This is a genomic window from Hanamia caeni (assembly GCF_003721595.1).
GTDB lineage: Bacteria > Bacteroidota > Bacteroidia > Chitinophagales > Chitinophagaceae > Ginsengibacter > Ginsengibacter caeni.
The window spans coordinates 461,371-576,713 of record NZ_RJJR01000002.1 but is presented as its reverse complement, the minus strand read 5'-3'; the positions used below and the strand labels follow the sequence as shown (position 1 = coordinate 576,713).

Genomic DNA, 115,343 nt, shown 5'->3' with positions numbered 1-115,343 from the left:
GCATTTGCCGTTTCGATCCATGGCCTTGAACCGCATATTGAACGCTTTATTAAAGAGTTTGACGATTACAATAAAATAATGCTGCAAGCTCTGGCCGACAGGCTGGCAGAAGCTTTCGCGGAATTACTGCATGAAAGAACCAGAAAAGAATTCTGGGGATATGCAAAAGATGAAAGTTTATCTTCCAAAGAATTGATTGAAGAAAAATATGCAGGTATTCGCCCGGCGCCTGGCTATCCTGCATGTCCCGATCATACCGAAAAATATAAACTTTTTGAATTGCTGGATGCGACAAAAAATGCTGGTATAACGTTAACAGAGTCACTTGCGATGTATCCTGCGCCTTCTGTCTGTGGCTGGTATTTTGCTAATCCTGAAAGCAAATATTTTGGAATTGGAAAAATTGCCAAAGACCAGGTAGAAGATTATGCAAAAAGAAAGAACATGAGCCTGGAAGAAGTTGAAAGATGGTTAAGGCCGCAATTGGATTATGAAGCGTGACGAAATCTTATCAGAGATCAGTTACAGTATTAGAGTGACACAGTAAAGCAATAAATATATAAGAATCTTATTTCAAGAGTAAAGCTCATCGAACCATTAAATCAATTAACTAAACAGAATGCGCATCATTTCTTACAATGTAAACGGAATAAGAGCCGCAATTAAAAAAGGTTTTATTGAATGGCTTAAAACGGACCCCGCTGATATTGTTTGTATCCAGGAAGTAAAAGCGCAGGAAACTGATATTGACCGCACGGCTATTGAATCTGCGGGTTATCGCCCTTATTTTTTCCTTGCACAAAAAAAGGGTTACAGCGGTGTAGGAATTTTAAGTAAAATAGAACCTAATAATGTAGAATTTGGTCACGGAAAAGAACAAAGTGATTTTGAGGGAAGAATTTTGCGCGCTGATTTCGGGGAAATTACTTTGATTAGCGCTTACTTTCCTTCAGGAACTACAGGCGAGATAAGGCAAGCTTATAAATATGTTTGGCTGGACGAATTTTTAGATTACCTGAACGAATTAAAAAAACCAAGAAGGAAACTAATTGTGTGTGGCGATTATAATATTGCGCATAAAGAAATTGATATCCATAACCCGGTTTCCAATAAAAAAACTTCCGGATTCTTACCGGAAGAACGAGCCTGGTTTGATAAATTCTTATCAAATGGTTTTACCGATAGCTTTCGTTATTTGAATAAAGATCCACACCATTATTCGTGGTGGAGTGTAATGCGCCCGACCACAAGACTAGAAAATAAAGGCTGGCGGATAGATTACGTCACCGTTACCGATAATCTTGCAGATCAAATCAGGGAGGTAAAAATTTTTCCGGAAGTAAAACATAGTGATCATTGCCCTGTGTTTCTGAACATAAATTTTTAAACAAAGATGTTTGTATATAACGTTACAGTTAAAATTGAAAATGAATATCTGGAGGATTGGATGCGTTGGGCAAAAGAAGTGCAAATTCCTGCAATACTGGCTACCAATTGCTTTTACGAACATCGGTTTTACGAATTAATGGAATTGAACGAAGCAGATGGCAGAACTTTCGTTTTACAATTTTTTGCAGATTCAAAAAGTGATTATAACAGGTATATCGAGATACATCATTCACGTTTGCGGCAACATTCAAAAGATAAGTGGAAAGACCATATTGTTTCTTTCCGGACCCTTCTTAAAAATGTGGAATAAGTGTTTACATTTTTTTTCGAAATCTTTTATTCGTAAAAATACCCTATCGCCAAACGCTGACCATTCAAGGATTTTACGCAAACAAAACCTTATAACTTAGGCCAGCACTATATTACAGAAGTTACACCTACATTCTCACCAGATAGTAACTTCACGTAATCAGGGCTGAAATGCCCTCCAACAGCGCATTTCAGGATATCAATCTTTAAAAAAAATTTTGGAAAGATATGATTGCATCAAAAAACCTTATATATTTGTTGCTGTTTAAAAAAATCAAATAAAATCAATATGAACAAAGCTGAACTAATCGCCAAGATGGCCGATGACGCAGGAATTACAAAAACACAAGCTAATGCTGCTTTAGATTCATTTACTACTGCAGTTACCAAAACTTTAAAAGGTGGAGGAAAAGTGACCCTTGTTGGATTTGGTACTTTCTCCGTAAGCAAAAGAGCTGCCCGCAATGGCCGCAACCCACAAACCGGTGCTGTAATAAAAATTAAAGCAAAGAAAGTAGCCAGGTTTAAGGCGGGAAAAGAATTGTCATCGAAAATCTGATTTCGGAAAATTTCTTAAAGCAAGATGCAACACAATATTGTATCTTGCTTTTTTTATTAGCAACTATTAATCTTACATCAATAAAAAATCATTTAAATGGGACGTGGAGATAAAAAAACAAAGAAAGGAAAAATTTTTATGGGATCGTTTGGTAAATCAAGGCCTGTAACCAAATCAAAATCAAAAACTGCCGAAAAATCCAAGGATAAAAAGGAAGCCTGATTCTTAAAATTGAGCGACTCATATCAAACAAAACCATAGAAAAAACATGGTTTTTTGTTGCTTTACTATACAAAATTTTCTGAAGTCGTTACGGAGCTAACCTTTGGATCATCCAATTATTATTGTCAGCACGGGTGTATTTTAGCCGGTCGTGCAATCTTCCGGGCCGGCCTTGCCAAAATTCAACAGCATCTGGTTCTACAAGGTAACCGCCCCAATAATCCGGCCGTGTTACTTCTTTGTCTTTGAATTTTTCTGCATACTTTACCAGGTTCTGCTGAAGATATTCTGCATTTTTTATCACGCTGCTTTGAGGCGAGCTCCAGGCGCCTAACTGGCTTTCGCGCGGCCGGAGGGAAAAATATTCGTCGCTTTCACTGGCGCTGATTTTTTTTATCCTTCCCTCAATTCTTATTTGCCTTTCCAATGGTTTCCAAAAAAAAAGGAGCGCCACATAAGAATTTTCTTCAATCTCCTTTGCTTTTCGGCTTTCATAGTTAGTATAAAAAACGAAACCGCGTTTGTCAACTCCTTTTAGCAGAACGATTCTCGCGGAAGGCCGCCCTTCAGCCGTGCACGTGGCTAGCGTCATGGCGTTTGCCTCCTCAATCTGTTGTTCTATGGCCTCATTCCACCATATTTCAAACTGCCCGATAGGATGTGCCATCACGTCTTCTTCTTTCAAAGATTTTAACTTATAAACTTTTCGCATGGATGCGATGGAAGGTATATCGGCCATATAATAAATTGTTACTTTCTTTAAAACAAAATTACCGTTCAACGGGATTACCAAAGTTGAAAAATAAATTTCAATCAGCTTAATCTTTCTGCGTTAATAGAAAATTTAATGGATAGTTTATTTTCCCAAATTCAGTTTGGTAGCCTTAACTACCATTTCAAGGCTGGAAATCATTTTTGCTTTTTCTTCTTCTAACAAAGCCAGGCGGCTTTCAAGTTCGTTTAACCTTGCAATTCTGTTTTCCATTTCTTTCTGTTGAAGATGGCTTTGAACGATTTGATTTTTTAAATCTTCATTTTCAATTCTTAATCTCGTATTTTCTACTTCCAGCTTTGAGAATTTATTTTTTTCGTTTATTTCTGATACCAATGATAATTCCAGTTCCTTTTCCCTTTCTACTGCTGCCTGAAGTTGCTTTTGCAACATATTAATATTTTCATGGCTGGTGCTGAGCTCATGCAGCCTCGCGTCATAATCACTTTTCAATGCCGTCCACGAAGCATTATTTTCTTCCACTTCATTAAACCGGGATTCCATTTCTTCCAGCTTAGCCCGGGTTTCGTCCAGCTCATTTTCTATTTTTTCTTTCCTTTCATTTTCTTCGTAGTACATTTCTTTCCAATCTTCTTCCCCATTATTTGCAGAAATAATTAAATCCTGGCTTGCCTGGTATTTTCCTTCCAGAACCTTTAACCGTTCCTGCATTTTTGAAAATTGAATTTCATAAAATGAAGAATTTTCCTCTACCTTTTGCAATTTACTCTTGAGCTCATAAATTGCTTCAGACTTAGGCGGTGGGCTGTTAGCCGTGAACTTCTTTTTAAAGCCTGGAAAATTGCTCCTGTCTGCAGGCAGCCAGTCATAGCTGCTCATAATCATTTTGTAGGAAAATATGAAACAGGCAATTAGTACAACGAGGGAAATAATCCACCAAATCCACATAGGGCAGTCTTAAATTTTTTATAATAAAAATTACGTACCAGCGGGGGCCAATGCGGTGATTTTCAAAGGATTATTTCGGGAGATGCTTTAGAAAACCTATAGTTTTTTTTGCGGAGCCTAAATTAATACAAATTATCCAGTTACCAAAGTGCCAACCTTTTCACCGGCGATAACCCTTAATAATGTTCCGGGAGTGTCCATATCAAAAACAATTATGGGAAGCTGATTTTCCATGCACAAAGTAAAAGCGGTCATATCCATCACTCTCAGATTTCTTGCGATACAATCAGCAAAAGTAATAGTCTCATATCTTGTGGCGAGCTTATCCTTTTCGGGGTCGGCAGTGTATATGCCGTCTACTCTTGTGCCTTTTAAAATAACATCTGCACCGATCTCTATGGCCCTAAGCGACCCTGCAGTATCTGTTGTGAAATAAGGATTTCCTGTTCCTGCTCCAAAAATTACAACCCTGCCTTTTTCCAAATGCCTGATAGCCCGGCGCCGGATATAAGGTTCAGCAATTTGTTCCATTTTGATTGCGCTCTGCAGCCGTGTAAAAACGCCCACTCTTTCAAGTGCACTTTGCAATGCCATCCCGTTAATAACTGTGGCCAGCATGCCCATATAATCGCCCTGCGCCCGTTCTATACCGGTTTCAGCTTCATTCATTCCGCGATAAATATTTCCCCCTCCAATCACAACTGCCACCTGAACGCCCAATTCGGTTATCAGCTTAATATCCTGTGCATATTGAGACAGTACGGCACTATCAAGACCAAAATTTTTATCACCCATTAAAGATTCACCGGAAAGTTTCAGAAGAATTCGTTTAAACTTTGGAAGCATATATTGAACGAGGTTGTGTTTAATCGCTGCAAGATAATGGATAAATTTTTATTTACCCTTTGCGGATAGCTGCAAAAATATCCCCACTTTATACATTGCTATATATAATCGAAACTATCATAAAAATTAACCGGATAATTTCGGCAAAACAAAAGCTATTCAAGAAAAATGAAGTGCCCGGTTGAAAGAACGCAATTTTTTTAGCTTGAAAAATATTTTAGTTCAATAATATCGCGCGGAAGAGATTTTGTATTCCAGGCATCATGGATGCAAAGTGCCGCACCTACTGCTGTGGCCTGTGCCATCGACGCAGCAAAAACTTCAATGCCGGGAAAGGCCTGAGCGAGCAGATTCATATAAATAGCGTTGTTGCTAAAGCCACCATCTACAAACAGGCGCTTCACATTTGTTCCTTTCAAGACCAATTGAGTAGAAAGGTACTGCTGCGCAACAATATCGAGCATTAATTGATGATAGGCTTCTTCGTCATTTTTAAAAGAAGATAAATCCCTGGCAGTAAACAAGCAAATATTTTGAATTTTTGTTTCCTCAATTACTTGATCAAGCGAGCCATTTTTATTTTGCAAAGAAATATTTATTGCAGGATTATAATCCATTTGCCGGTACTGTGCAGCACTTTGATTGAAATGTTCGCTGATTCTTTTTATCTGTTGCTCGTGTTCATTTCCTGCAAACAACCGCGAAGCCTTTACCCGCGCGCCTTCGTAGCTCATGAAACACAAACAATCATTTTTAAGTTCTTCCCTTGTTAGTGGAGAATGATTAAATGGATTTAAAGAGATACACCAGGTGCCCGTAGAAATTAAAACAAAAGGTTCATGAAAATTCATAAGATAAGGAATCAGCGCCGCGGAACTATCGTGCAAGCCTATTCCCACCGGATAATCATTTCCCGGAAATGAAGCGGGAACCACTTCTGTACAAGAATGAATGGGAGCCAGTTTTTCGTATATGCCTTCCTGTTGTACCCAATCATGATATCTATTTTCCTGAAAATCCCAAAGATTGGTATGGCATCCGATACTTGTAATATCACTATAAACTTTTCCTGAAATCAGAAAGCTTAAATATTGCGGAAGATGTAAAGCATACTTTATTTGTTTAAACAACTCAGGCTTCTCGTATTTTATCCTGTACAATTGCATTCCTGAATTGAGGCTGCCCAAAACAGGGGAAGCGGTGCGAAAAGTGAATTCTTCTTCACCACCATAGGTCTCATAGAATTGCTTCTGTAAAGATTCAGAATACGGTTTCAAATAGCTATACAATGGCGCACATGCCTGTAAGCGCTCGTTTAGGTAAACAAAGCTGGCACCGTAGCTGGTGAAATTTATGGCCGTGATGTTGAAATCTTTTATCCTAAAAACTTCGCGGAGGGAATCGAAAACTGATAATTTTAAACTGTCTAAATTTTCGCAAGGAAAACCATCTTCATCGGTAGTCTCAATAAAACGTGCAGAACGTTCAAAAACAATTTTATAGTTCTCATCGAACAAAAAAAGTTTCTTATTGGTTTTGCCTACATCGAATATGGCTATGACATTTTTCATGGTCAGTTGTGAGGAGTGAGTAGTCAGTTGTCAGTTGTCAGTTGCGAGTTGTGAGCGGTGAGTTGTCACTTATTACTCACTACTCACAACTAATCTCTCTTTATCATTCCACTTAATAATTTAAAAGTTTTAATAATTGATTCTCCTAAATTCCTAATTTCTTCTAAACTTACGTATTCAAGTTTAAATGCGACTCCGATTGCACTATCTATTTCAATAACAGAACCTCTGGATATTTCAAAATACCTATTTCTTTCTGCCAGTGTTTTTCTTGAGCTTCCTTCTGCAATATTTAAATGAACAGAAATAGCCGCTCGCCTTATTTGCTGAGTCATGGCAAATCTTTCATCTGCTGGAAATTTTTTAGTAACACGATAACACTCAAGCGCTAATTCCTGCGAAAATTGATAAACGTTTAGTTTTGTGTGAGCAAGTTGTAGAAACATGGCAGTAGAATTAATGACAGTAATAGTTTGGAAGAAAAGATAAGATTTATTTGTCAGTTGTGATAAGTTCAGTGTGAATTGTCTACTTCATACATACACTCACTACTCACAATTCACCACTCACAATCCAGTTGCGGTCGTTTTACTTCCTCTTTCTTTAATTAAATTCTCTCTGACTTTTTCATTTCGAAAAACAGACAGTGGATTTAGTGCGCCGCCGGCACGCAATCTTGCTTCCGCAACTATTGCACGAACATCCGTGCGAAAAGCCTTCTGCAATATTTCCTGTGCAGTAACCACATCATTATTATTTTGTGCTTCCACTAATTTTTTTCTTTCAAGAATTAAAGATTGTGCGTAAGCAATCATGATGGCTTCTACGGATTGCAATAAATCTTCCAGCGGATCTTTCACATTATGCGATGCATCAATCATCCAGGCCAAGTCATTGGCGTGATTCATATTCCTGGCATCCATTCCTTCAACAAGCTCATTAAATATCAAAAATAATTGATAGGGTTTGATGCTTCCAACCGTAAGATCATCATCGCCATATTTTGAATCATTGAAATGAAAGCCGGCCAACTTTCCTTCCATCAACAGTAAAGCAACAATTTGCTCAATATTTGCATTTGGTAAATGATGGCCTAAATCAACCAACGTATAAGCCTGCGGCCCAAGCTTTGACGTGTATAATAAAGACTGGCCCCAATCGCCCACCGTGGTGGAATAAAAATTGGGTTCATAAGCTTTGTACTCAACAAACATTTTCCAGTCGGGAGGTAATGCCGCATAAACCTCGCGAAGGCTTTCCAATGTATTTAGAAAAGCTTTTCTAAAATTCAATTGGCCGGGAAAAGTGGAACCATCGCTAAGCCAAACGGTCAATGATTTAGAGCCTAACTCTTTTCCGTATTTTATTACTTCAATATTATGATCAACCGCTTGCTTGCGCACGGCTTTATCTACATGCTGCATAGATCCAAATTTGTAACTCAGTTTCTGGTCCGGCTGATCCTGGAAGGTATTGGAATTCATTGCATCAAAACGTAATCCATGTTGCGCTGCCAGATTTTTTATCACATCCGAATCTTCAGGAATATCCCAGGGAATGTGTAATGAAATAGCGCCGCTTGAGCCATTCAGGGCATGGAGCAAACCAATGTCCTCAATTTTTTCTTCGAGGCTGCGAGGCTCACCACCACCGGGAAAGCGGCCAAAGCGCGTGCCGCCGGTGCCTAACGCCCAACTGGGAATAGCTACCTGGAAATCAATTAATTTTTTAATTACTTCTTCAGCGTTATTTATCTGGTCTGAAATAAATTCGTGATTCTTTTTATGCCTTGATAAATTCTCCTGGTTGCTGTCTTCTATTTGTTCCTTTCCTAATATCATTTTAATATTTTTATATTTTTATGATTGAATTTAAGGTAAATAAAATACTTCTTTGAGGGGCATAGAAAGCGGGGAATTATCTTCGTTGGTTTCCATTAAATCTTTCATGTATGCCCACCATTTTTTCATAACAGGTTCATTCGGTAAATCCTCTAATTTTTTATCATCTTCTATGGTAAAATAAGCAAACAAAGCATTTGTTTCTTCATCTAAAAAAATGGAGTAATCTGAAATGCCTGTTTCTTTTAAAAGTTTTTTTAATTCAGGCCATAATTCGTCGTGACGCTTTTTATATTCGGCATCAAAGCCTTTCAGCAATTTCATTTTTGAAGCTATACGCATAAGCTCTTTTTAAAAAATCAAATGGCCGACCGGTTAAAAAAACCATCAGCGATTTGATTATTGATTATGAGAAAAAACTATCGTACAAATGCAGCGGCAATACCGCCATCCACATTCAGAATATTTCCGGTTGATTTATTAAGCAAGCCTCCTACAAATGCAAAACATGCATTGGCAATATCTTCCGGCAGAATGGTTTCGTTCAACAAAGTTCTTTTGGCATAAAACGCCGGCAATTCTTCCACTCTTATTCCATAAGCTTTCGCCCGGCCTTCGGCCCAGCCTCCTGCCCAAATGTTAGAATCAGAAATTACCGCATCAGGGTTTACAACATTTACGCGGATTTTATCTGCACCTAATTCTGCGGCCATTAGTCTTGAAAGATGTGCCTGCGCCGCTTTCGCTGAACCATACGCTACATTATTAGGACCTGCGACAATAGAATTTTTAGATACGATATTGATAATATCTCCTCCAAAACCCTGGCTTCTCATTACGTGTATGCATGACTGTGATACCAGGAATTGCCCTTTTACTAAAATATCATATAATTTATTCCAATCGTCTAAAGTATGTTCCCTGATTGGTTTCGAAATGCTGATGCCTGCGTTATTTACGACAATATCTATTCCGCCAAAGTCAAGCGCAGCAACCTTTACCGCATCTTCTATTGTTTGCTCATCAGTTACATCAAGCTTCACTGATGCTACATTATCTTTAGTAAAAATTTTTTCGAATTCAGAAACGGTTTCTGATATTCTTTCTTCATTGATGTCATTAATAATGACACACGCTCCTTCTTCGGCAAACTTTTTAGCAATGGCTTTTCCAATTCCTCCGCCACTTCCGGTAATGAGCGCAACGCGGCCGCTCAAGGATTTCGGTTTGGGCATTCTTTGAAGTTTCGCTTCTTCCAACAACCAATATTCAATATCAAATGCTTCCTGGCGGGGCAATGAAGTGTAATCAGAAATGGCTTCAGCGCCTTTCATCACGTTGATGGCATTGGTATAAAATTCCGCAGCTACACGGGCTGTTTGTTTGTTTTTTGCAAAAGTGAACATACCCACGCCGGGATATAAAATAACAACAGGATTAGCATCCCTGATTGCCGGGCTGTTTTCGTGCTTGCAATTGTTGTAATAATCAGTATACATTTTCCGGTATTCCTCGAATTGCGGCTCCAGTTTTTTCTTTAAAAAAGGAATGTCATTTATTTGCTCGTTTGCTGAAAGATTTAAAACCAGCGGGGAAATTTTTGTTCGCAAAAAATGATCAGGGCAACTGGTTCCCATGGGCGCCAGCTTTTCCAGGTCATTAGAATTAATATATTCTAACACTCTTTCATCATCCGTAAAATGCCCGACCATTTTTGTTTCAGAAGAACAAAATCCTCTTAACACCGGCGCCAGTAAAGCCGCTTTTTTTAATCTTTCCTTTTTTGGTAATGACTTAATTTTTTCGCCCCCGAATATTTTGCCTTTTTTTCCGTAATTGTCTTCCAGATATTGGGCGCATGTTTCAATTACTTCCAAAGTGTTCAGATAACTTTCATACGCCGTATCGCCCCAGGTAAATAATCCATGCGAGCCAAGCATGATGCCGCGAATGCCCGGATTTTCGTCTAAGCATTGCCGTAGTTGTAATCCAAGGTCAAAGCCAGGACGTTGCCATTCTACCCAGCCAATATTTCCATTGAATAATTCCTGCGTTATTTTTTTGCCATCTTTTGCGGCAGCAATTGCTATGGCTGCATCCGGATGCAGGTGGTCAATATGTTTAAAGGGTAAAAATCCATGCAGCGGCGTATCAATAGATGGCGCTTTTGATTTCAAATCATAAATGCAATGATTGAATAATTCTACCATTTCATCTTCATGCTCAATACCCCGATATACATTTTTCAATCCTCTTAAACAATCTACGTATAAAGCCGCTAACCCACTTCTCTTCATGGTTCCAAGGTCTCCGCCACTCCCTTTTACCCACATCACTTCTGTTTCTTTTCCTGTTGTCGGATCGATGGCCATTGTTTTGCAGGATGTGTTTCCTCCCCCATAATTCGTTAATCTCAAATCAGCTCCAAGCAAATTGGAACGATATACCAATAGCGCTACTTCATCGCCTTGCAGTTCTGCTGCTTTAGCATCATCCCATAAATAACTCACATGCTTAAACTTTTTCGTGGTTGTGCTCATATTTTATTTGTTTCTTATTAAGATAATTTTTTCAAATCTGTTATCATTCCACGGCTTTAAACGTTTACGGATTGTTGCCGGTTTCTCTGCCAGTGATGAATTTTGCTCTTTTGTTGGAATTGAAACCGCTTTTCTATTTACAATTCCCTACTCACAATTTATTGATGCAAAGCATTTCCATAGCCGACCAACAATACAGACACAATAATGGTAATGATTCCTATGATAATGGTTGTTCTTGTTTTTGAACTTACGCCTTTCCATTCTTTCAATGCAAAGCCCCAAAGATTGGCTACTAAAATAATAAATGACATGTGCAGTATCCATGAGCTTGCACCATTTCCCAGTTTGCTTTCGCCCATTCCATAAAAGAAAAACTGTAGAAACCAGAGTGTTCCTGCTACGGCACAAAATAAATAATTTCGGAATAGTGGCGTTTTTTTATCTACATAATCCCCGAAACTTTTGTTGCGGATATTTAAATACATACACCAGATAAAGTTGGTGGTGAGGCCTCCCCAAAGCAACACGATATAAATTACATTATTACGGTATAAAAAATTGCCGGATTCTCCCGGATTAGCTGCCTTCCAGGCATCGTTGGCCACTTCCGCCATTTTTGAGCCTGCTTCAATCCCATAATTAAAACATGCGCTGAGAATACCGGAGATGATGCAAACTATCAATCCCTTTACAAGGTTAAATTCTTTTACGCTTTCTTTCTTTTTCTCTTCAGGCAATTCACGTTCTTTTAATACGCCGGCCCTGCCGCAAATAAAAATGCCCAGCAGGCAAAGAATCACACCAAGCAACACTATCTGCCCCCAATGATTGGAAATTAAATCGGTAAATGTAACTTTTCCCTCAGATGGATGAAAATTATAATAAATTGACGGGGCCAATGCGCCAAAAGCCGATGTAAATCCAAGTAAAACTGAATTGCCAAGCGACATGCCCAAATAGCGCATACCAAGGCCATACATAAGTCCGCCGATTCCCCAGAGCACACCCCAGAAATAGGTCCAGCCAAAGGTGGAAGCAGGCGTATTTGAAATAATAGTTCCGAAGTGTGGAATTGTTAGCCAAGCTGCGATGGGCGGCACTATCAGCCAGGAAAAAAGACCGCCGATAATCCAAAAACTTTCCCAGTGCCAGCCTTTTACTTTATTGTAAGGAACATAAAAACTTCCCGAGGCGGCCCCACCTATAAAGTGATAAATAATTCCAAGGATTATCTGCATACGTCAATTTATTCGCTCTGAAATTGTATTTAGGAATAAAAATAAATGAATCGAATTCAAAAATCATCATGTACTGTCATGGTTCAATGAAAAAAGAGAACGATCGCGATAATAAATAAACCCCAAAAATCAGATAAGAAATCCCATTAAAAAAATATCAGTTCTTAACTGCTATTGATATGCCAAACATCGCGATCATGGCTCCATAACTTCCATCTAAGAAATATTCTTTTTAATTTCTTCTCACCAGCCGAATGTAGTACACTGGCCCGGCTGAGCTTTTATCTTCGGCTACAAATTTAATGGTGATTCGTGATTTGGCGGCTACCATGTCATCAGGTATCGGATATGTTACTTCTTTGAATTGCGACAGATTCCATTTGCCGGTATTATCTTCAGTTGCTAATTTTTTGTCATCGATATAAATTTCAAATTTGTGGCGGCCCCATTCTGCGCCCCAATAACGGACTATCAGGCTTAAATTCGTTTGATTATTCGTTGCCATGTTATAGCTGAAATAACCGCCATCAAAGGCTTCACGAAACATTTGGTCCTGGTTATTGCCCGTTCTTGATTTTTCATTTTGCATCGCATGGTCCACTTCAGGTTGTTGCTCGCCGGGATTTACAAAATCAACAGTTCGTTTTTCCAACTCCAGTTTTTCTTTTTCAGATGCGGCAATCGAATCAATATATTTTTGATAACCTGCGTTACTCAATGCCATCCAGTACATCATATAGCGCGCATCATAAATTTGATAGAAAGGCTGCAATTCTATTTTAATCGGGTTAACCACTTTTACATTTTTAACCGTAAAATGAAGCGGTTCATTTTTTATTGGAACTAAATCATGAGTTATTGATGAAACATCATCAGCAACAAAAATCGGCGCTTTATCGACCGGCAATTTTTTACCACTTGGAATATGACCCCAGCGACTGTCATCGGCAATCAATCCTTTCAAATCCTCCGTACCTGTTTTTGCACCGAGCAAAATTGGGCCATACATAATGGCGATGTATTGCGGAACATTTGGTAAATGCGAAATCGTGTTATGCATCGGCAAAGTCATTTCTATTACGTCGCCTTTCTTCCATTGGCGGTTGATGGCCACATAAGAGGAAGGATGATTTTGAATGGAAACCTCTTTACCATTCACTTTAATTTTTAGTGCGCCATCTTTCACCCACCACGGATAACGAATCATCAAATTCAACATTGAATTCCCTTCGGTAATAATCAACTTCGTTTTTTCTTCGAAAGGGAATTTGGTTTGCTGCGTGAGTTGAATTCCTTTTTCTTTCCAGTTTAATTCAGACGCGATAAACAGGTTTACAAACAACGAATCGCCGGAATGCGTGTAAATAAATTCATTGTATTTGCTATGATTTTCCATGCCAGTTCCCACACAGCACCACATCGCTTCGTTAGGCGCAGAGTATACGCGATAACTTCTCGGGCGGACCGGTGTAAAATAAACGTAGCCGCCGGTTTCAGGATTTTGCGTTGAAAGAATATGATTGTAAATCGTGCGCTCATAATAATCCGCATATTTTGCGGAAGGATTTTTTCTGAATAAATCTTCCGTAAGCTTCAGCATATTGTTGGAGTTGCAACTTTCAGGGCCTTCCACATCATTGATAAAATCGATACATGATGCAGCGCTTGGAAAAAACTCACGACGGCTGTTTCCGCCAAAAGCTAATGTTCTGTTTGTAGTTACTGTTTGCCAGAAAAAGCTTCCTGCATCTTCATATTTTTTATCGCCGCTCAATTCACCAATTCTTGCAAAACCAATCGCTTTCGGCACTTGCGTGTTGGCATGTTTGTTATCCAAATTATCAATGCCTTCAGACATTGGATTTAATAGCATGTGATGCGAAAATCTTTCTGCAGCAACTAAATATTTTTTATCGCCTGAGATGGCGTAAGCATCAGCCAATACTTCATTCATGCCACCTTGTTCCGTGTCGAGCATTGATTGCATTTGCGCATCAGTAAGGTTTGAAGTGATGTTTATAGCCCAATCGCAAAAATGTAAAAACATGTTTTTGGCTTGTTTACTGCCGGCATATATCCATGCATCTCTTAAACCTGCGTACATTTTATGAACATTATACCATGGAACCCAACCAGCATGAAAAGCTTTGAAATCGCCGTCCTGCACCGATTTCCAAACGGCAGCGCTGTTCGGAACACCACCCACATAACCAATGCCCCAGCTTTTATTATTTTTTGCGTTCGCATCCTGGCATTTTTGCAATTCAGCAATCATGTAGAGCATTCTCTTTTTACATTCAGCGTTTCCTGTGGCGGTATTAATTGCCATCGCCGTTAAATAATGCCCGCCAATATGCCCGTCTAATCCTGCCCAGTTTGTATAGCTTGAGTCTTTTGGTTTTAATCCGGCTTCTTTTAAATACGGTGCTAATAAACGGCCAACTTTATATTGCAAAAGAGTTTGAATATTTAAATCGCGTGCATGCTTAAACGGCCCGTCTAATAATTTCACATCGCCGAGGTCAAATTCATTAGGATATAGCTTCTCCTGCGCCCAAATATTTCCATAACATAAATTCCCAATAATTATCAGGAGTAGAATTGCCTTTTTCATTCTTTGAATATATTTTTTATTGCCAATTTTTTAAAGTTACTTAATCATTTTTAGCTGCCCGAGCGAAGCACTAACTAAAGCGGTTCCTTTTTTTATGCGTTCTTACAGATACCAATTAAACAACCAGTTATCATACATCCATCATTATTAAAAATAAAAATTTTACTTTTGTTGACACAATATTTACCTGATGTTACTAATTGTATTAAATGCATTTTTTTGCCTTGCTTTCGCTGCTTTTGCTTATGTAAATCTCAATGATAAGGATTCGTGGTTATGGGTAAGCATTTATATGGTAGCTTCCATTTGTTGTGGCCTTGTCGTATTTGGAAAATTTTTTCCAATAGTATATCTTGTAGCTATCGCCTTCTATTTAATTTATGCTATCCGGCTTTTTTTTATAAAAGACGGAGTGAAGGATTGGATTACAAAATATCATACTCCAAGTTTGGTAGAAAGTATGCAGGCAACCAAACCTTATATCGAACAGGCAAGAGAGTTTTTTGGATTGCTCATTATCAGTGGTGCTTTGGCAATAAATTATTTTGCTTCTATGTAAATGAAACACACAGGAATTATGAAAGGAGAGATGAATACGAAGATTGACGGATTACTGACCAGGATTATCGAAAGAAATGTAAATGGCGAAACTTATGCATGGCTTCTTAATAAAGCAGCCGACTTAAACGGTAAAGACAATAAAGACCAGCTTACCATTATATTTACTTCCATCCCGCGTAAAACAAGGAAAAAAGAAATCGAGATTGAAGAAACAGAAGCTGAACAAATTAATGTGATTTTGCCAGGCTTCAGAATTGATCATTGGACAATTGACAGGCTATCGAGGGTTTGGCTATTAATACAGCTGGAAATTGATGATAAAGAAAAATATATTAGCCAAATTGAAAGCTTGTTTTCACAGGCAGAAATGAATGAGCAGGTAGCGCTTTATTCGTCTTTGCCACTTCTTTCTTATCCTGACGCGTGGGAATTAAGATGCGCGGAAGGTATCAGAAGTAATATCGGGACGGTGCTCGAAGCAATAATGTATCATAATCCATATCCCTCCGCCTACCTGGATGAGCTGGCATGGAATCAATTGGTGATGAAAGCTTTTTTCACCAATAAAAATGTAAACAATATTGTAGGACTGGATGCAAGAGCGAATGCAAATTTAGCAAACACTCTTTTTGATTATGTAGAAGAACGCTGGTCAGCAAATCGTACTGTAAACCCGCAGATATGGCGCTTAACAGCCGCGTATTTTGATGAACCTCATTTTTACATGATCGAAAAATTATTTAACGAGGGGGGTGAAACGGATCGCGAAGCTGCTGCACTTGCATGCGCTGAGGGTACCAATGCAAAGTTGAATTTATTATTAGATCAGCATCCGCAATATAAAAAAGCTATCGCTGAAAAAACGCTGAGCTGGCAGGCTATAGCAGATAAACAGATATTTTAAAATAATTAAATAAGTAAATTATGTCGTGTAGTACTGATGAAAGGGAAACCGCGGAAACACAGAAAAGTATACCGCTTGATTTGGATGCCATAAAAGGAATGCGTTTTTTTGATCCTCATATTCACATGGTGTCAAGAACCACCGACGATTACCAGGCGATGGCCGATGCCGGAATTGTCGCCGTTATTGAACCGGCGTTCTGGCTTGGCCAACCCCGAACCGGAGTCGATACTTTCCGCGATTATTACAGCAGCCTTATAGGATGGGAAAGATTTCGTGCATCGCAGTTTGGCATTAAACATTATTGCACCATTGGACTAAACTCACGTGAGGCGAATAATCAAAAACTGGCGGAGCAGGTAATGGAAATTCTTCCGCTTTTTATCTATAAAGAAGGCGTGTTGGGCGTTGGTGAAATAGGTTTTGATGATCAAACACCTGCTGAAGAAAAATATTACAGACTGCAGCTCGAACTTGCTAAAGAAGCGGGTTTGCCTGTACAAATCCATACGCCGCACCGCGATAAGAAAAAAGGAACACAGCGTAGTATGGATATTGCAATCGAGCATGGATTAAATCCTTACTCTGTTATTGTAGACCACAATAATGAAGAAACCGTAAAAGAAGTGCTCGACAGAGGCTTTTGGGCTGCATTCACTATTTATCCTTTTACAAAAATGGGTAATGAACGCATGGTTGAAATTGTGAAGCAATATGGCACTGAGCGCATTATCGTCAACTCTGCCGCAGATTGGGGAATCAGTGATCCTTTGGCTGTCCCTAAAACAGCCGCTTTAATGAAGATTCACGGTATTGATGTTAAGGATATCGATTTGGTTTGCTTTCGTAATGCCATTACGGCTTTCGGACAGAGCGGACAAATTGTCGAATCCGATTTCGAAGAGGTTCAGAATATGGATCAATCGAAAAAATTTGAGGGCAATAGTGTACTTCGCGGCGGCCAGGCGCCCCGTATTAATAAATCATCGCTCATCATTAGTTAATTTCCTGTATTGAAAAGAAGTAAAGGTTTTCTTCAACTAATGAGGCCCGCCAATATAGTTACTTCCGTCGCTGACGTGCTGGCCGGCGTCGCTATATCGGGATATTTAGTAAACGAAAATTTATCTCCTACTTACATTTCCTCCATCTTACTTTTAAGCCTTTCCACTATCGGGCTGTATGGAGGCGGAGTTGTTTTTAATGATGTGTTTGATGCAGAACTTGATAAGATAGAAAGGCCTGAAAGGCCTATCCCGTCAGGGATTATATCGAAAGGAGAAGGGTCATTGTTGGGCATCATTTTGTTTGCAACCGGTATAATAGCTGCGGCAATGGTGAGTGTGCTATCGGGCTTAATTGCGGTATCAATTATTATCGCTGCCCTCGTTTATGATAAATGGTCAAAGCATAATGGATTTGCCGGCCCATTCAATATGGGATTATGCCGCGGCTTAAATCTTTTATTAGGCATTAGCATTGTTATAACTGCTATTTCGGCTTGGTGGTTTGTTGCAATAATACCAATTATTTACATTGCTGCGATTACGATGATAAGCAGAGGCGAAGTGCATGGCGGCAGTAAAAGTGCATTATATTCTGCCGCGTTATTTTATTGTATCGTAATTGCCGCCATCCTGTTTTTATCAACAGGGAGAGACATGATTTGGTGGGCGGCTATTTTTTTAATTCCATTTGTGTGGATGATTTTTTACACTTTGATAAAAGCTATCAGGTTACCTTCTCCACAAAATATTGGGAAGGCGGTCAGAGCCGGAGTGATTGCATTGATTGTAATGGATGCATCCATGGCTGCGGCATTTGGAGCTACCGTTCTTGCTTTCTTAATCATACTTTTGTTGCCGGTTTCTTTATGGCTTGCAAAAATTTTTGCAGTTACGTAAACTTTTTAAGCTTTAAATATTTTATGAATTATCTCGGGCAATCTTTCAATGTGCAGTTTGATTACAGGGTTTATTTTACTTCCGGTATTTTTAATACTTCGAACAGTGATTTTGAATTTTTTTTGAAAGAAAGAAGCTCGCCATCAACCCATCAAAAAATACTTTTTGTTATAGATGATGGCGTTATCAACACACATCCACAATTGGTGAATCAAATTCAATCTTATTTCAAAAAAAATCTTACCGTGTCATTGGTTGAAGATATGGTGATAATACCCGGCGGCGAGCAGGCAAAAAATCACTCGCAATATTTTGATTCCATCATCGAAGCGATCGACGTAAATGGCATTGACCGGCATTCTTATGTGGCCGCAATTGGCGGCGGCTCGGTTTTGGATCTTGCGGGATTTGCTTCTGCTGTCGCGCATAGGGGCATTAAGCATATACGCATCCCCACTACAGTTTTGTCGCAGAACGATTCAGGAGTTGGCGTAAAAAACGGTATCAATTATAAAAACAAGAAAAATTTTATAGGCACTTTCGCTCCGCCTGTCGCTGTGTTTAATGATGATAGCTTCTTAGCAACACTTAGTGAAAGAGATTGGCGAGCAGGCATATCCGAAGCAATAAAAGTTGCGCTCATTAAGGATGCGGCTTTCTACTCCCGGATTGAAGAAAACATCGAAAAATTAGTAGCCAGGGATCAAAAGGCAATGAACGATTTAATTCGCGATTGTGCGGCTTTGCACCTGCAGCATATCGCTTCGGGCGATCCATTTGAACTTGGCTCCTCCCGTCCTTTGGATTTTGGTCATTGGAGCGCGCATAAGTTGGAGCAATTATCAGATTTTCAAATCCGTCATGGCGAAGCAGTAGCGATGGGAATTGCACTGGACACACTTTATTCCGCTTTATCAGGGCGGTTATCTATGGAAAAAGCAGAAAGGATTCTTCACCTGCTGCTGAAAGCAGGTTTCGAAATTACCCATCCATTATTGGATATTCAAAACGAAACCAGTGAAATTTTAAAAGGTTTAGAGGAATTTCGTGAGCACCTGGGGGGCCAGCTAACCGTGATGCTATTGGCTGACATCGGGAGCGGTGTTGAAGTTCATGATTTGAATTTTTCATTGCTCAAACAAGCTTCACAAAAATTGCAGGAATATCAGCAAACCGCTAAAATAAAAAATTAAAGTAAAAGTATGTTTACTGTAGCAGGTCATCTAACTTATTGTACCAACATTCACCCGGGAGAAAACTGGCGCGATCACTTTGCTTCCATCAAAAATAATTTTCCTTTTATAAAAGAAAGTATCGCACCTCGCAGCCCGATGGGAATAGGATTGCGCTTATCCAATGAAGCAGCCATTGAATTAATCAAAGAAGAAAATCTATCGGAATTTAAAGAATGGCTTAAAGAGCAGGATGCTTATGTATTTACCATGAACGGCTTTCCTTACGGAGGATTTCATAATACCGTTGTGAAGGACCAGGTGCATATGCCCGATTGGACTACCGGTGAAAGAGTAGATTACACAATTCGTTTATTTGAAATTTTATCAGTTTTATTGCCTGAAGGAATGGATGGCGGTGTATCTACTTCTCCGTTAAGCTATAAACTTTGGTTTAAGACAAAAGAGCAATTGGCTGATTGCAGGGAAACCGGTACCAGCAACGTAATCAAGGTAGTTGAAGCTCTTATCCGGCTTCATCAATCAACAGGAAAATTACTACATCTTGATATAGAGCCAGAGCCGGATGGCGTATTGGAAAGCGGCGAAGAATTTATCGAATGGTTCGAAAAAGATTTATTACGTGTAGGCATTCCCGTTATAAAAGATAAATTAAACATTTCAGCACAGCAGGCAGAAAATTTAATAAAGGAACATGTGCGTTTATGTTACGACGTATGCCATTTTGCAATTGGATATGAACCTCATAAAAACATCATCAACGACTTGCAGAATCGGGGAATAAAAATTGGCAAAATCCAAATAAGCGCTGCATTAAAATCAAAAATGGATTTGAATGAAAGAGAAGGCATAAAGCAAAGTTTTGAAAATTTTAATGAGCCTGTTTACCTGCACCAGGTAGTGGCAAAAACCATTGATGGGAAATTGCTTCGTTATCCTGATCTGCCTGCAGCATTGGCTGAAATAGACAATCCTGCTTTTGAAGAATGGCGCGCACATTTTCATGTGCCGATATTCACTAAATCTTTTAATCTGCTATCGTCCACACAAGATGAAATTGCTGAAGTACTTTCCATTCAAAAAGAGAATCCTTTTACCAATCATCTTGAAGTGGAAACCTATACCTGGGACGTGCTTCCGCCAGATTTAAAATTGCCTTTGCAGGATTCCATTACGAGGGAATTGCAGTGGGTCAAGGGAATACTCGATAAAAAATAGTGTAATTTTTAGACAATGAAAAAAACAGTTGTTATAGATGTGGTAGGGCTTTCTCTTTCAATAATAGGAGAACATACGCCTTTCTTAAAAGATTATATTTCCAAAAATAATTTGAGCTCTATTGATCCGATGCTTCCGGCAGTAACAACGGCCGTGCAGTCAACCTATGTTACCGGTAAATGGCCTTCCGAACATGGAATTGTGGGCAATGGCTGGTACGATAGGGAAGATTGCGAAATCAAATTTTGGAAGCAATCCAACAAACTGGTTCACGCAGAAAAGATTTGGGAAAGGGCGAAGAAAGTCGATACAGCCTTTACGTGTGCTAAAATGTTTTGGTGGTATAATATGTATTCTTCGGCGGATTTTGCCGTTACTCCGAGGCCGAATTATCTTGCCGATGGCAGAAAAATTCCTGACTGCTATTCGCATCCGGCAGAGTTGCGCGATAAGCTTCAAAAAGAATTAGGGCAATTCCCGTTATTCCAGTTTTGGGGCCCAGGGGCCAATATCAAATCCACACAATGGATAGCGGATGCTTCCATTCTTACTGACCAATGGCACGACCCAACTCTTTCACTCATCTATCTTCCACATCTTGATTATTGCCTGCAAAAGTTTGGGCCGGATATTTCAAAAATAGGCGAAGAATTAAAAGCAATAGATGCTGTAATTGCACAATTAGTAAGTTATTTTGAAAAGAGAAATGCACAAATCATTATCCTATCTGAATATGGCATTGCTCCCGTTAATAACCCGATTCATTTAAATCGTCTGTTTCGTAAAAATGACCTATTGCAGATTCGTGTAGAAAGAGGTTTAGAATTACTTGATCCTGGCGCCTCAAAGGCTTTTGTGGTAGCAGATCACCAGGTGGCTCATGTGTATATTAATGATCCATCGGTAACTAATAAAGTGAAAAGTATTTTGGAAAAAGTTCAGGGAATAGAATTAATTATGGATAAAACCGCCCAGCAAAATTATCATATTGGTAATGCCCGAAGCGGAGATTTGGTATTAATGGCAGACGCAGAAAGCTGGTTTACCTACTATTTCTGGCTTGATGATGCTGTTGCGCCGGATTATGCGAGAGCCGTGGATATTCATAAAAAGCCCGGCTACGACCCGGTGGAAATGTTTATGACTTCAAAACTGCGAGCCGGCTACAAACTACTCCGAAAAAAAATTGGATTGAGGTATGTCATGGATGTGATTCCTTTAGACGCTACATTGATAAAGGGTTCACACGGAAGAGTCGCTACTCCTTCTGAATTTCATCCTGTTATTATTTCCGGCGAATCTTTAAATAAAAATATCAGCGCCACGGACGTGTATAATGTGATTTGGGATAGTCTTAATTAATTTTTGGGTCTCAGTGTTTTCGATTTTTATTTTTTAAAGATCAACAAAAAATACAGAATAATTATCCCGGCCGGAAAACCAGGCTGAAAAATAATGTCACACAAAGAAGGGGCAGTAAATATTGGAAGGGGCAAGATTAATAAATTGCAAAATAGAAATTAATGGTATTTGTTGCTTTAATGGAATCCGCGGTCTCCATTGTTTGAAAGATATTAAAATATTCTTATAAAAATTATTATGGCGCTTGATTAAAAAAAACATACAGCCCATCTTTACCGGCAACTATAATATCCTTTCTACCGCTATGATGCAGGTCTGCGATGGAGAAAAAAAGGCCAGTACCTTTCCCTATACCAAGCGGCCCATAACTAATTACATTCTTTACAAATGACTCTCCATTCCATTTGAAGTAATACAAACCAATTAGATCGTTACTACCAGGGTCATTCCCATTGTGAGCACGATAGCGTTTCCCTGTGATTAATTCATTTTGCCCGTCGTTATCAATATCTGCCCATTCCATGGTATGGTATTGGGAGTTGAAAGGATCAATAGAATGTTTTATCCAATACCTTTTCCCTGCCTGATCTGTTTTTTGCTCGTACCAATCCAGGCCATAATTATGGGCCTGCCCCACTATCAAATCATTCTTGCCATCCTTATTCACATCTGCCACAATTATCGGGACCCCGGCGGTTTTTAATTGAAATTCTTTATGAAAAATCCATTTCCCTTTCAAAGCATCTTTTGGGCTTTCATACCATCCATCGCTTACGATGAAATCACCGGATCCATCGCCATTTATATCTCCAAAGCCGAGACCGTGTTCCTGAGCAGGACCTACCATCACTTTGGTAAACTTTCCTGTCGGATTACTGTGGCCATCTCTTTCAAGGCGATAAAACTTTAAAGGATTATTGGGCGTGTTAGGCACAATTTCAGGAATGCCATCCTTATCTATATCCACCCCCATAATACACTCCACGTTGCCAGTAGTATCTATTATATGCAATTTCCATTCTCCATCATTACCCGGATTTTCACGCCACCAGATACTTTTGCTAAACCAATCTCCTGTTACATAATCCATTTTCCCATCGCCATTAACATCAAGCGGGATGGTAGCAAAATCGTCCCAGTATTGCCCATCGCCACTGCGATTGAGATGGCCAATAAAATGTCTTTTGATAAAATCAGGCCCTTCGTACCAGAAGGTACCGGAAACAATATCAGAATGTCCATCATTATTTACATCCAAAACACCTACAGACTCAAAGCTCTCCGCAGCAATCATTTGCTTTTTGAATTGAACCTGTGAAAATGCATGAGAAGAAGTAAAAAGAACCGTATAAAGGATAAGATAAGTCCGAATTTTTTTATTCATGGTCTACTTTTCATTATAGAATAACGTTCTAAATCTTCGAAGATCTGGCTTTATTATATTTCATCATGCTGATCATTGAATATTAGTATCCCGGAAGCTCAATTAATTTATCATTCTTATTCAACTCACTTCTGGTAATAGGAAAGAAATACGCTTTATTATCCCATTTTCCCGGCCGGATTACTATGGGCGTAACAGTTGGAATAGTGGCAGTCGTATGATCCGGGTTCAATTTGTATACAATCTGAACTCCATGCACATCATGGTAAGCGGCTGGCCCGATCATCCATCTGCGAACATCAAAAAATCTTTGATCTTCATATACCATTTCTATCCTTCTTTCATTTCGATAATCGGCCATTAATGCTGATCCGGTTGTTGAAATATCAGGCATAAACGCTCTCTTCCTGAGCATATTTAGATAAACCTTACCTTCATCTTCCTGCCCCAATTCAATAGATGCTTCCGCATAATTTAACAAAATTTCACCATACCGAATCCATCTTAGGGTTAAATCCTGATATCCTTTTTGGATGTCAACTGATTTATTCAAAAATTTGAGCATGGTAGCTCCACATTCATTACCATTCCATGAATTGGCAATACTGTTACGTGTATCAAGCCCATATACCGGAACCATTGCACCATTACTCCACGTTTCCCAAGTTCCAAACTGCCCCACTCCTATTGGATCATAAGCAACTAAATCAGCAGGTCGCTGCCTGTATTTATTTCCTTCAAAGAGTACAGTTGCATAAAAACGGGGATCCCGATTCTTGTAGGGTTGCGCTGCTTCAGCAGGATTGCTTCTTTCAAATTTGCTTCCATCTGCCATATTATATGCGTCCACCAGATCGTTTAGAGCACCCACACCTCCATTTCCATACCAGCCATTTGGAGCAATACCCCACCCGTTGTATCCTCCTCCTGTAGAGGCAGAACTATATTTTACAAATATATCTTCCACGCTTTTAGTGGAGGTAAAAAGATCACTATAATTCTGCGTTGCTTCTTCAGCAGAAGCAGGATTAGGTTTATATAAGCTATACACTCCCATATCTATTACAACTTTTGCTGCATCTTGCGCAGCTTTCCATCGGCTGGCAGCATCACCGTCTGTATAACCTAATAATTCCGGATGAGAAAAACCACTGGTTACGCTACCATTTTTTTGAGGATTATGTAAATCACTTGCTGCATAAAGTAATACTCTTGATTTTAAAGAAAGAGCAGCACCTTTGGTAGCACGGCCATCATTATCTCCGCTTTGTACAACAGGAAGCATGCTGGCGGCAGAATCTAAATCGCTGATAACAAAATTTATACAATCAGCATAAGAACTTTGCGCAATTTTAAAAGAATCATTCAAGCCATAAACATTTTTAATAATTGGAACACCCCCATAATAATTGGTCAATCTAAAATAGAAGTACGCTCTAAGAAAATGAACCTCCCCCAACATTCTATCTTTAAGAGTTACTCCGTCAATTAAAGTTGGATCAAATGTAGCCTTTGAAATATTCTCTAAAGCAACATTACAATGCCTTATAGCCCGGTACGAGCCTGTCCAGTTCCCATATTCTCCATCATCCTGGGTGATAATCATATTATTAAAATTGAGACCGTCGGCATCCCGGCTTCTTGATTCATCCACATTTCCGGCATTCATAGCCAGCCCTGCCGGGATTTCATTATAAATACCATTAATGAAGGTGGCGGTTAATGCCGGATCTCCCCACTCATCAGAGCCCGAAAACTCTGTAGGTGATTTTTTATTAAGGAAATCTTTATTGCACGATACCATAACAATTGCAAATGAAAACGCTATAAGTTTATAAAGTAAATTTTTCATTAGATCGATTTTAGAATGTTACTGTTAAACCAAAAGATAATGTCTTGTTCAATGGATACACCTGGCTATTAACCCAAATTGAACCCGGTGCAGTGTTTGGTGATTCAGGATCAAAGTCCTTCAGGCCGGTCAATGTTAACAAGTTTAATCCGCTGGCGTATACGCGAAATGCTTCTAATCCAAACCTTTTAAGAAACGTCTGAGGAAGGCTATAACCGATTTCCAGGTTCTTTAATCTCATATAATCACTGTTTCGAACCCAATAGGTATTATTAGGCCATCCGTCTGCCATCCAGTATTGAGAAGTCCGGTTCCATGCCCTGGGCTTTTTTGCATCAATATTTTCTGGAGTCCAGCGACCGATTACATTATCCATTCTGAAATTACCTGCTTCACCTGAAAACTCGGTATAAGCTCTTTCGGCACCGGTAGCACCTTGCACCAGGAGAGACAAATCAATATTCTTATACTCTAAATTTAAACTCAAGCCACCCGTAAAAGTGGGTATATCCGTTTTGTAATCTCTAACTAAATCCAATCCATCAATTTTGCCATCACCATTAACGTCTTTAAAAATGATATCACCCGGTTGTGCCCCAGCCCAATGAGGATATTTATCCACTGCTGCCTGGTCTCTGAAAATGCCAATTGCCTGGTAATATAAGTGTGAATTCATGGGGTGGCCAGTTGTTTTTTGATAATCAGGGATTCCGGGTGTTTCATCCCAATTCAAAATTTTATTTTTAGCATAGGATCCATTAATTGAAAGTGAATACGTTAATTCTCCTATTTTATTCTGATACCCTAGCTGGAATTCAAATCCCTCATTAGCTACCTTTGCAAAGTTTTGCTGAGGTAGGCTTAATCCCGCAGTAGCCGGTATTGAAGCATTTTTCCACCACAGGATATTTGATCGAACATTATAAAAGTAATCGGCTGATACACTTAACTTATTTTGTAAAAGTTGCGCGTCAAAACCAATATTCGATTGATTGGCCACCTCCCATGTAATATTTGGATTAGGCACACGAACCTGGCTAGTAGTATTCACTACTACATTTTGATTGAATGTATAATTGCCATTGTAGGCAAAATTGTCTGCAAATTGATAAGGAGCTATTCGATCGTTACCGGTCTGTCCCCATGATCCTCTTATTTTTAAATCATTGATGAAATGGATACTTTGTTTCCAGAAATTCTCTTCCGATACTCTCCAGCCTAATGAGATTCCGGGGAAGAAACCAAACTGTGATCCTGAAGGGAAAACATAAGACCCATCTTCGCGAAAAACAAATTCAGCAAGATATTTTCCCTCGTAATCATAATTCAAACGGCCAAAATAACTTAAACGGGCATTGTTTAAATAAGGATCGGCCGATCCTCCATTATCTTTTAATAAATTTCCGCCTGCAAACATCTGGTCAATCGCTGTTGAGGTGAAATATCTTCGGAAAGCGTTAAAATTCATCGAAGCGCCGGAAATTCGTTCCACCCCAAGTAATACCTTAATATTATGTTGAGTATTTATGCTATGCTGATAGTTAATCAACCCTCTTAATGTTGTGCTGTTACCATCTGTCATACCCTGCCATAATCTGGCATCACTAACACCTCTTTGGCCTTTTACGAGCAGGGGAACATTGTCAGCATCGTAAGATGTCCCATCCCATGTGTATACATACCAGGGTTTCTCAAATTGTTTATGATTCAAAATGCTTTTATCGTAACTGGCAGTTCCACTTAGTGATAAACCGTCTATCCAGGGAATTGTAATGTCTAACTTCAAGTTGCTCTGCAATAAATAAGTCTTATCTAAAAGGTAACCAGTGGCGTTTGTCGTTGTAAGAACCGGATTTTGTCCATATTCTACATCCGGGCCTGGCAATCCATTGGGCCAATATGCAGGCAGGTAAGGGTATTGCCTGTTTAAAGCCCACCAGGTATTTAAAGCGTCACCACCAATACCGGTCCCAGGGTAATGAGCATTATGCTGCCCACCTGAAAAGTCAACACTAAGGTGAATATTTTTAGAAATACTGGCGTCCATGTTACTTCTGAAATCGACCTGAGAATAATAATTGGCGCTATGATAAAATATACCGTCCTCGAAATTAGTGCCTCCGGAAACAAAATACTTTACCTTGTCAGTTCCACCTCTTAAAGAAATATTAGCATATTGCTGGATAGACCAGGGTTTTATCACGGCTTTGAACCAATCCGTATTCGGATGGCCCCACGGATCAGAGCCATCCTTGTATTTCTGAATATCCTCATCCGTATATTTTGGAGGCTGGCCCTGATACAATTTAATTTCGTTAATCATCTGGGCATAACTGGCAGCATCAGCCATTTTAGGCAGAACTGTTGGTTGATTCCAACCCTGATTAAGGCTTATCTGTATCTGGGGAATTCCTAATTTGCCGCGTTTGGTAGTAACTAATATTACGCCATTTGCGGCTTCAGAACCATAAATTGCCGCAGATGCATCTTTCAGAACAGTAATAGATTCAATACTTGCAGGATCTATGCGATCTAAGCCCCGATTCTGAATGCCATCTACTATTATAAGAGGGGAATTATCACCCAGCGTATTTACTCCCCTGATCCTCAATAAAGAGGCATCATTTCCAGGTTCTCCCGTCCTGGAGACCACTACCAGACCAGGGAGCCTGCCAACTAAAGAATTTGAAACGTTCGGAGCGGGAGATTTCCGGATTTCATTTCCACTTACTTCTGCAACAGAACCGGTAAGAGTTGCCTTCTTCTGCGTACCATAACCTACTACCACTACCTGTTCAAGCGAATTTACCGAAGGCTGCAATGCGATATTTAATACACCTTCCGAAGTGACAACAGCATCCTGATCAAGATATCCAACATTGCTTATTGTCAAAACTGCTCCTTTTGCAGCTTTTATAGAGAATTTTCCTGAGGCGTCAGTGGTGGTACCACCGGTTTTTCCCTTTATGGTAATGGACGCGCCTGTTAAAGGAGTACCGTCAACCGATGAAAGTACAGTACCGGTTACTGTTTCCGTTCCCTGGGCAAAGCAAAATGAACCGAATCCGCAAAAAAAGACAAAAAGCAATACTCTTTTTAGTCTCGGAGAATGCAAGGATATTTTCTTTGGCATTGTAAATGTTTTTTTAGTTAATTAAAAGTTTTAGTTTTTTACTGATGGTCGGGCAAGAATTAAAACAGTGTATTTAGAAAAAGACATCGGTTGATTATATATTACCGTCCTTCCGAAAAATAATTTCCACTTTAGTCGATCATGGATTATGTCTTTGCACTTCTCATTATATATTGAAAGCTGCGAAAGGCATTTTACACCATGGCAATTAATTTTAAATTAAGATTTGAATATGATTTTAAATTACGATGCGATTCAATACGAAAAATAAACGGTAACAGTTTCAAGCAATGTGTTATTTAACGTAAATTTAGAAATCCTATCTTGTATAACTGTCCTGTCCTGTCATGCTTTGCGTTCACCAAAGTTTTCCGATCAATCTTCATAACTAAACCAGCATATTGAAGAACGGCTTACAGCAAAACAACAAATAAAGCCAATTCCTATTTTACTTTCTGCTAATCGTAAATATTTGAACCGGCCCTACCAGCCCGGAAGGAAGCAGGGTTGAATTAGCCTGGTAAAAAGGCATTGTGGTATAAGTAATTTTATTTGATACACCTGGCTGTGCATCACCAATTAACCTGTTTACCCAAAGATTAGTAACTTTTATTTCTACTTTATTTTGTCCGACTTTAATTGCATTTGATACATTGATGCGGAAAGGCTGTTTCCAAAGAATACCCAGCGACTTTCCATTCACAATTACTTCAGCAAGATTTTTTACATCACCAAGATTTAACCACAATTCTGAATCTTTTGTAAACCATTGCGCTGGTGCCGTAATTGCTTTTGTATAAGTAGCTGTTCCCGAAAAATATTTGATACCAGGATCAGAATTATCTGTAAAGGAAGTGAGTTTATCAAACGTGGCGCTTGCAGGAGCACCACGATCTTTTTGAAAACTTACGTTCCACGGACCTTCAATGGAAGTAAGCTCCTTTACTTTAACCGCAGGAAGTTCCACGGAATTTTTTACCGCTTTATCTTTAAACACGACAAATAATGCATCATTAGGTTCCATGTGTAGTTTTACTTTTGTTGTCCCGTCTGCGATTGTGTAAGACAATGGTTCTGTTTTACCGGTTTCGGCAAACCATAGTTCAGGAATTTTTCCAGTGATGCGAAATGTCGCTTCCACATCTTCTATTCTTTCGTTTCGATTGTTTATCCAGTAAATATCGCGGTCTGATAATTTGCGATGCACAAACATCAACTTTGTATCAGATGAAGGTTTCGTGTAGGCAAAATCAGGTGGGATATTTAATTGATTTAATACTTCCGAAATTGTTTTCACTGTGAATACTTTCGGATTATTTGAATGCCAGATACCTTTTACGATATTCTCAAATTCAGCCTGATCATCAGAAAGGCTGAGAGTGCTTTGAGGTTCGACACCACTGATCGCAGCACCATCTTTCACCAATTTTTGGATTTTTTTCAAAACAGGAAGGGACATTTTTACTGCGTTACTATCCAATACCAGCAAACGATAGCTCATACCACTTGGTGTAACAAGTCTTCCTTCTTTTACCGATAAAAGGTTTATTAAAGCATCCGGATTGATAAAATCATAATTATAGCTTTGGGGAACATCAGGTAATTTTTTTCCAAATAAAGAAGTGATATTATTGTCTTCTCCATAATAATATACGACATCTGCAACAAATTTCCCTTGCTGTAATAAATAACTACTGCGTGCCAGGTAAGTTGTCCACGGCTTTGCTTCCTCTGCCCACGTTTCATGTCGTGTGAACCATTGACCAAATGGCCCGAGCCCGAGTCCTGGAATTTTATCATCTGTAGGTTGATGAACAGAACAATGGATAATGAATCTATTTAAACCGTTGGCCAGCTCGAGGTCAGCAGTAGATTTTAAATTTTCGGGCGAATAAGACCATGCTTTGTCGGGAATACCTAATGCAGTTAAAGATTCTGCCGCTACAAGATTTTGTCCGTAGATATGAGCTACAGATGCTGATTCCCGGATATCAGCTTCGTAGCCCACCTGGTCACCTCCGTTTATAAATTCATTTTTAGTCCACATGGCAGACATAGGAACAAAAGCTTTTCTTTTCACATCCATGCCATCCGCAATAAATGCCCTGCCGCTTTCATGGGATTCTGAATACCGTTTCATACCATAATCCGCAAGAATTTTTGTCAAATTATCATAGTGGTATTCGGCTACCATTTCACTTAGAGTATGGCGAAAGTCATACAAAAATTGTTCGCTGGCTTCCGAGCTTTTTATAATCTGGCCGGTGAGTACAGGAAGCCATGGAATTATGCTATAGCCGCGACGTTTGAGAAATTCGGCAGGAAGATTTGCCGTCCAGTTTTGCGCGCCGGCCTCCCAGCTATCGGTGACCATAAATTGCAATCCGCCTTTTTTCCCCATTAATCCACGGGTTGCATTTTCATATTGATTAAGATAATTAGTGAAATAATTTTTTACTGCCACCGGATCCAGTTTATCTACTTCCGGGCCCGTAGCTTCCGGCGAAGCCGGGTGATTGGTGATTCCTAATAGCGAATAACCAAAACGCACTATTTTCCACTCGCCGGCCGGCACAACCCAGTTCAATGTGCCATCAGGCTTCATTTTATCTGTCAGGTCAATGATATCCGTTGTTGCTACGGCATCATCGGTAGGCGCAGTCATCTTTGAGTTTAAATCGCCAACCGCTGCAAACGCATCCTTCTCTTCAAAACGATTAACCACATTAATAGGGTGTAGTTCAATTTCCGCAATCTCTGTTCCAGCAGGTATTTTTGGTGCACTTGGCTTGCCTCCTAAAAACGCTGCCGCAAGATCCGGGACCGGTGGAGGATTTTTCACGGTAACCCGGAAATATCTTGCCGTTGTTTGAGGAATAGATATTGTTTGCTGTAAGATAGCGCCTGGTGGTATGTAACAGACAAACTTGAAATTTGCGCCATCATCACTTGCCTCAAGTGTTCTGGAATCAGGTGCAGAAGCACCTCTGCCAAACATACCTGGCTCTCCCCCGCCCATCATTGTTACTGCTTTAATAGTTTGCGGTTGTGGAAATGCAAACTGAATCCAGGCAAAACCTTCTACAGAATCTCTTGGCAGAAGAACGCTTGCCGCTAAATCACCATCCGTTAATTGTTGCAATGTAAAATTGCCCCCACTGGACGTTACTTCTGCTCCTAATTCGCTTAACGATTTATCTGCACCTGGAACTTTAAATGCCACTACAGCTATGTCTTTATAGAATAAGGGAAGTTTTGAAGCATCAACGGTTTCTCTAAATCCGGGCTGCATAATGATATTCTGGAACGGGCCCGTGATGCCCTTTTGTTGGGATAATCGTACGTTATTCGTTCCACCTTTCAAACGCATTTCCGTCCAAACGATTTTTTTCATCCCATCCTCTGGCTTTACCCAGGGGCCTCCACTTTCACTCCAGCCGGGAGATCCGGCGATTGCCATTTCCAAATGCAACGAGTCTGCCAACTTTGTTGCAAAATGAAATGCATCCTTCCAACCAGGAGTCATATATGTCAAGCGCTTTTCCACTATCTGTGGAGTCATCAGGCTTGCATCAAAATTCTGAAACCCGCCAATTCCTGCCCGATGCATCCATTCAAGATCCTTTCGAATACCTTCTTTAGTTATATTCCCATTCATCCAGTGCCACCATACACGCGGTTTTGCAGTATTTGGTGGCATTTTAAAATTATCGTACAACGAATCGCCGGCAGACTTGTTTTTACCTTCAATTTCAATAGCAGAATTATATACCGTGCTTCTTTTTTCGTCGGTTATTTTTGTGATTAATCCGGTAGCCTGCTGTGCAACAGCAGCAAAAGTTAAAAAAAGGTAAGATATTAAAAGAATTAATTTTGCAGATAAAAACTGATTTGTAAACTTTTTCATTTTGCAATTGGTTTAATTCATTTATGGCGGTCGTTGGAGAATAAAGTGGTAATGTACACATGCCAATTTATTCGACTATCCTGTACAGTATGTAGCTTAGCCGAGACTGCTCAACTCAGTAAATAATACAATACATTTATAAGAAATCGATCGGCAATGGCTTCAGAAAATATATACCAGTTTTTAAAAATAAATGAGGAATCTATCACTCCAAAGTATCTGCAGATAGCTAATTGTGTTATGCATGCTGTACAAATAAATGCTGTTACAAAAGATTACTTGCTACCTTCTATAAACGATTTAACGTATGAGCTTGAAATATCACGTGATACGGCAGAAAAAGCGCTACGTTACTTAAAATCCCGCGGCGTAATTGGTTCTGTTCCCGGCAAAGGATATTTTATTGCCAACACTCATTTTAAACAATCTATAAAAGTTTTTCTACTGTTCAATAAACTGAGCGTACATAAAAAAATCATTTATGATTCTTTCGCATCCAGATTAGGCGACCGGGCTGCTATTGATTTTTTCATTTACAATAATAATTTTTCTCTTTTTAAAAAATTGATGCAGAAAAATAAAGACAATGATTATACGCATTATGTAATTATCCCCCATTTTTTGGAAGGGGGTGACAAAGCCAATGAGGTTATTAATGAAATTAAAAAAGGTCAATTAATTTTATTGGATAAATCCATTTCCGGTATCGACAGGGAATATGGCGCAGTTCATGAGAATTTCGAACAGGATATTTATCGGGCACTAAAGGCGTCGCTTCCTCAATTGAGTAAATACCAGACTATTAAAATTGTTTTTCCCGAATATACTTATCATCCGGTAGAGATCCTGAAAGGCTTTCATTCCTTCTGCAGTGAGTATGCATTCAATCATAAGGTAGTCCAAAATATTGAAAAGGAAAAAGTGAGTCGCGGTGAAGCATTTATTAATCTTATGGAAGACGACCTGGTTATTTTGTTGGGGAAAATACAGGGAACGGATTTAAAGGTAGGAAAAGACATTGGCATCATTTCTTATAATGAAACACCCTGGAAACGTTTTATGCTCAATGGCATTACAACTATTTCTTCTGATTTTAAAAAAATGGGTGAAATGGCCGCCGATTTGGTCTTAAATAACAGCAAAGAACAGAAAGAAGTGCCTTTTTCCCTCACATTAAGAAACTCGCTCTGATTTACCGGAGCGTCATAATAAACTGGTTGTATGCAATGCCAAATACAATCATCCTAATTTAATTGTCATTGCTGGCTTTTAATCCCGCAAACCTGCTAAAAAATTGTTCGGAAAATTTTTAGCTTTTGCGGATAGATTTCTTTGCAGGATGGGACAGGACAGTCATTACGGCTGGTTGGCTAAATTTACTTTTTTAAATATTTGTAAAAAAGACATATCTTAACGGCCTGAAATCTTTATTGCTTGAATCGTTCGTAAACCGGACTAAATTTTCATTTTAAAATCAAAATTAAATGACCAAAAAATTTTGTGCATTAAAGCGGATGTTTTTAATACTCGCTATCCTGTTAACCGTTTTTCAGCAGGCACTTTACGCTCAGCAATCTACCCATGTTATTAGTGGAACTGTTTCTAATGAAAAAGGAGAGCCCCTGGAAGGCGTGGTTCTTAATGTAAAAAATTCTAACGAAAGTGTGGCTACCGATGCTGCAGGGCAATTTAAAATCACCATAAATAAGCCCAGGGCTATTTTGGTAATTAGCCACGTGGGTTATGCTGATAAAGAAATAGATGTAACTCAAAATTCTAATAACCTGAACGTCACTCTGTCGATTAGCAGCAAAGAATTGGGCGAAGTGGTGGTGGTGGGATATGGAACCGTTAAAAAAAGCGATTTAACCGGCGCAGTATCAGGTATAAGTCAAAAGGAAATTCAATCACGCCCTGTTAATAATGCCCTGGAAGCGATGCAGGGTAAAGTTGCGGGTGTGGATATAACCTCTAATGAACGCCCCGGAACCCTCGGCAGTATTACTATCCGTGGCGTACGTTCATTGACAGCTTCGAATTCCCCTCTATATGTAGTAGATGGGATTCCCTTGATTACCGGGGGAATTGAAAATATCAATCCAAGTGATATACAGTCAATTGATGTTTTAAAAGATGCTTCCGCCACTGCTATTTATGGTTCGCGCGGCGCCAATGGCGTTGTTATTGTGACTACGAAACAAGCTAAAACAGGAAAAACCGTATTAAACCTCAACAGTTCATTTACCTGGGAGAATTTGATGGATAATGAAAAAATGTTTAATGCCGCAGATTTTATTACTTTTCGCCGCTGGGCATATTATTATGCCGGTTTTAATACAACCCAATATCGTAACACAGGTATTAATCCATACACCAGAGGCGATCAACCGACTCTGGAACAGGACAGAACTTATTTTAGTGCAACGGCCGACCCTTATGCATGGGCCAATATCGCACAGGGATGGGCAGGCGGAACATGGGATCCTTCCAAAGTTGCCACCACAGATTGGCGAAGTATGGTTAAACAACAATCATTGACTACAGATAATACAATCAGTGTAAGTGGCGGAACAGATAAGATTAAGGCGTATGGCTCTTTTGGCTATTTGAATAATACAGGAACTATAAAAGGCCAATCATTTGAAAGATACACTGCCAATACGAACGTGGATATCACAGCTACAAAATGGTTTACTCTTGGGAGCCATATTAATGTTAATTACAACAAACAGGAATATGGGCAATCGGGCAGCGGGGTTTCTACCGTAGGTTCTCCCCAGGGAGGATTATATGAATCCGCAAGACAAATATTCCCATTTGCGGTGCCCTATGATTCAGCCGGCAACAGGATCTCATATCCCGGAGGTGACAATTCTGTGAAGACCATTATTGATGAATGGAAATATAATATAGATGAAAGAGTAACCTTGAGAGCTTTTGGAAGTTTTTATGGCCAAATAGATTTTGGTTCAATTTCACCGGTATTAAAGGGATTGAAGTATCGCCTGAACTTTGGCCCGGATCTGTCTTATTATCGCGATGGGGTTTATATTGATGCTAACTCAGTGGCTAACGGAGGCAGCAGCAGCTATGCTTCCCTTACCAAAACCAGCACCTATTCATATACATTAGATAATTTGCTCTATTATGACAGGGACTTCGGTGAACATACTTTTGGGTTAACATTATTACAAAGTCAAACGGGCTATACACAGGAAACAAGTAATATAACAGGTAATGGTGTCCCTCTGTCTTCTCAATTATGGAATGCATTAACAAGTGGTACTGTAACGGGCCAATTAAGTTCTTCTTCTAATATTATTAAGCAACAGCTTTTGTCCTATATGGCAAGAATTAATTATAGCTTTAAGGACAAATATTTGCTAACAGTTTCAGCGCGCCAGGATGGTTCTTCTGTACTTGCGGAGGGACATAAATACACTTTGTTTCCTTCTGCAGCATTAGCCTGGAGAATCAGCAATGAAAACTTCATGAATACAAGGTGGATAAATGAATTGAAACTAAGAGTCGGGGCTGGCGTTACAGGAAATTCGGCAGTTTCTCCTTATCAAACACAGGGTGGAATAACATCACTTTTTTATCCTTTTTATACCGCAAGCACAGCCGGTTCCATACCAAGTACTGTTTTTGCAAACAAGGCATTGGGATGGGAAAAAACAACTCAATATAATCTTGGTATAGATTATTCATTATTTAACAGGAGAGTATCAGGAAGTGTAGATGTATATACTTCCAGTACCTCAGATTTGTTGTTACAGGCTAATATTCCAAGTGTTACAGGCTACACGACTACTTATGAAAACATTGGTAAAACCGCTAACAACGGTATAGACATATCTATAACAACTGTAAACATCCGGCAAAAAGATTTAAGCTGGACAACCACTTTGAATGCATCATGGCAAAAAGATCATATTGTATCCTTATCAAATGGAACTCAACCGGATATAAGCAATCTCTGGTTTCCCGGCCAACCACTTGGTGTAATTTATGGGTATAAGGCTTTAGGTTTATGGCATGCCGGCGATTCATCAAATTACAAACAGTTCAATGCAAATGGTAATGCATTTACTCCGGGCAGTGTAAAGGTCCAGGACGTTAATGGCGATTATAAAATTGACCCAAACAATGATCGCCAGATTATTGGATGGACCAGGCCGCGTTGGATAGTTGGTATGACTAATACAATTAATTATAAAGGATTAGAATTATCCTTTTTCCTGTACGGAAGATTGCATTATATGTATAGTTATGGAGGCGAGGGTGAAGCTGCCCGTACTGTTACCAGGCAAATAGATTATTATAATGAAAATAATACCAATGCTTACTTTCAAAAACCAATATTTAATGCGGGCAACGCAGCAGGGGATCCTTATTTTCCTTCATTAGGTTATATGAATGCTTCATTTATCAAAATCCGGAACATATCATTGGGATATAATTTCAGCAATAAAACATTGTCCGGAATAGGGATTTCCAATTTAAAGGCGTATGCGCAAGTGCAGAATCCCGGAATGCTGTATTCTCAAATTAAGTTTCTTGATATGGACGTAGTTAGCCCAACATGGAACAGGGGCATCACCCTTGGAATCAATGCCTCATTTTAAAACTAATAAATTGTTTGTTATGAATAACTATAATAATTTGAATAAAATAATCATAATTGCGGCGCTGCTTTTTACAGGCACCTCTTGCAAAAAGAATTTTTTAGAAGAAAAACTTACAACAGCAAGAACTACTGATTTTTATAAAACCGATGAAGGCATATTGCAATTGGCAGTGGGTACTTATTACCAGACTTTTGCTGTTCCCGAAAACGGGGAATGGTATTATTCTGCCACTAATTATGGAACTGACGAATTTCATGTTGGTGGTGACCCTTCCAATTCACCCTGGAACAACTATGATCAAACTTTTAATTCCGCAATTACTCCTGTTAATGGAAATACGTCTTTGGCTAATAGCCAATGGGACGCGCTATATACAGCCATAGGAGATGCTAATTTATTAATTCAAAACGCCAGGAATAGCACTTCTACTTCTGATGCCGTTAAAAAAACATCATTGGGAGAAGGACTTTTTATGCGTGGATACAGCTATTTAAGATTAGTATCTCAATATGGCGGTGTTCCACTGGTAACTAACCCAACAACAGCAGTAACTCTTGAATTTACCCGGGCCTCTGCACAGGATGTTTTTACCCAGATTATAACTGATCTGGATAGTGCTTATAACCTGTTGCCAACCTCTGGAAGCCCGTATCATATTACACAGGATGCAGCAGCTCATTATTTGGCAAAAGCTTATCTGTCAAGGTCAAGCGAAATTAATAGCGATTGGAACTCTGCTACAATAACTTCTGATTTGACAAGGGCTGTTACTCTATGTGACCAGGTAATCGCTAATCATCCATTGGCTCAAAATTTTGCCAACCTTTGGAATTTTACCGGCATCAATTCTGAAAATGAAGCTTTACCGGAAGTTATTCTTTCTGCTCAATTTACTAATGACGTTAATACCAATCTTGGAAATGGGAATACCCAACATTTGTATTTCGTTTCAAGGTATGATGTTCAGGATCAAATGGCCAGGGATTTAACCGGCGACAGGCCCTATAGCAGATTAGCGACTACTTATTATGATTATCATTTGTATGATATGGTTAATGATTCAAGATTTTGGAAATCCTTTAGAACTAAAAGTGCTTTAAATGGCGCTAAGCCTGTTGCTCCAAATGTCCAGGGGGATTTGGGAATTATGTTTGTAATTGATCAGCCAGGTGATACACGTTTTGCCTTGTCAAAAATTTCTAAAGCGACCTCAGGAAGTAATCTTGTTATGGATGTTAATGGAACGGGGAGGCCAATACCAACTACCTATGTGGCTTATCCTAATGGTACCACAACAAATGGTGCCCTGAATACTGATTTGACAACGGCTGGCCAAAGTTTTCCATCTTTAAGCAAATACATTGACGGATCAAGAAATGCATTAAACGATGTTGCCGGTCATAGAGATTTCATTTTAGCCCGTTCTGCCGAAACTTATTTAATTGCTGCTGAGGCTAAAATCAGGTTAGCCAAAGCTGGCCAGGGTAGTTATAGTGATGCCTTGCCCGATATTAATGCTGTTCGTACCCGTGCCCAATACGCTAGTGGCGAAAACAGGGCTGCCTATAATGACGGAGGTAATACCTTACAGTCACCGTCACTTCAACCGGCAGGCGTAGGAAACTCTTTTTACCCGGGAAATTCATACTATGAATCCAATAATATCCCTGTGACTACTGCGGCATCTGAAAGTTTGGCTATCAATGATATAGCTTCTTTGCCCGCACAAGATGAATATATTATAAACACCTTAGGATTATCGGATCAGTATGATAAAATGATGTGCCTGGTTTTGGATGAACGTTCCCGTGAATTAATGGGAGAATATAAGCGCTGGGAGGATCTATCACGTACTAAAACGTTGGTTGCCCGCGCTAAGGCTTTTAATCCCGAAGCGGCCGCGCATATTCAAGATTTCCATGTTCTCAGGCCAATACCACAGACCTTTCTCGATGGTATTCAAAGTGGGGGAAAGGCTTTGACTCCTGATCAAAAACAAGCCATGCAAAACCCTGGTTATTAAGAATTATTGATATTATCATAAGGATGGTCAAACAAATTGCCCATCCTTTTTTTTGAAATTAAACCTCATGACAGGCTTTCTGAAAGCTATCCTTTTTTACCACTTTTAAAAAATAAAAAATGGCAAAAAAAATTCTTTTACTGTTCCTTTTGGGTTTTCCTTTTGCAATGAATGCCCAAAAAGATGCATCACTGCATCAATCACAACCAGGCTATCCAATCCGGTATAGCGCTATGCCAAAGGAAGAAATTAAAAGTTTTGTAGATAAGGTATTTGATTATATTGAAGCGGTCACGCCTGCCCAAATGATCGATAAGCAAACCGGCTCTCCTGTTAATGATATTTCTAAAGCTGATGGAAACACCGTGATGGAACAAGGCGATTTTTCCATCACGAGTTACGAATGGGGCGTTACCTATTCAGCGCTTTTATCCGCATCAAAAATTTTTGATGAAAAAAAATATGCGGATTATGTGAAAGACCGGTTTTCTTTTATCGCCAAATGGGCGCCGGTGATAAAAAAATTAAAAGAAGAAGGTGCCTATCAAAATACATCCTATCCTTTACGTCAACCGATTGACCCGCATGCGCTCGACGATGCCGGTGCGATGTGTGCCGCGATGATTAAAGCCACCCGCGCCGGTATCAATGGAGATTTGAAGCCACAAATAAATACGTACATCAATTGGATTGCCAGAAAGCAGTATCGTTTTTCTGATGGAACGCTGGCAAGGAACCGGCCACAAAAAAATACGCTCTGGCTGGATGATTTATATATGGGCGTGCCTGCGTTGGCGCAAATGGGCAAATTTACCGGCGATAAAAAATATTTTGATGATGCGATTCTTCAAATCAAATCTTATAGCAAGCGCATGTTTAATAAAGAAAAAAATTTATACATGCATGGGTGGGTGGAAAGTATGGAAACGCATCCGGAGTTTCACTGGGCGCGCGCAAACGGATGGGCTTTGCTGGCGATGACGGAATTGCTGGATGTATTGCCGGCAAATTATCCGGGAAGAAAAGAGGTGTTGACACAATTTAAAGCCCTGTCAAAAGGGATCGCTTCCTATCAATCGTCAAATGGGATGTGGCACCAGTTGCTGGATAAAAACGATAGTTATTTAGAAACCTCTGCCACCGCCATTTATGCTTATTGCATTGCGCATGCCTGCAATGAGGGATGGATTGATCCGGTTACGTATGCCCCAATGGCAATGTTGGCCTGGAACGCTGTTACTACAAAAATCAATGACAAAGGGCAGGTGGAAGGAACATGCGTTGGAACCGGAATGGCCTTCGACCCATTATTCTACTATTACCGCCCAACAAATGTTTTCGCCGCCCACGGTTATGGTCCTGTGATTTATGCCGGCGCTGAAATGTATGAACTCGTATCAAAAAATAAATTTGAAATGAACGATAGCTCATTGCAATATCAAAAGTGAGCTTTCTTGAAAACTTTTTTAAATACTGCACAGCTACCTTTTAAGTTTATACACTGCGCTTGCTGCCAGTAAAAAGCATCCGAGACCAAAATCTTCAAAATCAGGAACATGGTGGTAACCTACGGGCTGGCTGTCTTTGGGCTCTTTCCCAGTGCCCTGCACATAACCCAAAAAGCCATTTTCATGAACGCAGCTTTGCAACGCATTCCATGCTTTTACAACCACAGGTAAAAATTTTTTTCTGTTGAGAAACTCATTGTTAATGCCCCACGCCATTCCATACGTAAACAATGCAGTGCCCGTCAATTCTTTTCCTCCGAAATGCGTAGAATCCATCAGGCTTACATTCCATGAGCCATCATTTCTTTGAAGAGGAACTATTGCATTCATGATACTTTTATAATCATTCAGATATTCATCGAAATGAGGATCACTTTTTGGCAACACATTTAATACCCTCACCAAAGCCGCTACCACCCAGCCATTGCCCCGGCTCCAGTAACAATTTTTGCCGTTGGGTTCCCTGTATGGCGGCACAAAATCTTTATCTCTCCACCATAATCCGTCAGCAGGATTATACAATCCATTTCCGCCCTGCTTAAATTTCGTGTAGGCATACATGTTATACATGCGGTTAAAATAGGAAGTGTCTTTATAAACACTTCCTAACTTCGCAAAAACAGGCATTGCCATCTGCAAGGCGTCTATCCACCACCAGTCATCTATTTTATCAGTCGCCATCATAGAATCAATAGAGGCTTTTATATTTTTTATTCTTTCTTCTTTTTTATCTAAAAGATACAAGTCAATATAGGTTTGCCCACACGCCTGGTTGTCGCCGTTCCTCGTTGCTATACCGCCTCTTAAATTCCAATCATGTTTATCACCCCATTCCACTGCATAATCATAATATTTTTTCTTTTTATCTATATCATACAAGGCCATTAAACCTTCATAATAAACCGCACGTGTCCAGATATTGGTGGGGTAAATTTTATTTTTTGCAGGAATTGGTATTTCAGTTCCCGGGTCGGGCCATTTATTCATGAAATAACTGTTCGCTAATTCTGCAACTTTTAAAACTTCTTTTTTCGATGGTATTTTCTGCGCAAATGTTTGCAACGAAATAGAAATTAAAGCCGCTATAATTATTAAAAAAATCTTTTTCATAATGACCATTTTTATTTAATTAATTAAAATATTTTTAGGGCATCTTTTTCAAGCCTTCCCATTTCACTTCCCATTTTCCATTTTTTGGAAAGCCTGGATTTATTGTTTTACATCCGTCATAACCTGCACACATCATCGCTATTGCAGCGAGCAAGCCACCATTGCCCGGAAGATAAATAGTTAATCGTTCATCCTGGCAGTTTTGCCCATTGTTCAAATAAGTATTTGTTTGAATCGGCATGAGCAACGCATCAATCGCTTTTTCGGGCAGGCCTAACCGTGTGGCCGTCATGGCCGTCATTGGGAAATCCCATCCCCAGGTCTTAGTCCATGTCCAGTTATTCCAAATCCAGTTAAACGTGTTGTGCATAATAGTTGTGTCCACCATTCCTGTTTGCGGTAACATACCAAACGCTCCAAAAACTGAAGGATGATCGGTTCTGTATTCAGGGTTGGTATAAGAATCTTTGGCGCTTTCAGTGAATAAATATTTATCGCCCTGAACAGGCAACGGAGATAAATTTTTCAAAACGTCATCCCATTTTTTATTCGCGGACAAATGCAATCTTTTTCTCCATTGCTGCGCTACACTTAATGCCCAATGCCAGTAGCACAATTCAAAAGTGGGATTAAAAGTTTCCGTTGCTTTGAATCTCTCCTGCGAAGGAATGACACCCTTGCCCAAAATATATTTTTGTTTTGCTGAATCATACCAGGCGAAATAAGCCATAAAATCAGCCGTGGCAAAAACAAGGTCTTTGTATTTTTCCAATGTTTTCACGTCCGGGTGTTCGCGATAACACAATTCCGCAAAATAAATAAAATGCGGTTGTTGCCAGATTAAAAACGCACCCACAGAGGAAGGGCTTTCTTCACCTTCATTGTCAGTCATCTTTTGCCAGCGGATTCCCTTGTAGCCTTGCCTTTCTGCAATTTGTTTTGCTTTGGGTGCTACGTTTTTATACCACGATAAAGTTGGCTCCAATAAATTATTTCTTCCCCATAAAGAAAAATGAATGCCATGCCACCAATGCATTTCAAGGTGAAATTTTCCATACCAACTGTTATAAGTCAGTCCTGTTTCCTGCGGCGGATAATCTCCAGCACATTGAATTTTAGTGAGGTATTGGGATAGAACCACTCTTCTTTCCAACTCAAATGCTCTCGAATCTATGCACTGGCTAAAGTCAACCGCACCGCCGCTTTCCCAAAATTTTTTCCATTCGGTTTTATTATTAATTGCAGTTTCCCCGAAAGAAGGAATTTTATTTTGTTTCTTATTTTGATCGAATTGAAATGTGATTTCAAACTCGTTCGCCGCGCCGGGAGTGATGATAAAATAATGCGGGCTTTTTTCTTTTACAGAAGCAACTGCCTTCCATTTTGCATCTACGAAATAAGTCGTAGTATCTAAAGCATGCTTAAATAAAGCGCCGTTGTTTTCCAAAGAAATGATGGAGGAAGAATGCTTCTCATCATTTGTAAAATTATTTCCCATATCGGCCCAATCACCCGTGGGGTAAGGAAAGCGAAGGCGAATGAATAATTTTTTTTGTTTTATTAAAGGCGAAATTACTTTGACTGCAATGGCATCTCTTTGCTGATGACAAAAAGTGATTACCTCTACAGGAATGTTTTCAACGGTAAACTTGGAATGAATTTCACCGGTCCACAAATCAAGTGTTTGCTGAATATTTTTGATATCATCTATGGCAGCGCTCCTTCCATCTTTTTTTAAGATTTCAAAACCGATATTTCCCAACTGAAGACGGTGTGGATTTTGCCGGAACCAGTTTACTGCCTCTTTATTTCTTTCAGGCTTTTTTATTTGCACGGAATAAGGAATATTTCTTCCATGTAAAAAATAATTTTTTAAGGTTTCATCAAATTGGTAATGATTGGAATTGATAAAACTATGCCATCCCCATTCGCTTTCCGTTCCCAGCGGAACGCCGTTGGCATAAGCATTGGGAAAGGATTGCAAGCCCGTAACGTCAACCGTGAAAGCAAAACGGCCATTGCCCACTGAAAGAGAAGACAACGAATCAAAATGATTGTTGATAACGTTATGGCGATGCACCAAAGCATAACGGTCAATTTTCGTTTGTGCATGGCCGTTATACACAGTAAACAAATAAATAATGAAGATCTTTATTTTACTTTTCATTTAACTATTACTTTGTTTGATTCACTTTCGGAGGAGAAAATCGTCAGAACTTCACCCTAACCCCTATCAGGAACATCTTAAGCATCTTAATTTTTGAAAAGGAATATTTATTTTAATTTTTTAATCTCTCCTGGTTGGCCTTGCCATTTGAATCCACTGAAATATTCTGTCTTTTATCGATGGTAAGTTTTACATTATTGAATTTCCAATCTTTGGTAAATTCAAACAGGCCAATTGCCGCGGCGGAAATATCACAATTGGTAAAAACAAAATTTTCCAACACAGATTTTTCATAGCCTGAGCCAACAAATGCATGATTCGCATGGGTGACTTTTACATTTTCTACATACACATCTTTTGCATGCGGAATTCCTCTCTCCGGCGGTTCCACTTTGTGTAACATCGCTTTCCAATAATCCGGAATGGAATCATAATCGTAGCCTTCCGGTAATTCAGAATAACTGTAGGAAGGATTCCAGTTTAAATTCACCTGGAATGCATTGTTGACAGAATCGAGAACGGTGTTGGTAAAATGAATGTCTTCAATCGTGCCGCCGCGCGTGAATGCCGATTTAATCCGTAAACCATTGTCGGTGTGTTTTGCAAAAAGGCCAGTAGCGAGCACATGCCTGATACTACCGGAAGTTTCACTGCCAAGCGTCACGAGGCCACTTCCCCTGCGTGCCAAACATTTTCTTATCACAATGTATTCGCACGGTTTATCTACACGAAGCCCATCCCAGTCACGGCCCGCTTTCAAACAAATGTTATCATCATTGCAATCAATATCGCAATTCTCCACAAGCACCCACGTTGAAGAATCGATGTCAACACCGTCAGTGCTCGGCCCATGGCCATCTTCATTATTGCGGATAACCAATCCGTCAACAGTTACATGGTCGGAATATAAAATCTGTACTGTCCAAAAACCAGCATTTTTCAAAGTGATGCCTTTCAGTGTTACATCGGAAGAATTTTGCACCAGCAAAGTCCTTACTCTTTTTGCATCATAATCCACAATCCAGCGCAGACCTTTGCTGTCGTAATCTTTGCGCATCGCCCAATATTTATCCCAACAAAATTTTCCTCTTGCATTCACCACTCCTTCGCCCGTAACAGCGGCATTTTTTGCGTCAATCACATTTATCAGCGCCGACGGCCATTTCATTTCTATGCCCGCAATGCGCGTATTGATTTCAGGATAATCGGCAAAATTTTGTGAGCCAAGCAATGTAACGGTCTTGCCTATACGTAAATGCACATTTGTTTTCAGATAGATTGCACCGGTTACATAAGTGCCAGAATTAAAGGCCACCACCCCGCCGCCACTTTTTGCACACTTATCTATTGCCTCCTGTATTTGTTTTGAAATAACTTTCGATGTATCGCTTTTTGCTTTTACGATAAAAACTTTAGTCGCGGAAGGAAATTGTTTAGCGCCTGCTTGTGAGGTCCAGCTCATTGCTACAACCGAATCTTTTTGTGCAAAAGAAAAATGGTTACACATTAAAAGAACAGCAGTAAACAAACAAATAGGTGGATTTTTTATTTTCATGATGCAGGCATTGTTAAAAAGAATTTCAATTTGCGTAAAAAAAATGGTTCAGGCGTACTGCACATACATGTTGTAGCGTAGGTAAAGCGTGAACACTTTTCAAAAGTAGTTTGGAATGCAGGAAAATAAACATTTTTTTTAATGCTGCGATTTATTGTAACCCATCCTTGCAGAATCTATAATCGGGAAAAAATCTTTTATAAAAAATAGAGACCGCACGACAGCGGCCTCTAGAAAGATTTTTAACTAAAAAAGCTAACATTCTACCGGGTACTATCTACACGGCTTCCTTGTTGCTTCATCGGCATATGCATCTTTCCTTTACTGTGGTTTTCGCCCCAAATTTTACCACTGCTTCCTATTCTTTGACCGCTTTGCAGATTTTCAGTTTTCCCACTTTTCCAGGTCACTTTTCCGGTGGTTGAAATGGTGGTTCCGTTGCTTAGGGTCACATCATTGTCTACGGCGCTCATCGTGCCATTGTTGCTCATCATCAATTTACCGTCTTGCATCGTGTAATAAGTGTGATTGTTTGATTGCATATTTTGATGATGCTTTTGTGAAGGGGTGGCTTCATTGCTTACCTGGGCTGAGGCGCTAAAGCAAAAAGCAATAGCGACAATAAAAAGACTGATGGCTTTCATAATTTAAAATTTTTAAGTTTCAGGATAGATACGTCAAAACCTATACCATCGCCGGCGTAAAGTGCATCCCTGCCTTTAATTAGGAATATTTGTGGAATGTTTTAAACATTTTCGCATGCAGTTGCATGCCTACACTAAAGTTCTCCGGGTTCTTTTTTAAAACTTCCTAAAGTGCATTTCAAAAAAAATCCTGCGGCAACAACCCAGGATTTTTTTGAGCAATATTTGTTTATTTATCTTTCGTAAGGGAAATTCCTTGCTACTTTTTTCATCATCCTTGTTATCAGTTCATCGGTTGAGCTCATTACATCATCATTCATAGCTTTATAAAAACGCCACAGCAAATTGCCATCGGCGCCATTGTAAATTTGCAGCGTTAGCGCGCCGCTTCCCGTTTTGCTACCGAGACTTCCAAATAAAACTGTTTTGGCAATAGCGGCACCCTCAGAAGCTGTTTTTTCGTAATCATATTTGCACTTAATAACCGCATCCACACCCAAAATTTTACAAATTGAATCCTGGGTAAGCAAATCCAATTGATCATAAACCCCTTTGGCTTTTAACAGCGCATTTGTTCGCGTAGGATCCTGGAAGGTTACTGTATATTTATCTGCTTTCCGCAGCAAATAGGTATACATAGAAGATTGAAGATTTGTCTTAAGACTTTGCTCCTCGCTTTTAGTAGCCGACGAATCATAATGTTTGGGAACACGTTTATACACGATAGCCACATCATAAGGCAATATGGCAACTGTCTTTTGCTTTTCAATTTCAGATTTTAAATTGGGCGCAGAATAGGTTTGTTTTGCGGCTTCAAATTGGGCAAATGAAGTGTGAGACACAAAGAAAAAAAGCGAAAAAATTAGAATTGTAGTTTTCATAAACGTAGTTTTTGGAATGCAATTTAATAAACTGTTTAATTCAAAAATTTTTATTTTCCATCAGGTTTTCCATTCTTTTTCGCGACTTATTAAATATCATCATCCCATTTTTTTTGCCCTTTCTGTTTAGCTTTTTTTCTTCTTCCGGCAGTTGGTTTTCAGCCCTGCATTTTTCGCTGCAGCAGCCCTCATATTTTTTTGCGCAAGATTCACACTGAATAAAAAGAAGGTGGCACGCTTCATTTGCACAATTGGTGTGCGTATCGCATGGAGCGCCACATTGATGACAATGGCTGATAATTTCATCACCTATTTTTTCGCCAAGCCGTCCATCAAATACAAAATTTTTACCTAAAAATTTATTGGGTAGTTTTTGCTCCTTCACTTTGGCGGCATACTGGATAATTCCACCTTCAAGGTGGTACACATTTTTAAACCCTTTGTGCAGCATGTAAGCGCTTGCCTTTTCGCAGCGGATGCCACCGGTGCAGTACATGATGATATTTTTGTCTTTCTTTTCTTCCAACAGGTTCACGGCCATCGGGAGCTGCTGCCTGAAAGTATCAGAAGGGATTTCAATGGCATTTTGAAAATGCCCAACTTCAAATTCATAATGATTGCGCATGTCTACCACAATCGTTTCAGGATCTGAAGTGAGTTGGTTAAAAGAATCCGCATCTACATACTTTCCCTTTTTACTCATGTCAAATCCCGGATCGCTTATTCCATCGGCCACAATTTTTTTGCGCACTTTTATCTTCAGTACCCAAAAACTTTTTCCATCATCATCTACGGCTACGTTTAACCGGATATCTTTTAAGAAAGAAATGGTGTTTAAATATTCTTTGAATTTTTCAAAGTTGGAAGCAGGCACGCTTGCCTGTGCATTGACGCCTTCGTGTGCAACATAGATTCTCCCAAAAACCTTCAGGTCATTCAGATTTTTATAGAGCTCATCGCGAAAAGCTTGCGGGTCTTGGATTGCAGCGTATTTATAAAATGAAACGGTAATGCGGCTTTCCGTTTCTTCATATAATAACTTTTTGAGTTCCTTTTGAGAAACACGATTGTGTAATAAAGCCATAATAAACATTTACCCGGTTTTATCTGAGACATTTACAGGATGAATCAGACCTTAAAAAAGGCGGTAAAATGATTCACAAAGATAGCCTGTTTCATAATTTTTAAAAAACAGGAACGGGATTTGATTTAAGGGTGAGTAATTATTATGACATTATAGTTAACAATAACCTTAAAAGTACCTTTATGAAAAAGACAATTTTTTTTATTGCCGCCTTATTTTTAATGATAAGCGCAAAATCGCAGGGCGTTCATTTCGGAGTAAAAGGAGGGTTAAATGCTTCTTCTTTAAATTCGACACCCGCAAATTCTGATATGCAAAGTAAAATCGGTTTTAATGTTGGTTTACTGGCGCATATCCATACTGCAAATAAATCGTGGGCTATTCAGCCGGAACTTTATTATTCTGCTGAAGGTGCAAAAAGCAAAGCCAATAACGATGTATCCACCAACATCGGATTTATAAATATTCCGCTGCTGGCCCAATATATGTTTGATAATGGATTCAGGCTCGAAGCAGGCCCTCAGCTAAATTTACTGATGAGCGCCAAAAATAAGAACAACAATACTTCTACTGATATCAAAGACGACCTGAATACGGCAGGTTTTTCAATTCCTGTAGGAGTAGGATATTTATTACGGTCGGGATTCGGCTTTGATGCGAGATACAATTTTGGAATGAGCGATATTTATAAAAATGCGACTGCGAAAGTAAAGAGCAACGTTTTCCAGTTTGACATTTTTTATCAGTTTTCACATACAAAAAAATAAAGAAAGATTTTAATTTTTAGCCTTTAGCAGCCATCAATTATTAAAATTGCTGGCTGCTTTTTTATAAAAACTATTTCTATCTCACTTTAAGAATGTTTTTACATTTGATGAAATAACGCGTTTTCATGGCCAAGAATAAATATTCCAAACCTCCCGTTCCTTCGTTCGAAAAAATTAATTCTGTTCAAAAAGTGTTCATTTGCCTGGGCATTGCCATTGCGGTGTATTTGATTGTAGAAATCAAAAATATCGATGTGCTTACGCATGTTATTATTGGATGGGATGTGTTTAGCTTATGCCTGTTGATAATGACCTGGATTACTTTCTTTATTACTTCAGCCAAGCAGATAAGAATTCAATCGAAAGTGCAGGACCCAAACAAGTCAGTTATTTTTATCATCATTTTAATCTGCACGTTAGCCAGCTTTTTTACAGTGCTGCTTTTAATAGTTACTAAAAAAGAAAGTGAATCAAAAGCTGCATGGGAACTGCCCATCGCAGTTGCAGCAATGATTTTTTCGTGGCTTTTGATTCACACCAGCTTTACGTTGCGCTATGCACACATATTTTATGGTGACCATGAAACCGAGCCGAATACCCATGCCGGCGGCCTTGAATTCCCCGGAGATACTTTGCCGGACTATCTTGATTTTGCTTATTATTCCTTTGTGCTGGGGATGACTTTCCAGGTGTCGGATGTGCAGATTACGTCGCGGCGATTCAGGAGAATGGCTCTTTTACATGGCATACTCTCATTTGTTTTTGATACCATCATGATAGCGCTTACCATCAATATTCTTGCATAAAAAACTCCGATTATTTGTTCGTTTACTGCCATTAAAAGATAGCGCGAATGGCAACTCTTCCTGTATGAATTACCGAATTTTTGGAAGGCTTGCGACCATCATATTGCAAATTCAATTCAATATTGCCCGCCAGCCTTTTTGTCAATTCTACATTCCACAGGTAATTTTTCCCCGGCATGAGGCCGTTTAATAAAATATATCCCACTGTGCTGTTGGCATCGCCCTTAAAGTTTATGTTGTTTAAAGAGAATCTTGCATTTATGGTGCCGTCTGAAAGCACGTTGTATTTTACTTCCGCCGCTAATTGATTATTCAAAGAAGATTCAGCACCTCCCATCGAATTTTTCTTTTTATCATAAGTATAAATTAGGCTTACACGAAAATCACTTTTATAAATGTAGCTGATAGTGGGCTCAGCCGAAATCTCATTTACCCGGTAATTTCTGTTTGTAAAAGAAGGCGTGATTAACTGGTTGCGGATATATTTGTTGATAAGGCCCGTGGCTATATTTTTAGAAAGATTCCATCGCGCGCGGATGGAAAGATCACGAAGCGAATTACTTTCAAACCCATAATTCAAAAGCGACTTGGTTTTGTTCAGCCTGTGGGTTACGTCAATTCCCCAAACCGGATCTTTGCGATTAAAATAAATTGAATTGCTTAAAAAGGAGGTTAAAGAAATCAAAGACGAATCCACCAGGTTTTTCTGAAAAGGATTAAATTCGAAACCTCCGTTTGAAATTTCTTTTTTGTTGATTTGTAAGGTAGAATTACTGCTGAACCTCTTGACGAAATTTACTAATTTTCCCACTTTTTCTTTCCCGATTACCTTATCAGGATTAATGCTCAAATTGTAATTGAACTGAATGTAATTTGCCTTTACATATTCATTGGTGGGCGTCAATACACGGATCCATTTTTTTTGATCCTGGTACATGGCTCTTTCAAATTCGTTTAACTGCGGAATACCATCTTCATTGTAATCATTCCATGTATAATAGCCCTGGCCGGCCGGCACTTCAATATAAGTGTATTCCCTTTTTTGTTCCTGGCCTGAGCCTAATTCGTACAAAACATTTCCCGATAGCAAGCCCCTCCATTCATTCATAGCATATTCGGCCCGGCCAAGAAGGCTTTTATCACTTTTTTCATTTGAATAATTTTTATTGTTTACCTGTAATTCACGGTAGCTAACATTCAGCCGAAACTGCCGGTGTTCATTTTTCATCAACTCTGTCATCACATTCATGTTCCGGCTTTCATCCTGGCTGATTAAATTTTTCCCCAAAGGAATTTTATTTTCCCGGGTAGAATAGGTGATGCCCCACTTGTTTATTTTTTTTTCAGAAGATTTGACATACACCTGCCAGGAATTGAAAGCAAAGCTTATGGGCATTAATGTATCTGAGCTTTTTGCAAGCTGTTGATTATTTTCTGAAGCATAGGCGGCCCCGATTTGAATATTTTGAAGTTGCTCAAAAGAACGGTAAAGATTTACAGTTGGCCTAATATAAGAACCTGTTTGAACCGGGCTGTTAATATTAGTGACATAGAATTTATTATCAAAATGCCATCCGTTTATCACCATCCTGTTTTCAATCGCATTTCTTACGCCATTAAATTCATCACTTCGATGGTAATTGGTAAATCCATATCTCAGGTAATTATTTTTCAAGTCATTCATTTCAAGCGAAGCAGTTATTAAATTTTCTGTGGCTGCAGGCGCATCAAAAGGCAAACTCCAATCGCGGTTAAATTCAACATTCCGTAAAGTTTCCAAAGGCTTAAATTTATCCTGCACATATTCATAACCCACATTTGCTTTAAAACTGATTCCTTCTTTCAAATTTCTGAACAGCGGATGCTGAATGGCATAATCCACTTTTGCTGCTACGCCCTTGCCTTCGTCATTTCCTTTTGTTGAAAAAGTATTTACATCATAGTTACTAAGCGCCGTTTCTATTTTAAGAGAAGAATTTGGATTAAAATAATATTGGGCCGCTACGGATACAAGGTCATGCTTTTTAGGAGGCACAAGTAAAATTACGGGTTCCCAACTCCCCTGTTTTTCTCCGTTTAGCGGGGCTACAAATTTAAAAACCCTTCCATTAGCATTGCCATCATTTACAGGCACATAGTTTCCGCGGCCAGCGCCGACATTGGTAAAAGAAAGATTGTATAATGAATCTTTTTGATTCGCCGAATATTGATAGATGGTATCTTTTACGCCATTGATTATTGTATCCGTTCTTTTATACAAAATTTTATTTACAGAAAATGTATCCGGCATTGCATTGGGATAGGTTGCGCTGTCAATACGATTTCCAATTTGTGAAAGAAATTGTTTTTGCGGAGTTGTCAGCGATTGATTGATAGAAGAGTTTTTCGCATCCGCATTGGAATAAGCGCCGATGCTGAATTTCAGCTTATTATTGATATTAATTTCATCGTTGGCATACATCATTGAATTCAAATAATTCTGGTTGGAATATTCAAATTCTACCTGTATGCGGCTGTCTTTGGTAATTAAGCGTTTAACGGTAAACGTTATTTCGGCAGTATTGTAATCAATAATGTAATCACGGTCTTCACCGCGGGTTAACAACTGGCCATCCAAAAAAACTTTTTCGGTGCCAGCCAATACAGCAAAATACAGTTCGTTATTTGCGCCATAAAGTTTATAAGGCCCCTGGTTTCCTTCAAGCGGCGTTATGATATCTTTCATATAATTGCCTTTGGCAATAGCACCGCTGGCCAAAAAAGAATTGGTACTGTTTTTCCCGATGGAATTAATAGTGGAGAAAGAACCGCCTTGTAATCTTTTGGAAAAATTAAGAAAATAGTTTTGATTTTGCCTGATATCAATATCGCCAAAGCTGGCCTGCCAGCCATGTTTTTTTATTTGCAAAAAAATACGGTCGAAATCCCTGATGTTTTGCGTATTTCCCTGTGGCTGGATGGGAATATTGTTATCGCTGATGGCTGCGGTAAGTTCAAGGCTGTCGCCGATAAATCCATTCAGTTGTAGATTTAAATTAGAACTTACTACCGCGTCCTGGTTGTTACCAATTGTAATCCCGCGGCCAAAGCTTCCATTGTAATTGATGTTGCCAAAATCAATGATTTTATTTTCAAATTGATTGCTTTTGAGAACGAATGGCTTTTCGGCAGCAAAATTGAAACGAATGCTGTCATAATTAAAACGCTGCGTTATGGCGTTCAGTTTATAAGGAAAAACGCGGTAAGAAATCAATACGCTGTCAGGGAGGTTTTTCGATTTCCAAATTAAAGAGGCGTTCACATAATCGATTTCGTATGCATTGGCTGGAATGCCCGCGACTATTAGCGTGTTGGGAATGATGCTGTTTGTATCGAGAATAACCGGGCTTACACTAGCAGGTATTTTTTTACTTCTCAGGTTACTGAGTGAAGCTGGGTTTTGCTGCGAAAAACCATTCATCCAGATAAAGAGGAAAATGAAAAAAATTAGGGAGGTTACTGGTTTCAAGCAGCATATTTTTTTACAAACCTTAAAATTAAAGGATTTCAGGCAATTGCCCGGATGATAAGGTTAACGTAAAAAAAGAGTCTTTCTATATATTTTACCGGATTTTACCTTTAAAAAGCAGAAGAAAAAATTAATCTATTTATTGCTTTACTGTGTATGCATATATTATCCTTTCTCGTTCATTGGATCTACCATGCGCACAGGCCTTTCCTGTATTTTAGAAGAAAGCGAAGCACCAAGATATTCGCGGTTCATTCTGGCGATATTTTCTACAGAAATTCCTTTGGGGCATTCTGCCTCACAATTGTAGATGTTGCCACAATTGCCAAACCCTTCTTTATCCATCTGGTCTACCATATTCAATACTCTTGAAATTCTTTCAGGCTGGCCTTGTGGCAAAAGTGCTAATTGAGAAACTTTGGCTCCAACAAATAACATGGCAGAACCATTGGGGCAAGCGGCCACACAGGCACCACAGCCGATGCACGCGGCAGAATCGAATGCTTCATCGGATTTTGCCCTGTCAACTAATATATTGTTGGCATCCGGGGCATTCCCTGTATTAACTGAAATGTACCCACCGGCTTCGATAATCCTGTCAAATGCTTTTCTGTCAACCATCAAATCTTTTATAACTGGAAAAGCCACGGACCGCCAGGGTTCTACGACGATGGTATCGCCTTCTTTGTAAGCCCTCATGTGAAGCTGGCAAACTGTATTCTTTTGCCATGGGCCATGTGCGCGACCATCCACATACATGCTGCAGGTTCCACAAATTCCTTCGCGGCAATCGCTGTCGAAGGCAATAGGGTCTTTTCCTTCACTAATCAATCTTTCATTGAGCACATCAAACATTTCGAGGAATGACATTTCAGAAGAAATATCTTTTACCTCAAAAGTTTCAAAATATCCTTTTGCCTCTGCGTTTTTTTGGCGCCATACTTTCAGAGTGAGATTCATATTGTAGTGTTCCATATCTTAATTACTTTATTATTATATTATTTTATTATTAACCTGCGCTTAATAAGGAAGTTTTTCATTAGTAAATTTAATTAACGAGTTTATTGATTTTGGCAACTTATTTAGTTCACCAAAAATATGGTCGTATTCTTCAGTTGTTATCAGCTTTCTAACTTTTGCTTTTTCATTCCAATCCAAACTTTCTTTCAAAGACCCTTTACTATAGCTATAAAATTTAATTTTATCCTTTTTAAAATGCCTGCCAAATCCTTCTGCAATATTTGCGGAAATAGAATCCGCAGCCCCCGCAAACTGCGCTCCCTACTACTCTTTTTGGAAATGATTCCCAGTTAATTACAATTGACCAAACGTAATTACTTAAGCGAAAAGCAATCCGGTAACATTCTATATCGTTTAGTTTTAAATAATTATCAGGCATATTCCCCTAAACAACTAATTAGTACTTGAATTAATAATCTAATAATTTAATAATCTAATAATTTATTTATAACTCCTCTGGCTTGGCTGCACTAACTCAAAAGTCAAAGGCTCTTTGTTTAAAATTTCTCCTTCAGGAGTATATTCCCAGGCGGCCACATAGCTAAACTCTTCATCGATGCGCTGGGCTTCTCCATCAGGCGTCTGGCTTTCTTCCCTGAAATGTCCGCCACAGCTTTCCCTGCGATTGAGGGCATCCCTGCAAATTAATTCGCCGAGTTCTAAGAAATCTGCGACTCTTCCTGCTTTATCCAATTCCGGGTTCATTTCAAAAATATCTCCCGGTATTCTCACATTTTCCCAAAATTCTTTTCTTAAAGCTTTTATTTCTTCAATGGCTTCGGTCAGGCCTTTTTCATTTCGCGCCATACCGCTTTTTTCCCACATAATGTGGCCAAGCCTTTTATGAAAACTATCTACAGATTCAGTTCCTTTTATGTTCATCAATTTTTCAATTCTTTCTCTCACCGCTTTTTCAGCTTCTTCAAATGCAGGATGTGTCGTTGGAATCGCCGGCGTACGAATTTCACCAGACATATAATTTCCAAGAGTGTAAGGAATTACAAAATAACCATCGGCCAAACCCTGCATCAAAGCAGAAGCCCCTAGCCGGTTAGCGCCATGGTCACTAAAATTTGCTTCTCCGAGGCAATACAAACCCTGAACGGTGGTCATCAATTCATAATCCACCCACAATCCGCCCATGGTATAATGCACGGCGGGATAAATTCTCATCGGCACTTCATAGGGATTTTCATCTGTGATTTTTTCATACATCGCAAACAGGTTACCATATTTCTCTTTGACAACTCCTTTGCCTAATTCTTCAATTTCATTTTCAGATGCGTTCGCTAATCCCCTCTTATGCGCTTCGGTTTTTCCGTAACGTTTGATGGCATCCGCAAAATCAAGATAGACGGCTTTTTTAGTGGTTCCGACGCCATAACCCGCATCACATCTTTCTTTGGCGGCCCGTGAGGTAACATCGCGCGGACCGAGATTTCCAAACGCCGGATATCTTCTTTCCAAATAATAATCACGCTCATTTTCCGGAATATCATTCGGCTTCCTGTTATCATCTTTCTTTTTTGGTACCCAAATTCTTCCATCATTTCTGAGGCTTTCACTCATCAATGTAAGTTTACTTTGATGGTCGCCGGTAACCGGAATACAGGTCGGATGAATTTGAGTATAACAAGGATTGGCAAAAAATGCCCCTTTCTTGTGCGATTTCCACGCGGCGGTTACATTGCTTCCCATCGCATTGGTGCTTAAATAAAAAACATTTCCATATCCGCCGGAACAAATCAACACCGCGTGTCCAAAATGCCGTTCCAATTTTCCGGTGACTAAATTCCGCGCGATAATCCCTCTCGCTTTTCCATCAATTTTTACAATATCATGCATTTCATGCCGTGAATACATCGTTACATTTCCCAAAGCAACCTGGCGTTCCAAAGCGCTGTACGCTCCCAGCAATAATTGTTGCCCGGTCTGCCCTGCCGCATAAAACGTACGCTGCACCTGCGTTCCGCCGAAAGAACGATTGGCAAGAACGCCGCCATATTCGCGGGCAAAAGGAACACCTTGTGCCACGCATTGGTCGATAATATTTCCACTTACCTGCGCCAGCCGGTATGTATTAGCTTCTCTTGACCTGAAGTCTCCCCCCTTTTCTGTTTCATAAAATAACCTATAAACCGAATCGCCATCGTTCTGATAGTTTTTGGCTGCATTAATTCCACCTTGTGCAGCGATTGAATGCGCGCGCCTGGGGCTGTCCTGGAAACAAAACGATTTCACTTTATAGCCAAGCTCAGCCAGCGTAGCAGCGGCTGAAGCGCCTGCCAGGCCGGTTCCGATTATGATAATCTCCAGTTTTCTTTTATTAGCCGGGCTTACCAGTTTTACGTGGTTTTTATAGTTGGTCCATTTTTGATCCATTGGACCTTCCGGTATTTTTGCGTCTAATTCCATACGTTTTATTAAATATTTTGAAACTTTTTATTTTTTGAATTTCATTCAGCATTCGCTATTGGAGCCATCCTGCCATAAAAGCAATCGGCATCATTGCAAAAAGAATGCAGATGACAAAAGAATAAATTACTCCAATGCCTTTAATAATATGAACCCACCTTCTGTGATTGATGCCAAAAGTTTGAAATGCGCTTTGAAAGCCCTGTAACAGATGAAACAAAAGAGAAGCAAGGCCAATCATATAAAGTACAAACCAAACGGGATTGGTAAATATTTCTCTCATTTCCTCGTAAAGATTTACAACCGGTCCGTGAAAATATAATTCATGTTTTGTACTGGCCCAGAAATGATATAAGTGCATTACTAAAAACAACAAAACGAAAGTGCCCAGCCAGCCCATGTATCGGCTGTACCATTTAATTTCTTTGGGATATTTTTGTTTGTTGTAACCTATTTTCCTTGCTGCCTTATTTTGTTGCCACAATAATAATCCCTGGATAATATGCAAAACAAAAACCGCGAAAAGCCCTACTTCCAAAAAACGTACAAAATAATTGTGCAACATAAAATAGGCTGCCCGGTTGAAGGTCTCTCCCCCATCATTTACAAAAATTAATGCATTTAAAGAAGCGTGCACTATCAGGTAAATAATCAAAAAAAATCCGGTAAGGGCCATTAAAATCTTTTTACCTATCGATGAAGTGAACATCTGTTTCCAGGTCATAGTGAAGAATGTTAAAATTTCAGATAGGCAAATGTACTACATGCACTTTAAAAAATGTGGAAGCATAGATTAATTGCTAAGGCAATAATGTATACCGCTTTACAAGAATCCTCATTCATTCAGCAGCAAACAAATAAATAAGCAGAATTTTATTTTTGAAATCTATCCATCTAATCTTCTTAGTAAAATATTATCCACCTGGTTGAAAAATACATCGGGCTTCATAGTGCGCCACGCAGGAAGATTCAACAATTCAACATAATTATTAAGCCTTGCCCTGATAAAATCGTACTGGGTTTGCGAAGGCATGTTTACCAGCACAATCCAACCGTTTTTATCTTCCACATCATCGCGCCATTCTTCGTAATAGCAATCGTCACTGCTGTGAAAATTGAGTACGTTTTCTGTTATCAAAATGAATTTGCGGATACCCTGCAACATGAAATCATCTATTACTTCTCTTTTGAGACGCGCTACATCGTTTTCTATCGCATCGTTCCATTCGCCAATCATTTCGATGATTACATATTGCTCCTCATAATCTGCCATCAGTACTTTCAGGTATAAAGTGCGGCTGCCAAATTCGTCCCACAAAGGATGGATGTAATAATTATAGACCGTATTCGAAAATTCAAATTCATTATACTCCCGCCCAAAAAAAGGAGAGCGCAAATCATTTTCTGATGAGTATAAATATTGCCAGTTATCGTATGGTTCTATGTCTTGCATCTACACAAATTTATTACTTAAAATACAAAAAAATTGTCAAGACCATAGGCAAAGAGTTGTCATTGTACAAGCAGGATTTTTTGTCTTCTTTTTGCTAGAAAGCCATTTAAGTTTCACTACTTTTTTTACAACACATGATGGCGGGGTTTTGTATTTCTGTTGTTACCTTTATCCGGATTAAAAAAAAGTGTATGTTAAAAGTAGGCGTATTTGGGGTTGGACATCTGGGCAAATTTCATCTGAACAATTGGAAAGAAATTCATGAGGCAGAGTTAGCAGGCTTTTATGACCCATCCGAAGCAAATGCTGCTGAAGTTAAAAAGCAATATGGATTAAAACAGTTTAAAAGCGCAGACGAATTAATTGAAGCCTGCGATGCAGTGGATATTGTAGCCCCTACCACAGAACATTACGCCTTGTGTAAAAAAGCAATTTTAAAAAGCAAACACGTATTTGTAGAAAAACCTTTGGCACATACAATGGACGAAGCCAGGGAAATTGTTAAGCTGGCTAAAGAGGCTAACATTAAATTCCAGGTGGGCCACGTGGAGCGCTTCAATCCGGCGCTGCTGGCTGCTAAAGAGCATGGGCTGGAGCCTATGTTTATCGAGGTACATCGCCTGGCGCAGTTCAATCCCAGAGGTACGGATGTAAGTGTTATTCTCGATTTAATGATTCATGATATAGACATCATACTTTCGCTTGTAAAAAGCAATGTAAGAAATGTATTTGCCAACGGAGTAAATGTATTGAGTGAAACTCCTGATATAGCCAACGTCAGAATTGAATTCGATAATGGATGTGTGGCTAATCTTACTTCGTCCAGAATCAGCATGAAAAAAATGCGCAAAATGCGCTTGTTCCAGAAAGATTCTTATGTGGGCATCGATTTTTTAGAGAAAAAAACTGAAATCATTAAATATAAAACGCCCGAAGATAAAAACGTATTTTCATTTGATATTGACACCGGCCACGGAAAAAAAACAATTGCAATTGCTTCGCCGGTAATTAAAGAAAATAATGCAATCAAAATGGAGCTTGAAAGTTTTGTGGAGGCCATCAGCAAGAACAAAATCCCTGTTGTGTCAGAAATAGATGGATTAAGGGCAATGGAAGTGGCCCATCGTATTCTTGAAAAAATAAGCCGGAACCGGGTAATTTAAATAACTCATTCAGATATCTTGCAAAAGCGTTTACACACTGGTTTTTATGCTTTAGGTGATGTAATGGCTTCCATTGCTGCCTGGACAGTGTTTTATTATTTACACCGCAAAATAGGACATGAAGGTTTTTATGTATCGAACAAATTTGTAGCGGGCTTAATTTTATATCCTTTAGGCTACGTGGTTTTGTACCATTTATTTGGCACCTACAAATCGCTTTATTATAAGTCGAGATTACTTGAATTATTTTCCACGCTGATAAGCACTTTCATCGGCAGCATCATTCTTTTTTTTATTTTTCTTTTTTATAAAAAACACCAGGATCTTTCTACTTTTTACAGCCAGTTTTTTATTCTTTTTGCTATCCAGTTTGTTTTTTGTTATCTCATTCGATATTTTCTTCTTTCAGTAGCCCATCATCAGATTCAAAAGGAACAGATATGGTTTAATACCTTAATTATCGGAGATGAAAAAAAAGTAAATAGCCTTTTGCAGATCCTTTCTTCAAATATAGAAAAGACGGGCTACCGTATTTGTGGATATCTCGCCAAACAAGCAGACGCGAATTCCCAAAATCAAATTCCTTTTTTGGGCTATATTTCTGACGCTACTTCAATTATTGGCGAATATAAAATCGATGAGGTGATTGTGGCCTTACCGGAGAACAAAAGGAGCGAATTGGAAAAAATTTTGCAAATGCTTGCTGAAAAAGAAGTGAATGTAAAAATATTACCAGATAAGGTGGATATCCTTAGTGGCAATGTGCGCACTACAAATATTATGGGTGCGCCGCTGGTACAAATTCATACAGGCCTTATGAATGCACAACAGCAAAATTTTAAGCAATTGGTAGATGTTTTTTTGAGCGTGACGGCCATTATGGTTCTATCGCCCTTAATTTTATATACCGCAATCAGGACTAAATTTTCCTCCGAAGGAAGCGTAATTTATTCACAGGAAAGAGTGGGTTACAAGGGCAGAAAGTTTTTTATTCACAAGTTTCGTTCGATGGTGGCAGGTGCGGAAAAAGATGGCCCCATGCTTAGCAGCCGCAATGATAAGCGCATTACCAAATGGGGAAAAACGATGCGCCGGTGGCGGTTAGATGAACTGCCTCAACTCTGGAATGTTTTAAAGGGAGAAATGAGTCTTGTAGGTCCGCGGCCCGAAAGGCAATATTATATTGACCGCATTACAGAAACCGACCCTGAATATAAATTACTGTTGAAGGTGAAGCCAGGCGTTACAAGTTGGGGTATGGTAAAATTTGGCTATGCAGAAAATGTAAACGAAATGATTCAAAGGATGAAATATGATATCATTTATATTGAAAACATTTCGCTGGCGCTAGATTTTAAAATAATGATACATACTGTCAGAATTATTCTTCTCGGAAAAGGAAAGTGACTATAACCAGTAAAGCCATAAATAGTTTAATTTTTTTCGCCATAAAAAAACCCCGCAAAGAATGCAGGGCTTTTTAAACATTATTTGAAAGTATTATTCAGCTATCACTTCAAAATCAACTTCGGTTTCGTGGCCTTTACCAAAATCAATTTTTGCTTTATAACTTCCTAATTCTTTAACATCGTCAAGAATAGTAATTTTGCGGCGGTCAATTTCATAGCCTCTTTGTTCACGGATGGCTCTTGCTATCTGAACTGAAGTAACGCTACCGAATATTTTTCCGCTGGTACCGGTTTTGGCGCCAATTTTTAAAGGAGATTCCTGTAACACGTTTACCACGCTGTTAATTTCAGCGAGCAATTTTTCTTCTTTCTTCGCCATCTGTTTTTGCCGCTCTGCTAACCTTTTCAAATTGGAAGAGCTTGCTTCCACCGCGAATTTATGTGGGATAAGATAGTTGCGGCCATACCCATCTTTTACAGTCACCAGTTCATTAGCACCGCCCAGGTTGTTTACGTCTTGTATTAATATTACCTGCATTATTTCGCATTTTTACCCAATCCCGAAAGCTTTCGGGACTTTCTCCTCCTTGTGTTGGATTAGGGTGGTTAAAAAAATTATTTCATGAGATCTGTAACATAGGGAAGAATAGCCATTTGGCGGGCCTTCTTCACGGCATCGCTCACCTTGCGCTGGTATTTCAGTGAATTACCGGTAATGCGTCGTGGCAATAATTTTCCCTGTTCATTCAGAAATTTTTTGAGAAAATCGCCGTCTTTGTAATCAATGTATTTAATGCCCAGTTTCTTAAAACGGCAATATTTTTTTGGCCGCTTTTCAGCTTTTATCGCTGTAAGGTATTTTATTTCATTTGCTTTAGCCATTGGTAACCTCCGCTTTTTCAATTCCTGTTTGTACGCCATTTCTCTTTTTTGCATTGTACTCGACGGCGTATTTGTCAAGTGCAGTGAACATGTGGCGAAGTACTGATTCATCGCGCAAAAGCTGGGTTTTCAGCTTTTCATTGAAGTCGGTTGGCGCCTTATATTCCAGAACCCAGTATAAACCGGTAGTTTTTTTCTGGATTGGATACGCCAGTGATTTAAGCCCCCAGGCATTCTCGTGAACTACCTCTCCTCCGTTTTCAGTAACTAACGAAGTAAACTTATTCTGGGCAGATTTGTATTCTTCCTCAGAAAGTACAGGAGTAAAAATCACCATCAATTCGTAATTCTGCATTAATCGTGTTTTTTAGCTGTTTTTAAACAACGGTGAAAAAATTTTTATTTTGGGCGGCAAAGGTAAGTTCTTTTTCTTTTTGAAAAAAGAATTTAACAGGCATAATTTCAGGTATGCATTATGGAAAAATTCCCAGCTCAGCGTAGGAAGTAGCTACTTTGTTAATGGCAACAACGTAGGCGGCAGTCCGCAAATCAGGAATAGCAGGTGTTTTTTGCCACACATCTACGATTTCTCTTGTGGCCATTATCATAGTTTCTTCAAGCCCGCTTCTTACCAAATCCACTTCATCTGCTCCGTGGATGATAAAATCCCGTTCTACCGGAGAGATCTTTTTCCCGGTAAGGTTTTCAACCATATCAACAATATGATGATTCATATTCTCAGTAAACCTCTTTTCAAGCCTGCCATAGCGGACATGGCTTAAATTTTTTAGCCATTCAAAATAGCTAACCGTTACCCCGCCTGCATTCAGGTACATATCCGGCACAATTAATATGCCCTTTGGATTTAAAATATCATCAGCCTCGGGAGTTAATGGCCCATTAGCTGCTTCACCAACGATCTTTGCTTTTATCCGATTTGCATTGCCCGCATTAATTACATTTTCAAGCGCGGCAGGTATCAGTATATCACATTCCATTTCCAGCGCGTCCGCGGACTTTTCAAAGTTCTCTGCTCCTGGAAAACCGAGGATTGAACCTGTCTTTTTTCTGTGCGCCCAAACCTGTTCTACATCTAACCCATTATAATTTTTTATAGCGCCTTCATATTCGGCAATACCAACTATAACCGCCCCTGCCTGCTGAAAAAACAATGCAGAGTGATAGCCCACATTTCCTAAGCCCTGTATACAAATTCTTTTCCCCTTTACACCTAATGGAAGTCCTATTTTATCCATTAAGGTATGCATGTTGCAAATTTCCGTGAGCCCGTAAAACACACCAAGCCCTGTGGCCTCGGTTCGTCCCCTTACGCCTCCCTGCGAAACGGGCTTGCCGGTCACGCATCCCTGGGCATCAATTTCGCCCGGGTGCATAGCAACATACGTATCCTGTATCCACGCCATTTCTCTTTCCCCCGTTCCATAATCTGGAGCAGGCACATCAGTTCCAGGACCGATAAAGTTTTTCTTAATCAATTCCGCTGTATACCGGCGGGTAATCTTTTCAAGCTCGTAGGGAGTATAATCACGCGGACTTATTTTTATGCCGCCTTTAGCGCCACCAAACGGAACATTTACAATTGCACATTTATAAGTCATTAGCGCGGCAAGCGCCATCACTTCGTCCTGGTTAACAGCAAGACTGAAACGAATTCCGCCTTTGCATGGCGTTTTATGATGAGAATGTTGTACCCTGTATGCTTCTAATGTAACTATTTCGCCACTTTCTCTTTTTATGGGAAAACGCATTTGATAAACACTATTGCATTGTTTGATTTGCTGAAGAATGCCGCTGTCCCACGATGTAAATTTGGCTGCTTTGTCGAAACTTTTTTCAACATTTTGAAAAAAACTATAACCCGCTTTTTCGGACATAAAATTTTATTTAAATGAACGATAATTAATTTATTTAAAGTCCTTTTCCTTTTTTGAAATCTTCAAATCTATCCTGACGAGATAAATAAACAGGACAATTAATATCACTAGGCAAACCGCCATTACCACATAAATTTTGTTGTGGCTGCGCATTAAATCATCCACGGATTGGCCCGGCCTGGATGCCTGTGCCCAAAGAAACATTGTGGAAAAGCATAGCAAAGAAGAGAGAAAAAACCTCTTAGAAAACAACTTACTCATTTATCAAATTTTTGTTGGAAAGCAGGCTTATCCTGATTTTTAAACTGCTTATCCAGATTCCCAAAAGCAGCCAGCCAAAAACAGCAGGCCAGAAGATCATTTCCATGGTTGCATCTAAGCTTCCTCCGCCAAGGGCAGGGTTGCCACCCCCTTTGGCGCCTTCCATCCCGCCGGGATGAAGCGATTGAACCATGCGGGGTACTATCATGATTAAAGGAATATAAATGAAAAAAGCAAAAATGTTATACACCGAGGATACACGGGCTTTTTTATCTATATCATTCATAGAGCCTCTTAAAACAAGATAGGCCAGGTATATAAGAATCGCAATCGCCACACATACCTGTTTTGGATCATTGCTCCAGAATTCACCCCATGTATATTTTGCCCAAATTGACCCGGTAGCCAAGCCAAGCAAACCAAAAAGAATTCCCGTTTTGGCAAACTCTGAGGCATAAATATCATATTTAAATTTTTGTGTTCTCAGGTAAGCAATTGAAAATGCTAATGACATGCCAAGCAGAACCATTTGGCTAAACCACATAGGCACGTGGAAGAAAAAATTACGAATACTTTGGTGAAGATTCCCGATGATAGGAACGCGAATTAAAAATCCGGCAGAAAAGGTGAGCAATAAAAAAAGGATACACAATATCTTCCACCACTTTAATTTCATGACAATTTTTTGTGTGGCAAAATTAAGAATATTATCATTGTGTTTTCCCAATTGTTTGATTGCCACGGCTTATTTTAAAGATATTTAACCAATCACGAAAGGTGATTGAAAATCTCCAACAAATGATTTGGTTAGCCGATCGAAGTGGTTACAAATATTTAATCAACTAATATTTTTTTAAATAAGTTTATTAGTCCCTCCACAAAAACGGGAATAAAACAATACCAAGAACGATAACTAATATATCAAGGCCGCCCAAAAGCAGGGATATTTGCAGCAACGCCCCTTCCCTGAAAACCTCTCCATAAGCTGCCCTGGACAAGCGAATTAATAAGAGCAGTTGAGGGATAATCAAAGGGAAGCCCAGGATCGCCATGATGGCCGCATTTTGCTGGGCTTTGGCAGCGATGGCCGACATGAGCGTAAAAACAAGGCTTAAGCTCATCCCGCCAAGAAAAGCAATGCCTACAAATTGCAGGTAATTAAAAACCGGGTTGCCTAAAAGAATCCTGAACAAAAGCAGGCTCAGCAATACCATTAGCAGCATAATAATTATACTATAAATTAATTTGCCAATAATAAAATGAACAGGACTGGTGATTGTATAAAAATAAAGCATCCGGCCTTTGCTTTCCTGCATAAAACTTTTGGCCACCGCGTTAATACAAACAAATAATTGTATCATCCAGAATAAGCCGTTGTACACCGTACTTTCAGGCTGGCCCATTGCGAGGTAAAGAACAAAAATGGTAGACGCTACATACAATAGTATTCCAAAAAATGTATGTTGCTGGCGAAGTTCCAGCAGGAAATCTTTTTTTAGAAGGGTAATTATTTTTGACATTCAGATGAATTAGGAAAAATTTAGTTCGAGCGTAGGTTTTTAATATGATTTTGGTTCCCTGCTTGTATGGTTAATGCGAATTATGAAAACCTCTTTTGCACTTTTATAATAAACAATACGATATTTCATAGTTTCAAAGTAGAGATAATTGCCATCATTATTTTTCTTATAAGGATCTTTTCGATGAACTATTCTATCATCAGATAAATGATTAATCCTGACTAATATCTTTTCTTTTATTTTATCCGCATTTTGATCTGAATCTTGCCGGATATAATCAATTATTTTGTCAAACTGAGTGATAGCTGCCTTTGTCCAGGTAACTTTCCTTTTTATCATTACCAGGTTTTTGACATTTTCACCACTTCCTCATGAGAAAAAACTTCGCCACTCTTGATTTGTTCAATTGCCTCGTCTAATTCTTTATTATATTGTTCAATACTGATCCGGTCTTTATTTTCCACTTTGCCATTTAAAAAAACTTTTAGCATTCGAATGACAGATTTTTTTTGTTGTTCACTCAATTGGGTAAAATAACTGAACATTTGTTTTTCCAAAACATTTTCCATTTCTTACTGTTTTTTACAAATTTACCTTTAAAAAAGTAAAATAAATCTGCCAGTAAAGCAACAAATAATGAGAAATCTTATTCACTTTCTATACTATTTAACTGATTAACCAATCAATCCTTTAACTGCGCACATATCCTGCACCTGGGCTCATAAATATTTTTTTCTCCCAGCAAAACGCGCGGCCCGGTATTGATTTTTCTATAGCTGACATTTGCGATATTGCCACACACCACGCATATTGCATGTAGTTTTGTAATATAATCAGCAATGGCTAACAAGTTAGGCATTTGGCCAAATGGCTTTCCCTGGTAATCCATATCAAGGCCGGCCACAATTACCCGCATGCCTTTTAAAGCAAGCTGCTCGCACACTGTAGGGATCTGGTCATCAAAAAACTGGGCTTCATCAATACCAACCACATCTACATTTTGCGCCAGTAAAAGAATTGTCTGAGAATTATCGATGGGTGTTGAGTGAATTCTATTTTCATCATGGCTTACTATTTTTTGGTCGTCATATCGCGTATCAATTGAGGGTTTAAAAATTTCGGCTTTAAGATGAGCGATTTCAACACGCTTTAAACGGCGGATTAATTCTTCTGTTTTGCCGCTGAACATGCTGCCACAAATCACCTCAATCCAGCCCCGTCTGTCGCCCTTCAAAATGGGTTCGATAAACATTTTTAGTATTTAGTTTTAAATTTCAATTAGTAACTTAGCCCCGATTTGCAAGGTTAAATTGATTTTGCCTGAAATCAAAAACAAAGATTTTCGCGTTAATAATCCAAGAACTATTTTATGGACCGGGTGTCAACACTTCTCAATAAACTACAAAAACAACTGAATGAAAATTCGCCTGCAAGAGAAATGTTACAGACTGTTCAAATTCTACAGGCAGAATTAATAAAAAAGGTTGAGAAAAAGCAGGAGTTGCAGTTTGAAAAAATTTCAGTAGTGATGCCGGTAACTTTTGATTTAGTTGAAATTGAAAGGGCCGGCAATAGTGGTACCGAAGAAAAGATTGTGCAGGTGCTGGAAGTAGATGAAAAAGCAATTGAGGAGGAACTGCAGCAAATTAAAAAGAAAGCCCAGGCGGCCAATACGCGCCCTTCGCAAAACCGCTCCGGATTTCTGTTTGATCCTCTTGAAGAGGTTCCCACGCTTGCGCATCAGGACCAGGTGGAAAAAAAGACGGCAGCCGAATTATCTTTCCAATATCCTGAATCGCTGAACGATCAGCTTAAAGAGGAAAAAATAGAACTTTCACATACGCTCACTTCTTCGCCTATTAAAGACTTAAAAAAAGCAATTGGGATAAACGATCGTTTTCTTTTTATTAATGAATTGTTCCGCGGCGATGTGGCCATGTATGAGAGAAGTATAAAAACTATCCAAAATTTTTCCATCTACGCAGAAGCCGAATTTTGGATAAGAAGAGAACTGAAAGTTAAGATCGGCTGGCTCGACAGCGACCCGGTTGTAAAGCAGTTTGACCAGTTGGTTAAAAGAAGGTTTGCGTAAAAAATAATCACCATTATTTGTTGCTTTACTGTATCACGCGCCAGGCTGAGATTCATTGTTAGTAATTCTTTCCGCCACTACCGCCAGGTCATCCAAAGAAACAGTGATAGGCATTGAGCCTATCAACACAATTGCCTTTTTGCCACGAATTTCTTTAACGGTTCCAATCTGCCGGTTTTGTTGCATTTTTACTTTATCGCCAATATTTACCGGCTTGTTTATTTCAACAAATTTGTCGTCTATTTTTTGCTGTTTCTTCTTTAATATTTGTTTTTCAGGTTGTTTATAAAGGGCAGCCTGCATCATTTTAATTACCTTCTTTTTATCATCCGTCTTTTTCCATTCTGCTACCAGGGATTTTAATTTCCGATCCATCTCTTTCAGGTAATTATATTTCGATTGGTTAATCCGGTTTTGCTCTTTTAAGAGTTCTATTTGTTGCTGATGTTTTTCCTTAGCGATTAGCTGATTTAAATTTTTTTGTAGTCTTTCATTTTCAGCCAGCAACTTGCTGAGATGTTTTTTTTCCAGCTCCATCTGTTGCTGGTCCTGCTCTGTCCGGTTCAGCAATTTATCCAGCGAAAAATGAGCATCATCTACCAGCTTCCTGGCTTTTTGTATTAATTCTTTCGGCAGCCCTATGCGTTCGGCAATTGCAAAAGTGTACGAGCTTCCCGGTTGGCCGATAACAAGGCGGTACAACGGTTTCAGATTTTTTTCATCAAAAGCCATGGCGCCGTTTATAATTCCACTTACCTTATTCGCCATTACTTTCAGATTAAGATAATGCGTGGTAACAATTCCTAATGAATGTTTTTTTGCCAACTCCTCCATGATGACTTCTGCAAAAGCGCCACCCAGGTTTGGATCACTGCCGCTACCAAGTTCATCTATTAAAAACATCGTTTTCCCGTTCGCATTTTCCATAAAATATTTCATGTTAAAAAGATGGGACGAATAGGTGCTTAATTCAAATTCGAGGCTTTGTGTGTCACCGATATGAATCATCAGTTGTTTAAAAATTCCAAACTCACTGTCATGGCTACACGAAACAAGCAATCCGCATTGAACCATAATTTGCAGGAGCCCGGCGGTTTTTAACGTTACCGTTTTTCCGCCTGCATTAGGGCCGCTGATTACGAGAATTCTTTTTTTGTCATCCAATGAAAGATCAACCGGGATGGTGGGTTTGCCGGATTTTTGATTATAAATAAATAGCAGGGGATGAGTCGCATTTTTAAGATGCAGCATTGGCGTATCATGCAAGGAAGGAAGATTTCCATTATAATCCAATGCAAGCTTTGCCTTCGCCCTGATAAAATCATATTCACCAATCATTTGATGGTAGCTGGTCAGCAAAGGATGGTAGGCGCGCATCCTGGTAGTAAGCTGTTGAAGTATTATATAAATTTCTTTTAGTTCTTCATTCTCTAATGCTACAATTTCATTATTTAAATAAGTGGTTTCTTCCGGCTCTATAAATGAAGTGCGCCTGCTATCGCTTTCTCCGTGCAAAATTCCTTTCACCATTCTTTTCTGCTCGGCAAACACAGCCAAAACTTTTCTTCCATTCATAAAGCTTTCTTCTATCTCCGTCAGGTAGCCCAGTTTGTTTAAGCGGCTCACAATTTTTGCAAAAACTTTTTTTAATTCAGTGCGTTTTCTATAAAGAGCTATTCTGATTGACGAAAGTTTTTCAGAAGCATTGTCTTTAACCATTCCTGTCTCATCAATTATCTCATCAATCAACATCCCGATGTTTTTTTCAAACCAGGTTTGTTCAATAATAGATGCCAACGAAGGATATGCCACTTTTCTATCGGGTGAAAACCATCTGAAAATTTGCTGGATAGCTAAAGCCAGCTTTTTTATCTGGAGGAACTGATCGCCTGAAAGCACAGAAGATTCAATGCTTAATAACTTTAATTCCCTGGCAAGGTCTAATACAGCATCATCAGGAAAATTTAAATGATTTTGAAAAATAAGCTTGTATTCATTTGTTTGCAAAAGCTCGGGCTCAATAAATTTCCTGTTCGTATGGATGCGCAATTCGTTTGCTTTACCGGCCGCATATTGGGAGCGGCAATGTTGCGCAAGCAAAAGCTTTATTTTATCAAATTCCAGTTGTTGGACAGCGGATCCGGGAAAGAGTGTCATGTATTAAAAAGCTCCATTTTTTTGTTGCTGGTAAATGTAAGATATGTTTACCGGAGAAATTATGCTCAAATTAATGATTCCGGTAAAGGAAACTATTTTTAAATATACAGGGAGGCAATCTTGGAAATTGTTGTAAGAAAATATGTTCTTAATTAATGTTCGTCCGGAAACTCTGAAATAAAAAACAATTTATTTGTGGGTTCACTGCATAGCAGACGGTTCGGTTCCGGGATTATCGCTGTTTAAAACGAATTTCCATTCACCATTTTTTTGTTTCTTCCAGATGTTGACATACGTGCCGGTTAGCGTGGTATCCTCAAACTGCAATTCAAAAGTGCCATAAGTATATCCCAAATCGCCGGAAGAAGCAATCTCTGCATGAGCGGGTTTCCAGGAAAGTGTATAAGCTGTGTCGCTTAGCTGGCTTATGTATTTTATTGCATCCGCGCTTACTATTGGTAAATGATCAGGCCTCAGTAATGCGCCTTCATCATCTATGTATTGCAAATAAGCTTTTTTCATTCCTACCTGGCGACACATATCCGAAAAGGCCAGGTCAGTGTTGAGCATTTCGTGAGTAGCCGGTTTGGCTGGATTTTCCTGTTTTACATTGCAGGAAAAAAAAACAGGGAAGATTAAAAAAATAAACGCAATATAAACAAGGCTTTCCTTAAGCATAAATTAGTGGTTTATAAAAAAGGCGAAAGCATTTTTCAATACCATCGCCTATGCGCAGGAAATATCACCTGCATGTTGAAGGCTGTTACACCTTTTAAATTATATGTGCAATTTATCCTTTTTTGCCAACAATTCCTCAATTGTTTCCTGGTACATTTCATCAGGAATGCAACAATCAACCGGGCAAACCGCAGCGCATTGTGGCTCTTCATGAAATCCCTGGCACTCGGTACATTTATCAGGAACGATATAATAAATATCGTCAGCAATAGGAGCATTCCGTTGCTCTGAATCCATAATGCTTCCATCCAGCAAAGTAACGTCTCCTTTAACCGAAGTTCCATCGGCCAAGGCCCATTCTACGCCGCCTTCATAAATTGCATTGTTGGGGCATTCGGGCTCGCATGCCCCACAATTGATACATTCATCTGTTATTTTAATCGCCATTATTATATGTTTTTTAAGCAGTTCTGCGAGGTCAGAATTATTTCCGAATTTTGGCCCCATTAATTAATACAAATATAAAGATAATTGAATCATCATGGCCTTATCTGAAAGAATTCAAATATTAGCGCGGCTTGGCAAATTTCTGTTGACAAACAATGAAGAGTTGGCAGCAGTTAAGCAAAAGGCTTTTGAAAAAAATAAATGGTTTACGGAAGATTTTGTTGATTATGCCTTTAAAAGTATTTCTGAAAATTATCTCGACGAAACAAAATTGAGCAATTGGGTAAATTATTACCATATTGATGATAATATTTATCCGCGCAGAATCGGAATCGTGATGGCTGGCAATATCCCACTGGTAGGGTTGCATGATTTTTTATGCGTTTTTGTTTCCGGCCATCACCAGGAAATAAAGCTGTCGGATAAAGATGATGTATTACTTCCTTTCATTATTAAAAAACTGGCAGAGTGGGATGCAACAAGCGCTTCGCGGATACGAATCAGTGAAACTTTAAAAAATTGCGAAGCGTACATTGCCACAGGAAGTAATAACTCAGCACGATATTTTCATCGCTATTTTGGTAAATATCCATCTATCATCAGAAACAATAAAACGTCTGTTGCCATATTAACAGGTGATGAAAGTGAAGAACAACTAAGCCTGCTGGCGGATGATGTAAATCTCTATTTTGGGTTGGGCTGCCGGAACGTCACTCAATTGTGGGTTCCCGAAAATTATAATTTTGAATTATTGTTACGTGCATTTAAAAAATACAATTACTTTAAAGACATTACCAAGTACCGAAATAATTACGATTACAATCTTGCCTTGTTTATTATGAATAACAAATTCTACATGACAAATGAATCTATTATTCTATCTGAAAACAGTAACCCTTTTTCAGCCGTAAGCGTGCTTCATTATTCTTTTTATGAAGATGAAAAAATTATTTCGGCACAATTAAATGAAAACCCGGAAATACAATGCATTGTTGCTGAAAATGCTGTAGCTTTTGGTAAATCGCAGCAGCCAGGATTGTTTGACTACGCTGATGGAGTAGACACGATGGAATTTTTATTGGGCTTGTGAATTTGCCTTTTTAAGATTGGTGAGATGAGTTTTGGTAATTGTAGTTATTAAGAATTGATTTGAGACATGAACAGTAATTATTTATTTTCAAAATCTCTCTTTATTTGATCACTGCTACCGTGCCATTTTTTCTGTGGGTAACGCCCCTGGCATCTGTGTACTGCGCGATCCATATATAGATACCCGCCGGCTGTGCAGTATGGTTGAAGATAGCATCCCATCCCTGCGAAATTTCTTTTGTAAAAAATACACGCTGGCCATAGCGGTTGAAAATTGATATCCTGAAAGATTTGATGGTTCCCATAGAATGGACTTTGAAAATATCATTTAGTCCGTCATGGTTAGGCGTAAACGCTGACGGAACAAAGAGTATGGGCGGGCATTCTTTAAATGCTACGACTTTTGTTGCCGTCACAGAATTGCAGGCGTTCGAGGCCTCCACTGTATAAGTGCCGCTCTGGCTAACCGTAATGGAAGATCCACGCGAGCCGTTGCTCCAGAGATAGGTAGTATTTGGGCCGCCGTTCATAGCCAGTAATTGCGTTTCTCCATAACAGGCCACCGTATCAGGGTCGCTGCTGATGGTTGGATTGATAACAGGATCCCAGTTTACGTAAAAAGAATCCGAGCGGATGCAAACTGAGTCATTCTGTACGCCGCATTGATACCAGCCTTCGCCGTATTGATCTTTGGTGATGGTAATGGAGCCGCCTGTTTCGTTTACAGGCGCATTATTCTTATACCATTGCAGTTGTGAGCCTGCATAATAGCTATCAGATTTCATGTGCAGGGTAGTGAAAGCATTGGGCCCGTCACAAAGGCTGCCATTAGCTACTTCAAGAATCGGCTTGGGCGCCGAGGCCTGGTAAAGTTGAAGATGGTCGAGGAAATAAAATTCCGACACTTCATTCGCTGCACGGGGCATATAAGGCACATCGCTCATATCGCAGGCAGGCCCGATGCCGATAGATTCTATATCGGCAGGCGCGATGAACTCGATGATGGCCCTAACCCAACTACCAGGTTTTCCACTGATGATAACCTCGCCAAGATTGATCCATTCAGGGTTTATCTGTGAAAGGCAGCCGTAAGTGCCATGATTTCCCTGTGGCCTGGGAAAAGGGAGGTGAGTGCTGTCAATCACTCCAAACAAAGCGAACTTTGTAGGAGATTTGGAAACATTATAGCCAAGCCTGCCGTTATAAGGAATGGAATTTGTGTCCTTTATTCCAAACCCAAGATAAAAACTTAAACGATACAGGCTGTCTTTTTTTAAAAGGCGTAAGAGATTGGTACAGATATAATTCTTTGCCCTGTATCTATCAGAAGAAGCGGATCCGCTCAAGGATCGGTCACTTGAAATTCCGATGACTCCCTTTCCATCAGGAATAGGCTGGGGAACCAAAGGATCATAAAGAGGATAACCTGAGTTTTCATAAGAATAATCACGTGGATTTTTGGGAATGTAGAAACGATTGCACTGGCCAAAATAAGTAAGGCCCATATAGTCCAATACCGGTTCCTGCCAGTAAGGAATGATAGAAATCATTGGAACAAACAAAGGGCTCGTGGTAGTAATTAAATCCGTTTCACAGGAATAGGACACCTGCTCCAATGAAGGATTGCCAATATAATCGGCAGGATAGAAAGGCATTTTATTACAGTTATCCTGCGCCATGGTATTCCTGGCTGTGGCAATAAGGGAAAATAATATTAACCATATCTTCATATAAATTCCCGATAATTTGTAACCAAATAATAAAATGCGAGCAGATATGATATGATACTGACTCAGTTAATTCTCAATAGTCGAAGGGGATCCCCGATTCCTGCGGGATGGCTATTGTAATTGAGGTACCATCAATGCTAAGATGAAGATCCATTGTTATGTCGATAGTTGATCCATTACCATTCAAAGTGGTGGCCTGACCACTGGTTAGCGTTACGTTTAACTCTCCAGGCGGGTTGACAATATTTTCATGCGCAGAAATGGCGGCAAATGATTGCGTTGATAGGTTAAAGGCTAATGTTACATAATAAGATTTAGCGTCGCTTCCAGTTTCCACTTTATGAAAGGTATGAACGATAAGGGGAGCGGGTTGCGCATTGGACTTTTCAGTACTTGCTTTTTTTGCCGGAGTAAAGGCTACCAACAAGCCGGTAGCAAAAAGCAAGAATAATTTTGTTTTCATGATTGACAAATTTAAAAGTTAATGGATAAGAAAGATAGATAAAAAAAATTAAAATACCTGATTTTGGTACACAATGGAATTTCTTTTGAGCTTATAAAAACTTCTCTTGCATTCACTAAATCAGCAGGATACTTTTAAAAGACGTTTAGAATTTTACACTGTCAAAAAACGTCTACCTAAATTTCCATTTTAATAACAAAACAATATTTACATAATTGAAAAGTATTTTTAATTTATTGTTAAAGGTAAATAGACGGTAAAATTTTTGATGAGTAGTACTTTAATTTTATTCGCGGGCATATAATTTGAGGCAAACAAACCGGCAGGCTGTCAACTTACCCTGAATTGAGTTCTGAAAATATTTAATTAACTATAAAATAAAATTTTCCATAAATGAAAACAAAACATGTTCTCTTAACTGTGCTGATAAGTGCTATTACAACTTTTGCAGTTATTTTCACTTTCAATAAAATTGACCACAACAGAAATAACCCGAATTTTCAATCTACTCTTCCGGCAAATTATAAGTATGCTGGTTTTTTAGACAGCGGTAATAGCCCGATGGGTGGGCCGGTTGATTTTACCCAGGCGGCTGCAGCAGCGATTCCGACTGTAGTGCACATCAAAACCCTGACTAATGCTAAAACGGTAAATAACAATTTACCTCAGCAACAAAATCCATTTTCAGATCTTTTTGGTGACGATTTATTTAACCAGCTTTTTGGCCAGGGGCAAAGGCAAAGAATGCTACCGGAGAAGGCATCCGGTTCTGGTGTTATCATTAGTGATGATGGATATATCGTAACTAACAACCACGTGGTGGCAGGCTCTGATAAAGTGACGGTGACCATGAGCAACAGGAAAACTTATACTGCAAAAGTGATTGCTGCGGATCCTTCATACGATCTGGCAGTGATAAAAATTGATGCGAATAATTTGCCCTTTATGCTTTATGGTAATTCATCCGATACAAAAATTGGGCAATGGGTATTAGCGATTGGGTATCCCTTATACCTCGACGCTACAGTTACAGCCGGAATTATCAGCGCTAAATCAAGATGGCTGGGGCTTAACCATGATAAATCCGGCGGACAGCAACTGGCAGTTGAATCTTTCCTTCAAACAGATGCAGCCGTAAACCCTGGAAATAGCGGCGGTGCCTTAATAAATACAAGCGGCCAGATGATCGGTATAAATGCAGCTATTGCTTCTCCTACCGGGTATTACAGCGGATATTCCTATGCCATTCCGGTTGACATCGTTAAAAAAGTAGTGAATGACCTTATAAAATACGGAAGCGTGCAGCGCGGATTTTTAGGAGCCGCATTCTTAGATGCGGGCCGCCTTACCGATCAGCAAAAAAAGCAGGCAAATGTTCCTGAGAATGTAGATGGAGTTTACATTACAGATGTAGTGGCTAATGGCGCTGCTAAAGAAGCTGGTATCAAACCGGGAGATGTTATCGAAAAAATTAATGGCGTTACCATTAATTCTGGATCTGAATTGCAGGAACAATTAAGCAACTTCAGGCCGGGAGATAAAGTGGATGTAACTGTTAGCCGCGACGGAAGCGAAAAAACAATGAAAGTAACCCTGAAAAATAATGCGGGAACTTATTCCATAGTTAAAGCTGCTCCGATGGTGGACAAGCTGGGTGCAGAATTGGAAACTTTAGATCCACAAAAAGCCAAACAACTCGGTTTGCCCGGAGGCGTTGTAGTTAAAAAAATTAACGATGGCGTTCTTAACGACCAAACCCGTATGAGAGATGGCTTCATCATCACTAAAGTGAATGGTAAAGATGTGAAATCACTGGATGATTTGAAAAAAGAGATAGGTAATCAAACTGATATTACTATCAGTGGCTATTATCCCGGGTATAATGAGCCATTTGAATATCCTTTATCAATGAATAATTCACCTGAATAAAATTTTAAATCCGATTAGAAAAGGCCGCTGTGTTGCGGTCTTTTTTTTGCCTGAAAATTTGCGGAGAGTAGTAAAGCTATAAATATCTCGATTTTTTATTCCTGAAAAAATATGCCGGATTTCTTTTGAAACTAAATAAATCGGGATACTTTTATACGCCTTAACTAATTCTTAAAATAAAACCAAACTAAATGAATTACTATTTAAGCGCTTTCAGAAAGTATGCTGTTTTTTCCGGAAGGTCACGTCGCAGCGAATACTGGTATTTCGTATTATTCAACCTGATTTTTGCAATTGCCGCCATGCTTTTAGATAAGCTGCTCGGCACCAACTTTTCTATTAACACCTTTAACGGCCCCATCGAACTGCCTTACGGGTATTTTTATCTTTTCTATCAGCTCGCAATTTTGATTCCCAGCTTGGCTGTAGTAGTGCGCAGGCTTCATGATGTAGGTAAAAGCGGGTGGTTTTTCCTGATTTGTTTAATACCTATAGCAGGCGCAATCTGGTTGCTGGTCTTAATGTGTACTGATAGCATTTCAGGGGCAAATCAATATGGAATTAACCCGAAAGGCATTGGTAATTATGACGAAATAGACGAAGTAGGTAATTACCTTCAAAAATAATTTTCTTAATCTTTGATCAGCAGTCCGCCGGTTCAGGTTTCATATTTGAACCGGGGGATTTTTTTATCCCATTTTGTTTTCCCACCCAAGTTTTCTGCCCAGGTGTTTGTTAATTTTTTTTAAAAAGAAAAAAGAAATTTTGCAAATACGAAACTGTTCGTACATTCGTTCTACGAAATAATTCGTAGTAAACCAAGCAGCATGAAAAATATAAAGCCAACAGAAAGCGAGATGGACATTTTAAAAATCCTGTGGGAGAAAGGCCCGTCTACCGTCAGGGAAGTGCACGACATTTTATCTGAAAAAAAAGAAGCGGGATATACAACCACTTTAAAATTAATGCAGATAATGTATGAAAAGGGATTGCTCAGCCGTAATGATGAATCAAAATCGCATATATATTTTGCCGCGGTAAAAAAGCAGTCTATTCAAAAAGAAATAGTGGGCAAAATGATTGATAGCTTTTTTAAAGGGTCATCTGCCAAACTCATCATGCATGCATTGGGCAATCACCGGGCATCAAGGGAAGAAATCCGGGAGATCAAAAATTACCTTGATGAGATTGAAAATCGCAGTAAATCTTCAAAAAAATCATCTTAATTATAACTGAAGAAGTAAACAATTTATCAAAAATCAAAAGCTACAGCATGAACCAGGTAAACTTTCTATTTTCTTCAATGGCAGAAGCAATTGGCCATACCATAATGCTCAGTTTGGCACAGGCGTTTATCATCTTTATTTGCTTGCGAATTATTTTAAAACTTATTCCCCATTCTGCGTCAAATGTGAAATACAATCTTTCCTATTGCGCATACCTGGCAATAGGCACATGGTTTATTGTAACATTTATTCATCAATATTCTATTGCGTATAGTCATGTCAATTTTGCCTCCACAGCCAGCTTTGCTTCCAGTGAATTACTGAACGCCAATGCCGGCTCAAACTCATCAGCTTTGTTTTTAATGTCATTTTTAAATGAATACCTGCCTTTCATTGCTGCAATTTATGTATTAGGTATTGGATGGTATACTTTTCGTTTCCTGTTTAATTTTTTAAAAATTAATAAATTAAAATCAACCGGAATTATTGAACCCGATCCGGTCTTTCAGCAAAATCTTAGCCGGCTCGCCAGGAGCATGCAGATCAAAACTTCATTGCGGGCTTTTTTTTCAAGCCACGTGAATACTCCCATGATGATTGGCTTTTTAAAGCCTGTAATATTGCTCCCTTTTTCTGCGATGAGCAAATTATCTCCTGAACAGTTCGAGGCGATTTTACTCCATGAACTTGCCCACATCCGTCGCAACGATTATTTGTTGAATATCATCCAGACAGTTTTGGATATAGTCCTGTTTTTTAATCCCTTTGGCTGGTGGATCACTAAATACATTCGTGAAGAGAGAGAAAAATCATGCGATGAAATGGTAGTCCAGTTTTCAACGCCGTTTCATTATGCACATGCCTTATTGTCCCTGGAAGAACCTTTGAAAAAACAATCGCTGGTAATGACTGCAGTGAACAAACGCTCTTATTTATTTCACCGAATAAAAAATATTATGGAAACGAAAAACAATCAACTGGGCCTTCGCCAAAAATTCATCACGCTTTTGGTTATTTCAATCGCGACCATTTCAGTTGCATGGTTAAACCCTTCAACAAGTCCTGTCTTCCAAAAAAAATTTTACAAAGCAGAAACGAAAGGTTTGATGAAGTCAACAACACCGCTTTTTTTTAACTCAATGAATTTTTGGCCGGCGGGCGATTCATTGCCGGAAGATGTGGCGCCTATTCCTCCAAAAGCTCCGGTACCTCCCGTTGCTATTATAGCTGCGCCAAAATTAGCACCTCCGCCTCCGCCTGCTCCTCCCACCCCACCGGTTCCCCCGTTGCCAGGCGCTGCTCCATTACCACCTGCCGCGCCGTTCTTTAGAAATGATTCTCTTCCTCCGATGATGAATTATTTTGATAGTAAAGCCTGGAAACAGCAGCAACAAGTGATTGAGAAAAATGCGAAGCAGATGCGCAAATATTTCGAAGGTGATGCATGGAAAAAGCAGCAGCAGGCTCTCAAGAAAAATGCGGAGAAAATGCAGAAATATTTTGAAAGCGACGCATGGAAAAAACAACAGGATTTGTTGCGTGGAAATGCCGTTGCCATGCAAAAATATTTTAATAGTGCCGAATGGAAAAAGCAACAGGAACTCATCCAAAAAAATGCGCAGCAGATGCACAAATATTTTGAAGGTGATGCATGGAAAAAGCAACAGGAGCTTATTAAAAAAAATGCCGAACAGATGCACAAGTACTTTGAAAGTGATGCATGGAAGAAGCAACAGGAACTTCTAAAGAAAGATGCAAAAAAAACGCAAGAATACTTCAACAGTCCCGAATGGAAAAAACAACAGGAAAAATTGCAACATCTTAGCGATTCGCTTTTTAGTAATTCGCAAAATAAGCCAGCGCAAAGCAGCCTGCACATTTTGCAACATTCATTGGAGAAATTACAGGAAAATTTGGCAACCCGCCAGGGATAGAAGTTTCCGGATTGTGGTCAAAATTAAATTTTGCCAAAAACTACCCTATCCCATTTGAAAAAAAATTGCAATAAATTTTGGTACAGATCGTTAAAGAATTCACTGCAATTTTTAAAAGCAAATAAATAACGCGTTATGAGAACGATTTTAAAATCCATGGTAGTTATTTTAGGTATCATCACCATTTTATCATCCTGCGCCGGCTCTAAAAACCCGTCCAGCGCTCAGCACAATCGGGGAGTAAATAACCGTCACTTCAGCGGCTATTAATAATTACCCTACAAAATAAAAATCTTCAATATTTGCTTGTTTACTGACAGAAAACCGGGCAGAAAGTTTTATATCAATTTAGTTATCTTGCTGAAAAAAGTTGTCTGCTTCCTTTCGGTTTTTATTTCATCAACAAACACTCTGGCTTTCTCCGGCGCGATGTATTTTTTGGGAAGAAAAAAAAATTTTAATCCTTTCAGATTTGCACCTCGGCAAATCCGGTCATTTCAGAAAATCTGGGATTGCTATTCCACAAAATATTTTCAAAAATGACCTTCAAACGCTGTTTGCGCAGGTACAATTTTTTAATCCTGAAATCGTGCTGATTACGGGGGATTTATTCCATAGCGTTGCCAATAAGGAAATTGATTTTTTTTTGAAATGGAGAAATGATATGCCTTCGCGGAAATTTATCCTGGTAAAAGGAAATCATGATATTTTATCCCAAAAAAAATATGAGGAGGCGCAGATAGAAGTGTTCGGGGATCATTTATTGATAAACCCTTTTTGTTTTGTGCACGATATTGCCAACCATTGCGTTGAGCCGGGTGCTTCTCAATTTACTTTTTCCGGTCATATTCATCCCGGGATAAAGCTGAAGGGCCCTGGCAATCAATCACTAATGTTTCCCTGCTTTTATTTCGGTAAAAAATTTGCGGTATTGCCTTCATTTAGTGCATTTACGGGCCTTGCGAAAATAAGGCCCTCAATCTCAGACCATATTTTTGCCATAGTGGAAAAATCAATTATTCAGATTCAATAAGGAATATTTTTATGAAAGGTATAAGCCTGGGAGAAACTATGAATTATCTAAAATATTCAAAAAAATAAAAGCCATACAACCTTTTTCAATTATGCACCGACTTATTATTAGAACTCTGATTTAAGATTAAATGGTTAAGGTTTTAATTGTCCGGGCTTTTTTTAAAGCCCGGTTTTTTTATGCTACCGTTTTGTGAAGGTATCCGGCTTCAGACATATCCGGAATTTCATCAGCTTTATAGTCACCGTTATCCAGTTTCTTTTTGGTTTCCTCAAATGCCTTTAATGTGAGGTCTACATCTTCATCAGTATGGGCTGCGGTCGGAATGATTCTAAAAATAATTTCACCCTTAGGAATTACCGGATATACTACTACAGAGCAAAAAATATTATAGTTTTCGCGGATATCCATTACCATATTTGTAGCTTCCGGCAGTCCGCCTTTCATATAAATAGGTGTCACGGGGCTGTTGGTGGCGCCAATGTCAAATCCTTTTTCTCTTAAACCATTTTGCAGCCTGTTCACAATGTGCCATAGTTTTTCGCGCAATTCAGGCAGATTTTTTAACATTTCCATCCTGGTTAACATGCCATCTACTACAGCTATAGGCAAGCTTTTCGCATAAATCTGTGAGCGAACGTTATATCGTAAATAATTAATTACATCTTGTGGACCTGCGATAAAAGCGCCGATACTTCCCATACTTTTTACGAACGTGCTGAAATACAAGTCTACATCTTCCTGGCAGTCCTGGGCTTCATCAGTGCCCGCGCCATTAGGCCCCATAGAACCAAAACCATGTGCATCATCAATTAACAATCTGAAATCATATTTATTTTTAAGCGCGACTATTTCTCTTAATTTTCCCTGGGTTCCACTCATTCCATAAACTCCTTCGGTGATAACCAATATACCGCCGCCGGTTTTTTGAGCCATTGCTGTGGCGCGTTTTAGTTGCTTTTCACAATCGGTAATATCGTTATGCTTGTAAGTATAGCTATATCCAATATGAAGTCTAACACCGTCTACAAGGCAGGCATGCGCCTGGGCATCATAAACAATCACGTCATGCCGGCTAACCAACGCGTCTATGCAGCTCATGACTCCCTGGTAGCCAAAATTGAGCACCATTGCATCTTCACGACTTACGAAATCAGCAAGCACTCTTTCAAGCTCTTCATGCAACGCAGTATTTCCGCTCATCATTCTTGATCCCATGGGATTGCCTAATCCGTATTTCTGGGCAGATTCACCATCAATCTTTCTAGCAATGGGGTGGTTTACCATTCCAAGATAATTGTTCAGGCTCCAAACAATTTTTTCTTTTCCACGAAAAATCATACGGTTTCCAAGTTCTCCTTCAAGCTTTGGAAAAGCGAAATATCCATGAGCTCTCTTAAGATGCAAACCCAGAGGACCTGCATCTTTCTTCATCTTATCAAAAAGGTCATTCATCTAATTTATTTTATGTTAGTTAATTGCGCGAAAAAATCATTGGGCCAGTTACTGAAAAGAATGGCATTCCATAGCAGCATTGTAATAAAATCCAAATCAAAATGATATAACGGGTTGTATAAAATTTGTTGCAAAAGTAATAAATATTGAAATATGAATTGTTTAAACAAACTGGTAAAACAACAAATAACCGGAGTTTTTGTTTTACAATCCCGTTAAAATTTTTACAAATGATTTACTCAGTCACATAAAGATTGCAAAAAACCACCAAATAGAAAATGGCCGGAAAAATTAATTTTCCGACCATTCCCGAATCGATTCATCCACCTATTTGGTTTTAATAAACTCGCGGTAAATACTCATTTTATTTTCGCTAATCATCACCTGCTTTACAGATTTTGCGTTCTCCAATGTAACGAGATAACTTGGAGCGTCCATATTTTGCATAGTTTCCAATTCCTTTACTGTATAAATATTATAATCAAAATATTCACGCCTTATCTCGTCTCTCAAATCTTTAGGCAGGTTATCTTCTCCATAGCTTTTCACACTTCCAACCCAGTTTCCTCTTTTATCGTAATAGATTGAATAATGTATGCCATCGCGTGAAAAGGCTGCCACCCAACAATCACTCTCCTCAGTCCATCTTGCATTCTTCTCCCTATATTGTTTCGTAAATCTTTTAACTGCTTTAACGGCATAAGGATTTAGATTATCGAAATCCGGTTCATGGAAAGCTACTGGAGAATTAAGCTGATTTGGCGCGATTGTATTATCAATCGTAACTGCATCTTTTAGCTGTGCAACGCTATCGTTTGTGAATGCCATTGCCGAAATACATCCGGCTGCTATGGCTATGAAAAATGTTTTCATGTTTGTTTTTTTATGGACGTCCGGTAAAAATTACTTTGGAAAATAACTGGCTGTAATTAGTTTACATGGCGGCCCTTTTATATTTGTTTTTAATACTTGAAGTTCCATCATTGTTCACGTGCAATACCCACATTGCTTTTTCATTCTGAACAATAACTTCATAATAATGATCAAATTCGTCAGTCACGTCAGTAACCGAGTAAATATTTTTCCCCTGATATTTTGCTTCAATTTTCTGACGGATGTAGGGATTGAGATTTTCCGCAGTATAATTCCTGATAGTTTTAACCACATTTCCATTGCCATCATAATAAATGCGGCAGGAAGAATTTGATTCTTCTTCATTGAAATACACCACGTAGAAATCTCCTGCTCTGCTCAAGGTAGGGTCAGCAATTTCGGGGAAATGGCTATGGAAGATTTTCATGATTTTTTGTGCTCCGTCAATGGAATTTGAGTCTTTGCGGGCGGCAAAAATACCTGTACTAATCGCCGCTGTAAGGCATAAAATAATAAGCTTTTTCATAATCGAAATTTTTAAAAGTGAAAGAATGAGCAATAAAATTATATGCTTTCAAACCCGGTGAAAAGTCATTTTGTATTGGCGGTAATCCGCGCCGGTATTGGGTTTTGTTAAGGCTGCGTTAACGGAGCGTATGAACCATTTAATATTTCTGCTGAAATGTTATTTTCTATGGTTGAACCGGGAGACAGGCTTTCCCGATAAAAAAAATATTTTTATGAAAATTGTAGATGAGCGGAAAAGAAAAAAGAAATTTTGGAGCGTGTAAGAAAAAATGACTGCCTGTTTGGAAAAAAAACTTCCCGTTTTTAATAGTAATTTAAAAAGAAATGGCATAGGTATTTCTGCCGGAGAATCAGCCAAATAAATTGCTGCTCAGATACCTGTCACCCCGGTCACAAACAATAAATACTATCACTCCTTTTTTTAATTCTTTGGAAAGACGGAGTGCAGCCGCAGCAGCACCGCCACTACTGGCTCCCGCAAAAATGCCTTCCAGTCGCGCCAGTTGCCTGCATGTTTCGTCGGCATCCTCCTGCGAAATGTCTATAATTCTGTCCACTCTTCTGGCATCAAATATTTTAGGGATATATTCAACAGGCCATCTTCTTATTCCGGGAATAGACGCGCCCTCTGTAGGCTGGCAGCCTATAATTTGAACCTCTTCATTTTGTTCCTTTAAATATTGTGAGCAGCCCATGATGGTGCCCGTGGTTCCCATCGCGCTTACAAAATGTGTGATTTGGCCATCGGTGTCGTTCCAGATTTCGGGGGCGGTAGATTTATAATGCGCTTCAGGATTATCCGGATTGGCAAACTGGTTCACAACGTAATATTCTTTATGCAATCCTTTTTCTTCCGCATAGTCGCGGCATTCTTCTATAGATGACAACAAGGTAACCTTTGCTCCATATGCTTCCATCGTCAACACCCTTTCCCGGGTCGAATTTTCGGGCATTACCAATTCTATGGGCAGGTTATAAATACTGGCCATAAGTGCCAGGGCAATCCCGGTATTTCCGCTAGTTGCCTCAATGATTTTTGTTTGCGATTGAATGTCGCCACGGTCAAGGGCGTTTTTAATCATATTTAACGCAGCCCGGTCTTTTACACTTCCGCCGGGGTTGTTGCCTTCCAGTTTGGCAAATATTTTTACATCAGGATTGGTATTAAGTTTTTGAAGTTGCACTAAGGGAGTTTTACCTACGGCATCTAAAATAGTGGGCATTGATTACACGTTGTTATTTACAAATTTATTTTCAACTATAGTGATTTGAGGATTGGTAATAACCAGCGATCCAGGAGGCACAGATTGCGTAAGCCAGACATTACCGCCAATAACAGAGCCTTCGCCCACCAGCGTATCGCCGCCAAGAATAGTGGCGTTCGAATAAATAATTACATTGTCTTCTATATTGGGATGACGCTTTTGACGACTCATTGCTTTTTTAATACTCAATCCGCCGAGGGTCACCCCCTGGTACATTTTTACATTTTTTCCGATAACAGACGTTTCGCCAATCACAATACCCGTTCCATGATCCATCATAAAATATTCGCCTATTTTGGCGGCAGGATGAATATCTATCCCGGTTTTACTGTGAGCATATTCAGTAAGAATTCTCGGTATAAGAGGCACATCCAGCAAATGAAGCGCATGAGCAATCCTATAAAAACAAAGCGCATAAAAGCCGGGATAAGCTCTGATAACTTCAAATTTGCTTTTTGCGGCCGGGTCGCCCCGGTGAATGGCATCTATGTCTGTATTTAAAACCCGGAAAATCTCAGGCAATTGTTCAAAAAAATCAGCGCTCACTTTTTCATGGTCACAATTGGTGCATGCCCTGGTAGCATCAAGAATCTTTTTTAATTCATGGCTAAGATCAGACAACCTATGCTGAATAGCCGCCATATCAGGATAACTGCACTTAGACATCTCAGGATACAACAAGCAAATAAGATTTAATGCCCAATTGGCAATTAGTTTATTAGAAGGGACCTGCTCCTTTTGCCGCTGTTTCAAATAAATATCTCTTAAAAAATCTTCTGTCATGTTAGGCCTTTCGTTTAAAGAACTGTAAAATTAGTTTTTTCATTTCAAGTTTTGGTTTACACTCAAATTTTTAACTGGAACGAATGATAGTGAACAGACAGATAACGCGGTTTTTCATTTTATAGGTTATGGGGTTTAAAGCAAAAATATAAGACAATTTGGCTGATATTATTGGATTTCCGACTATCCACGCGGGCACTATCTATTCATTTGGGGATCATTGGTATATTTTGATAAAATGCAATGCCAGACAGCGTTTTCACAATCTTTTGACACTATTAGCATGAGTATTTTAAGCATAAAATGATTGCCCGCAGGACTTTACTGGTTCTAATTTTGCTAAACCATCCACGATAAATGTATCCATCAAAATGGAGGTGGATGAAAACAAAAATAAAATTATGAACTTAGAAAATATAAATTTGGTAAAAAGAGGCGCATTCTGGACAAGCCTCCTTAAAACCGATCAATTGAACGATACCTATTTCAGCGGCGAAAGGCAAATGCGGCGATACAGGATCGCCACCAGCGTCTTTTTCTTTATTGCGGGGTTAACATTTGCTACATGGGCCAGCCGTATTCCCGCCATCCAGGCAAAACTGCAATTAAGCGACGCAGGACTTGGAGGTGTTCTTTTTTCACTTCCTGCTGGATTAATGCTTAGCCTTCCCTTATCCGGCTGGCTGGTTTCAAAATATGGAAGCAGGCCAATGATGATAACCGGCGCTTTAATTTACCCTGCCATTTTATTATTGCTGGCATCAGCGGGTTCGGTATTTATTTTATCGTTTTCGCTTTTTCTTTTTGGCGTATTAGGCAACCTGTTGAATATTGCGATGAATACCCAGGCGGTTGGTGTAGAAAAACTATATGGAAGATCCGTGATGGCATCGTTTCACGGCCTATGGAGTATTGCTGGTTTTAGTGGCGCCCTTATCGGAACTGTATTTGTTTCGCAGGGCATTCCCCCGTTTTTTCACTTCACCATTGTGGCCGCACTTACCGGCATTCTTTTGCTATTGTTTTTCAGAAATACCTTACCCAAAGATGCAGGCAACGGTGAGGCACAAAAACTTTTTGTAAAGCCGGATAAAGCCATACTTCTATTAGGAATGATTGCATTTTGTACGCTGCTTTGCGAAGGTGCAATGGCAGACTGGAGCGGAGTTTATTTCAAAAATATTGTGGAAGCTCCGGCCTCTATGATTACATTAGGCTATGTGGCATTTACAGCAATGATGGCGCTCGGTCGCTTTTTAGGCGATGGACTGGTTACTAAACTGGGAGTTAAAACGATGTTGCAAATAAGCGGCACCCTTATTACTACCGGTTTGTTACTATCCGTGTTTTTCCCAAATATTATCACCGCCACGCTGGGATTCTTATTAGTAGGTTTTGGCGTTTCCTCGGTGGTGCCGATTGTGTATGGCCTTGCAGGAAAATCAAAAACCATGTCGCCGGGAACGGCGCTTGCCTCCGTATCTACAATTGGTTTTCTCGGATTTCTGGTAGGCCCTCCTGTGATAGGTTTTATTGCACAGGCAATCAGCCTCAGATGGTCTTTCATGCTGATAGGAATATTAGGATTTGGAACCGCGTTATTGGCGCGTAAATTAAAACTGCCCCAAGCGGATGATACCCATCATGAAATGGGCTCAATTAAAAAAAATGAAATGAAAACTATAAATAATAAACCTGACAATCCACGCCCGGGCTTTGTGGCGTGGCCTGAAACTGTTACTTCAGAAACTAAAAAACGTGATAATCGTATTGTTCACGGCCGCACAAGAAGTGGGGGCTATGTAGCCTATCCAAAAATGTGAAAATCCGTTAGCAGCTTAATTTAATAAACCTAAAAACTATAAAGCCTTTTCTGCAAAGCCAGATTAGGCTTTTTTGTTTGCTTTGTGTGTTTGAATTTCGATACGCAAATTCTTCATCTTCAAAAGATGCACTTAATTTAGCCAGGGCATTATTTCTGCAGCGGAATAATCTTCCAAATTACAATCAGCTTAATAATACAACAGTAGTAAAACAATAAATAAGCTGGTTTTTTATCTCTGTATGTTTTATGATAAATCAACAAACACGAAATAATTCTTTTGATAGTTTGTATATTTTTACCTGATAAATTTCCCATTTTTTCATCTAATCTAAAAATGAATGAGTAAAAATAATACATGGCACCAGATGTACCTGGAGCGGCTATCTTTTAGCCAAAAGCTGGCAGACCGCGTAGCGAAAATGATTGGCTCGTGGACATTTATTATTTGGCAAACTATTTTTGTAATTGCGTGGATGTCGCTAAATATATTTGGAGCTATTCATCATTGGGACGCTTATCCGTTTATTCTTTTAAACCTCCTTTTTTCTACTCAGGCCGCGTATGCAGCACCTATCATTATGATGGCGCAAAACAGGCAAAACGAAAGGGACAGGGCGCAGGCACAAAAAGATTACGAAACCAATACCCAGGCAAAACTGGAAATAGAGGCGCTTCAGGAAAAGCTCAATTTTATTGAGATTTATAAACTTGATAAGATTATCAAAATGCTGGACGAATTAAAATCAAGAAATTGATTGTAAAAATATTACTGCACTTTAGCTCATCTTCGTGGAATCTAGCAACGGCAGTAAAGCGATAAAAAGTCGTAATTTTTATTCTGCTTGAGTACATAACCGAAAAAGGTTGATTAAAAATCCCACAAGTATTTTCCCCGGTTTATTCCATAGATTAAGGAACCAGGTAATATTTTTTTTCATTGTTAGAAAAAAAATTCTAATTTTAAAACATCTTCTCTTTCCCAAAGAAGAAATTTATTCTGTTCCTGTTATAATCCAATCTTATTACAAGACCTTTCTCGCTGCCTTTGTAAAAAAATCTCCACCATATTTCTAAAACGAGCGTATCATTTTAGGGACCATCCTTTTTGATTTTCAGAATCTGACAAAATAAATCTCATAATCAATTATAAAATGGCAAAACCCAATTTGGAAAAACTGAGTTCGCAAAGGAAACAAGCTTTTGAAAACCTTAATATCAACCCGCGGAAAAGAGTAATCTTATGCCTTGATGGAGGCGGTATGCGCGGAATCCTTACCATTCAACTGCTCAAAAAACTGGAACAAATCGCCGGTATTCCCTGTTATGAACTTTTTGATATGGTAGCTGGCACCTCTACAGGCGGTATCATCGCAGGCTTAATCACCACCGGCCATCCTGCGGAGGACATAGAAAAAATGTATGTGAATTTAGTAACCGAAGTTTTTGATGAAAGATTTTTGGGAAACAGGTTTATAAATCCTCCGGCTTTTACGAAAGAAAAATACAGATCGATTTTAAAAGGAATTATTAAAGATATTAATCTACAAGATGCCTGCCGCTTACACGACCTGGATTTAATGATAACCGCGCACGACATTTCAGCTTCGGAAGAAACGTTTTTTTCATGCTTTAAGCAGGATGATGAAAGTTATTACGGCACCTATAAGAATGTGCTTTTGCGCTCAGTAATGGAAGCCACCATGAGCGCCCCAACATATTTCTATCCGCTGGAACGTTTTCTGGATGGAGGCACTACAACGTATAACAATCCTTCTTTAGCAGCTTTCATGGAGGCCGTTTCTTACAGCCGCGCCGATAAAATGTCAAACCTTTCGGCTTATCAAATTGCTGATATCACACTTTTTAGTTTTGGAACAGGTATTTCGCGAGAATTTATCAAACCCAATGACACAATAAATCCACATGGAATTGATGTAAAGTTCTGGCTAAACTGGCTGATGAGCCACATGGGCCAGGATGCAAGCGCCATGCAGGTAAATACCTTCAGATCGCCGATGATCAGCGAAACGATTGATTTTAGAAGATACCAGATTTCCCTTGACCCAACAGCGATTAGTAAGATTCCTAATACGGATGCACTTGATGAATTTAAATATGGCAGCAAATGGCTTCACGATTTAAATGAAAGTATACTGGCGGATATTGATATGGCGGACGTTACAAAATTTGATTTGATGAAAATTATTGGCCAGCAAATGGCCGAATATATCGTTCAATCCGGAAACAATTTCAGAAAAGATCTTATTAATGAGCGATGCAACGATTTGCTCGTGACAGCATCTGGCGATATCACCCGCATTCAGACACAAATGAGCAGTCCTGAATGGCTCGATAATTTTAAAGCATAAAAATATTAAGATGAATCCTGTAACGACCATTGATGGGGTAATTGCTCAACTGGAAGAAATCATTCAATGGTGCATGGTTCACAAAAGCCGTATTGGATATTTCGCCGCGCTTTACCAGCGCATGACGATTGCCGTTAAGCAGGCCATCATTGCCAATGAATTCCAGGATGCGAAAAGAATGGAGCAATTGGATATTATTTTTGCTTCCAGGTATTTTGAAGCCTGGAACTGTTATATTAACCAGCAAAATTGTTCACACGCATGGCAAATCGCTTTTAAGGCAACAGATGATTTAAATTTAATTGTGCTGCAACACCTTTTGCTCGGAATAAATACCCACATAAATCTCGACCTGGCAATTGCTGCGGCCGATTGCTGCCCCGGCGATACAATTTATGACCTTCAAACAGATTTCATAAAAATAAATGACATAATAGAAGCTGAATCACAATTAGTGCAGAATTCGTTGACTAGTATTTGGCCTCCATTGAAATTGTTCGCTGATATCAGCAACCACAGGGAAAAAGCGGTGTTGAATTTTAGCATTGAAACAGCAAGAAAATGCTCGTGGGCAAATGCCATTGTTTTGGCCAATATAACCGCAGATGGTAAGCCAAGCCACATTTCAAAGATAGATAGTATGGTGGTGGATGTTGCGAGGCAAATTATTAGCCCCGGTGTATGGATGGAATTTTTGTTGAAACCTGTCAGGATGATGGAAAATCCTGAAATAGATAAGCTGATAGCAATGCTTAAAAAATAAGCAAAATCTTACATCCAATCCAGTTTGACAAACCCTTAGACTCCGATATCCGATCTTTTAAGATTTTTATAAAATGTGAAAGTCATGGCCCAAAAACCAACAACAGCGAAACCTGTATCTGTCACCACTTATCTCCTGATTTCAGCAATAAGCCTTATTGCCGCAGTAATAGTAGGCTATTACTATTTCCATTCACTGAAGCAGGCAGGCAACGAAAAAATGGACGACCGGGTGTTTTATCTTGTGCTGATTTTATTTGGTATTGCTGCCAGCGCGCTCATATTTGGGATAATGAATTCTTATGCCAGTCTTAAAGGAATTCAATCCAATGTAACTTATAAGTTTACCGGGCCAATTGTAGGCGTAATACTAACAGTAGTGGGAGGTTTTATGCTTCCAAAAAGCACATCGGACCAGATACTTTCTATCAGGGTTTTTAACGAGGATAACAACCCGGTTACAAGAGGCAACGTTACCATCACTTTTCCTCATTATCAACGGACTTCTTCAATAAATAGCGACGGCCTGGTAGTTTTTCCTGACATCCCCGAAGAGCAATTACGAAACAATATTATTATAAATGTGGTAAGCGATGGATACGGCAAAGTTACCATTGACACCTTACTTGCGGGGTTCAGCCCCATTAAAATCACATTAAGCCAGGCAAAAGTTATCCGGTTGTCAGGGACGGTAAAAGATGCGGCGGACCGCCCTATAAGGGATGTGGAGGTGCAGGTGGACGGAACGCCTTATTCAGCCAGAACTATAAATGACGGCAGTTTTGAGATTCCAATCCCGGGCTACCATTTTGGCGACAGGATTACGCTGGTTACATCCCACAGCTCTTATGAAGACAAATCAAAAGTATTCGAAATAGAATCCGGCGAAATTGATCATATAGAATTTGTGCTGAACCCGGTTCCCTTAAATAACCCTAAATCTTCCCAAAAATGAAAACGAAAACCTTTTTTGTAATAGCCCTTGCCTTTATGGCAAACGTCTCCATAGCCCAGGAAGTGATAATTAAAGGCATACTACGCTGCCTGAATAATGGAGTAGCCACTTCTACCAGGGGAGCCACAAACATTGTAGTGATCCCCTCTTTTAATCCCGCGGCATCTGTAGCTACCACTACTGATCCGCAGGGATTTTTTCAGATAAATACAGGCTGGAAAGCAAATGATTTACTAGACAAAGAAGTGGCACTTTACATCATTACCAAATGCAGCAGTTGCAAAAAATTGCAAAGAGTGTTTATTTCTGAGGACCTTGATAAGCGAAATACAGACCCCACAAAATTGTATGTAACAGTAAAAAACTGGAAAGTAGTAGAGAATTGTGAAAAAATAGAATTGCCTGATATTTTAGCTGAGCAATTACTGGATTCTGCACATGGTTTGCCTGCGCAAACCATAACCGGCAAGGCCCCGGGAAGCCAGGCAATAGCTTCAGGCGGGTTTTTAAATTTGTTTCAAAAGCTGTTAACTGCCGCAATCGTTCAGCCCGCCACGGGATTATTTGTCGCGCATAAGTTGTATCCCGGTAAAATCAAATATGGTAAATTTTTACAAGCCTCGGCCATGACCAACACCGATAATACCGGCTTCAATTTTTCACCTTCAAGAAATCTGTCGGAGGCTGTTTTTTTCAACAGCGCTGCCATTGCAAAATCGGCTAAACCCAATAATATAAGCCTTCTCACCAACTTTAAAAACAATGTAAAATTTTCAGCATTTCACAAAGTGAATCCCAAGTTGTATTTGGCACTCGGTGGAATTTATACAAAGCAGGATGAATTCAGGGGCGTAGAATATATTGGTTCTTTTCCTGTGGATGACCCCATCACCAAAACGGGACATCCTGCCGAAACATTAAAAGAATTTGCTGCTTTTATTTCTGCCGCTTATAATATTAATTACAAGCTCAGCGTAGGCGTTACTGCCAAATCTACCTGGCAGCAATTTACCAAACCTGTTTCATTATTTATAGGACAGAATGATACCGCCGTTACCAATACTTTTACCGATGATACTACCAAATTGAATCGTTTTGATGCTGATATTTCTGTGAACTATGCCATTACCAGTTTCTTACAGGCCGGATTTACGGTTATGAATGTAGCAGGCACAGAGTTGTATGGTGATTTGTATATAAAGGATTCATTAAAACCAATTTATAAAAACCAACGTTCATTTGGCCTTGGCATTTGTTATAAAAATGAAAGATTGAATGTAGGCGTTGATGCATTGTATGCCGGTAATCAATTTTATGATGCTTCTGTGGGAGTGAATTATGTGCCTTTTAATAACAGCTTAATCGCCGCCGGATATGCATTTAAACAAAAAAGTTTTTCTGCTTCCTTCAGATTTAAAAGTTTTAAAATCGCCTATATCAATGACAACCATCTGATGGTAAACGACGTAAAAGTGGGTAAATCAAAAGCTTTTAATGGTAAAATATATTCCGGTTTTGTTTTTGAATTTTAAATCTGCCTGCAACAATATTCTGCCCTTTTCTTAGAAGGATTTTTTCTGATTATCAGTAAAGCAACAAAAAATAGCATTTTATATTCCGGATAATTTTTTAAAAATTTCAGCAGCCTGGTAAAACAATTCTTCGGTATGCCGGGATACGTACAGCATCTTGTCTTAAATAAAAAATTCATCTATTAAACCTTTGGCAGAGCAAAGCATCTAAAAATGAAAATAAGTAAAATGAAAAATTTGCGAATTTTTATTCCGCTGATTTTAATTATAATTTTTGCTTCAATTTCAGCATGCAGGCCTTCACGCGTAGTGGTCAGAGAGAGACCGCCTGAACCTCATTTTGTTCAGCCTTTGGCGCCAGGTCCAAATTATATATGGCATAGCGGAGAATGGATACGAAGCCGCAATACTTATATTTACCGGAAAGGTTTTTGGATAAAAGCGCCTTCATACAGAAAACATTACGCCCCGGGCCATTGGCAAAGGAAAAGAGCAGGATGGGTGTGGATTTCCGGCCGTTGGCGATAAGCGCCTTTTGTAATTCTATAAGCGTTCATTATTTTAATCCTATTTTTAAAACTTCAATTCTTACACTATGTTTAAAAAAACTCTGCTCGCGGCATGCTTGTTATTTTCTATGCAGGCCTTTTCTCAAAAATATAATAAGGCAAGCTACAGCCCGGAAAAGTTTTTTCGTATAGGAGCCAAGGCTGGCGTCAATATTAATAAAATCTCAGGCGAATCTTATAAAGAAGGCTTTTATTATAATTACCTGTTGGGAGGTTTTATGCAATTCAATTTTTCAAGAACGCTTGGATTTCAGCCGGAAATAAATTTTGTACAATCTTCTTCCGAATTTTCAAATAGCGCAAGCAATGTGTATGACGATCTTTTTAAATCTGGCGACCAGCGGAAAGCAAAACTGGATTATGTAAAAATCCCATTGCTGTTAAATGTAAACGTAGGGCAAAGCAACAGGGTAAAATTGCAATTAGGCCCCCAGTTTGGAAGCCTGCTCAATCAGCATGTTGACAACCTGAATACCGATAGGAATATTTTTAAAAAGAGTGATTTTTCTGCTGTGGGCGGCTTGTGGATTCAGCTTCCACTTGTGAACCTGGGCGGCCGATATGAAATCGGGCTCAACAATATTAATGATATTGATAACTCGGAAAAATGGAGAAATCAGGCCTTCACCATTTTTGTGGGAATTACTTTATAAACATCATTTTGATAAAATTTATAAACCCGTCTTAAGTGATGGGTTTTTTTGTACATTCAATTACAAAAACTGTATTGAATGAACCAAATCGCACTTGAGAACTTGCTTTTAATCGATATTGAAACCGTTTCGGAGAAAGAACATTACCATTTGTTAGATGATAACTGGAAAGAATTATGGAACGAAAAAATAAGCAGGCAACTGCCTGCAGATACATCGCCTGAAGAATTTTATCCGATGAGAGCCGCTATTCTGGCTGAATTTGCCAAAATAGCCTGCATCAGTTTTGGCTATTTTAAAAAAATAAACAATGAGTGGCAATTGCGTATAAAATCGTTGTGTTCAGAAGATGAAGTGCAACTTTTAAATGATTTTTTAATTACGCTGAAAAAATTACATGTTACTAATCAAAGATGGATTTTGTGCGGGCATAATATCAAAGAATTTGATGTGCCGTTTTTGTGCAGAAGAATGTTGATTAAGCATATTCCGCTGCCTTCCTTCCTTGATTTTCAAAATATGAAGCCCTGGGACACTCCGGTTCTTGATACGCTGCATCTTTGGCGCTTCGGTGATTACAAGCATTATACTTCTTTGAAACTTTTAGCCGCCGTGCTGGGCGTTCCCTCTCCTAAAGATGATATAGATGGCAGCCAGGTAGGAAATGTATATTGGAAAGAGAAAGACCTGAACCGGATTTCCATCTATTGCGAGAAAGATGTGGCTACGGTAGCCAATATTATTTTAAGATTTAAAGGCTTACCCTTATTAAAAGAAGAGCAGGTTGTTTTTGTTGACCGCTGACAAAATAAAAAAGCAGGAATTTTCTGCTTTACTGTATTAAAAAAAGCTGCCAGGGGGTCGACAGCAAATTATCTTTTTAAAAAAGAATTCGAATTTTCAGGAAATCTTCTCTACCTGCATGTAGCTCAACTCTACGGGTGTTGCGCGGCCAAATATTTTAACCTGCACTTTCAATTTTTTCTTTTCGTCGGTCACCTCTTCTATTACCCCATTAAAATCATTGAATGGACCATCGATAATTTTTATGGTTTCTCCTACTATAAATGGTTCGCTCATTGTCATGCCGCCCGCATCAGCCATCTCATCTACTTTACCGAGCATTTTGTTAACTTCTGATTTTCTAAGACTGATAATTTCGCCTTTTGAGCCTTTGCCATCAGTTAAGAAATGCATTATATTGGTAGTGTTGCTAAGGTGCTGAACCATTTCGCCGGTGAGTTTTCCATCAACCACTTCTATCATCACGTAACCCGGGTAAAAGTTTCTCTCCCTCATTACTTTTTTGCCATTCACTACTTTATACACCTTTTCCACCGGCAAAAAAACCTGGAGAATATCCTTATCCCATCCTTCCCTTATAATATCTTTATCGAGGTATTCTTTTACCTTTCTTTCTTTACCACTTACCACCCTCAGAACATACCATTTGGTATTCTTTTCGGGAGAGGCAGACTTAATCTCATCCGAAGCGACTTTTTGTTCGTTTTCTTGATTTTCTTCTGACATGATTATTTAAATAAGGAATAAATAAATTTTAAAACGCCGTTCGACACAAAATCCATCAGTGCTACAATAGCTGTAATGATGATAGTTGCAGCCAACACTATCATGGTTGATTGTTGCAACTCTTCCCATGTAGGCCAGGTTACTTTATGCATTAATTCCTTGTAGGAATCACGAATATATAATGCAACTTTATTCATACATATTAATTTATTAATTAGCTAATGTGCTAATGTGCTAACTGAGGTGCCGTAGCATTAGCATATTAGCTAATCAGCACATTATCACATTAACTTTGCACGGGCACAAGGATTCGAACCCTGATCAAAGGTTTTGGAGACCTCTATTCTACCATTGAACTATGCCCGTAAAAACCAAATTAGCTAATTAGCAAATTTGCTAATTAGCTAATTTATAATTAAAAAGATAAAAAATCCTATTTTAAGATTTCTGTCACCTGTCCAGCGCCCACTGTACGTCCGCCTTCACGAATAGCGAATTTCAAACCTTTTTCCATCGCGATAGGCTGGATTAGTTTTACGGTAAGTGAGGTGTTATCGCCCGGCATTACCATTTCAGTACCTTCAGGCAAAGTTACTTCACCAGTAACGTCAGTAGTTCTGAAATAGAATTGTGGACGGTATTTATTGAAGAATGGAGTATGACGTCCGCCTTCTTCTTTGCTCAATACATACACTTCTCCCTTAAATTCTGTATGTGGAGTGATAGTCCCTGGCTTGCAAAGCACCATACCACGACGAATTTGGCTTTTTTCAATTCCGCGAAGTAATAACCCTGCATTATCTCCTGCTTCACCCTGGTCAAGTAATTTCTTAAACATTTCAACACCGGTAACAGTAGATGTCAATGGTTTTTCCATCAAACCTACGATTTCAACGGGTTCACCCACTTTAATGCGTCCTCTTTCGATACGACCTGTAGCAACAGTACCACGACCCGTAATAGAGAATACGTCTTCAACAGACATTAAGAAAGGCTGATCAACCGGGCGCGGAGGTAATGGAATGTATGTATCAACTGCATCCATTAATTCGTCAATCTTAGCAACCCATTTATCATCACCGGCTAAAGCGCCTGTGGCTGAACCTTGTATAATCGGTGTATTATCACCATCAAATCCATAAGAAGTTAACAATTCGCGGATTTCCATTTCTACCAGTTCCAACAACTCAGGATCATCAACTAAATCCACTTTATTCATAAACACTACTATACGTGGAACACCTACCTGGCGAGCTAAAAGAATGTGTTCTTTTGTTTGAGGCATTGGTCCATCTGTAGCAGCAACTACCAGGATTGCACCATCCATCTGGGCAGCACCTGTGATCATGTTTTTTACATAGTCAGCATGGCCGGGACAATCCACGTGTGCATAGTGACGGTTTGCTGTTGCATATTCAACGTGTGCTGTATTAATAGTGATACCCCTTTCTTTTTCTTCAGGAGCGCCATCAATATCTGCATAATTCTTTTTTTCCGCTAAACCTTTTTTAGACAAAATATCGGTAATAGCGGCTGTAAGGGTTGTTTTTCCATGATCAACGTGGCCAATAGTGCCAATGTTAACGTGGGGTTTATCCCTTTTAAAACTCTCTTTTGCCATTTTTTTTGTTTTTAATTTTTATTATAAAAATTTAAATGTACTATCCCTTATCCGAATGAATAGTTATTTTTTGGAGCGGAAGACGAGGCTCGAACTCGCCACCTATAGCTTGGAAGGCTATCGCTCTACCAAATGAGCTACTTCCGCTTGCAATTATTTCAACTTTCAACCATCAACTTTTGAACGTAGAGAGCTGTTGATGAGAATTGAACTCACGACCTCTTCCTTACCAAGGAAGTGCTCTACCCCTGAGCTACAACAGCTTGAAAGAAGTCAAACGTGCTATTTCAAAAAACTTGTAGTGGGCAGAGTAGGGTTCGAACCTACGTACTCGTGAGAGAACAGATTTACAGTCTGTCGCCTTTAACCGCTCGGCCATCTGCCCATTTCTGATTTCCGGAAACTATTAATAAAGAATCCAAAACCATCCACAACGCTCACTATTTTAAGAGCCAGTAGAGGGATTCGAACCCCCGACCAGCTGATTACAAATCAGCTGCTCTGACCAACTGAGCTACACTGGCATACATCGATTTACCTCCTTAAAATGAACTTGACACAAAAAAACTACCTGTAGGGTTATTTTTTGGGAAGGCAAAGGTAATGGAAAATGTTTAATGGAAAAATTTTGAAAAGAAAAATTTATTCCAAAAAAAGAGCCCTTCACCGTAAAATTTGAGGTCACAAATTAGCTCTTTTCCTTCATCAAATAATCTTTATGTGTTCAAAAAATTATCATCTTCCTATTTTTGCCAGACTTTTTATTTAACTACTCTCTTTTACTAAGTCCATCAAAAAAATCCAGACTCTTTTCTTCCAGTTATGCTGTTAGTGAAAAACAAAAGAAAAAGCAATGACAAACCGACAAATATTTTTAAATCATATTGGCCAAACTTCACCGGATCCGCTTGCACTGGAAATTGTGAGAGCGAAAGATTGTAATCTCTATGATCTAAAGGGTAAAACATACATCGACCTGATTGGAGGAATAAGCGTATGCAATATCGGCCATTCAAATCCAAAAGTGATTAAGGCCATACAGCAACAAGCAGATAATTTCATGCACGTGATGGTAAATGGCGAATTGATTTTATCACCACAAACAGCGTATGCCCGGGCACTTGTCGAAAACTTGCCACCTTCTCTCAATTCGGTTTTCTTTACCACATCAGGAACAGAGGCTACCGAAGGAGCGATGAAACTGGCCAAAAGATTTACCGGGCGAACGCATATCGCCGCTTTTAAAAATTCTTACCATGGCAGTACCCAGGGTTCTCTGAGCATTCTTGGAGATGAATATTGGCGTAATGCTTTTCGGCCATTGCTGCCTGCAATTGTGCACCTGGAGTACAACCATTTTGATTGCCTCGAATTAATAACTGAGGAAACCGCATGTGTCATTGCTGAAACCATCCAGGCAGAGGCCGGCGTAATCGTTCCGGAAAAGGAATGGATGCAGGCGTTACGGAAAAAATGTACTGACACAGGAACCTTATTGGTTTTGGATGAAATTCAATGTGGGTTTGGAAGAAATGGAACGCTTTGGGCTTTTGAGCAATTTGATATCGTTCCTGATGTACTTCTATTAGGCAAGGCCCTTGGAGGCGGGATGCCATTGGGCGCCTTTATTGCAGATAAAAAAATAATGGATTGTTTAACCAACAATCCCGTATTAGGCCATATCAACACATTTGGTGGCCATCCTGTTTGTTGTGCCGCAGGCCTGGCTGCTTTTGAAGTATTGAAGGAAAATAAACTGGCGGAAAAAGTTTTAGAAAAGGAAAAGCTTTTCCTTTCTAATTTGACAAATATTTCCGGGATAAAAAAAATCCGGAGCCGCGGATTAATGATTGCATTGCAATTTGGAAGTTTTGAACAAAATAAAAAAGTAATTGATGGGTTATTAGAAGAAGGTGTTTTTACAGATTGGTTTTTGTTTGCCCCGGAATGTTTAAGAATCGTTCCTCCGCTAATTATAACCGAAGACGAAATCAGAACCTCCAGTGAAGCAATAAAAAAGGTAGTTCCTTATTTGAAATGATTCTAAAAAAATTAAAGATGAGCCGTTTAATAAAATCTTTTGGCTGGGCCCTAAGTGGTTTAAAAGACTGTATTCTTCATGAAAAAAATTTCAGAATACAATATATTATTGCGCTCGGAGTATTAGTTGCCGGATTCGTTTTTTCAATTTCCCTAAATGAATGGATGATAATCTTATTGTCGTTTGCGGTAGTTTTATGCTTTGAAATCATCAATTCGGCCATTGAAAAACTCTGTGATTTGGTAATGCCTGAATATCACGCAGTCATCAAAAAAGTGAAAGACATGTCTGCTTCAGCCGTGCTGCTTGCTTCAATTATTGCCTTTATTATAGGTTGTATTATTTTTCTGCCGAAAGTCATATCCTTGTTTTAGAAGATTTGGAATTAAGCTGCCGATTTTTAATTTTATAAAAAAATCTTATAAATGATTAGACTTTTCCTCGTTTTTGTGGTGATGATGGCGAGTGTTCGCAGCTATTCGCAAAGCTGGAAAGTATATCCTTACAAACCAGCGGGAAGCATTATATCGTTTCCCATAGATGAAGGCCACCATACCGCAGAGCCTATAGAATGGTGGTATACTGCCGGTCATCTCACCGGATCACAGTCAGGGAAAACCTACACCTATATGCTTACTTATTTTTATTACCCGGCTTCTTCTTACGGAGGCTTTCGGATTCTTAATATCACTGATGAAGCAACGGGCCTTTTTTACCAGGATGCCAAATTCGTTCGATATACCACACTTTCTACCTCGCATCTTGACATTCAAGCGTCAGTAACCGGCGGTGGCAGCGAATTCTGGATTACAAAAATTGATTCACAAAATAAACTGATTCCGTTTGAATATAGTATTAATGCCGCCTCACCTGCTGGCAGCCTTCAACTGGATTATATAAGCACTAAAAGACCCTTGATTCTGGCCGACAGTGGCTACCTGAAACAAGGGCTTGCTAATTACACTTATTATTACTCTCAAACCACAAACCAGGTTAGTGGAAAATTGACTTTGAATGGCATCACAGAAAATGTAACCGGCACTTCGTGGATAGACAGACAATATGGCGATTTTGACCGGCTTATGGGCGAAAAATATGAATGGTTTTTCCTTCAATTATCCAATGGAATGGATATAAATGTTTGGAATGTATTTACCTCAGATAATAAATTGCCGGCCAACTCCAAATACCGCATTTTATCCTCATATGTAAATGACAACACCCAATACACTACAAGCGATTTTAAAATTGAGCGCTTAGGATTTAACTGGATGCCCGACAGCCAGATGTGTTATTCTAATAAATGGCGGTTAACATCAGCAATTAACAAAATTGATATTACTTTTTCTACGAGACAAAATAACAATGAAGTGCGATACCCTTTTCGTTTTTTTGAAGGGGCTACTGATGTTTCAGGAACGGTTAACGGCGCCGGGGTAAACGGGTTTGGTTTTGCGGAACTTCTTCATTCTTATGAATCTCCTTCTATTCAAATTACTTACCCTTACACGGGCGATTATGATGTAAAAAAGGCAATTTCCTGGCACGTACAAAATCCCGATGAAGGAAATCCATTGAGTTACGACGTGTATTATAGCGTCAATAACAAAGAGTCATTTATACCCATCGCCACTTCTATACAGGATACATTTTATTTATGGAATGATGCGAGTGCCGGTAATCAAGGTGAAATTTGGTTTAAAATTGTTGCACATTCAATTGATGGAAAGTTACATGGAACCGCTGTTAGTGAAAACAGTTCAACCATAATAACCGAAAGAAACAATCCGTTAATACTTTATCCCAATCCGGCAACTGATTTCATCTATTTTTCCCCGGTATTTCAACTGGATAACCCCGAATGCGTTATCGTAAATGAAAGCGGGCAAGTACTTAAATCTTATAAAGCCAATTCACTTACCTCAAAAATAGATGTAAGCTTTTTGCCGAAGGGAATCTATTTCCTTAAGATGGGGGTTGAGAAAAAAATTGTAAGAAAATTTATTAAGCATTAAAATAAAAATTCAGGATATTTCTCCATTTGCTATAGCTGCCTTTGTGGTAAAATCAATTATTCTTTAAAAATCAAGCCCCATGCTGAAATAGAAAATTGGTTTACCCCGGAAAAAACCATTCATTGGCCAACCGGCATCAAATTTCAAAAAATATCCTAAAAGCGTGCTGCGCGCACCAAATCCATATCCGCCAAGGAAAGGGCCGATGCCCGGTGCCTTTAAATTGACCGAAACCGTAGGATTTTGTGGATCACTGTAAGTAATATTTGGTCTTCCGATTTTATCGTAAGCGCCATTCCACGCAGTGCCAAGATCAATAAATTGGATTAATTGGAAATTTCTTATAAAGGCGTTGTTAATGGGTTTATCCAAAAACGTAGTGAAAACCGGCAATCGAAATTCACTATTGATAACAGTTGCATTGTTTCCATTAGCCGCATTTTGAATAAAGCCGCGAAGATTCACTGCTAAAGACTGAAATGCATAATTCTGATCAGGAGCAGGCTGGTTGGATGGATTGAAATATCGATAGGTTACATTCCCATCTTTTCCTCTTTTTTGGTTTGAGCCAAACATAAACCAGTTATCTATTCCGCCCAGGTAATAAATCAGCTTTTGATTGCCCCAACTAAAATCACCGGCCACTCTTCCTGCCCAAATAAAGTTTCTGTAAATAGGATAATAAACCCTTGCGTCAAAACCAAGATTTAATGTGGAGCGGCCTACGGCATTCGATGGAATTTTATTTATTTGCGTATTATAATCAAGATAAATTTTATACCGGGCACCATCCCAAATGTTCTGAGCAGGATTTAAGGTGTTGTCATATACATATTCCAAATGCATCAATCCATAAGCATTAGCGTTTGCTTTGACTGAAAGTGACAAAGGATCCACTCCGCTGATTACGACATTATCCCTCCTTACTCCAAAATTCAAGCGGAGGCTCCTGATTTCATCAAATGGATAGGAAACACTTGCCTGATAAAGGTTAGAATACACTTTGCCCGGATAGTATCCTGTACTGTCTCCAAATGTTACTGATTGTACATTGCGGTAATACATTAAACCCCAATCTACTTTCTTTCTCAGGTTTGAAAACTGGAACAACCAATCGTTGTCTTTTAGATTGGTGGATAAACGGAAGCCTCCTGAAATTTTAATATCTTCCATAATGTCTGCGGTTCCGAGGTTGATAATTCCATTGAGACCATTATTACTCGAAAGGGTAATAGGCCCTGAGCCGCCGGTATAAATCTGGTACTTTGTCCCCAACACATTATTATTAAACCCGGCAATGATATAATCTGCTGCAAATTTCCTGGGTTTATACGGATATAACCTTGCGGTTGAAAGCACCAAAGATTGCTCAGGATGCGTCTGGTTTCTTATCTCAGCTATCCGCGCACTATCTTTATTTTCCGGCTTAAACTCATGTTGAAAAATATCTTCTTCCTGCGAAAGCGGCTCCGGCGCTGCTATTTCTTCTCCGGCACCAAGACGATTTTTAGCCATCACTTCTTTCATATAGGTGGTAGCCCTGGCGGTTACATTACGCCTGCGGAGTGTATTTTCATCTATTCTTAATTTATAAAGAATTTTATCATCGCTTTGGCGCGTTACTTCACTCACCTGGTGATCCTCGCCCGCTTCTCTTGTTTCCAGGATGCTGCTTTCGTAATTTGAAAGTGGAAACACATAGGCAGAATCATGAGAAATGGCCACTACAGCGATTGAATCCACATCCTGCTTATGATACACTTTTAATGTGGAATCTATTTCCGGAATATCCGGGTTTCTTAAAATCTCATCCCCAATCAAAACAAGCGTATCCACGCCGGTAGTGCGGGTTGTAAAAAATCCGGCGTAGCGATTCTGAATACCGCTCATATCGCTCAGGAAGGTAAAATAGGCATCGCTATAGGTGGACGGATAGCGGGCATCCCCAAATTTCAATTTTGTTAACTGGCTGATTTGAGCCACACCCGGCCTGCCGGTTTCAAAGCTTGTAACCAGGAAAATATTAAACCGGTTATTCATCAAAGCCGTATCGCCGCCTTTGGCATCTCCGGATGGTCTGTTGCTTGAAAATATAATTCCTGTTTTGTTGGGCAGATTAATATAAGATGGATCAAGGTCGTCGTAAACATCATCTGTTACCTGCTTTACCGTTCCGTGAGCCACATCGTAGGTATAAATATCAGAATGTCCGTTTCTGACGGCGCTGAAAAGTAATGTCTGGCTGGTAACCATGTATTTCATATCCTGCACCTGATCAAAAACGTCTGTAATATCCCTGTCTATTGGCTTTTGCGTTGAAATTACATCATACACAAAAAGCCGCAATCGTCCCTTGTCTTCATACAAAACAGAAAGCCTTTGGCCTTTAGGATCCCAGGCCATCATAGGGTAATTCGGGTTTATCTCATTCTGTCGTGTCTTTACGCCAAACTTCAGCAGTACTTTTTGATCACCGTCTTCATCCAGGATTAAACTGTATTTTCCTTTTTTGTATTGTACCACAGCAAAGGAATTGTTCCGCTTATGAGGGTTTACATTAAAATGAAAATAATCAACTCTTTTACCAACAGTATAATCCGTTATTTCACTTCCTTTAGGATAATTCTTTCTATGCGCAATGTCATTCTCATATTTTTCCTGCTCATACTGCATAAAATTTGCGAGCAAATCCTTAAACCTTCTCACCTTGGTAACCTGCTGAGTAGCGCGTTTTAGACTCTTGTACACCCTTGCGAGGTATAATAAATAAGAAGTATTTTCCTTCTTATACTTTTCTTCTATATAATACCAAAAGGCATGGCCGGCCAGCAGGGGCTTATCAAAAGCCAGTTGATAAAAGGTTTTGTATTTACCACTTAAGATTTCATTTTTCAGTTGATCATCAAGTTGCGGGCTCCAATTTTCACCAACATAGGCAATATAGCCATCAATAAGCCATTGTGGAAGATCCAATAAGGCTGCATTTCCGGCAACCTCTCCGAGGTCTTCACCAAACAAAATGTTTTGAACTAATATTCCTGCTATTCCTTCACGGATTTGCTTACGCAGATCTGCATGGTTGCTGGTATAATAGACAATCATTTTATTATTTACCAGCTTGGTAACGCCGCCTGCATTTTGCCAATCCTGCCCAAGGCCGATGTTACTTTGCTTCATTTCGTCAAACGTATTATAAACGATGATGTTTGCCCGGCGCTGGAGGTTATACTCAACAAATTTTTCAATGCCGGGAAGCTCCTGTTCTGCTACCTGCACCACGTATTTCGCGAGTTCCTGGCCATCCTGGCTAAAGTATGCGTTAAAATTTAATGTCTGATAATATTGCCATTTGAATTTTTTATATTGAACCCTGTTTTTGCCAAACTGCACCGTGCTCACCTGGGCATTTGCAAAACCCACAGCCAGTAGTAAGATGAAAAAGGGAATAATTTTTTTGTATATTACTTTCTTGTGATCTTGCATTGCTTTACATTATATATCGCCCTAAAATTAATCGTTTCGGCTTAATCAGTAAAATGAATTTATCCTTACGGCAAATAACAGAAATATGTTTCAAATAAAGACTTTTACTTTCAATCCGGTGCAGGAAAACACATACATTCTTTATAATGAAAACAATGAATGTATTATCATCGACCCCGGCTGCTATTTTGATTCAGAAAAGGAAGAACTTACGGCTTTTATTAAAAATCATAAACTGGAACCCCAACTGTTATTAAATACTCACTGTCACCTCGACCATGTATTTGGCAATAAATTTATTGCAGAAGAATTTAAATTAACGTTAAATACTCATTTACTGGAAAAAGAAATCCTCGAGATGGCCCCTGCGTCGGGATTAATATTTAACCTGCCCTTTGATAATTACCAGGGCGATGTGATTTATTTGAAAGAAGGGGATGTGATTTCTTTAGGAGATGATAAGTTGCAGGTGATTCATGCGCCAGGGCATTCGCCCGGAAGTATTTACTTTTATTGTGAAAAACAAAATTTCCTGATTGGAGGAGATGTGCTTTTTCAAAACAGCATTGGCCGCACCGATCTGCCGTATGGAGATCACGATGCGCTTATAAAAAATATCAAAGAAAAACTTTTCAAACTTCCACCCGCTGTAACAGTTTATCCCGGCCACGGCCCGGAGACTACTATTGGGAGTGAAATCAAAGGAAATCCATATCTCCAATAAACATGGATTTCACTGTAATCTCTTTGCAGTAAAAGGATAAATAAACCGGATTTTTATTTTCAGGATTTTTGATTGCTCAGTTCCGCGAAATATTTATGGAAATAGGGAATGGTTTCGATGCCCTTGTTGAAATTTTCGATACCATATTTTTCATTGGGTGAATGAAGATTGTCGCTATCCAGGCCAAAACCCATAAATACGATTTTCACATTCAATACTCTTTCCAGAATAGTGCAAATCGGAATGCTTCCACCGCCTCTTACCGGCACCGGAGATTTTCCGAAAGTAGTTTCAATAGCGCGCGAGGCCGCTTTATACCCGATACTATCAATGGGAGTGAGATAGGGCTCTCCTCCATGATGGCTAAAAGCCTTTACCGTGACTGAAGAAGGAGCAATCGATTGGAAATAGGCAAGTAGCTTTTGAGTTATTTTTTCAGAATCCTGGTTGGGAACCAGGCGTGCAGAAATCTTGGCCGTGGCTTTTGAAGGCAAAACTGTTTTAGCGCCTTCACCTTGGTAGCCTCCCCAAACGCCATTCAGTTCCAATGTAGGCCTTATACCGGTTCTTTCGATAGTCGTATATCCTTTCTCTCCCCAGGTTTCTTTTGCACCTGTTTCTTTTAAATAATCCGCTTCGCTAAATGGCGCCTTGTTCATTAAGCTTCTCTCCTGTTCAGAAACCTGGACCACATCATCATAAAACCCGGGAATAGTAACATGATTATTCTCATCATGGCAGCTTGCAATCATTTTTGCCAAAACCGTAATGGGATTAGCCACAGCGCCGCCATAAGTGCCACTATGAAGATCCCGGCCCGGACCTGTCACTTCTACTTCAATATAAGAAAGCCCGCGAACACCAATATCGAGCGAAGGATTTTGCATGCTCAACATCGAACTATCGCTGATAAGGATTACATCCGCTTTTAATAGTTCTTTATTTTTTTCAACAAATTTGCCAAGGTTGGGTGAACCCACTTCCTCTTCTCCTTCAATGATGAATTTAATATTGGTGGAAAGTGAATTCGTTTTTGCCATTACTTCCATGGCCTTCACATGCATAAAAAACTGGCCTTTATCATCTGCAGAACCCCGGGCAAAAACTTTTCCGTCTTTAATCACGGGCTCAAAAGGCTGGCTGTTCCACAATTCCAGTGGCTCGGGGGGCTGCACATCATAATGGCCATATACCAAAACAGTAGGTTTATTCTTATCAATTATTTTCTCCGCATACACTACGGGAAATCCATCAGTCTGCATCACGCGGGCAGAATCAGCGCCTGCCGACAACAAGCTTTTCATTACGGCTTCTGCACATTTAGCCATATCTTCTGTATGTTCTTTTTTGGCGCTAACAGATGGAATCCGTAACAGCTCCATCATCTCGTTCAAAAATCTGTCTTTATTTTTTTCCTGGTATTCTTTCCATTCTTTCATGATTCATTATTTTTTAATCGGGGTTTACGAATATAAATCTTTTTTAAAAGGATATGTTAGAAGAAAGATAATTACCAAAATCTCAAAAAAATCATTATAAAATATTTGGATTTGAATGTTGGTATTCTTTACATTTGCACCAGATTGCTTTTCAATTTATCAGCCTTTGTTTTAGTTGCTATCAAATGGTAGCCTCTATACAAAGGCTGAGACAATTTAGGAAGAGCCTCTCACTATTTTTTCGCTACGTTGCGGATTTTTGCAGATTAAATATTCCCTTTATCCAACTTCCCCTTGACTTTAAATTTTTAAATAGCCTGTAATAATATTCCTTATTAAATAACTGTGAATCGTGCATGGCCTTATAGGTGAGGAAAAATCCTACCGGCGACAAAATGATCACTGGCAGCCACATGCCTATAATGGGTGGCATCACATGATCTTTAGTAAATTTTTCTCCAAAAATATTGAGCAGGTAAAAAATCATAAAGAACAGCAGTGCCATTACCAAAGGCATGCCCAGACCGCCTTTGCGAATAATAGAACCTAACGGAGCACCAATAAAAAATAATACGAGGCATGCCACAGACATTGATAGCTTTTTGTGCCATTCTATCTGGTGTTGCGTGAAGTCTGATTGCTGGGCTTTATAGTCTGAAACGGAAGCCTCCAATAAATTGCGCGTATTATTTACCTGGTTTATAGTTTGGTCAAAAACGGATGATTGTAAAGAATCGGGTATCAGTACATCAAATGAGTCAACTTTTTTTTCAGGCATTTTTTCCTCAAAGGAAGAAATTTGCTTTTTAGTTACCGCACTATCCTTATACCTTGAATATCGCACGTAGGAAGAAAGTTCTGATAAATTTCGCTTATATAAAGAATCAGGAACCTGCTTTAGCGAATCAAGATCCACATTTAGCTGGCGCATCGTTTTCATGCGGATATTATTCATGAAAAGACTGTCTGATGTCTTTTGAAGATTCAACTGGCTCAAGTCAAAAAGCTTGTCATATTCTTTAAAGCGCAGATCGATAAATTCATTCTCTTTATAATTAAAATTTCCATTTTCCTGGTAACGGTTGCCATTTACCAGTTGGAACTGGAGAAATTTTTTGTTGGTGGTAACAGACATTTTTCCACCCTCAGAAATTATAGTATTATCCTGGATGCTGTTGGTTTGTTCATAAATAAGCACTTTATGAAGCGTACTTCTGTCGTTGTCTTTTTTATCTACTTTAATTGAAAATCCCTGGAACCCGTTATAAAAAACGCCATCCTTCAAATCAAACGCCGGGCTTTTTTCATAAATATCGTGATAGATCACTGCAAATTTTAAATTAGCGACCGGCGCAATATAATTGGCAAACAAAAATGCCACGCCCGAAAGCAGGATTGAAACCAAAAATAATGGCTGCATAAAACGCAATAAAGATATTCCGGAAGACTTAATGGCAACGAGCTCAAAATTTTCTCCTAGCTTCCCAAAGGTCATGATAGAAGAAATTAAAATGGATATAGGCATGGCAAGCGTAACAAGTGTAGCGCTTGCATAAATTAAAAATTCAATCAGCGTCAATATATCTAATCCTTTCCCTACCAGGTCGTCAATATATTTCCACAGAATTTGCATCATAAACACAAACAGCGTAATAAAAAATGTGGCAATAAAAGGCCCCACAAAGGCTTTTAATATTAATTTATCAAGTTTTTTGAACATGTAATGTAATCCGGCCTTAAGTGTTTTGTTGTAATTTTCAAAAATGAATGAAGCAGCAAAAATACAGCTTTCAAAACGCGAAATGGAATTGGTAAATAACACCGAATGGATTTTTACAAAACAATTAATACTTAAAAAAGTGTATCAAATCCTCGGAAATCTGCATCATCATTTTAAAAAAGTGGTGATAAGAGAAAAAGAGTCTTTGCCTGCAATCTGGCAAAAGCCGGGAGGTAAAATTTCTAAAGGTGAAAATTATAGAGGGTTGCCTTATGCCATATTAGATTATCCAGCATCTTTCAGCAAGGAAAATATTTTGGCAGTAAGAACCATGTTTTGGTGGGGAAATTTTTTTAGTGTGTCGTTACACATTTCCGGGAAACATCTGGATAAGATGTCAAATTTTGATGAGGGAATTCTTTTTCTCCGGGAAAAAAAATTTTGGATCTCAGTTCATAATGATCAATGGGAACATCATTTTGAAGAAGATAACTTTGTTGAAATTAGTGAATTAAGTGAAGATGAAATTGCAAAGCTGCGCAGCAAATTTTTTCTAAAAATCGCTAAAAAAACCGCCTTAACAGAATGGAATTCTACTTTTGAGTTCCTGGAAAACGGATTCGAAGAAATTATCCGTTTTATTCAAATCAGCTTCCCAGCCTGTGAAACAGATCTTTAACCTGCGTTTCCCAAAGCTGGCTTTGATCTTTAATTTCTTTCTTTTCTGCAAAATCACTAATCACCAAAATTGTTTGATTGGTAACTTCAGATTTTTCTATGCTAAATTGAAAAAATTCTTCTTCGGGTGAATCTAACCAATGAAACTTTATAAACTTATTTTCCTCAGTTTCCAAAACCTTTGCTTCTTCTGCCGCTCCTCCTGACCACGAAAAGCTAAACAGATCTCCTTCATCTTCTACTTTATCAGCAAACCATTCCTGCAAACCCGAGGATGTAGAAAGGAACTCATATAAAATGGCTGGTGAACATCTTACAGGGTACTCGACAGTATATTGTATTTTTTTACTCATCTTAATATTGATAAAGTCATTATCTGCAATAATAGAAAATAAATTAACTAACAAGCCATATTTGTCATTTTTTTTAATAATTAATTTTAAAAAAAACATATTTTATACCGGGAATGAAATAATATTCTTTTTCTACATACTTTAAGAAGCAAAGTGAACGTTGATTATTGTACAAAAAACATTCAATTAAACCTTGTTTGTTTTAACATTTTAAATAATCACTTCATGAGTTTGCGTCAATTAAAGATTACAAAGTCTATTACCAACCGCGAAAGCGAAAGCCTGGAAAAATATTTACAGGAAATAAGCCGGGTAGAAATGGTGACTCCTGAAGAAGAAGTCAGGCTGGCAAAGCAAATAAAAGCTGGCGATCAAAAAGCTTTAGATAAGCTTACCAAAGCCAATCTCCGTTTTGTGGTTTCTGTGGCCAAGCAATATCAAAACCAGGGGCTAACGCTTCCTGATCTTATAAATGAAGGCAACTTAGGCCTCATTAAAGCAGCGCACAAATTTGATGAAACCCGCGGTTTCAAGTTCATTTCTTATGGAGTATGGTGGATTCGTCAAAGCATTATGCAGGCGCTGGCAGAACAATCAAGGATTGTAAGGTTGCCGTTAAATAAAGTAGGCCTGACGAAAAGAATCAGCCATGCTTATTCACATTTGGAACAGGAATTTGAGCGGCCGCCTAGCGTAGAAGAATTAGCCAGCTATCTTAAAGTAGATATGGAAGAAATCTCAGCCACCATGAATGTAGCCGCCCGGCACCTGAGTATGGATTCGCCATTAAGCGAGGGCGAAGAATCCACGCTCATTGATGTATTGGTAAATTCAAATGCTGAAAGCGCCGATAAGAAGATTATGTTCAAAGATTCTCTAACAAAAGAATTGGAAAGGTCATTATCATTATTGTCGCCGCGCCAGAGAGAAGTTATCTGCTATTATTACGGAATTGGTATAGATAATCCCCTGAGCCTTGAGGACCTCGGCGAAAGATATAACCTTACCAGGGAACGGGTGAGGCAAATAAAAGACCAGGCGCTCAAAAAGCTTCAGACCTGCGCAGGCTCCCATCTTTTAAGAGACTATATGGGGGTATAAATTTCATAAGTTAGTTTTTGTCATAAGAAAGATCAGATGTTAGCTGAACGTGAACGTATTAACCCGCGTTCACGTTTTTTTATGTCTTTACCAAAATAAAAAATCTTAAATATTTCTAGGTTCACTGGCAGCATGCTTTCTCTATTGCGAAATCTACCCAATCTAAGGCGGATATATTGCTGCAACAGAGTTGGATAAATGTTATACAGAATACTCACAATGCCGATTTTTAGCCTTTCCTTTTTGTCCATCGGGTATTTCCTAATAATGAGATAAAAGTTTCTGCCTCGTCTAAAATTAAATAATTTCCTCACCGTCCTTCAGCAATCTGCCTATTTTTGCAGGCAATGAATGAATATTTCAAAATAGGAAAACTGGCAGCTACCTTTGGTACAAACGGGCAATTAATTCTTCAGCATCATCTTGGAAAAAAAACCAGTCTTGATGGATTAGGCGTTTTTTTTATTGAAGAAAGTAGAAATTCATTTCTGCCTTATTTTATTACATCCACAAAAATTAAAAATGATAGTGAAATATTTGTGTCTGTAGAAGGAATTGATTCAAAAGAGAAGGCACGAACTTTAATAAAAAAAGAAGTGTGGCTTGACGAGCCTGCGTTTAAAAAGTTTGCTGCTAAAACTTCTCCTATTTCATTCCTGGGCTTTACGGTTGTTGATAATAAAAAAGAACTTGGCGAAGTGCTTGAAGTGGTAGAACAGCCTCACCAGGTGTTGTGCAGAATATTAATGGACGGCAAAGAAGTGTTGGTTCCTGTTCATGAAAATTCTTTAGAAAAAATTGATACAAAAAACAGGAAGCTGTATGTGAATCTGCCCGAAGGATTACTGGATGTTTATTTAAATATTTAAGAAGATATTGTAAGCTTTCCACCAATGCAAAAACTGCCAAAAATAATTGTGCAATATTTATTGATTTACTCTTTCAGCCTGATTTAAAAATTTAATTCCTTTTTTCTATTACATTTATGCTCTCTTGACCATCGAAAAAACGTATATCGCTTTATGAAATTACAATTGATAGATTACCTCATTATCGGAATTTATTTTCTTTTTGTAATTGGCATTGGATTTTTATTAAAGAAAAAAATTAAGACTGCCAGTGATTTCTTAATGAGCGGACGAAACATCCCGCTTTGGATAACGAGCCTCGCGTTTATTTCCGCAAACCTCGGCGCGCAGGAGGTGCTGGGCATGGCGGCCAACGGGGCAAAATACGGTTTATACACGGCCCATTTTTATTGGCTCGGCGCCGTTTTTGCAATGGTTTTTCTCGGCCTTTTTATGATGCCGTTTTATTATGGAAGCAAGGCCAGGAGTGTCCCTGAATATTTAAAACTCCGTTTTGATGAAAAGACCAGAACTTTCAATGCGTTCACTTTTGCGGCTATGACCATTTTTTCTTCCGGCATTTCCTTATATGCACTGGCCATGCTGATGCAAACCATTTTGGGATGGGATTTTAATGTGTCTATCTGGGTGGCTGCCGGCATTGTGTTGGCGTATACATTTTTGGGTGGATTAACAAGCGCGGTTTATAATGAAGTACTTCAATTTTTTCTCATAGTTTTAGGAATTGCGCCGCTGGTATTTATTGGCTTTCACCAGGCAGGTGGCCTGGATGGGATTTTAGCAAATGTTGAAAATGCTAAGCTACATTTATGGAAAGGAATGAGTAACCCCGCGGCCAACCCGATGGGAACCGATGCATTTAGCTTAATATTCGGTCTCGGTTTCGTACTGGCATTTGGATATTGGTGTACAGACTTCCTGGTAGTACAGCGGGCAATGATTTCCCATAATCTGAATGATGCCAGGAGAACGCCAATCATTGCCGCAATGCCTAAGATTTTTATGCCGCTAATTGTTATTGTACCAGGCATTCTTTTATTGGCTTTGCAAAAGCAATATTCGGGATTTGAACTTCCTAAAAATATAAATGGCCAAACGGATTATAATATGGTGCTTCCGCTGCTGCTCTCAAAGCTATATCCCAGCGGCATTTTAGGAGTAGGCATTACGGCGCTCATCGCTTCTTTTATGTCTGGGATGGCAGGAAATGTTACAGCGTTCAATACTGTATTTACTTATGACTTGTACCAGAGCCACATTAAGCCTGACGCAAGTGAAAAACATTATTTAAATGTAGGAAAGGCCACTACCGTCATCGGGATTTTGTTATCTATTCTTACAGCCTACGTCGCACGGGGCTTTAACAGCATCATGGACTTACTGCAATTGGTGTTCAGTTTTGTGAACGCGCCGTTATTTGCCACCTTTTTGTTGGGAATGTTTTGGAAAAAATGCACATCAAATGGCGCTTTCTGGGGATTGTTATCAGGCACTGCTACAGCGGCGCTCACCTACTCGCTCACCATGGCTGAAGGCAAAGGAGGAACGATAGCCAATCTTCATACTTTTTATTCCGGAACCAGCCAGGCTTTTAACATAGCGTGGATAGCATTTACCGTTTGCCTGGTTGTTACTTATCTTATCAGCTTATTCACTGAAAGAAAGCCCGAAAATCAGTTGGTGGGTTTAGTTTATAGCCTTACGCCCAGGCAACAGGACAAAAACCGTGTGTGGTACAAAAATCCCTTATGGCTCGCCATTATCGTTTTAGTGGTTACGTTATTATTAAATATCATTTTTTATTAAAAAGAATAATATAACTGATGAAAAAATTTTTTGATCTCCGCTTCGTAATTGGTATTTTTTTTCTTGCTGTTGGTATATTATTATTGATTTACAGCATCGTGAGCCCAAGTGCCGAACATCCGGAAGTAAACAGGTACAGTTCAATTTTTTTCATTGTTTTTGCTATCATAATGATACTAATGTCTTTTGACAAAAAGCCTGAGGATGAATTATAATTAAATAGAAAAATTTTCCTAAAAATATTCGGAGCAAAAAATCTTGCTTTTTTATTGCTTTACTACCAATCTTCAGCATCACACCTTCACATATATTCTCTTCTTATTAAGCCACCAGCCTATGCTCCAGCAAAACAGCATAAACGTTATAGCAAAAAGAAATGAGCCAAAGGGGCCCGGTGCAATTAACTGGAAAAAATGTGTATTTACAAATCCAAATAAGCTTTCCCTGCCAATCGGAATCATAAAGAGAATCACCACAAAGATTTCAGACAGTACATAAATGAACAGCGGATTTCTACCAAAAATCATAAAGAATTCAGTCCATCTAACAACTTTTCGCTTGCTCATCTCAATAATATAAACAAGTGCCGAAATCCAGATTAAATCAATTCCGGAGGTTAGTAAAACAAATGGGCTTGTCCACAATTTTTTTCCTATCGGAAAAACAAGATTCCAGCACAGTGCAATAAAAATTAACAGGGCTCCGGCAAGCAATAGTTTTGCAAGGCATTCGAAAGTCTTTCCTTTTTCCTGGATGAACTTTCCGGCTAAAAATCCTATCACCACATTCACGATCGCCGAAATGGTGCTTAACCAGCCTTCCGGGTCAAAAGGAATGCCTTCGCCGTGATACAAATGATCATTACCCATCAGAAATTTATCAAAATAGTTTCCTGCATTTCCGATCATGCTGTAAGGCTGGTTGGCGTCGCCGAAAGCAAGTAGAATGAACCAATAGCCGACCAGAAGAATAACACTTACCAGAATCACCTTATCTTTTGACAAGTATTGAACTATCAGCGAACCAAAAAAATAACATAAAGCTATACGTTGCAAAACGCCCATAATGCGGGTATGGCTCATCGGCGCTGCGGTGATATGGCCATGTGCATCCAAATTAAAAAACGGAAACCAATACATCAGGTAGCCTATTAAAAAAATCAAAATAGTTCTCTTAACGATTTTCTTTAAAAAAGCTCCATTGCTGATTAGCTTGTATTTGCTTTGTGAAAAGCTCATGGCATTGCCCACCGCAAATAAGAATGATGGAAACACAAGATCCGTTGGAGTAAATCCAAACCAGGTAGCGTGTTCCAGCGGAGCATAAGGGCTTGCTCCGCTGCCCGGCGTATTAACAATTATCATAAAACAAATTGTCATTCCCCTGAAAACGTCTAATGCTAAAAAACGTTCTTTAATTGGCTTCATGCGTTGCGGTTAATTTTAATAGATTATCTGTCCGAAATTGTAGAGCGTATAATTGATTTTCCATCGGGTGTAAAAAATACATCGCCTGTCTTTTTTTGTGGCGCGTTATTCGAGTCAATAAATTGAACTGAGAGCCGATACCTTATCAGTTTTTTGAAATCATTGTTGGCGGCGCTTTCAACAGTGTCTTCGCTAAATGCAGTCACATCATACGCGCGAATCTTATAAAGTTTCGATCGGATTTCGTCTTTGGCCATTATCTGGCGTTTGTCGCTATCGAAACTGGCGCTTTCACAAGCAAAAAAAACAGGTAGGATACAAAGTAAAAGAAGCGCTATGACAATAAGTTGCCCTTTTCGTGAAGAGTTCATTTAAATTTCAATTTTATTTTTTAATTGCTTCAAGAGCCATCAGTAAGTAATAAAAGGAAAATTACCAGGCTGGTCAAAATATCTTATCAAACAATCGGCCTCAAATGTAAATAATTCCATGATTCATTTCACCAGAATTTGCTAAAGTCTGCATGAATGTGCTGCGTTTTCAAAAATCAATTAGTTTTACCGCCAATCGATTAACATGGGACCAATCGCAGAAGAAATTGTTGATTTTTTTAAAAAGCACAACCAGGAGCCTATAATTAGTTTTGACAAGCTTCCGAGGTCCGGCGGCGACCGTGTCTATTTCCGCATCTGCACAGAAAAAAAATCTTACATAGCAACCTACGACGAAAACATTCGTGAAAGCAAAACCTTTTTATACTTCACGAACCATTTTTCTAATATCAGTACTCCCGTTCCTGAGGTATATTTTTGTTCTGACGATTTCAAAATGTATATGCAACAAGATTTTGGGCCTGTTTCGCTTTTAAATGAACTGGAAGAATATGGTGAGAATGACTATGTGTATTCATTGTTTCAAAAAAGCCTGAAAGCGCTTGCATGGATGCAAATAAAAGGCTTCGACAAGCTGGACTGTTCTTATTGCCTTACTTCAAAAAAATTTGGAAGACAGGCAATTTTGAGCGACCTGCTGTATTTCAAATATTATTTTCTGGATACGCTAAAAATACCTTACGATAAAGAAAAGCTGGTTCACGATTTTGAAAAATTAAGCGCTTACCTGACCAAAGTAGAACATAAATATTTTATGTTCCGCGATTTCCAGAGCAGGAATATTATTGTTAAAAACAACGAAGTTCATTTCATCGATTACCAGGGCGGAATGAAAGGTGCCCTTCAATATGATGTGGCTTCGTT

At 39.1% G+C, this 115,343-nt stretch carries 101 protein-coding genes, 5 tRNA genes and 1 pseudogene (2 of these 107 only partly in view); 47 read left to right on the top strand and 60 right to left on the bottom strand.

Going from position 1 to position 115,343, the window contains the following annotated elements:
* The 5 genes from metH to EFY79_RS05730 all read left to right on the top strand — a co-directional run.
* Nucleotides 1–501, top strand: the 3' portion of a protein-coding gene (metH, locus tag EFY79_RS05750) for a methionine synthase (protein ID WP_123119707.1). 2,214 nt of this gene lie to the left of the window's left edge; only the last 501 of its 2,715 coding nucleotides appear in the window; the start codon falls outside the window, past its left edge; its stop codon occupies nt 499–501.
* Between the two features lie 118 nt (nt 502–619).
* The gene (locus tag EFY79_RS05745; RefSeq protein ID WP_123119706.1) at nt 620–1,387 is read left to right on the top strand and encodes an exodeoxyribonuclease III; all 768 of its coding nucleotides are present in this window, start codon (nt 620–622) and stop codon (nt 1,385–1,387) included.
* 6 nt (nt 1,388–1,393) lie between these two features.
* Entirely contained in the window at nt 1,394–1,699 is a 306-nt protein-coding gene (locus EFY79_RS05740; RefSeq protein WP_123119705.1) for a DUF4286 family protein, read from the top strand.
* A 288-nt stretch (nt 1,700–1,987) separates the two neighbouring features.
* On the top strand, nt 1,988–2,257 hold the full coding sequence (locus tag EFY79_RS05735) for an HU family DNA-binding protein (protein ID WP_123119704.1): 270 nt from the start codon (nt 1,988–1,990) through the stop codon (nt 2,255–2,257).
* Nucleotides 2,258–2,353: 96 nt separating this feature from the next.
* Nucleotides 2,354–2,479: a 30S ribosomal protein THX gene (locus EFY79_RS05730; RefSeq protein ID WP_123119703.1), complete on the top strand. Its 126-nt coding sequence runs from the start codon at nt 2,354–2,356 to the stop codon at nt 2,477–2,479.
* A gap of 88 nt (nt 2,480–2,567) precedes the next feature.
* Here the strand turns inward: EFY79_RS05730 and pdxH are convergent, their stop codons facing one another.
* The 10 genes from pdxH to EFY79_RS05680 form a co-directional block, all read right to left on the bottom strand.
* A complete protein-coding gene (gene pdxH, locus EFY79_RS05725) occupies nt 2,568–3,218 on the bottom strand; it encodes a pyridoxamine 5'-phosphate oxidase (RefSeq protein WP_199727448.1) in 651 nt (216 codons plus the stop codon).
* Nucleotides 3,219–3,335: 117 nt separating this feature from the next.
* Complete coding sequence (locus tag EFY79_RS05720) at nt 3,336–4,160, bottom strand: coiled-coil domain-containing protein (RefSeq protein WP_123119702.1); 825 nt, start codon at nt 4,158–4,160, stop codon at nt 3,336–3,338.
* A gap of 132 nt (nt 4,161–4,292) precedes the next feature.
* Nucleotides 4,293–5,006, bottom strand: coding sequence for a UMP kinase (pyrH, locus tag EFY79_RS05715; protein WP_123119701.1), 714 nt, complete (start codon nt 5,004–5,006; stop codon nt 4,293–4,295).
* Nucleotides 5,007–5,206: 200 nt separating this feature from the next.
* Nucleotides 5,207–6,577: an FGGY-family carbohydrate kinase gene (locus EFY79_RS05710; RefSeq protein ID WP_123119700.1), complete on the bottom strand. Its 1,371-nt coding sequence runs from the start codon at nt 6,575–6,577 to the stop codon at nt 5,207–5,209.
* A gap of 89 nt (nt 6,578–6,666) precedes the next feature.
* Nucleotides 6,667–7,023: a four helix bundle protein gene (locus EFY79_RS05705; RefSeq protein ID WP_123119699.1), complete on the bottom strand. Its 357-nt coding sequence runs from the start codon at nt 7,021–7,023 to the stop codon at nt 6,667–6,669.
* Between the two features lie 120 nt (nt 7,024–7,143).
* Nucleotides 7,144–8,418, bottom strand: a complete 1,275-nt coding sequence (locus EFY79_RS05700; protein ID WP_123119698.1) for a TIM barrel protein — start codon at nt 8,416–8,418, stop codon at nt 7,144–7,146.
* Nucleotides 8,419–8,448: 30 nt separating this feature from the next.
* Nucleotides 8,449–8,760, bottom strand: coding sequence for an L-rhamnose mutarotase (gene rhaM, locus EFY79_RS05695; protein ID WP_199727447.1), 312 nt, complete (start codon nt 8,758–8,760; stop codon nt 8,449–8,451).
* Between the two features lie 77 nt (nt 8,761–8,837).
* Nucleotides 8,838–10,958: a bifunctional aldolase/short-chain dehydrogenase gene (locus EFY79_RS05690; protein WP_123119696.1), complete on the bottom strand. Its 2,121-nt coding sequence runs from the start codon at nt 10,956–10,958 to the stop codon at nt 8,838–8,840.
* Nucleotides 10,959–11,116: 158 nt separating this feature from the next.
* Entirely contained in the window at nt 11,117–12,199 is a 1,083-nt protein-coding gene (gene rhaT, locus EFY79_RS05685) for an L-rhamnose/proton symporter RhaT (protein WP_123119695.1), read from the bottom strand.
* A 232-nt stretch (nt 12,200–12,431) separates the two neighbouring features.
* Nucleotides 12,432–14,813: a glycoside hydrolase family 127 protein gene (locus tag EFY79_RS05680; RefSeq protein ID WP_123119694.1), complete on the bottom strand. Its 2,382-nt coding sequence runs from the start codon at nt 14,811–14,813 to the stop codon at nt 12,432–12,434.
* 190 nt (nt 14,814–15,003) lie between these two features.
* Between EFY79_RS05680 and EFY79_RS05675 the strand changes: the two genes are divergently transcribed.
* The 7 genes from EFY79_RS05675 to EFY79_RS05645 are packed head-to-tail and all read left to right on the top strand — an operon-like array spanning nt 15,004 to nt 21,955.
* Nucleotides 15,004–15,372, top strand: coding sequence for a transmembrane 220 family protein (locus EFY79_RS05675; RefSeq protein ID WP_123119693.1), 369 nt, complete (start codon nt 15,004–15,006; stop codon nt 15,370–15,372).
* Nucleotides 15,373–16,278, top strand: a complete 906-nt coding sequence (locus EFY79_RS05670) for an EboA domain-containing protein (protein ID WP_199727446.1) — start codon at nt 15,373–15,375, stop codon at nt 16,276–16,278.
* Nucleotides 16,279–16,298: 20 nt separating this feature from the next.
* Nucleotides 16,299–17,282, top strand: coding sequence for a TatD family hydrolase (locus EFY79_RS05665; protein ID WP_123119692.1), 984 nt, complete (start codon nt 16,299–16,301; stop codon nt 17,280–17,282).
* 9 nt (nt 17,283–17,291) lie between these two features.
* On the top strand, nt 17,292–18,182 hold the full coding sequence (gene eboC / locus EFY79_RS05660) for a UbiA-like protein EboC (RefSeq protein ID WP_233577928.1): 891 nt from the start codon (nt 17,292–17,294) through the stop codon (nt 18,180–18,182).
* Nucleotides 18,183–18,205: 23 nt separating this feature from the next.
* Nucleotides 18,206–19,375, top strand: coding sequence for a 3-dehydroquinate synthase (locus tag EFY79_RS05655; protein ID WP_123119786.1), 1,170 nt, complete (start codon nt 18,206–18,208; stop codon nt 19,373–19,375).
* Nucleotides 19,376–19,384: 9 nt separating this feature from the next.
* Complete coding sequence (gene eboE / locus EFY79_RS05650; protein WP_123119690.1) at nt 19,385–20,593, top strand: metabolite traffic protein EboE; 1,209 nt, start codon at nt 19,385–19,387, stop codon at nt 20,591–20,593.
* Nucleotides 20,594–20,608: 15 nt separating this feature from the next.
* The gene (locus tag EFY79_RS05645; RefSeq protein ID WP_123119689.1) at nt 20,609–21,955 is read left to right on the top strand and encodes an alkaline phosphatase family protein; all 1,347 of its coding nucleotides are present in this window, start codon (nt 20,609–20,611) and stop codon (nt 21,953–21,955) included.
* A 235-nt stretch (nt 21,956–22,190) separates the two neighbouring features.
* Here the strand turns inward: EFY79_RS05645 and EFY79_RS05640 are convergent, their stop codons facing one another.
* The 4 genes from EFY79_RS05640 to EFY79_RS05625 form a co-directional block, all read right to left on the bottom strand.
* On the bottom strand, nt 22,191–23,339 hold the full coding sequence (locus EFY79_RS05640) for an FG-GAP repeat domain-containing protein (protein ID WP_123119688.1): 1,149 nt from the start codon (nt 23,337–23,339) through the stop codon (nt 22,191–22,193).
* Nucleotides 23,340–23,421: 82 nt separating this feature from the next.
* A complete protein-coding gene (locus EFY79_RS05635; RefSeq protein ID WP_123119687.1) occupies nt 23,422–25,191 on the bottom strand; it encodes a RagB/SusD family nutrient uptake outer membrane protein in 1,770 nt (589 codons plus the stop codon).
* 10 nt (nt 25,192–25,201) lie between these two features.
* Nucleotides 25,202–28,324 (bottom strand): SusC/RagA family TonB-linked outer membrane protein, encoded by a 3,123-nt coding sequence (locus EFY79_RS05630; protein WP_123119686.1) that lies wholly within the window; start codon nt 28,322–28,324, stop codon nt 25,202–25,204.
* Between the two features lie 448 nt (nt 28,325–28,772).
* A complete protein-coding gene (locus tag EFY79_RS05625) occupies nt 28,773–32,231 on the bottom strand; it encodes a glycosyl hydrolase (RefSeq protein WP_123119685.1) in 3,459 nt (1,152 codons plus the stop codon).
* Nucleotides 32,232–32,387: 156 nt separating this feature from the next.
* On the opposite strand from EFY79_RS05625, the gene EFY79_RS05620 reads away from it, so the two are divergent.
* The 4 genes from EFY79_RS05620 (at nt 32,388) to EFY79_RS05605 (ending at nt 40,333) form a co-directional block, all read left to right on the top strand.
* Complete coding sequence (locus EFY79_RS05620; protein ID WP_123119684.1) at nt 32,388–33,422, top strand: substrate-binding domain-containing protein; 1,035 nt, start codon at nt 32,388–32,390, stop codon at nt 33,420–33,422.
* A 293-nt stretch (nt 33,423–33,715) separates the two neighbouring features.
* Entirely contained in the window at nt 33,716–36,859 is a 3,144-nt protein-coding gene (locus EFY79_RS05615; RefSeq protein WP_199727445.1) for a SusC/RagA family TonB-linked outer membrane protein, read from the top strand.
* Nucleotides 36,860–36,878: 19 nt separating this feature from the next.
* Nucleotides 36,879–38,885, top strand: a complete 2,007-nt coding sequence (locus EFY79_RS05610) for a RagB/SusD family nutrient uptake outer membrane protein (RefSeq protein ID WP_123119683.1) — start codon at nt 36,879–36,881, stop codon at nt 38,883–38,885.
* A 119-nt stretch (nt 38,886–39,004) separates the two neighbouring features.
* Nucleotides 39,005–40,333, top strand: coding sequence for a glycoside hydrolase family 88/105 protein (locus EFY79_RS05605; RefSeq protein ID WP_123119682.1), 1,329 nt, complete (start codon nt 39,005–39,007; stop codon nt 40,331–40,333).
* A 33-nt stretch (nt 40,334–40,366) separates the two neighbouring features.
* Here EFY79_RS05605 and EFY79_RS05600 read toward each other — a convergent pair whose 3' ends face one another.
* The 6 genes from EFY79_RS05600 to trhO form a co-directional block, all read right to left on the bottom strand.
* Entirely contained in the window at nt 40,367–41,503 is a 1,137-nt protein-coding gene (locus EFY79_RS05600; protein ID WP_199727444.1) for a glycoside hydrolase family 88/105 protein, read from the bottom strand.
* A 34-nt stretch (nt 41,504–41,537) separates the two neighbouring features.
* Complete coding sequence (locus EFY79_RS05595) at nt 41,538–43,670, bottom strand: hypothetical protein (protein WP_123119680.1); 2,133 nt, start codon at nt 43,668–43,670, stop codon at nt 41,538–41,540.
* A gap of 112 nt (nt 43,671–43,782) precedes the next feature.
* Nucleotides 43,783–45,225, bottom strand: coding sequence for a glycoside hydrolase family 28 protein (locus tag EFY79_RS05590; protein WP_123119679.1), 1,443 nt, complete (start codon nt 45,223–45,225; stop codon nt 43,783–43,785).
* Nucleotides 45,226–45,488: 263 nt separating this feature from the next.
* A complete protein-coding gene (locus tag EFY79_RS05585; protein WP_123119678.1) occupies nt 45,489–45,869 on the bottom strand; it encodes a DUF6799 domain-containing protein in 381 nt (126 codons plus the stop codon).
* Nucleotides 45,870–46,102: 233 nt separating this feature from the next.
* Nucleotides 46,103–46,750 (bottom strand): hypothetical protein, encoded by a 648-nt coding sequence (locus EFY79_RS05580; RefSeq protein WP_123119677.1) that lies wholly within the window; start codon nt 46,748–46,750, stop codon nt 46,103–46,105.
* Between the two features lie 40 nt (nt 46,751–46,790).
* Nucleotides 46,791–47,834, bottom strand: coding sequence for an oxygen-dependent tRNA uridine(34) hydroxylase TrhO (gene trhO, locus EFY79_RS05575; protein ID WP_123119676.1), 1,044 nt, complete (start codon nt 47,832–47,834; stop codon nt 46,791–46,793).
* A 182-nt stretch (nt 47,835–48,016) separates the two neighbouring features.
* Here trhO and EFY79_RS05570 point away from each other — a divergent pair, with 182 nt between their 5' ends.
* Both EFY79_RS05570 and EFY79_RS05565 read left to right on the top strand, forming a co-directional pair.
* On the top strand, nt 48,017–48,601 hold the full coding sequence (locus EFY79_RS05570) for a porin family protein (protein WP_148041860.1): 585 nt from the start codon (nt 48,017–48,019) through the stop codon (nt 48,599–48,601).
* Nucleotides 48,602–48,726: 125 nt separating this feature from the next.
* Nucleotides 48,727–49,407, top strand: a complete 681-nt coding sequence (locus EFY79_RS05565) for a DUF1345 domain-containing protein (RefSeq protein WP_123119674.1) — start codon at nt 48,727–48,729, stop codon at nt 49,405–49,407.
* A 31-nt stretch (nt 49,408–49,438) separates the two neighbouring features.
* Here EFY79_RS05565 and EFY79_RS05560 read toward each other — a convergent pair whose 3' ends face one another.
* The 6 genes and pseudogenes from EFY79_RS05560 to EFY79_RS05535 all read right to left on the bottom strand — a co-directional run bounded on the left by EFY79_RS05560 (nt 49,439) and on the right by EFY79_RS05535 (nt 57,803).
* Nucleotides 49,439–52,915, bottom strand: coding sequence for a hypothetical protein (locus EFY79_RS05560; protein WP_233577927.1), 3,477 nt, complete (start codon nt 52,913–52,915; stop codon nt 49,439–49,441).
* Between the two features lie 165 nt (nt 52,916–53,080).
* Complete coding sequence (locus tag EFY79_RS05555; RefSeq protein WP_123119672.1) at nt 53,081–53,890, bottom strand: succinate dehydrogenase/fumarate reductase iron-sulfur subunit; 810 nt, start codon at nt 53,888–53,890, stop codon at nt 53,081–53,083.
* Between the two features lie 45 nt (nt 53,891–53,935).
* A pseudogene (locus EFY79_RS22000) lies at nt 53,936–54,181 on the bottom strand (four helix bundle protein); the annotation flags it as partial.
* Between the two features lie 195 nt (nt 54,182–54,376).
* Nucleotides 54,377–56,350 (bottom strand): fumarate reductase/succinate dehydrogenase flavoprotein subunit, encoded by a 1,974-nt coding sequence (locus EFY79_RS05545; protein ID WP_123119670.1) that lies wholly within the window; start codon nt 56,348–56,350, stop codon nt 54,377–54,379.
* Between the two features lie 55 nt (nt 56,351–56,405).
* The gene (locus tag EFY79_RS05540; RefSeq protein ID WP_199727443.1) at nt 56,406–57,074 is read right to left on the bottom strand and encodes a succinate dehydrogenase cytochrome b subunit; all 669 of its coding nucleotides are present in this window, start codon (nt 57,072–57,074) and stop codon (nt 56,406–56,408) included.
* 162 nt (nt 57,075–57,236) lie between these two features.
* Complete coding sequence (locus tag EFY79_RS05535; protein ID WP_123119669.1) at nt 57,237–57,803, bottom strand: hypothetical protein; 567 nt, start codon at nt 57,801–57,803, stop codon at nt 57,237–57,239.
* Between the two features lie 191 nt (nt 57,804–57,994).
* Between EFY79_RS05535 and EFY79_RS05530 the strand changes: the two genes are divergently transcribed.
* Together EFY79_RS05530 and EFY79_RS05525 are read left to right on the top strand one after the other, a co-directional pair.
* On the top strand, nt 57,995–58,966 hold the full coding sequence (locus EFY79_RS05530) for a Gfo/Idh/MocA family protein (RefSeq protein ID WP_123119783.1): 972 nt from the start codon (nt 57,995–57,997) through the stop codon (nt 58,964–58,966).
* Nucleotides 58,967–58,984: 18 nt separating this feature from the next.
* On the top strand, nt 58,985–60,373 hold the full coding sequence (locus tag EFY79_RS05525; RefSeq protein WP_148041859.1) for a sugar transferase: 1,389 nt from the start codon (nt 58,985–58,987) through the stop codon (nt 60,371–60,373).
* A 93-nt stretch (nt 60,374–60,466) separates the two neighbouring features.
* On the opposite strand, the gene rplI is transcribed toward EFY79_RS05525, so the two are convergent.
* The 10 genes from rplI to EFY79_RS05475 all read right to left on the bottom strand — a co-directional run bounded on the left by rplI (nt 60,467) and on the right by EFY79_RS05475 (nt 66,185).
* Nucleotides 60,467–60,913 (bottom strand): 50S ribosomal protein L9, encoded by a 447-nt coding sequence (rplI, locus tag EFY79_RS05520; RefSeq protein WP_123119667.1) that lies wholly within the window; start codon nt 60,911–60,913, stop codon nt 60,467–60,469.
* 77 nt (nt 60,914–60,990) lie between these two features.
* Nucleotides 60,991–61,257 carry a 30S ribosomal protein S18 gene (gene rpsR, locus EFY79_RS05515; protein WP_123119666.1) on the bottom strand — a complete coding sequence of 89 codons (267 nt, stop codon included), beginning with the start codon at nt 61,255–61,257 and terminating at the stop codon, nt 60,991–60,993.
* Nucleotides 61,250–61,612: a 30S ribosomal protein S6 gene (gene rpsF / locus EFY79_RS05510; protein WP_123119665.1), complete on the bottom strand. Its 363-nt coding sequence runs from the start codon at nt 61,610–61,612 to the stop codon at nt 61,250–61,252. The genes rpsR and rpsF overlap by 8 nt, the downstream gene beginning before the upstream one ends.
* A gap of 118 nt (nt 61,613–61,730) precedes the next feature.
* On the bottom strand, nt 61,731–63,152 hold the full coding sequence (locus EFY79_RS05505; RefSeq protein WP_123119664.1) for a Glu/Leu/Phe/Val family dehydrogenase: 1,422 nt from the start codon (nt 63,150–63,152) through the stop codon (nt 61,731–61,733).
* A 30-nt stretch (nt 63,153–63,182) separates the two neighbouring features.
* A complete protein-coding gene (locus tag EFY79_RS21995) occupies nt 63,183–63,413 on the bottom strand; it encodes a CcmD family protein (protein WP_394338864.1) in 231 nt (76 codons plus the stop codon).
* Nucleotides 63,406–64,089, bottom strand: coding sequence for a cytochrome c biogenesis protein CcsA (ccsA, locus tag EFY79_RS05495; RefSeq protein ID WP_123119782.1), 684 nt, complete (start codon nt 64,087–64,089; stop codon nt 63,406–63,408). The genes EFY79_RS21995 and ccsA overlap by 8 nt, the downstream gene beginning before the upstream one ends.
* Nucleotides 64,090–64,279: 190 nt before the next feature.
* Complete coding sequence (locus EFY79_RS05490; RefSeq protein ID WP_123119662.1) at nt 64,280–64,933, bottom strand: heme exporter protein CcmB; 654 nt, start codon at nt 64,931–64,933, stop codon at nt 64,280–64,282.
* Between the two features lie 39 nt (nt 64,934–64,972).
* Complete coding sequence (locus tag EFY79_RS05485) at nt 64,973–65,272, bottom strand: type II toxin-antitoxin system RelE/ParE family toxin (RefSeq protein ID WP_123119661.1); 300 nt, start codon at nt 65,270–65,272, stop codon at nt 64,973–64,975.
* The gene (locus EFY79_RS05480) at nt 65,272–65,502 is read right to left on the bottom strand and encodes a hypothetical protein (protein WP_123119660.1); all 231 of its coding nucleotides are present in this window, start codon (nt 65,500–65,502) and stop codon (nt 65,272–65,274) included. Before EFY79_RS05480 ends, EFY79_RS05485 begins: the two co-directional genes overlap by 1 nt.
* A gap of 113 nt (nt 65,503–65,615) precedes the next feature.
* Nucleotides 65,616–66,185, bottom strand: a complete 570-nt coding sequence (locus EFY79_RS05475; RefSeq protein ID WP_123119659.1) for a thymidine kinase — start codon at nt 66,183–66,185, stop codon at nt 65,616–65,618.
* Nucleotides 66,186–66,371: 186 nt separating this feature from the next.
* Here EFY79_RS05475 and EFY79_RS05470 point away from each other — a divergent pair, with 186 nt between their 5' ends.
* Nucleotides 66,372–67,025, top strand: a complete 654-nt coding sequence (locus EFY79_RS05470) for a hypothetical protein (RefSeq protein WP_148041858.1) — start codon at nt 66,372–66,374, stop codon at nt 67,023–67,025.
* 33 nt (nt 67,026–67,058) lie between these two features.
* On the opposite strand, the gene EFY79_RS05465 is transcribed toward EFY79_RS05470, so the two are convergent.
* The 3 genes from EFY79_RS05465 to EFY79_RS05455 form a co-directional block, all read right to left on the bottom strand.
* Nucleotides 67,059–69,182 carry an endonuclease MutS2 gene (locus tag EFY79_RS05465; protein WP_123119657.1) on the bottom strand — a complete coding sequence of 708 codons (2,124 nt, stop codon included), beginning with the start codon at nt 69,180–69,182 and terminating at the stop codon, nt 67,059–67,061.
* A 201-nt stretch (nt 69,183–69,383) separates the two neighbouring features.
* Nucleotides 69,384–69,860: a YybH family protein gene (locus EFY79_RS05460; protein WP_123119656.1), complete on the bottom strand. Its 477-nt coding sequence runs from the start codon at nt 69,858–69,860 to the stop codon at nt 69,384–69,386.
* A 99-nt stretch (nt 69,861–69,959) separates the two neighbouring features.
* Nucleotides 69,960–70,307: a 4Fe-4S dicluster domain-containing protein gene (locus EFY79_RS05455; RefSeq protein ID WP_123119781.1), complete on the bottom strand. Its 348-nt coding sequence runs from the start codon at nt 70,305–70,307 to the stop codon at nt 69,960–69,962.
* A 94-nt stretch (nt 70,308–70,401) separates the two neighbouring features.
* On the opposite strand from EFY79_RS05455, the gene EFY79_RS05450 reads away from it, so the two are divergent.
* Nucleotides 70,402–71,397 (top strand): acyl-CoA reductase, encoded by a 996-nt coding sequence (locus EFY79_RS05450; RefSeq protein WP_123119655.1) that lies wholly within the window; start codon nt 70,402–70,404, stop codon nt 71,395–71,397.
* 100 nt (nt 71,398–71,497) lie between these two features.
* On the opposite strand, the gene EFY79_RS05445 is transcribed toward EFY79_RS05450, so the two are convergent.
* On the bottom strand, nt 71,498–73,126 hold the full coding sequence (locus EFY79_RS05445) for a T9SS type B sorting domain-containing protein (protein WP_123119654.1): 1,629 nt from the start codon (nt 73,124–73,126) through the stop codon (nt 71,498–71,500).
* Nucleotides 73,127–73,199: 73 nt separating this feature from the next.
* On the bottom strand, nt 73,200–73,589 hold the full coding sequence (locus EFY79_RS05440; RefSeq protein ID WP_123119653.1) for a hypothetical protein: 390 nt from the start codon (nt 73,587–73,589) through the stop codon (nt 73,200–73,202).
* Between the two features lie 393 nt (nt 73,590–73,982).
* Between EFY79_RS05440 and EFY79_RS05435 the strand changes: the two genes are divergently transcribed.
* The 6 genes from EFY79_RS05435 (at nt 73,983) to pdeM (ending at nt 79,711) form a co-directional block, all read left to right on the top strand.
* Nucleotides 73,983–75,518 carry a trypsin-like peptidase domain-containing protein gene (locus EFY79_RS05435; protein ID WP_123119652.1) on the top strand — a complete coding sequence of 512 codons (1,536 nt, stop codon included), beginning with the start codon at nt 73,983–73,985 and terminating at the stop codon, nt 75,516–75,518.
* A gap of 191 nt (nt 75,519–75,709) precedes the next feature.
* Nucleotides 75,710–76,144: a DUF805 domain-containing protein gene (locus EFY79_RS05430; RefSeq protein WP_123119651.1), complete on the top strand. Its 435-nt coding sequence runs from the start codon at nt 75,710–75,712 to the stop codon at nt 76,142–76,144.
* Between the two features lie 201 nt (nt 76,145–76,345).
* Entirely contained in the window at nt 76,346–76,744 is a 399-nt protein-coding gene (locus tag EFY79_RS05425) for a BlaI/MecI/CopY family transcriptional regulator (protein ID WP_123119650.1), read from the top strand.
* A 47-nt stretch (nt 76,745–76,791) separates the two neighbouring features.
* Entirely contained in the window at nt 76,792–78,678 is a 1,887-nt protein-coding gene (locus tag EFY79_RS05420) for a M56 family metallopeptidase (protein ID WP_123119649.1), read from the top strand.
* Between the two features lie 135 nt (nt 78,679–78,813).
* On the top strand, nt 78,814–78,948 hold the full coding sequence (locus EFY79_RS21875) for a hypothetical protein (protein WP_262683730.1): 135 nt from the start codon (nt 78,814–78,816) through the stop codon (nt 78,946–78,948).
* A 100-nt stretch (nt 78,949–79,048) separates the two neighbouring features.
* Entirely contained in the window at nt 79,049–79,711 is a 663-nt protein-coding gene (gene pdeM / locus EFY79_RS05415) for a ligase-associated DNA damage response endonuclease PdeM (protein ID WP_123119648.1), read from the top strand.
* Nucleotides 79,712–79,888: 177 nt separating this feature from the next.
* Here the strand turns inward: pdeM and EFY79_RS05410 are convergent, their stop codons facing one another.
* From EFY79_RS05410 to epsC, 5 genes are all read right to left on the bottom strand, one after another.
* Nucleotides 79,889–81,166, bottom strand: a complete 1,278-nt coding sequence (locus EFY79_RS05410; protein ID WP_123119647.1) for an aminotransferase class I/II-fold pyridoxal phosphate-dependent enzyme — start codon at nt 81,164–81,166, stop codon at nt 79,889–79,891.
* 327 nt (nt 81,167–81,493) lie between these two features.
* Nucleotides 81,494–82,039 carry a hypothetical protein gene (locus EFY79_RS05405; protein ID WP_123119646.1) on the bottom strand — a complete coding sequence of 182 codons (546 nt, stop codon included), beginning with the start codon at nt 82,037–82,039 and terminating at the stop codon, nt 81,494–81,496.
* A gap of 61 nt (nt 82,040–82,100) precedes the next feature.
* Entirely contained in the window at nt 82,101–82,565 is a 465-nt protein-coding gene (locus tag EFY79_RS05400) for a hypothetical protein (protein WP_148041857.1), read from the bottom strand.
* 352 nt (nt 82,566–82,917) lie between these two features.
* On the bottom strand, nt 82,918–83,790 hold the full coding sequence (cysM, locus tag EFY79_RS05395) for a cysteine synthase CysM (protein ID WP_123119644.1): 873 nt from the start codon (nt 83,788–83,790) through the stop codon (nt 82,918–82,920).
* A gap of 3 nt (nt 83,791–83,793) precedes the next feature.
* Nucleotides 83,794–84,615, bottom strand: coding sequence for a serine O-acetyltransferase EpsC (gene epsC / locus EFY79_RS05390; protein ID WP_123119643.1), 822 nt, complete (start codon nt 84,613–84,615; stop codon nt 83,794–83,796).
* A 401-nt stretch (nt 84,616–85,016) separates the two neighbouring features.
* On the opposite strand from epsC, the gene EFY79_RS05385 reads away from it, so the two are divergent.
* The 9 genes from EFY79_RS05385 to EFY79_RS05335 all read left to right on the top strand — a co-directional run bounded on the left by EFY79_RS05385 (nt 85,017) and on the right by EFY79_RS05335 (nt 94,084).
* Nucleotides 85,017–86,438, top strand: coding sequence for an MFS transporter (locus EFY79_RS05385; RefSeq protein ID WP_233577926.1), 1,422 nt, complete (start codon nt 85,017–85,019; stop codon nt 86,436–86,438).
* Between the two features lie 340 nt (nt 86,439–86,778).
* On the top strand, nt 86,779–87,195 hold the full coding sequence (locus EFY79_RS05375) for a DUF1003 domain-containing protein (protein ID WP_123119641.1): 417 nt from the start codon (nt 86,779–86,781) through the stop codon (nt 87,193–87,195).
* Nucleotides 87,196–87,591: 396 nt separating this feature from the next.
* Nucleotides 87,592–88,809, top strand: a complete 1,218-nt coding sequence (locus EFY79_RS05370; protein ID WP_123119640.1) for a patatin-like phospholipase family protein — start codon at nt 87,592–87,594, stop codon at nt 88,807–88,809.
* Between the two features lie 10 nt (nt 88,810–88,819).
* On the top strand, nt 88,820–89,572 hold the full coding sequence (locus EFY79_RS05365; RefSeq protein WP_123119639.1) for a DUF5995 family protein: 753 nt from the start codon (nt 88,820–88,822) through the stop codon (nt 89,570–89,572).
* 84 nt (nt 89,573–89,656) lie between these two features.
* On the top strand, nt 89,657–90,526 hold the full coding sequence (locus tag EFY79_RS05360; protein WP_123119638.1) for a carboxypeptidase-like regulatory domain-containing protein: 870 nt from the start codon (nt 89,657–89,659) through the stop codon (nt 90,524–90,526).
* Nucleotides 90,523–92,058, top strand: coding sequence for a PorV/PorQ family protein (locus EFY79_RS05355; protein WP_123119637.1), 1,536 nt, complete (start codon nt 90,523–90,525; stop codon nt 92,056–92,058). Before EFY79_RS05360 ends, EFY79_RS05355 begins: the two co-directional genes overlap by 4 nt.
* Before the next feature lie 228 nt (nt 92,059–92,286).
* Nucleotides 92,287–92,586, top strand: a complete 300-nt coding sequence (locus EFY79_RS05345) for a YXWGXW repeat-containing protein (RefSeq protein WP_158605157.1) — start codon at nt 92,287–92,289, stop codon at nt 92,584–92,586.
* 67 nt (nt 92,587–92,653) lie between these two features.
* Complete coding sequence (locus tag EFY79_RS05340) at nt 92,654–93,280, top strand: porin family protein (RefSeq protein WP_123119635.1); 627 nt, start codon at nt 92,654–92,656, stop codon at nt 93,278–93,280.
* A gap of 78 nt (nt 93,281–93,358) precedes the next feature.
* Nucleotides 93,359–94,084, top strand: coding sequence for a ribonuclease H-like domain-containing protein (locus tag EFY79_RS05335; RefSeq protein ID WP_123119634.1), 726 nt, complete (start codon nt 93,359–93,361; stop codon nt 94,082–94,084).
* 96 nt (nt 94,085–94,180) lie between these two features.
* Here the strand turns inward: EFY79_RS05335 and nusG are convergent, their stop codons facing one another.
* The 8 genes from nusG to EFY79_RS05295 all read right to left on the bottom strand — a co-directional run bounded on the left by nusG (nt 94,181) and on the right by EFY79_RS05295 (nt 96,955).
* Entirely contained in the window at nt 94,181–94,810 is a 630-nt protein-coding gene (gene nusG / locus EFY79_RS05330; RefSeq protein ID WP_123119633.1) for a transcription termination/antitermination protein NusG, read from the bottom strand.
* 2 nt (nt 94,811–94,812) lie between these two features.
* Nucleotides 94,813–95,007 (bottom strand): preprotein translocase subunit SecE, encoded by a 195-nt coding sequence (gene secE / locus EFY79_RS05325; protein WP_123119632.1) that lies wholly within the window; start codon nt 95,005–95,007, stop codon nt 94,813–94,815.
* A 98-nt stretch (nt 95,008–95,105) separates the two neighbouring features.
* A tRNA-Trp gene (locus EFY79_RS05320) sits at nt 95,106–95,176 on the bottom strand.
* A 67-nt stretch (nt 95,177–95,243) separates the two neighbouring features.
* The gene (gene tuf / locus EFY79_RS05315; protein ID WP_123119631.1) at nt 95,244–96,431 is read right to left on the bottom strand and encodes an elongation factor Tu; all 1,188 of its coding nucleotides are present in this window, start codon (nt 96,429–96,431) and stop codon (nt 95,244–95,246) included.
* Between the two features lie 71 nt (nt 96,432–96,502).
* Nucleotides 96,503–96,578: transfer RNA gene (locus EFY79_RS05310), tRNA-Gly, on the bottom strand.
* A gap of 44 nt (nt 96,579–96,622) precedes the next feature.
* Nucleotides 96,623–96,694: transfer RNA gene (locus EFY79_RS05305), tRNA-Thr, on the bottom strand.
* A 39-nt stretch (nt 96,695–96,733) separates the two neighbouring features.
* Nucleotides 96,734–96,816: transfer RNA gene (locus EFY79_RS05300), tRNA-Tyr, on the bottom strand.
* A 65-nt stretch (nt 96,817–96,881) separates the two neighbouring features.
* A tRNA-Thr gene (locus tag EFY79_RS05295) sits at nt 96,882–96,955 on the bottom strand.
* A 329-nt stretch (nt 96,956–97,284) separates the two neighbouring features.
* Between EFY79_RS05295 and EFY79_RS05290 the strand changes: the two genes are divergently transcribed.
* The 3 genes from EFY79_RS05290 to EFY79_RS05280 are packed head-to-tail and all read left to right on the top strand — an operon-like array spanning nt 97,285 to nt 100,487.
* Nucleotides 97,285–98,472, top strand: coding sequence for an aspartate aminotransferase family protein (locus EFY79_RS05290; RefSeq protein WP_123119630.1), 1,188 nt, complete (start codon nt 97,285–97,287; stop codon nt 98,470–98,472).
* Between the two features lie 17 nt (nt 98,473–98,489).
* Nucleotides 98,490–98,846 (top strand): diacylglycerol kinase family protein, encoded by a 357-nt coding sequence (locus EFY79_RS05285; RefSeq protein ID WP_158605156.1) that lies wholly within the window; start codon nt 98,490–98,492, stop codon nt 98,844–98,846.
* 51 nt (nt 98,847–98,897) lie between these two features.
* Entirely contained in the window at nt 98,898–100,487 is a 1,590-nt protein-coding gene (locus tag EFY79_RS05280; protein ID WP_123119628.1) for a lipocalin-like domain-containing protein, read from the top strand.
* Nucleotides 100,488–100,550: 63 nt separating this feature from the next.
* Here EFY79_RS05280 and EFY79_RS05275 read toward each other — a convergent pair whose 3' ends face one another.
* Nucleotides 100,551–103,970 (bottom strand): hypothetical protein, encoded by a 3,420-nt coding sequence (locus tag EFY79_RS05275; protein ID WP_233577925.1) that lies wholly within the window; start codon nt 103,968–103,970, stop codon nt 100,551–100,553.
* 85 nt (nt 103,971–104,055) lie between these two features.
* On the opposite strand from EFY79_RS05275, the gene EFY79_RS05270 reads away from it, so the two are divergent.
* Nucleotides 104,056–104,694 (top strand): MBL fold metallo-hydrolase, encoded by a 639-nt coding sequence (locus EFY79_RS05270; protein WP_123119627.1) that lies wholly within the window; start codon nt 104,056–104,058, stop codon nt 104,692–104,694.
* 59 nt (nt 104,695–104,753) lie between these two features.
* Here the strand turns inward: EFY79_RS05270 and EFY79_RS05265 are convergent, their stop codons facing one another.
* Entirely contained in the window at nt 104,754–106,133 is a 1,380-nt protein-coding gene (locus EFY79_RS05265; protein ID WP_123119626.1) for a dipeptidase, read from the bottom strand.
* A 244-nt stretch (nt 106,134–106,377) separates the two neighbouring features.
* Nucleotides 106,378–107,853, bottom strand: a complete 1,476-nt coding sequence (locus EFY79_RS05260) for an LptF/LptG family permease (protein WP_123119625.1) — start codon at nt 107,851–107,853, stop codon at nt 106,378–106,380.
* 43 nt (nt 107,854–107,896) lie between these two features.
* Here EFY79_RS05260 and EFY79_RS05255 point away from each other — a divergent pair, with 43 nt between their 5' ends.
* Complete coding sequence (locus tag EFY79_RS05255) at nt 107,897–108,532, top strand: hypothetical protein (protein ID WP_123119624.1); 636 nt, start codon at nt 107,897–107,899, stop codon at nt 108,530–108,532.
* On the opposite strand, the gene EFY79_RS05250 is transcribed toward EFY79_RS05255, so the two are convergent.
* Nucleotides 108,501–108,983 carry an START-like domain-containing protein gene (locus EFY79_RS05250; protein ID WP_233577924.1) on the bottom strand — a complete coding sequence of 161 codons (483 nt, stop codon included), beginning with the start codon at nt 108,981–108,983 and terminating at the stop codon, nt 108,501–108,503. The two genes, EFY79_RS05255 and EFY79_RS05250, sit on opposite strands and share 32 nt — an antisense overlap.
* A gap of 126 nt (nt 108,984–109,109) precedes the next feature.
* On the opposite strand from EFY79_RS05250, the gene EFY79_RS05245 reads away from it, so the two are divergent.
* From EFY79_RS05245 to EFY79_RS05225, 4 genes are all read left to right on the top strand, one after another.
* A complete protein-coding gene (locus tag EFY79_RS05245) occupies nt 109,110–109,985 on the top strand; it encodes a sigma-70 family RNA polymerase sigma factor (RefSeq protein ID WP_123119623.1) in 876 nt (291 codons plus the stop codon).
* A 347-nt stretch (nt 109,986–110,332) separates the two neighbouring features.
* A complete protein-coding gene (locus tag EFY79_RS05235) occupies nt 110,333–110,854 on the top strand; it encodes a ribosome maturation factor RimM (protein WP_123119621.1) in 522 nt (173 codons plus the stop codon).
* A gap of 153 nt (nt 110,855–111,007) precedes the next feature.
* Nucleotides 111,008–112,660: a sodium:solute symporter family protein gene (locus EFY79_RS05230; protein WP_123119620.1), complete on the top strand. Its 1,653-nt coding sequence runs from the start codon at nt 111,008–111,010 to the stop codon at nt 112,658–112,660.
* Between the two features lie 17 nt (nt 112,661–112,677).
* Nucleotides 112,678–112,875 carry a hypothetical protein gene (locus EFY79_RS05225; protein WP_123119619.1) on the top strand — a complete coding sequence of 66 codons (198 nt, stop codon included), beginning with the start codon at nt 112,678–112,680 and terminating at the stop codon, nt 112,873–112,875.
* A gap of 78 nt (nt 112,876–112,953) precedes the next feature.
* Here EFY79_RS05225 and EFY79_RS05220 read toward each other — a convergent pair whose 3' ends face one another.
* Entirely contained in the window at nt 112,954–114,087 is a 1,134-nt protein-coding gene (locus EFY79_RS05220; RefSeq protein ID WP_123119618.1) for an acyltransferase family protein, read from the bottom strand.
* A gap of 23 nt (nt 114,088–114,110) precedes the next feature.
* A complete protein-coding gene (locus EFY79_RS05215; protein ID WP_123119617.1) occupies nt 114,111–114,458 on the bottom strand; it encodes a hypothetical protein in 348 nt (115 codons plus the stop codon).
* A gap of 205 nt (nt 114,459–114,663) precedes the next feature.
* On the opposite strand from EFY79_RS05215, the gene EFY79_RS05210 reads away from it, so the two are divergent.
* A protein-coding gene (locus tag EFY79_RS05210; RefSeq protein ID WP_123119616.1) for a RapZ C-terminal domain-containing protein crosses the window boundary here: on the top strand, nt 114,664–115,343 show its start. Its footprint extends 778 nt past the window's final position; 680 of the gene's 1,458 nt are visible here — the first part of the coding sequence; it begins with the start codon at nt 114,664–114,666; its stop codon lies off the right edge, out of view.

Coding starts and splice junctions, on each gene's coding strand:
- EFY79_RS05545 (WP_123119670.1), bottom strand. CDS start 56,350: ATGGAATTAGACGCAAAAATACCGGAAGGTCCAATGGATCAAAAATGG.
- EFY79_RS05235 (WP_123119621.1), top strand. CDS start 110,333: ATGAATGAATATTTCAAAATAGGAAAACTGGCAGCTACCTTTGGTACA.
- EFY79_RS21995 (WP_394338864.1), bottom strand. CDS start 63,413: ATGAGTAAGTTGTTTTCTAAGAGGTTTTTTCTCTCTTCTTTGCTATGC.
- EFY79_RS05580 (WP_123119677.1), bottom strand. CDS start 46,750: ATGAAAACTACAATTCTAATTTTTTCGCTTTTTTTCTTTGTGTCTCAC.
- EFY79_RS05230 (WP_123119620.1), top strand. CDS start 111,008: ATGAAATTACAATTGATAGATTACCTCATTATCGGAATTTATTTTCTT.
- EFY79_RS05745 (WP_123119706.1), top strand. CDS start 620: ATGCGCATCATTTCTTACAATGTAAACGGAATAAGAGCCGCAATTAAA.
- EFY79_RS05595 (WP_123119680.1), bottom strand. CDS start 43,670: ATGAAAAGTAAAATAAAGATCTTCATTATTTATTTGTTTACTGTGTAT.
- EFY79_RS05470 (WP_148041858.1), top strand. CDS start 66,372: ATGTTACAGACTGTTCAAATTCTACAGGCAGAATTAATAAAAAAGGTT.
- EFY79_RS05275 (WP_233577925.1), bottom strand. CDS start 103,970: ATGCAAGATCACAAGAAAGTAATATACAAAAAAATTATTCCCTTTTTC.
- EFY79_RS21875 (WP_262683730.1), top strand. CDS start 78,814: ATGAGAACGATTTTAAAATCCATGGTAGTTATTTTAGGTATCATCACC.
- EFY79_RS05655 (WP_123119786.1), top strand. CDS start 18,206: ATGAATTATCTCGGGCAATCTTTCAATGTGCAGTTTGATTACAGGGTT.
- EFY79_RS05440 (WP_123119653.1), bottom strand. CDS start 73,589: ATGAAAACAAAATTATTCTTGCTTTTTGCTACCGGCTTGTTGGTAGCC.
- EFY79_RS05410 (WP_123119647.1), bottom strand. CDS start 81,166: ATGAATGACCTTTTTGATAAGATGAAGAAAGATGCAGGTCCTCTGGGT.
- EFY79_RS05665 (WP_123119692.1), top strand. CDS start 16,299: ATGTCGTGTAGTACTGATGAAAGGGAAACCGCGGAAACACAGAAAAGT.
- EFY79_RS05450 (WP_123119655.1), top strand. CDS start 70,402: ATGGCCTTATCTGAAAGAATTCAAATATTAGCGCGGCTTGGCAAATTT.
- EFY79_RS05730 (WP_123119703.1), top strand. CDS start 2,354: ATGGGACGTGGAGATAAAAAAACAAAGAAAGGAAAAATTTTTATGGGA.
- epsC (WP_123119643.1), bottom strand. CDS start 84,615: ATGACAGAAGATTTTTTAAGAGATATTTATTTGAAACAGCGGCAAAAG.
- EFY79_RS05490 (WP_123119662.1), bottom strand. CDS start 64,933: ATGTCAAAAATAATTACCCTTCTAAAAAAAGATTTCCTGCTGGAACTT.
- trhO (WP_123119676.1), bottom strand. CDS start 47,834: ATGGCTTTATTACACAATCGTGTTTCTCAAAAGGAACTCAAAAAGTTA.
- EFY79_RS05505 (WP_123119664.1), bottom strand. CDS start 63,152: ATGTCCGAAAAAGCGGGTTATAGTTTTTTTCAAAATGTTGAAAAAAGT.
- rpsR (WP_123119666.1), bottom strand. CDS start 61,257: ATGGCTAAAGCAAATGAAATAAAATACCTTACAGCGATAAAAGCTGAA.
- rpsF (WP_123119665.1), bottom strand. CDS start 61,612: ATGCAGAATTACGAATTGATGGTGATTTTTACTCCTGTACTTTCTGAG.
- rhaM (WP_199727447.1), bottom strand. CDS start 8,760: ATGCGTATAGCTTCAAAAATGAAATTGCTGAAAGGCTTTGATGCCGAA.
- EFY79_RS05540 (WP_199727443.1), bottom strand. CDS start 57,074: ATGACCTGGAAACAGATGTTCACTTCATCGATAGGTAAAAAGATTTTA.
- eboE (WP_123119690.1), top strand. CDS start 19,385: ATGTTTACTGTAGCAGGTCATCTAACTTATTGTACCAACATTCACCCG.
- secE (WP_123119632.1), bottom strand. CDS start 95,007: ATGAATAAAGTTGCATTATATATTCGTGATTCCTACAAGGAATTAATG.
- EFY79_RS05605 (WP_123119682.1), top strand. CDS start 39,005: ATGGCAAAAAAAATTCTTTTACTGTTCCTTTTGGGTTTTCCTTTTGCA.
- EFY79_RS05630 (WP_123119686.1), bottom strand. CDS start 28,324: ATGCCAAAGAAAATATCCTTGCATTCTCCGAGACTAAAAAGAGTATTG.
- EFY79_RS05255 (WP_123119624.1), top strand. CDS start 107,897: ATGAATGAAGCAGCAAAAATACAGCTTTCAAAACGCGAAATGGAATTG.
- EFY79_RS05705 (WP_123119699.1), bottom strand. CDS start 7,023: ATGTTTCTACAACTTGCTCACACAAAACTAAACGTTTATCAATTTTCG.
- EFY79_RS05280 (WP_123119628.1), top strand. CDS start 98,898: ATGATTAGACTTTTCCTCGTTTTTGTGGTGATGATGGCGAGTGTTCGC.
- EFY79_RS05565 (WP_123119674.1), top strand. CDS start 48,727: ATGGCCAAGAATAAATATTCCAAACCTCCCGTTCCTTCGTTCGAAAAA.
- EFY79_RS05720 (WP_123119702.1), bottom strand. CDS start 4,160: ATGTGGATTTGGTGGATTATTTCCCTCGTTGTACTAATTGCCTGTTTC.
- EFY79_RS05375 (WP_123119641.1), top strand. CDS start 86,779: ATGAGTAAAAATAATACATGGCACCAGATGTACCTGGAGCGGCTATCT.
- EFY79_RS05675 (WP_123119693.1), top strand. CDS start 15,004: ATGTTACTAATTGTATTAAATGCATTTTTTTGCCTTGCTTTCGCTGCT.
- EFY79_RS05345 (WP_158605157.1), top strand. CDS start 92,287: ATGAAAAATTTGCGAATTTTTATTCCGCTGATTTTAATTATAATTTTT.
- EFY79_RS05435 (WP_123119652.1), top strand. CDS start 73,983: ATGAAAACAAAACATGTTCTCTTAACTGTGCTGATAAGTGCTATTACA.
- EFY79_RS05335 (WP_123119634.1), top strand. CDS start 93,359: ATGAACCAAATCGCACTTGAGAACTTGCTTTTAATCGATATTGAAACC.
- EFY79_RS05700 (WP_123119698.1), bottom strand. CDS start 8,418: ATGATATTAGGAAAGGAACAAATAGAAGACAGCAACCAGGAGAATTTA.
- EFY79_RS05270 (WP_123119627.1), top strand. CDS start 104,056: ATGTTTCAAATAAAGACTTTTACTTTCAATCCGGTGCAGGAAAACACA.
- EFY79_RS05225 (WP_123119619.1), top strand. CDS start 112,678: ATGAAAAAATTTTTTGATCTCCGCTTCGTAATTGGTATTTTTTTTCTT.
- EFY79_RS05365 (WP_123119639.1), top strand. CDS start 88,820: ATGAATCCTGTAACGACCATTGATGGGGTAATTGCTCAACTGGAAGAA.
- EFY79_RS05590 (WP_123119679.1), bottom strand. CDS start 45,225: ATGAAAATAAAAAATCCACCTATTTGTTTGTTTACTGCTGTTCTTTTA.
- EFY79_RS05385 (WP_233577926.1), top strand. CDS start 85,017: ATGAACTTAGAAAATATAAATTTGGTAAAAAGAGGCGCATTCTGGACA.
- tuf (WP_123119631.1), bottom strand. CDS start 96,431: ATGGCAAAAGAGAGTTTTAAAAGGGATAAACCCCACGTTAACATTGGC.
- EFY79_RS05480 (WP_123119660.1), bottom strand. CDS start 65,502: ATGGAAAATGTTTTGGAAAAACAAATGTTCAGTTATTTTACCCAATTG.
- EFY79_RS05340 (WP_123119635.1), top strand. CDS start 92,654: ATGTTTAAAAAAACTCTGCTCGCGGCATGCTTGTTATTTTCTATGCAG.
- EFY79_RS05265 (WP_123119626.1), bottom strand. CDS start 106,133: ATGAAAGAATGGAAAGAATACCAGGAAAAAAATAAAGACAGATTTTTG.
- pyrH (WP_123119701.1), bottom strand. CDS start 5,006: ATGCTTCCAAAGTTTAAACGAATTCTTCTGAAACTTTCCGGTGAATCT.
- EFY79_RS05430 (WP_123119651.1), top strand. CDS start 75,710: ATGAATTACTATTTAAGCGCTTTCAGAAAGTATGCTGTTTTTTCCGGA.
- EFY79_RS05635 (WP_123119687.1), bottom strand. CDS start 25,191: ATGAAAAATTTACTTTATAAACTTATAGCGTTTTCATTTGCAATTGTT.
- EFY79_RS05460 (WP_123119656.1), bottom strand. CDS start 69,860: ATGCTTAAGGAAAGCCTTGTTTATATTGCGTTTATTTTTTTAATCTTC.
- EFY79_RS05535 (WP_123119669.1), bottom strand. CDS start 57,803: ATGCAAGACATAGAACCATACGATAACTGGCAATATTTATACTCATCA.
- EFY79_RS05475 (WP_123119659.1), bottom strand. CDS start 66,185: ATGTTTATCGAACCCATTTTGAAGGGCGACAGACGGGGCTGGATTGAG.
- rhaT (WP_123119695.1), bottom strand. CDS start 12,199: ATGCAGATAATCCTTGGAATTATTTATCACTTTATAGGTGGGGCCGCC.
- EFY79_RS05285 (WP_158605156.1), top strand. CDS start 98,490: ATGAGCCGTTTAATAAAATCTTTTGGCTGGGCCCTAAGTGGTTTAAAA.
- EFY79_RS05740 (WP_123119705.1), top strand. CDS start 1,394: ATGTTTGTATATAACGTTACAGTTAAAATTGAAAATGAATATCTGGAG.
- EFY79_RS05290 (WP_123119630.1), top strand. CDS start 97,285: ATGACAAACCGACAAATATTTTTAAATCATATTGGCCAAACTTCACCG.
- EFY79_RS05250 (WP_233577924.1), bottom strand. CDS start 108,983: ATGTTTTTTTTAAAATTAATTATTAAAAAAAATGACAAATATGGCTTG.
- EFY79_RS05610 (WP_123119683.1), top strand. CDS start 36,879: ATGAATAACTATAATAATTTGAATAAAATAATCATAATTGCGGCGCTG.
- ccsA (WP_123119782.1), bottom strand. CDS start 64,089: ATGAAATTAAAGTGGTGGAAGATATTGTGTATCCTTTTTTTATTGCTC.
- EFY79_RS05710 (WP_123119700.1), bottom strand. CDS start 6,577: ATGAAAAATGTCATAGCCATATTCGATGTAGGCAAAACCAATAAGAAA.
- EFY79_RS05640 (WP_123119688.1), bottom strand. CDS start 23,339: ATGAATAAAAAAATTCGGACTTATCTTATCCTTTATACGGTTCTTTTT.
- EFY79_RS05680 (WP_123119694.1), bottom strand. CDS start 14,813: ATGAAAAAGGCAATTCTACTCCTGATAATTATTGGGAATTTATGTTAT.
- EFY79_RS05465 (WP_123119657.1), bottom strand. CDS start 69,182: ATGACACTCTTTCCCGGATCCGCTGTCCAACAACTGGAATTTGATAAA.
- EFY79_RS05670 (WP_199727446.1), top strand. CDS start 15,373: ATGAAACACACAGGAATTATGAAAGGAGAGATGAATACGAAGATTGAC.
- EFY79_RS05735 (WP_123119704.1), top strand. CDS start 1,988: ATGAACAAAGCTGAACTAATCGCCAAGATGGCCGATGACGCAGGAATT.
- EFY79_RS05400 (WP_148041857.1), bottom strand. CDS start 82,565: ATGAAAAAGCTTATTATTTTATGCCTTACAGCGGCGATTAGTACAGGT.
- pdxH (WP_199727448.1), bottom strand. CDS start 3,218: ATGGCCGATATACCTTCCATCGCATCCATGCGAAAAGTTTATAAGTTA.
- EFY79_RS05620 (WP_123119684.1), top strand. CDS start 32,388: ATGGCTTCAGAAAATATATACCAGTTTTTAAAAATAAATGAGGAATCT.
- EFY79_RS05690 (WP_123119696.1), bottom strand. CDS start 10,958: ATGAGCACAACCACGAAAAAGTTTAAGCATGTGAGTTATTTATGGGAT.
- EFY79_RS05570 (WP_148041860.1), top strand. CDS start 48,017: ATGAAAAAGACAATTTTTTTTATTGCCGCCTTATTTTTAATGATAAGC.
- EFY79_RS05625 (WP_123119685.1), bottom strand. CDS start 32,231: ATGAAAAAGTTTACAAATCAGTTTTTATCTGCAAAATTAATTCTTTTA.
- EFY79_RS05585 (WP_123119678.1), bottom strand. CDS start 45,869: ATGAAAGCCATCAGTCTTTTTATTGTCGCTATTGCTTTTTGCTTTAGC.
- EFY79_RS05600 (WP_199727444.1), bottom strand. CDS start 41,503: ATGAAAAAGATTTTTTTAATAATTATAGCGGCTTTAATTTCTATTTCG.
- EFY79_RS05425 (WP_123119650.1), top strand. CDS start 76,346: ATGAAAAATATAAAGCCAACAGAAAGCGAGATGGACATTTTAAAAATC.
- EFY79_RS05615 (WP_199727445.1), top strand. CDS start 33,716: ATGACCAAAAAATTTTGTGCATTAAAGCGGATGTTTTTAATACTCGCT.
- EFY79_RS05260 (WP_123119625.1), bottom strand. CDS start 107,853: ATGTTCAAAAAACTTGATAAATTAATATTAAAAGCCTTTGTGGGGCCT.
- EFY79_RS05220 (WP_123119618.1), bottom strand. CDS start 114,087: ATGAAGCCAATTAAAGAACGTTTTTTAGCATTAGACGTTTTCAGGGGA.
- EFY79_RS05215 (WP_123119617.1), bottom strand. CDS start 114,458: ATGAACTCTTCACGAAAAGGGCAACTTATTGTCATAGCGCTTCTTTTA.
- EFY79_RS05245 (WP_123119623.1), top strand. CDS start 109,110: ATGAGTTTGCGTCAATTAAAGATTACAAAGTCTATTACCAACCGCGAA.
- EFY79_RS05485 (WP_123119661.1), bottom strand. CDS start 65,272: ATGATAAAAAGGAAAGTTACCTGGACAAAGGCAGCTATCACTCAGTTT.
- EFY79_RS05355 (WP_123119637.1), top strand. CDS start 90,523: ATGAAAACGAAAACCTTTTTTGTAATAGCCCTTGCCTTTATGGCAAAC.
- EFY79_RS05530 (WP_123119783.1), top strand. CDS start 57,995: ATGTTAAAAGTAGGCGTATTTGGGGTTGGACATCTGGGCAAATTTCAT.
- rplI (WP_123119667.1), bottom strand. CDS start 60,913: ATGCAGGTAATATTAATACAAGACGTAAACAACCTGGGCGGTGCTAAT.
- nusG (WP_123119633.1), bottom strand. CDS start 94,810: ATGTCAGAAGAAAATCAAGAAAACGAACAAAAAGTCGCTTCGGATGAG.
- EFY79_RS05445 (WP_123119654.1), bottom strand. CDS start 73,126: ATGAAGATATGGTTAATATTATTTTCCCTTATTGCCACAGCCAGGAAT.
- EFY79_RS05555 (WP_123119672.1), bottom strand. CDS start 53,890: ATGGAACACTACAATATGAATCTCACTCTGAAAGTATGGCGCCAAAAA.
- EFY79_RS05645 (WP_123119689.1), top strand. CDS start 20,609: ATGAAAAAAACAGTTGTTATAGATGTGGTAGGGCTTTCTCTTTCAATA.
- EFY79_RS05455 (WP_123119781.1), bottom strand. CDS start 70,307: ATGGCGATTAAAATAACAGATGAATGTATCAATTGTGGGGCATGCGAG.
- cysM (WP_123119644.1), bottom strand. CDS start 83,790: ATGCCCACTATTTTAGATGCCGTAGGTAAAACTCCCTTAGTGCAACTT.
- EFY79_RS05420 (WP_123119649.1), top strand. CDS start 76,792: ATGAACCAGGTAAACTTTCTATTTTCTTCAATGGCAGAAGCAATTGGC.
- EFY79_RS05405 (WP_123119646.1), bottom strand. CDS start 82,039: ATGAAAACATTTTTCATAGCCATAGCAGCCGGATGTATTTCGGCAATG.
- EFY79_RS05370 (WP_123119640.1), top strand. CDS start 87,592: ATGGCAAAACCCAATTTGGAAAAACTGAGTTCGCAAAGGAAACAAGCT.
- EFY79_RS05360 (WP_123119638.1), top strand. CDS start 89,657: ATGGCCCAAAAACCAACAACAGCGAAACCTGTATCTGTCACCACTTAT.